The sequence below is a fragment of the Phycisphaerales bacterium genome (assembly GCA_040221175.1).
Taxonomy (GTDB): Bacteria; Planctomycetota; Phycisphaerae; order Phycisphaerales; family UBA1924; genus JAHCJI01.
Map to the genome: position 1 here is coordinate 229,749 of JAVJVK010000019.1, position 114,375 is coordinate 344,123.

Here is a 114,375-nt window from a genome sequence, read left to right on the forward strand (position 1 = left end):
GCCCTCGATGTGCCCGGAAGCAAACTCGCTGGCCCGGCGGACGTCCAGCACCCGGACCCGGCCCTGCTCGATCAGCGTGCGCGCCTCGCGGACGTCGACTTCGGCGGTCGAGGCCAGGTGCTTTTCGCCCACGACGTCCTCGGGCTCGAGCCAGCCCTTCACGCGATCCATGCCGATGCGATAGAGGTCTCGGACGGCCTGGGCGACCTCATGCTCCTGCGCAATCAGGTAAATGTCCTCGTCCTCGCGCACCATGGAGCCCACGTCGGTCGTGAACGACGTGCTCAGCGGGAAGCTCATCGAGCCGGGCAGGTGCCCTTCACGGAACTCGGTCCAGGGGCGCGTATCGATGATCGCGATCTGCTGCGGATCCAGGCCGGTGACGTCCGAGACCATCACCCGCCGAGCCTGGGGCAGGCCACCCCCAACGTCGGGGCCGTCCCGGTTCACCCGCTTCATGCGCGCAAAGTACAGCGGGGGCTCGGGCTGCCCCTCCAGGATCATCTCCACGAACGCGCTCTGATCCGCCTTGGGGCCGATGGCCGAGCGGAGCGGCGCGTTGTATCGCTTCTCGTAGCCCACGGTGCTCATGGGGACGGCCCCCAGCGCCTTGCCGCACGCGCTGCCGGCGCCGTGGCCGGGCCAGATCTGCACGAACTCGGGAAGCCCATCGAGCCATTTTGCGCTCTCGAAGAGTTGCCGTGCTCCCGGCTCGCGAGCGCCGGCCTGGCCCGCGGCGGTCTCCAGGAGATCCGGCCGGCCCAGGTCGCCCACGAACACGAAGTCGCCCGTGCAGACGCCGATGGGCTCGGCGGCGCTCTGCGCCCCGACGGTTCCGTGGTCGGTCACGACGTAGACCATGTGCTCGGGCGTGTGGCCCGGGGTGTGCACCGCACGGAACTGGATGTTCCCGATCTTGAACGCGTCGCCGTCCCGCAGGATGACGTGGTTGTACGCCCGGGCCCACTCGCTCTGCCAGTCCGGCCCGCCCTCGCCCGAGACGTACACGGTGGCGCCGACCTGCTCGGCCAGTTCCCGCGCGCCGCTCACGAAGTCGGCGTGGATGTGCGTTTCGGCGACGGCACAGATCCGCAGGTTGTTCGCTCGGGCCAGGTCGACGTAGCGGTCCACGTCCCGCTCGGGGTCGATGACGATGGCCTGACCGGTCCGCTGGCAGCCGAACAGGTAGGCGGCCTGGGCCAGCTTCTCGTCGTAGATCATCCGCATGAACATGGGTGGGCCGGCCTCCTGTGCGTGCCATTCTAGAGCGTGCGGTGGGGACGGTGGGGGTCGGTGGGGGTCGGTGGGGGGCCGCGTCAGGCGGTGGTCTGGCCGGCCGCCCCGCTGGTCGCCTTCTCGGCCGCCTTGCTCCAGCGCTCCAGCGACGCCTCATTGGTCAGGTCGTAGCGCAGCGGCGTCACCGTCACCGCCCGCTTGAACAGCCAGTCGACGTCGGTTCCAGCCTCGGTATCCTGGAAATCCATGCCCCCCGCGGCCGCCCAGAAGTATGCGCGGCCCCCGGGGCTGACGCGGCCTTCGAACCGGTCGACGTGGCCGTGGGTGTTCATCGGGCACGCGACGATGGGCAGCGTCTCGTCGGGGTCGGCCTTGTGCACCTGCGCCTGCTCGCCCTGACGCGTCACGCGCGTATCGCTCTGGTCGAAGTTCGTCGGCAGCCCCGCGCTGGTGCGCTGGCGGTCGGCGGCGGCCCGGGCCTCGGGCGTGTCCTCGATCGGGTCCTCGCAGCGCGGCACGTTGAGGTTCAGCACCTCGTGGGGGTTGGGCAGCCCGCCGGCCAGCAGCGTCTCGATCGCCCGGCGGGCGTGGATCGCCCCGATGTCGAAGCGCGTCGAGGCCCGGCCCAGGTGCAGGCTGACGGCGATGGAGGGGATGCCCAGGAACGCCGCCTCGATGGCCGCCGCGACGGTGCCGGAGTAGATGACGTTAATCCCGCAATTCGCCCCTGCGTTCATGCCGCTGATGACCAGGTCGGGCCTGGACCCCTGGCCAAACTCGGCCGGCCAGATCTCGCTGAGGGCCAGCTTCACGCAGTCGGCCGGCCGGCCGTCGACTGCCGTGCCGTGCATGCGCCCCCGGATCCGCGCTTCCTCCACCATGAGCGGCTCGTGGAAGGTCACCCCGTGGCTGGTGGCGCTCTGGACGGTGGCGGGCGCGACGGTGTAGATGGCCTCCACGGGCGTGCCGGCGATCGAGATGGGCCCGCCCAGCGTGCCCTCGCGGCCGGGGATGGTGTCCATCAAGGCGTCGTAGAGCGCCACGATGCCCGGGGCGCGGATGCCGTCGTCGTTTGTCAGCAGGATTCGCATTGCCCCAGCGTAGGGCACGCGTCGCGAACGCCGGCTACGCTTGTGGCTGATGACCGCCACCCTCTGAACAGGTTGCTCGGCCCATCCAGGGTTTCCCGCCGCTGGCGATGATCGAGGCGGCGGCGGCCGCATGCGCGAGGCCCGCGCGCCGGATGGTCCCGCTTGCGGGCGCCGTACCACCACCTGTTCATCGCGGATCAGCCGGCCACCCGTCCGGCAAGACGGACCATCCAACCACATGCCACGAGCCAACCGCACACGCGACCAGCGCCCAAGCTGCGCCGACGACTTCCAACATCAAGACCGCTCCGACCGCCCGCGCCACGGCCGTCGAAACGAATCCGACGGCTTCCGATGCATCCATTGCAGGGCCCACGTCAGCGGCCGCGTCTGGGGCACGAAGCAGCGCAACCACTGCCCGGCCTGCCTGCACAGCAAGCACGTCGACGACCAGTCCGGCGACCGCGCCAGCCCTTGCGGCGGGGCGATGGAGCCCATCGCCGTCGCCGTGCGCTCCAGCGGCGAGGACGCCGGCGAGTGGGTCCTGGTGCACCGCTGCAACCGCTGCGGCGTGCTGCGCGTCAACCGCATCGCCGGCGACGACAGCGAACGCGCCCTGCTCGCGCTCGCCCTCCGACCGCTCGCGCGGCCGGCGTTCCCGATCGATGACCCAAGGGGCGGCTAGTCGCAGCCGGCGTCGAACGCCGTCTGAAACGTCAGGAAGTCGAAGATCGTCAACGCGCCGTCGCCGTCGAAGTCGGCTTGGGCGTCGCCGTCCTGGAAGAGGTTGAGGTAGGTGAGGAAGTCGAAGATGGTGAGGAGGCCGTCGGCGTCGAGGTCGGGGCGGCAGATCTCGCACGAGAGGTCGAAGAGGTGGGCCGCGCCGAGTGGCGCTCCACCCACATCATCCAGCTTGGCCCCGACCAGGGCGCGGCGCCCATCGGTTGCGATGGCCGGTCCGAAGGAGTCCGAGGGCCCCCCGGGCAGCAGCGTGGCCCGCCGCGTCCAATCATCGGCCGGCCCACGCTGGAACACGAGCACAGCGCCCAACACGGACGGCGTGCGAGATCCCGCCAGCTGTGCCAGCAACACGCCGTCGCGGAGGGACAGGTTCCAGCCAAAATGATCGCGGCGGATGGCATCGTCGAGCGTGATCTCCTGCAGCGGCATCCACCGGGCCCCATCGTACTCGAAGCGGTACACCACCCCCTGGGCCTCGAACTCACGGTCGGCATTGATCGCCCCGACGAAGAGCTGATCGTTGTCCGAGGCTATCGAATAGCCGAACCGCGGACCCTGCTCGGGGTGGATCGCGTCGATCTTCTGATGGAAAACGAACTCGGTGGGCCCCTCGCGCCGGAAGACGTACACCGAGCCCACGTTCACGGCGATGCTGTCGTCGAAGGGCGTGCCCACGAACAGCCAATCTTCCGTCAGGGCATTGGCGTTTCCACCGAAGGCTCGTCCCCCAGTCGGCGCATCGGGCGCTTCCAGTCGATCCACCTCACGCCACTCGCCCTGGCCATCCTCCTGAAACACGTAGAGCAGTGGGGGCATGTTGACCAGGGCGACATCACGATTGATGATGACCTGGCGACCAAAGCCCGCGAACGTCACCGGCCAAGGCGAGGGGATTCGTCCGGTCTCAGACCATTGCTCGCCATCGAAGTCGTAGATGTATGCCCCGCCCGTATCGGGCCCGGCCAGATCGGCGTTTTGGGATCCCACGATCAGGCGGTCGCCATTGAGGTGGATCGAGGCGCCAAAGTTGTCGCCTTGTTGCACGTCCGCCGGGAGGAGTCGCTGCACGCGCTCCCACTGGCCGTCGATGAGGCGGAAGTCGTACACCGCCCCGGTGGCGCAATCGAACACGATCGGGCATAGGGTGGCGGCCGAGGCGTCGGCCACCAGCACGTGCCGTTCGTTCATCACCACTTCGCCCCCAAAGCCACCACCAAACGGCCCTTCCGGCGGCGTCAGCCGCTCGATGGGGCACTGGGCGAGGGTTGCAACGGCGGGGCCAAAGACGGCCACCAGGCCAGCGGCGATGCTGGTGGTGCGCATGCTCACATTGTGACGCAAACGCCCGCCGATTGCAAGGCTGATGCCACCTACCCCGTGCCTCGCCGATAACCGCGGCCCGACCGCCCCGTGGTCGTGCCGTCGCCCTCGCGGCCCTCCCGCGGCCACGCTGGCCCGCGCAGGGGCCGCCCACGCACGTAGATCGATCGCTGGTGGACCTGCAGGAGCGATCGGTGCACGTGGATCGGCCGTCCATGGTCGTGGAGGAGCGGTTGCCTTCAAGAGATCGCTCGTTGCGGCAGGTGGAAGAACCGTCCCCGCACGTAAAAAAACCGTTGCTCCACGTGGAGGAACCGTTCCTGCAGGCAAAGGGATCGTTGCTTTACCTGCAGGAGCCGTTCCTACAGCTGCAAGAACCGTTGCCGCACCTGTAGCAGCCGTCGCTGGTCGAACCGGAGCCAAACGCGAAGGCTTCGGGTACGGTTCTGGTTCGTGTCGGATCGGCTGGTGTTTGGGGCAAGGCCCATAACCCAGGTCCGCGGGCAAGTTGTCGACTACCCGGCGGCGCTCGTCCACCGTTCGCCCTCCATCCTCCCCAGCGCCGACCCTCCCAGCACCCATGCGCTCCGCGTTCGAACGCCTACGGACACCCGATGTCGAACGCGTCGAAGTACCGCAGGAAGTCAAAGATGGTCAGCACGCCGTCGCCGTCGAAGTCGGCGCCGAGATTGCCGTCCTGGAAGCGGTTCAGGAAGATCAAGAAGTCGAACACCGTGGCGTCGCCGTCGCCATCCAGATCGACCGCGCAGGGCGGGGCAGGATCGAGCACGGCGATGTAGGCCTCGGTCTGGCCGTCGGGATTGAGCCCGGCGCCGACGATCGCCACCCGGCCCGTGTCGGCGTGCACCGTCGCGTCGAGCGCGAGCGTGAGCGTCCAGCCGCTCAGGTCAAGCCCGAAGTCCGCTTCGAGCACCTCCTGCAGCGGGCGCATGCCGTCGGCCTGCGTCCAGATGAACGCCCGCAGTTCGGCGCCGTCCTGGGCCCAGCCGACGATGATCGAGCCGTCCTCGCTGACCGCTCGGGTGAAGATGCGGCTTTCGCCGAACGCGCTGCCGGTCTGGAGCACCTCGAGGCCCGCGTCGGTCCATCGGATGGCCGACTGGCCGGCATCGGTGCGCACCCAGCCCACGATCGTCGCGCCATCGGGCGTCATGCCCTGGGCTTCGCCCGAGACCACGTCGCCCAGGGGCAGCGGCAGCGGTTCGAGGCCGCTGGACGCCGTCCAGCGGAAGGGCTGACGAACCTCGCCGTCGGCGCTGCCGTAGCCGGCCGCGACCGATCCATCGGCGCTCACGGCGGTTGCCTGGGTCGAAGCGCCCGGCGCGAGGCGGCCGAGACCGGTCATGCCCGTGCCGGGCGTCCATGCGAACGCCTCGTCGCCCAGCGGGCCCGAGATCGAGCGGCTGGCGCCCACGACGACGTCGCCGTCGGCGTTCGTCGCGCCCGCCTCGCTCTGGATGGACCCGCCCGCAAGATCACCCAGCGAGATCATGCCCGTCGCCTCACGCCAGCGATGCGCGAGGATGCCATCGGGCCCGGACGCGGCGCCCACGATCGTCGTCCCATCGGCGCTGATGCCCGCCGCGCTGCTGAAGAAGAACGCCCCGCCCAGGTCGCCCAGGCCCAGCATGCCTTCGGCGAGCGTCCAGCGGAAGGCCTCGCGCCCGCGCCCGCTCTCGGCGTTGCCCGACACGACGAGATTCGCCACGTCGCCGCCGGCCAGGTCGAACGAGCTGACGCCGCTGGCCGAGGAAACGAACGCCCGGCCGGGAAGATCTCCCAGCGGCGTGAACGATGATTGCGACATGGCCGCGGCCGAGGGAAGCCCCAGCGCCAGCGATGCCACGAGGACGTTTCGGATCGATACGTTCATCATGATCTCCCCCTTCATTGGCGCGCACGCGAACGACGCAGGCGTTCGATGCATGCCGTCGCAATTGTACACGAAAGGCGACGCAATCCCGCGTGAATAGGCATTCACGTAATGTTGAGAGAAGAACCCCGGGCTCAGGCCGTCAGCACGTCTTGCAGGAACTGCTTGTGCCGGCTGAGCTTGAGGTCGGCCGCGATGGCCCGGGCGATCGTGCCGTCCGGGGACAGCAGGTAGGTCACCCGCCGGGGCATCCCCAGCAGGCCGATGGCCTCGATGGCCCGCAGGACGTTCTTGTCCGGGTCGGCGATGATCGGAAACGGCAGGCGGTGGCGCTCGCGAAACCGCTCGTGGCTCTGTTCGCCCTGCGGACTGACGCCCACCACGCGAACGCCCGACGCTTCCAATTCGCTGGCCATCTCCCCCATGACGTCGCGCATCGCGCAGGCCTGTCGCGTGCACATGGGCGTGCCATCGGCCGGGTAGCTGTAGAGCACGATCGGGCCGGCCGCGGCCAGTTCGGCCAGCGGCGTGGGACGGTCGCACAGGCCGGGGGTGGGCGGCACGGTCACGTCCGGGATGGCTGAACCCGCCTTGAGCACGACGCAGCGTAGGTTCGTATCATGCGCGCGATGATTGCTTCGAATGCCGTTGCCGATCGGTTGAGCAGGTTTGGCTCGACCATCTTCGCCGAGATGACCGCTCTGGCGGCTCGTCACGATGCCGTGAACCTCTCACAGGGCTTTCCCGATTTCGACGGGCCCGCCGCCATGCTCGAGGCCCTTGGCCGGGCGGCCGGCTCGGGCGTCAATCAGTATGCCCCCGCAAGCGGACTGCCCGAGATGCGCCGCGGCGTGGCGCACTGGTTCGCGCAGCTGGGCGGCCTCGAGGTCGACCCCGGTTCATGGATCACCACGACGTGCGGCTGCACGGAGGCCATCGCGGCCTGCATGCTGGGGCTGATGAATCCGGGCGATGAAATCGTGGTCTTCCAGCCCTGCTACGACAGCTACCAGGCGACCGCCTCGATGGCGGGGGCCACGCTCGTGCCCGTCACGCTCGAACCCGACGACGAGGGCGGCTTCTCGTTCGACGCCGACGCCCTGCGAGCCGCGTTCGAGCGCAAGCCCAAGGCGCTGCTGCTCAACACCCCGCACAATCCCACCGGAAAGGTGTTCGACGCCGACGAACTGGCTCTCATCGCCGAGCTCTGCGTGCAGCACGACGTGATCGCCATTACCGACGAGGTCTACGACCACCTCGTGTACGAAGGCGAGCATCGCCGCCTGGCCGGTTTCGAGGGGATGGCCGAGCGAACGATCACCATGGGCAGCATCGGCAAGCTGTTCAGCGCCACGGGCTGGAAGGTGGGCTGGGCCGTGGCAAGACCGGGGCTGGGCCAGGCCGTCCGCAGCGCGCACCAGTTCCTGACGTTCTGCGCCAATGCGCCCGCGCAAGCCGCCGCCGCGAAGGCCCTGCTCGAGCACCTGGACAGCACGATCGAGCTCCGCGAGAACATGCGCCAGAATCGCGACCTGCTCTGCGACGCCCTGGAACGCGCCGGGCTCAGGGTCTTCCGACCGGCATCGGGCTACTTCGTGCTGTGCGAGCACACGCCGGTGTCGGAGCGCCTGGGCATCAACGGAGCTCAGGCGGACGTCGCGTTCTGCAAGCACCTGGTCGAGAACGTCGGCATCGCGGCGATCCCGCCCAGCTCGTTTTACGTCGATCGCTCGCTCGGCGGACCGTACGTGCGTTTTGCATTCTGCAAGAAGCGCGAGACCATCGAGCGTGCCATCGAGCGACTCGACAGGCTCTAGCCAAGCAAGCCCTGCGCTTCATCCAAGAGCGCGTTGGCGGCAGCCTCATCGGGGGCCTCGGCGATCAACCGAACGATGGGCTCGGTGTTGCTCGCCCGGACGCTCAGCCAGGCCTTCTGATCATCCAGATCGATACGCACGCCGTCCTGCAGGTCGACTCGGCCTCGATCCTTGAAGTGGGCGGCCACGGCCTCAATCGCCGGCCTGGCGGCGTCCTTGCTCGCAATGTCCTGCTTGCGCTTCACGATGGCGTAGCTGGGCAGGCCGTCGACGAGTTCGCTCAGCGGCTTGCCGTGCCGGGCCATGAGCGCGAGCGTCAGCCCCATGGCCACGACCGAGTCGCGCACGAAGGAGACCTCCGGCCAGATCACCCCGCCGTTGCCCTCGCCGCCAAGCACGACGTTCTTCTCATCAGCCAGCAGTTCCAGCATCCGGCCCACCACGTGGGCTTCGCCCACCGGCGTGCGCTCGACGCGGGCGCCGAAGCTTTCGGCCAGGTCGTCGATCATCCGGCTGGTCGAGAGGTTGGTGACCAGGACGGCGTCGCTCGGGTCGTCCTCGACCTCGAGCAGCGCGAGCGCCGAGAGCACGAGCGTGTACTCTTCGCCGATGTAGCGGCCCTTCTCGTCCACGATTGCGAGTCGATCGGCGTCAGGGTCCTGTGCGAAGCCCACGTCGGCATTGATGCCCGGCACCACCGTGCACAGCCCGCCCTTGCCCGAGAGGTTCTCACGCGTCGGCTCGGGCGTATGGGGGAAGACGCCGCTTGTCGAACAATTCAGGGGCACCACGTCGCTCAAGTAGTCCAGGAACGGGACGCCAACCAGCGCGCCCGAACTGTTCACCGCGTCGAGCACGCACCGCAGCCCCAGGGAACCGTCCTGCTCCCAGCGCTCGACGGCCGCGTCGGAGAGCAAGCCGATCACGCGCCCGGCAACCTCGACCCAATGGTGGTACGAGGCGTCGTTCTCATCGGTGAGCGGCCGGAACGCCACGGACTCGCCCCAGCTCGGCCCCCGCTGGAACTGCTCGATGATCTCGCTGGCCAATTCGGCAGGCGGGGCGCACGCGAAGTCGAACTCGAACTGGCCGCCGCCAGCGACGCCGGCAATCAGCAGCTTCAGCCCGTTCCATTCCTGGGGGTTGTGGCTGGCCGTCACGATGACCGCCCCGTCGACCTCGCCCATGGCCGCATGACCGATGGTGGGGGTGCTGGCCACGCCCAGCCTGCTGACCGAGCAACCCGTCCCGAGAAGCCCGGCCACCGCCGCTTCGTAGATCGCCTCGCCGCCCCGCCGGCCGTCGCGTCCGATGAGTAGGTGCGGCGACGATCCGCGCTGGGCCAGGAACGTCCCGAAGGCCGCGGCGTACCGCAACGCCAGGTCCGGGGTCAGGCTCTTGCCGGTAATGCCTCGCATGCCGCTGACGCCAAGCATGAGGGGGGCATGGGACTGGTTCTCGGTCGCGCTGGTGGTGTTCTGGGCCATGGGGTCGAGGCTAGGCCCCGGACGGTGCGGCCTTCGGCGGTGTCTACCTGTATGAACCCCGTAGGAGCCCTCCATGAAACACCAACGGATCGCAATCCTGGCCCTCAGCGGCCTGGTCCTCACGCAGGCCGCATCGGCCACACCGCTGCCGACGCATTGGCTGCAGCCACAAATGGCTGGGTTGAACCAACCCGCCGACCGAAACGCCGCCCTGGACTACTGGCGGCTGGTGAACACCGCCACGTACGCCGATGACCTGCCCGCACGGGCCGGCGAAGCCTTCAAGCTGTTCCACCCCGACCCCGAGGGAGAAGCCGAGGCCGTTGAGGCGCCCGCCTTGCTCCTGCCTGGCGGCGCGTTGCATGCCGAATTGGCCGAGATCGGCGACTTCCTGGAAGACCTCGAGCGTGCCAGCCGCGAGACGCACTGCGACTTTCAGGTCCGCTATGAAGACGGGTACGCCGCCTTGCTGCCCCATCTGGGGCACATGCGAAACTTCGCCCGCTTGCTGGTGACCGACGCCAGACGGTTGGCCCTTGCCGGAGAGACGCAAGCCGCCGCCGAACGACTGGCGACCGCCCTCCGAATGGCTCGACACGTCACCGGCGACCGGATCCTCATCAGCTCCCTGGTCTCGGCGGCCATGACCGACGTGGCAATCAAGGAGGCCTACTGGCTGCTCGACCGAACGCAGGACGCCGAACACGTCCGCGAGATCCTGGGTCAGGCGCTCGAGCGCTTCCCCGCCGACGACCCTCACAACGTCGAACTCGCCCTGCGGACCGAGCGTGACCTGATCGGCTCGCTGGCCCGGCAGTTCCGCGGGCCAAACGCCGGGGATGACTTCGCCGACGTGTTCTTCCAGATGACCGAGTCGACCAGCGACGACGTCGAGCGGGAGCTGCGGTCGCTCGATGGCGAGCAATTCAGGCGGCAGGTCGAGCGTGCGGTCGATTCGTTTGATCTCGTGTTCGACGCTTGGGACAGCAGCGATCCGCAGGGAGAATTGCGGGCGATCGAGTCGCGGCTGGTGGAGGGCGACTTCGGGCCGGTCGCCCGCGTGGCCGCTCCGTCGTTGTTGCGGGCCCAGGCCTCGGACGCTCGGGCCCGCGCGCAGCTCGAGCAGTTCCGCGGGCGCGTGAACCCGGATGGCTGAACACCCTTCCAACCACGCGAGCAGCGGCGGCCTTGCAGAAGACCGCGCGCTGCTGCGTGCCATGCACGCGGGCGATGAGCGTGCAGCACGGGAGCTGTGGAGCCGATTCGCCGGCAGGCTTCGTGTATACGCACGGTCGCTTTCGGTTGACGCCGACGCCGACGACCTGGTGCAGGGCGTGTTCCTCGAGGTCCTACGGCTGCGTCGAAGCAGGATACGAGCCGTGAAGGACCCCGCGGCGTGGCTCTGCACGCTGACCCGAAATGCGGCGATGAACGACCGGAGAAGCCATCGGCGACGGTGCCAGCGGGAAGCGTCGGCAGGAATGCCGGCCGACCGGACGCGCACCGCATCGGATCACGATGACGCGAGCCTGGTGCTCGAACGCGTTCCCCAGCCCTTGCGCGAGGCCGTCGTGCTCCGCCATGCCTATGGCTTTACGCTCGAACGCCTGGCCGACGCGTTGGGCGTGTCACGTTCGACGGCCGCGGATCGATACAGCCGGGGCCTGGCCCTGGCCCGCGAACTGGCCGCCGAGCCCGTCCACCCCCCTGCCCGCCTGCCGGAGGAACCAAGCCATGCCCCTTGACGATCGACGTGACTATCCGGCGGGACCGATGCCCGAGGTCATCTCGCGCGCCGTTGCCAGGCGTCGCCGCGTGATCCGCGTGCGACGCGGGGGCGTCGTCGCCGCGGCCCTGCTGCTGGCAGGGACTGGCGTATGGCTCGCATGGCCCCAAGCCCGCTTGGTGGACGAAACCGAGCGCATCGCGTCGGTAGACCCACCGAACGCGATCGACCCACCGCCCGCGTCGTTCGCGCGTGTCTCGGTGCTGGCGCTCCGGCTGGCCGGTCCAGACGAGGTGGAGGCAATGCCCGCCGCGGCCGTTGCAACGCGGTCCGAGACGGTGTTCGGGCTCCGCCACCGGGATTCGGGCGAGGGGCCCTCTCCGGCTTCATGAAGACGCCGCGCGCCCCCGGCCGATAAGGCTTGCAATGGCGCCCCAGCCCTTTCAATGCGTCCTCGCCGTCCTGGCCGCCCTGCTGGCGTCCCTCGCCCCGGCCCAGATTCCCGAGGACCAGGGCGAATCGGCGCCCGTGATCACCCGACCGAGTTCGATCGGCCGCATCGTGCGGCACTTCGACTTCGAGGAGCGCAGCTTCAACGCGCTGGACATCCCGCTGTACTGGATCCGCGCCCAGCACGACCCCGAGGTACGCGAACGCCCGGGCTTTCCCATCACCAACCTTGGCCGACTCGATTACGCCTCGCCCACGTCCAGCGGCGTCGGCTCGGTCAGGCTGGCGACCACGGGCGGGGGCACCAGCCTGCGGCTCGAGCGCGGCGTCGTGCCCACCTTTCCATCGGTGCGTTACGCCGTGGGGGCCATGGTCCGCGTCGAGGGCCTCACGCACGCACGGCCCAGGCTGGCGGCGCGCCTGCTCGACGAAGCGGGCCTGCCCATCGAGGGCGCATCAGCCAGCGCGCTCGTCCACCCGTCGGCCGAGGGCTGGTCGAACGCGTTCGTGCCCGTGCTCATCAAGCTGCCCGCGGCGCCTCCGGGCGCCGTCTCGCTGCAGATCGACCTCGAACTCGTCCAGCCCGAACAATTCGATGATCGGGGCGCCCAGTCCTACCAGCTTTGGAGCGAGGACTACCAGGGCACGGTCTGGTTCGACGACGTCGTGATCGTCCAACTGCCCACCGCCTCGCTCCAGACCGCGCGGGCCAGCAACGTCTTCCTCGCCGACGAAACGCCCGAGTTGCTGGTGCGCCTGCGGGATCTCTCGGGCGACCCGATCGACGTCGACCTGCGCATCCGCGACGTCGATGGCGTGGTAGTGGCCCAGCGCAGCGAGCGCTTCGGCGCCGGCGCCCGCGAGTTTGGCTGGCGGCCCGACCTGCCGGCCCTGGGCTGGTACGAGGCCGAGCTCCTGCTGCGCGTCGGCCCCACGCCCATGCTGCGGCTCCGCGACCGGTTCGCGTGGCTGCCCGGGGGCGAGGGCGTGCACCTGGTCCTGCCCAGGGTCGACGGCGGCACGCCCGACCGGGTCGCCCTGGCGGCGCTGGGCGATCGCCGCCGCCTGGCGCTGCTCGTGCCCGGACACGAGGGCCAGCCCCTGCCCGACGCGGCGCAGGAAGTCTTCGAGCGTGCCGGGACGCGCTCGCTGCTGGCCACGGTGCGGGTCGATGCGGCGTCCGCTGAGCGGGCCGGCGCCCCGCCCCACGCGCCATGGACCGATCTTGCGCGTCGCTTGACGACCCTCCGATCGCGGCTTGGCGCCCAGAGCACCGCCGTCCTGGAGGTCGAGCCGGCCGGGCCCCACGACGCGGCGGCCGACCGGAGCGAGGCCGATCGCGCCCTGGCCGCGCTCGACGACGGGGCCCTGTGGGACGGCGTGCTCGTGCCGGTGGTCGATCGCCTGGCCGAGGGCGTCACGCGCTGGCACGTTGGCCCCCTGGGCGGCGACGCGCTGGCCGCCACGCCCGCCAGCGCGGCCCGGCTGGCCAGCATCGCGCGACGCCTGCACCGCCTGGCGCCCGACCCGACCATCGGCGTGCCGTGGTGGGGGGGCTTCGACCCCGCCGCCGCGCGCCTGCCCGACGCCCGCCCGCCGCGCGGCGGGGCCGAACGCATCGACTGGTCCCTCACCGTGCGCGCCCCGCGCGACGCCGATGGCCCCTGGGTCCGCGAGACGGCCCGCAAGATCCGCACGATGCTGGACTCGGGTGCCGCCGCCGAGGGCGTCATCGTGCTGACGCCCCTGGACGAAGCGCAGTTCGGCCGCCACGCCGTGGTGGCGCGCCTGGCCGAGCAGGTGCTGGCCTTCTGGGACACCCTTGATGCGCCCCCGCCCAGCGCCCGGGCCGAGGCGCCGCCGGCCACGCTGCGCCTGGCGTTGGCCGACGCCTTCCGCTGGCGGCCCGACAACGAGCACGAGGAAGCGCGAGCCAGCGGCGAGGCCATGAGCGACGCCGGCGGCGAGCCCGCCGAAGCCCCCGGCATCGAGGCCACCGCCCAGTTGGCGGCCTTTCGCGGCATCGGCGACCGGCTGGTCGGCCGGCGGCTGGTGCACGGCTTCACCAACGCCGACGGCGTGCGCGCGAGCGTGTACGAGCCGGTGGTCTCCCGCTCGGGCGGCGGCGGGGGCCTGCTCGTGCTCCATCCGGCCGGCCCCACGACATCCGCCGGCCCCGGCGGCCCGGGCGGGAGCGCGCCCACCCACTTCGAGCTCTACCTGGGCGACGAGCCGGTCCGCGTGTACGACGTCTTCGGCAACGCGCGCGAGGTCGCCGCGACGCCGCTGGATGGGCAGGCGAGCGAGTCGCCGCGGCTTGCCCACCGCATCGAGCTTGGCGACTGGCCGGTCTTCGTCGAGGGGGTGGACGTCGACCTGCTGCTGTTCATCGCCTCGCTGCGGCTCGAGCCGGCGCGCCTGCCGGCCATCGACGCCGAGCACCGCGCGGCCCTGGTGATGCGCAATCCCTGGCCGGGGGCCACCAGCGTGCGCGTGCGGGTGGTCTCGCCGGGGGGCTTCGGGGGCCAGCCGGTGACCCGGCGCTCGTGGGAGATCTCCCCGCGGCTGACCGAGCTGCTGCTCGAGGGCGCCGCCGAGCGGCGCACGCCCATCAACATCCGCTTCCGGCGCAGCGAGCCGGCCGGCCGCAAGAACCTGGGGCTCGAGCTGGACGTCCGCGGCGAGCACGCCGCGCGGCGCGTCTACGTCGACGTGCCCTTCGAGATCGGGCTGGATTACCTGAGCGTGTCGGCCTCGGCGCGGCGCACGCCCGAGGGGCTGCTGGTGCAGGCCGAGGTGCGCAACCTGGGCGATCGCCCCGTGTCGCTGGAGGCCACCGCCATCGCGCCCGGGGCCCGGCGCGAGCGGGCGACCATCGCGCGCCTGCCCGCGGGCGCCACCGCGCGGCGCGACATCCTCATCCGCGCCTCGGCCAGCGCGGGCGACCGCGTGCTGCTGGCCATCGAGGACATCGACGCGGGCGGGCGGCTGAACTACGAGGTCGAGGTTCCCTGAGCGGCCCGGAGCCATCCGCTCACGCCCGGCGCAGCAGCCAGACGGCGTAGCCGGGCGCGCCCGGCGCGGGCGGCTCCATGGGCGCGCCCGCCTCGTCGGCGCAGCCGGCAAGCTCGAAGCCCGACGCCCGAATCAACGCGTCCCACTGGGCCCGGTCGTAGCTGCGCAGCTCGTAGTGGCTGGGGATGATCTCGCTGCCGCCCGGCCGGGTGACGGCCAGCACGTTGTGGACCTGCTCCATCCGGTCGCGGCCGCCGCGGGCGGGGGTGTACTGGACGACCTGCCGCACGTGCAGCGGGCCGCGGGCGCCCTCCCACACGTCCTCGCTGGGCTGCTCGACGCCGTAGACGCTCATGCTCAGGCCCACCGCGTAGACGCCCCCGGGCCGCAGGGCCCGCCGCACGCGCTCCAGGTGGTCCAGCACGGCCCGGTCGCCCTCCAGGTGGCGGATGGTGTTGATGGGGTTGAAGGCCAGCTCGAAGCGCCAGCCGGGGGCCAGGGCGTGGGCGTCGAAGCCCTCCATGGTCGCCACGCCCAGCCTGTAGAGCCGCTCGTCGGCGGCCTCCAGGCGCTGCTTCGCGTAGTCGATCATCTCGGCCGAGGCGTCGAAGCCGGCGATGCGCACGCCGCGGACCACGGCGGCGCGCACGCAGCGCCCGCTTCCGCAGGCCGGCTCGAGCCACGGGCCGGCGGGGTCCAGGCCCAGGCGCTCGCACAGGCGCTGCAGGCCGTCGATCTCGGCGGCCGTGCCGGTGGCGTGCAGCACGTCGTAGAGCAGCGGCTGGTCGTAGAATCCGCGCGCGATGTCGCCGGCGTCGCTCACGCGGGCAGGTTAGGGCCCCGGCCCGGGCGCCATGGGCCGACCCGCCTCGCCGAACCGCGCTGCGCGAACCACGCGACACGCACGCGACACGAACGATGCCACGCGAGCGACGCCAAGCAAGCCCCGAGAGAGCAAGCCCCGAGAGATTTCCCCTGGAGGAACGCCCATGATCGAGCCCGCGCGGTGGATGCCCAAGCCAAACTCCTTACGAGCCAGCCTGCGCGCTCCGCTGGTCGGCGCGCTGGCGCTGCTGGCGGTGGGTGCGCCCGCGCTCGCCCAATCCACCAGTCAGCCCGCCAGCCAACCCACCAACGAGCCCACCAGCGAGCCCGTGCGCCTGTTCGAGGCCGGCGGCCGCGCGGTGCTGGTGCACGGGGTCCCCGGCGATGGGCGGATCGACTTCGGCGGCGCGCCCCTGGCGGTCGAGGGCCAGCCGGTGCGGCGCGTGGTGGGCGCGGCGGCCATGGGCGGGCACCTGCTGGTGGCCGTGCGCGACGGCGCGGTGCTGGTGTTCGAGCTGCCCGGCGCGTTCGAGGCGGGCGAAGCGGGTGGGGCGGGTGAGACGGGTGAAACGGTTGGCGCGGCCGGCGCCGGGGGCGGCGATGCCGGGCGAACGCCCCGTCTGGTGCAGGTGCTCGACGGCCTGGGCCGCGACCTCCGGGCGGCGGGGGTCGATCGCGAGCGCGGGCGGCTGCTGGTGCTGGCCGGCGGCACGACCGAGATGTTCGGCGTGACGCTGCACGAGCCCTCGTTCTGGCAGGAGGGGGATTCGACCCAGCGGGCCTACGTCGACCACGCCCGCTTCCTGGACATGCTGCGCGAGCCGGCCCCCACACCGGACGAGCCCGCCGGCGGCCAGCGTGGCGAAGACGGCCGGCCGGTCGCTGCCGAGCCCGGCGCCTCGGCCGATCCGCGGACGATGGCCATCGGCCCGCGTTCGCTGCTGCTGGCGACCGATCGCGGTCTGCTCGAGCTGCTGCACCCCAACCGCAGCTACGCCGTGCTGGCCCGCGCGCCGCTGCCGGCGGGCGTGGCCCGGGTCGAGTCGCTGGCCTTCGCCGCGGGCGTGGGCGAGGGTCGCTGGCTGCTGGCCGGGCTGAACGAGCGTGCCGAGTGCGTGCTGCTGGCCGCCGCCCGCCCCGGCGGGCCGTGGACGGACCTTGGCGTGGCCACGCTGGACGCGGCGCTGGCGGGCGTCGGCGACGATGGCGAGGCGACGCCCATCGCCTGGCTTCCCGGATCATTCACGGTGGCCGACGACCGGGTGACCCTGTGCATCCGCGGCGAGCGCGGCGCGGCGGCGAGCTGGCCCGCCTGGCGCGAGACGCTGGCGGCCGACGATCTGACCATCCGCTGGCTGGACGGCGAAGGGGATGCGGGCGGTGATGGCGGCGGTGGGGGTGCTGGTGGGAGTGGCGGCGACGCCCCCGACGCGGGCCGATAAGGCCCCGCCCCGGAGAATCCTGCGGACGCGACGAAGGCTTCCGTGCCAGCCCGAGACGCTTCGGAGCCGGCACGGGCGGTGTTTGTGCCAGCACAAGATTCTTCCGTGCCAGTGCAGACGGTGTTCGTGCCAGCACGGAATCTTTCCGTGCATGGGCAGAACTCTTCTGTGCTTGTGCAGATTGATTCCGTGCTGGCACAAACTCTTTGGGCACTCGTGCAAAACACTTCTGCGCGAGCGCAGAACTGTTCTGCACGCCCACAAGATCATTCTGCGAGCCCGCAGAATCTTTCGCGGCCCCGTCAGGGCGGTTGTTGTATCGGACGGAGGTCGGCTGGCGGGTTCTCGGCCGTCGCGCCTCGCACAGCAAGACAAGGCGCTTTCGAAGTGGGCGCCTTCATGGCGTTGATGGAGCAGAGCTTTCATTCGCTACGCATGACTACGCAGTGGCATACCCGCAGCCTCTCGTGGCGGATGTCGAAAGCCCGAGATTTTTCGCAGTAATTTTGAGTGCTTCAGCAGCTACCGCGCCCACGAGCCAGTGATGACGATTTCTCTCGTAAAGAGTTGGAGAGTGCTTGACTTGCGACAGTCAGCCGTGCGCCTCCACGCTGCGTTGTCCTGAGTGCGTCGACGGCGAGGTCTCAGATTTTTCCCTTGAAGGGCAGGGAGCTTTGGGGTAGGTTGACTCGAGTCGTGTTCTACACAAAAGGGCGCGACGCACTCGATCCGGGGGTTTTGACATGTTTGCTCGTCTGATTTGCGTCACCGTGGCCGCGGTTCTCGCGTGCTCGTCCAGCGTTTTCGCCCAGCCGGTGTGCCCGGCGGATTGCGACATGGACGGCGAGCTGACGCTGTTCGACTTCCTGTGCTTCCAGAACCAGTTCGCTTCGGGCGATCCGGCGGCCGACTGCGACGGCGACGGCTCGCTGACGCTGTTCGACTTCCTGTGCTTCCAGAATAACTTCGCCGCCGGCTGCGACGAGCCGGCCTTTCCCGGCGACCCCAACCCCAACGCGCCCGGCGAGAAGCCCTTCGCCGTGCCCGGCCCGCGCGGCGGCTGCGCGCCGGTTGAGATGCTCGAGCCGAAGGTGGACCAGTGGGTGCACGGCGTGTATCCGTTCTCGGGCGAGACGTGGCAGACGGTCGTCGACTTCCGCGTGAAGGGCCGCGTGCTCGACTTCGTGTGGGCCCGCCGGTACCGCTCGCAGAGCGACGTGGATTCCGCGATGGGCGTGCGCTGGGACTTCTCGTACAACATCTTCCTCGAGGCCGACGGCATTGACCTGGTGCTGCACGACGGCTTTGGCCGCATCAACACCTACGAGGCCCAGGGCGATGGCACGTGGGCCCGGCCCGAGTTCTTCCGCGCGATCAGAACATCGCCGGATGGCAGCTACGTCATCGCGTTCGCCAATCGCGGCGAGTGGCGCTTCCTCCCGCTGGACGGCTCGGCCGCCGAGGGCAGGATCAGCGCGATCGTCGATCGCAACGGCAACACGATGTCGTTCGAGTACGACGCGGCCGGACGGCTCGAGACCATCCGCGATGACCTGAACAGGGTTTATACGCTGAGCTACGGCGCAGACGGACGGCTGGACAGCATCTGCGATTTCACGGGGCGCTGCTGGACGTACGACCATTACGGAGCCGGCGAGATGGGCGGCAGCCCGGGCGACCTCAAGAGCGTGACCACCGCAGCCGTCGTGGGCACGCCCACGGGCAACGACTTTCCCGACGGCAAGACCACGACGTACACGTATACGCAGGACACCGGCGACGAGCGGCTGGACCACCTGCTGCTGACGGTCACCGACGCCTCGGGCGTGACGCGCGTGGCCAACGAGTACGCGGCGACCACGAGCCCCGGCGACCTGCTCTACGGCCGGCTCGTGCGCCAGACCTGGGGCGACCCGGGCGACGTCATCGACCTGGTGTACGTCGACGTCGAGCCTGCGCCAGAGAACAACTTCGCCGAGATCCACGCGATCCTCAACGACCGCGAGGGCCACGTCAAGGACCTCTTTTACGACGGCGACAATCGCGGCGTGCTGTTCCGCGAGTACACGGGCCTGGCCGACCCCGACCTACCAACGACGCTCACCGAAAACCGGCCTGGCCCCCCCGTGCGTGGCCCGGAGACCGAGTTTGTCACGCGCTGGAGCTACAACGACGAGTCGATGCCCACGCTGGTGGTGCACCCGAACCTGAACGAGACCGAGCTGACCTACGACGACGTGGCCGTCTCGCCGCTGGCCCGCGGCAACCTGCTGGAGCGCCGTCTTCTGCCCGGTCCGCTGGGCGGTGATCAACTCGAGCGCGTCGAGAGCTTCACCTACCTCGCCGGCGGGGGCGGCTGCTGCGGCAGCAAATTCGTCACCAGCCACACCGACTTCCGGGGCAACACGACGACGCACGAGTACGACGCGTTCGCCAACCGAACGCGCACCATCGGCCGCGAGCCGGGCGTCGAGTACGACTTCGAGTACGATGCGTTCGGCCGCATGATCGCCACGGTGCACCCGAGCCAGAACGGCGTCGATCGCCGCCGGGATGAATACGCCTACTACGCCGACGGGCCGGCCCGCGGGTATCGCGAGCGGACCATCGTCGATGCGGGCGGGCTCGACCTGACGACCACGCACCTGTGGACGCCGCGTGGCTATGACGCCGGCGAGGTCGATGCCGAGGGGCGCCGTACCGACCACGTCCGCAACCAGCTCGACCAGGTCGTCCGCACGCTCTTGCCCCAGGTCACCCTGGCCGGCACGACGGTGCGCTACACCCGTGATCGGATCTATGACGGGGACGACAACGTCGTGCGACGCGATGTCTCGAACATCGACGAGAACGGCATGATCGAGGCCAATCTGGTGATCTCGACCACGTACACCTACGGCACGCTCGACGAGCTGCTGACGGTAGCCCAGGAGATCGACGAGTCGACCTCGGCAACGACGCGATACAGCTACGACGCCAACCGAAACCGCGTGCTCATCGAGCATCCCGCGGCAGTCGCGGGCTCGCGAACGGGCAACAGCGAGCGATTCGATTACACGCCTCGGGACCTCGTCTGGCGGCACGTCCGCGGGCCCGGCACTCTGGAGAAGTCTTCGACATCATTCAGCTTCGACGGCAACCGCCAACTGACCTTCCGGGGCGAAGGCCTGGAAGGCGACTCGTCCGAGTACAACTACCGATACACGGGCTTCGGCGATCTGCGGAGCTACACCGACCCGATGAAGAACCGGCGTCGCTGGACGTACGACGCCAACGGCAACGCCATCCGAGAATTCCTCGAGGGCGAACTCATCGACGTGCCCGGCCCGGACGGCAACGTGATCCTGGCCGATGCGGCGATCGTCTTCGATGGTGAGAACCGGCGGCTTCAGCGACGGGCGGCCCACTTCGATCGCGTGGACCGTAGCGCCGTGCTCGACGGCGTCTCGATCACCGAATGGACGTACAACGGCACCGAGCGGCCTGCGTCGGTCACCAACGACAATGGCAATACGCTGACACTCGACTATGACACGGCGTATCGCTCGATCGGGTGGACGGACGAGAAGGGCAATCGGCTCGTGAAGGAGCTGGACGGCGTGGGTAACGTCGTGGCCAACACGACCATCGAGCTGTCGGACCTTGGCTCGGCAACGCAAGCGTTTACCTCCAGGCACGCCTTCGACGCGATCGATCGACGCGTGACGACGACCGATTCTGCGGGCAACATCACACGATTCCGCTACGACTCGCGCAATAACCTCCGCCGCAGCATCGATCCGCTGGGCAACGTGGTGCGGCACGCCTACGACGGCCGGAACCTGAGGCTCCGCACCGAGCGGGACATGACCGACACGGGCACGGGGGCTGGCAGCATCGTCTCGGTGATCACCACCGAGATGGAGTACGACCTCAACGGCCACAAGAGCGCGGACATCGACGACGAGGGCAACCGGACGACCTACGAACGCGACGCCCTCAACCGGGTCACGCGGACCATCCGTGCCGACGGCACCGTGCACAGCACCACCTACGACTTCCGCGACAACGCCATCCAGACCATCGATTCCAACGGCTCGGTCTTCGACCGAGAGTATGACGCGAACGATCGGCCGATGCGCACGGATATCACGCCAGGCCCCGGCGTCTCGGGCGATCTGACCTTTCTCGAGTACGCCTATGACGGCGAGGGCAGGCGACGCCTGGCCATCGACGACGATTCGAGCGTGGAGTTTTTCTACGACTCGCTGGGCCACAACACTCGCGAGACCACCGGCGACGGCTTCACAACGTCGCGCATCTTCGACGGCGTGGGCAACATGGTGCAGATCACCTACCCCAGCGGCCGTGTGCTGGACTATGCCTACGACAATGTCGAACTGCTCTCGACCATCCATGACGGAATCGTCGATGTCGGGCAGTTTTTCTACATCGGCAAACGGGTCGAGCGCCGATTGAACGGCAACGGAACGCGGGTCGACTACACCTGGGCCGGCATCGATGGCGTCGCCAATCCACCGATGGACTCCACGTCGCGTGGCATCGTGCGTACAAGGCACACCGTGAGCAGTTCGGGTGCGGTCATCGAAGACCGGCTGACCCGGCGCAACGCGCTCCAAAGCCGGACTCGCCGCGTGGACCAGCGGCTCAACCGATCCTTTGACTACGAGTTTGACTCGGCCCAGCGGCTCGTCGACTCGTCCATCACCCAGGGCATCGTCCTGCCGATCACGCTTCGCGAGACGGGCTACGAACTCGATGACAATGGCCAGCGTGAACGCGTGACTGGCGCAACGGCGCTCCGGCCGGGCGATTACTTCCAGGACGCGACGCTGCCCGAACCGGCCGACGACCAGATGAACCAATACACGCAGACGTCCTTCGACGAGCGTGTGTACGACCGCAACGGCAACACGACGGTGCTGGACGAGGGCGCTGCGGACCGGCTGCTGAGCTTCAACGCGGCGAACCAGCTCGTCGAACTGGTCGACCAGACGACCGGCCAGACCCATGTCTACAGCTACGACGCGGGGGGGCGACGCACGCAGAAGGTCGTCGACGCAACGGGCGTGGCCGGCGGACCGTTTGTAACGCGCTTCCTGTACGGCGGCGACACCCTGCTCGAAGAACGCGACACCTTCGGGCAGCCCACGACCTTCACGTGGTGCGACGGCTCGATTCCGATGGCTTTCCACGCATCGAGCCCGTCCGGATCGAGGTATGCCCATCGTGACCAGGACGGCCGCACCCATGCGGCCACCGATGACCTTGGATTCGTCATCGAACGACTTGAGTACGGCGACCATGGCGAGGTGCTGGACGCCACAAGCCTCCTGCCCGTGAGCACATCGCTCCAAGCCAGCGTGTATCTCGTCGGATCAGCGAGCTACTTCGACTTTGAGTCAGGGTTCCTGGCTACCGGCTCAGCTGGGGGAATTATGACAGATCCTCGGGCAGGTGTCAGAATCGATGGCTCGATCGAGTACGCCATGGCAAGCGCCACCCATACCCCGTCGTTCGATATGATTGACGAACAGTGGGACTTAGTGCGTGGGCAGGAAGTAATCCGCGCGGGGTCAGGATGGCCCGATCTGTCCGACATCGAAGTGATGAGCGACGCGGGTGAAATCGTCAGGATCCAAGGGTGCATCTTGATGGTTGGTACCTCTGTTTCGGAGTGCCGCAGCCAGGGAACTCAGTTGTCAGGAGTCATGGAAGAGTACTTCCAGGAGTGCTGCCAAGACGTGGGCTTTAACCTGTTGGGGTCGTGCTTAGCCGGAACACTCGAGGGTACGGTCGGTCTCCAGGACGTCACCGACATGTGTGAGGACGGGGTGTTGGGGGGTGCCGACCTGAACGGCAATGGTCGATTGTTTGAGGTTGAGACACCATATTAGGTGTCTTTCGGAGTGTCGTCCTGTTCCCAGATCGCTCGTGCGCCAGAGACGTCGGAAACCCGTTACTGTGCTCTAGGCTCGCGCGCGGACGTTCTCGCCGGCCACGCGGATGTACAAAAACTAATTCACGGCGATGCCGGAGGCCAGCAGGCGTTCTGGGGCGTTCAAGGCCATTTGTCCAAGCAGCCCGCAAGTTACTTGCAAGTTCGCGCGATCGTTCGGACGTCTGCGGATCCGCTCGGGGCGGCTCGCCCGCACGCCAATCCCCCCAGCCCGCACAACCCCACCCCAGCTCCGGGTTTCTCGCGCAAAGCTCCAAACCACCCCTCATGCCGGCCGGGAAATCCGCCGAAGCTAGCCCCGTGGCCTCCGCACGGTGCAGGGGCCCCTGCGCCAACCGTGGCGTTCAACCCGGCCCCGGCCGAGCCGGCCGCGGCCATTCGGAGGCTTCTCTCATGAGCCAGTCAACTCGTGTTCCGCGCCGCCTTGACCAGTTCGTCCCGTGGCTGATCAGCCGCGTCGACCTGTGGAACGGCGGCCAGGCGGGACCACCGGATATCGGTCTCAGCGCACAGCAACTCGCGGACCTGACCGCGCTGCGGGACGATTTTGTTCAGAAGTACAACGACGCGAAGGCGGCCCGCGACTCCTCGAAGGCCAAGACCGTGCTCCAGCACGAGGCCTATGAAGCGCTCCGCTCGGTCCTGGGCGGCGACATCGACATCATCGATGGCTACGCCAAGGCCACCGGAGACATGGGCGTCTACGCGCGGGCCCAGCTGGACCCGCCCAAGGACCCCACCCCCCGCGAGACCGCGCCCGTGCCCGAGGGCCTGGAGATCCGCGCGAGCAGCTTCGGCGACCTCGTGCTGACCTTCGAGGCCAACAAGGGCCAGGGCTCGGTCTTCATCATCCAGCGCCAGCTGCGGGCCATCGGCCAGGAGCCCGGCGTGTGGACCTACGCCGATACCGTCAGCGAGAAGACCTGGACCGACACCAGCGTGCCCAACGGGGTCGCGTCGGTCCGCTACCGCGTCCGCACCAAGCTCACCAATGGCGTGCTCAGCGATTGGAGCGAGGACAAGGGCTTCTTCTACGGCACCGGCGGCAGCGGCGCGACCAGCGCCGCGGGCGTCACCATCGAAGACGCCCAGGCGCTCAAGGACGCCCAGACCGCCAAGGGCGCCGAGAAGGCCGGGTAAGACGGCCGGGTCAATCACGCCCGCCTCAAACCGCATACGCAACGCGACGGCACGCGCGGGGACGCCCACGCGTGCCGCGTTCGTGCGCACGGGGCGAGAAGCCCCCCCCTACACCATCCGCCGCGCGATCCGCTCGGTCCACGACCGGCAGAACACCCGCTCGTCGTCCTCGTAGGCGTCCAGCGTCGCGTGGACGTAGAAGTTGTCGGCGTCGGCGGTCAGCACGGTGCGCGTCTCGCAGCGGCAATCCCACGCGCCACGCCGGAAGCCGTGCGTCCAGCGCACCTCGCCGCGGGCGCTGTGGATGTCGGTGTGGTCGACGAAGTATCGCTCGCTGGCGACGCTGCTGCGGGTCAGGTCGATGTGGGGCCAGTACACCGTGCCCGAGCCCTTGCGCACCTGCAGCTCGCTCGTGGCCCGGCCCATGTCGCGCACGACCTTCCAGCTGTGCTCGGTCGATTCCACCTGCTCGGCCCGGATCGGCTCGGCGCCCACGGGGCGGTCGAAGGTGACGTGCGGTTCGTCCTCTCGAGCGTGGCGCACGGGCAGCAGCAGGTGGCTCTCGCCCAGGTGCACGGTGATGGTGGCCGGCCGGGGCGGCAGCCAGGCCAGCGGCCAGTAGCTGCTGGAGATCGAGAGGCGCAGCCGGTGCCCGGGCAGCACCGTGTGGCCGATGTCGCGCATGCGGATGGGCACGCGGTACTTCGTGCCCGGCTCGAGCATGACCGGATGCTCGTGGCCGTCCTTGTGGTTGAGGTTCAGCAGGCCGAAGGACACGCGCGTCACGCGGCCGTCGGGCAGCACGTCGCCCAGGCGCACGGCCGCCATCGCCACGGGCCGGTCGACCTCCAAGGTCAGGTCGGCAATCGGCGGGCCGAGCAGGTCCAGCGGCTCGGCCAGGGGGGGCGTGTCGAAGTTCAGCGAGCCACCGTCCTCCTCGCGCTGGTCGTCGGGCAGGTCGGGCGGGGCCGCCTCGCTGCACCACTTGCCGCCGAAGTAGCCGTGCGAGGCCGGCGACTGGATGGAGCGCACGCCCTCGCGCCGCTCGTCGCCCTCGTCCACCGACGCATCGGCGTTGAGCTTGAGGCCCGGCTCGCCGGTGGCCAATGGCACGGGCCGCAGCGTGACGTTCGGGCTGGGCCAGCTCGGCTCGCCCACCCAGCGGCCCGGGCGGAAGGCGTGCCCGGTATCCGGTGGCGTCGATTCCTGCAAGTACGCCCGCAGCGTCGGCTCGTTGTCGATGCCCGTGTCGATGCCCTTCAAGTACGTGTCCCACCAGCGCAGGCACTCGTTCAGGAAGTCGATGGCCGGGCCGGGAAGCCCGAAGTGCGGGTACTTGTGGCTCCACGGGCCAACGAGCCCCTGCCGCGGCACCCCCTCGGGCAGGCTCTTGACCAGGCGGAAGACCGCGTTGGAGTAGGCGTCCGACCAGCCGCTCACGGCCATCACCGGGACCTGGACCTGCGAGTAGTCCTCGCAGATGCTGCCGTGCTTCCAGTAGCCGTCGCGGTGCTGGTGGCGCAGCCACTCGACCAGCCAGGGCCTCGCGCCCTCCAGCCGCTCCAGCCACATGTCGCGCCAACGCTCGCCGACGATGTCGGGGTCGGGCGGCTGGGTGATGTAGCCGAACATGACCGACGCCCAGCTCAGGTTGTCGCCCAGCATGCACCCGCCCATGTAGTGCACGTCGTCGGCGTAGCGGTCATCGGTCGAGCACAGGCTGATCACGGCCTTGAGCTGCTTCGGTCGCATGGCGGCGATCTGCAGCCCGTTGAACCCGCCCCAGCTGATGCCGATCATGCCGCAGTTGCCGTCGCACCAGGGCCGCTGCTCGAGCCACTTGAGGATCTCGACGCCGTCGTCGAGTTCCTGCTGGGTGTACTCGTCGGTCAGCACGCCCTCGCTGTCGCCGCTGCCGCGGATGTCCACCCGCACGCACGCGTAGCCATGCGCGGCGACGTAGGGATGCGTCATGGTGTCGCGCGTCACCGTGCCGTCGCGGCGGCGGTAGGGGATGTATTCGAGGATCGCCGGCACGGGCTCGTCCTCGGCATCCCTGGGCAGCCAGATCGTGGCCGCCAGGCGCGTGCCGTCGGGCATGGGGATCCAGGCGTGCTCGATGGTGCGGATAGGCCGGGGCAGTTCGGCCAGGTCCACCGGCGTGACGGGGTCGCGGTGGTCGACGTCTGCATTACTCGTGTAGCCGGTGTGGCCGGTGTCGTCGGTGTGGTCTGCGGCCGGACGCGTGGCCACGTCGCCTTCGGTCTGCTGTTTCGGCAAAGCTCCCTCCTTCGGTGTTGGGGCGCACGATCAGCACTTTGCGCTGGTGCCCTCCTCGCTGAGCAACTCGCGCGCTTCGGACACGCGGACCGGCCGACCGTCGATGTGGAAGTCCAGCATGCCGGCGGCGCGAGCGAAGCCGGTGAGCAGTTCCTCCTCGTTGCGGCCGCCCATGTAGACCTCGGCCAGCAGCCAGCTGTAGCTGTCCGCCTCGTGCTGCTCGCTCAGCCGGTGGCCGAAGCTGACCGTCGGCAGCACCAGCGTGCCGGGGAACTGCCGCTCCACCGCGGCGATCTCGGCCCGGCCGGGCGAGCGTGTCACCACGCCGTCCCTGGCGAAGCTGCGCAGCATGAACTTGGCGGCCATCGCGTGCTCGCCTTGGCCCTGGCCCATGGTGGGCTTCTGTCCGAGCGCCAGGTCGGTGATGACCTTCATGTTGGCGTCGCCGTCGACCATTCGGAACTGGGGCGCGTGGCTCTGGCTGATGCGCGGGTTGACCTCCAGCAGCGCGAGCCGATCCGATTCGGGATCCCAGAAGAACTCGACGTTGAACGCCCCGCCCTCGTAGCCGAAACGCTCGAGCACCGCGGCCGACGCATCGCGCATGCGCTGGCAGACGCGCGAAGGCAGCTTCGATGGATACTGGTAGCGATAGAACACGCTGGTATCGGGGTAGCGGTACGAGTCGACCACGCCGTGCAGCCGCGTCTGGCCCTCGAATCGATGCCCCTCGACCGTGCACGCCATCGGCGCGGCGATGTCCTCCTCGGCGATGAAGAGGCGGGCGGCCGTGCCGTGGTCGAGCCCCTCGGGCATGTCGACGCCCATCTCGCCCAGCAGGTCTTCGAGCGGCCCGGCGAAGCGGCCCACGTTCTCGCGGATTTCTTCCAGGGCTTCTTCCAAGTCCTCCAGGGTCTCGATGCGGAAGGCCAGCATGCCCAGGAACGCCTTGCACGGCTTGATCCAGAAGGGGGGATCGAGTCCCTCGGCCTGCACGCCTCTCCAGATGGCGTTCGCATCGTCGCGGGGATCGATCCTGGCGAACGCGGGCACCACGTCGGGGGCCGCCTCGCGTTGCAGGCGGCGGCTGAGGTACTTGTGCTCGCAGTTGAGCACCGCCTCGACGCTGGGCGCCGGCAGGCGGAACTCGCGGCACAGCATCGGCGCAATGATCGACACGGGAAAGTCGAAGAAGGTGATGACGCCATCGATCGAGCCATCGAAGGCGCGCAATCGCTCGCGGGCGAGGCGGAGCGTCTCCAGCGGCGGGCGCTGCTCGACCTGGCTGGCGTTCCACGTCGTCAGCGTGTGGTAGTTGTATCCGTACGCCTCGCTGAGCGGGCGGAGCTGGTGCTCCTCGTTGAAGGCGTCATCGCCAAGAACGAACAGGTTTCGGATGTGGCCGTGCGGCTCCATGGCAATGCTCCCGGCTCTCGGGCAGGGGGCGCCCTCGAGCGTGGGCAAGAGAGCATGGCCCCGGCAGGTTCCGAATTCACGCTAGAGAGCCCCTTGGAGCCGGTCACCTTGATGAAGCGTTATTCAGGTTCAGTTCCTCCGCGGCGCGCGAATAGTGCTGCCAATTGGGCGTATTCTTGCGAACATGGGACGCGTGCCATTCAAGGGCTGGTTGCTGCTGATGCTGGGCGCCTCGCGAGCACCGCTGAACGCCCAAGAGGCAGAGCAGATGCGTCGCCGGCGCAGGGACAATGCTGCACGGGGCCCCAACGCCGCTTCGCCCACCCGGGTCGTCGAGGTACCCCGGCCAGAGAATCGACGCCACGTCGAGCCCTAGGCCCGATCGGCCCTCCTGAGCTCTGCGGGGACGCAGCCCTGGCAGATTCTGGCCCCAAGCCGGAAACCCCGGCCCGCTGCCGAACGTACCGGGAACGGATGCGAGGCCCCGAGCCCCCTGAGCCCCCAGCAGGGGCCACCCCGCAAGCAGGGGCCGGCCGCACCAATAGGTATGCCGCCGGGCATGACAACCCGGGTTGGCACCAATAGACTTGCGGCCCAGCGGAGTCCGGGACGTCCGGGCGCCCTGACGGGATGCCACCCGGCGCACCGCTCGACAGAACCCGATCCTTGATCCCCGGCCGCGACGTAGCCGGCCTGGCGGCTCCGTTTGGAGCGCACGAGCCCTTTCGAAAGGAACCCACTTCCATGGCCGAGAACCCCCAGCAGCAGCAGGTCCAGCTCCGCATCGACGAGAGCAAGATGCAGACCACCTACGCCAACACCATCCGCAGCAGCACCACCCAGGACGAGGTCGTGCTGGACTTCGGCATGAACCTGCCCATGCAGGGCAACGACGGCAAGCCAGTGCTGAACTTCAGCGTCGGCAGCCGCATCGTGACCAACTGGGCCGGCGCGAAGCGTCTGGCCATCTCGATGGGCCAGATGGTCCGCCAGTACGAGGAGCGCAACGGCGAGATCCAGATCAACCGCGGCCAGCCCCAGCCCGGCCCGGGCAGCGAGGCCGGCGACGGCCCCCGCCTGAGCGAGTAAGAGGGCGCACGTCCCAACAACAGCGAGGTTCCGCCCGGCACGCTTGCACGTGCCGGCGGCGCCTCCCCGGAGGCCCGGCGACCGCATGAGCGCCTCGACGTCCGCATCGTCCAATCCGTCGCTCCCCGGCAGGTCTTCGCCCGGCGGCTCGCCCGCCGCCGCGGGCGCCGGCCCGGGTGCGCCCAGCGCCCAAGAGGCGCTGAGCGACTACCTCGAGGGGCTGCTCGACCGTCTGTGCGCGCTGTCGCGCGCCCAGGCGGGGCTGGCGTTCATCAAGCCCGGCCAGCAGCGCGCCGGCGGGCTGGCGGCGCTGCGCGCGCCCTCGGGCGAGCGATTGGCCGAGCAACTCCGGGCCGACGCCCAGTTGCTTGCGCGGCTTTCCAAGCTGGCCGACCGCGCCGCCGACCTGGCGCAGCAGCAGGGGGCCGCCCAGGCGCTCACCGAGAGCGTCACGGTGGGCGGGGGCGCGCTCTACCAGCCCCAGGCGACGCACCGGGCGACGGCGGTGCCGCTCGTGGCGCTCGGCCAGGCCGAGGGCGCGTGCGTCGTGCTCAGCCCGATCCACGAGCAACCCGCGGCGATGGGCGAGCGCGCGCTGCTCGCCGCGGCCGAGGGCTTCGAGGGATTCCTCTGGAGCCAGCGGGCGCTGGCCGAGGCCGAGCGGACCGCCCGCCTGCGCGAAACGCTGGAAATGCTCGACGCCGCCCAGCGGGGCGCATCGGCCAGGAGCATGGCCAGCCTGTTCTGCGACGAGCTGCGGCGACGCTTTGGCTGCTCGCGCGTCTCGGTCGGGCTGGTGCAAGGCCACGACATCCGCGCCATCGCCATCAGCGGCGCCGACACGATCGATCGTCGCAATCCGGCCGTGGAAGCGCTCGAGGCGGCCATGGACGAGTGCGCCGACCAGGACATTGAGGTGGTGTACCCCCAAGGCGATGACCTGGCGCCCGCAGAGCGCCGCGTCGTGCGCGCTCACGGCGAGCTGTCGCGCAGCTTCGGGCCATCCAGCATCGTGAGCCTGCCGCTCCGCGTCGACGGTGACCTAGTTGGCGTGGCCGTGCTCGAGCGCGATGCGGACGACCCTTTTCCCACGGGCTCCTTGGGCCTGCTGCGATTGGTGGCCGAGTTCATTGGTCCGGCGGTGTGGACGCGTCGCCTGGCCGATCGAGGCATCCTGGCCGTCGTTCGTGATCGGGTCCTGGATCTTGGTTCGGCGATCGTGGGCCCGCGACACACCCTGGCCAAGCTGGTGGGGGTTCTGGCAATCCTCGTGTTCGTGGTTCTGGCGGCCTTGCCGATTCCAGACCGCGTGAGCGCGCAGGCCGAGACCAAGGCCGCCGGCCAGCGGGCCCTGACCCCGCCGTACCAGGGCTATCTGGCGTGGGTGGGTGTCAAGCCGGGCGATGCGGTCACGGCGGGTCAACTGCTGGCGCGGATGGACACGACCGAGCGCGAGGCGACGCTGGCCCAGCTCCAAGCCCAGTATGCGGCCCAGCGCACGCAGCGCGAGTCGGAGCTCTCGCGAGGCCGCATGGAGCAGGCGCAGGTGCTCAGCGAGCGGTTGCGCGAGCTCGAGGCCCAGATCGGCCTGCTGCAGTACGAGATCGACAAGGCCCGCATCACGGCGCCCATCGACGGCCGCGTGGCTGGCTCTGACCTGGAGCCCTGGCTCGACGCGCCGATCGCGCCGGACACGCCCCTGCTGCGGATCGTCGGCGACGAGAACGTGGTGGTGCTGCGCATCCCCGAGCGCGACATCGCCGCGGCCCAGCGCCGGTTGGAAAGTGCCGCCGACGAGCCGGACGGCACGTTTGCCCCTCGCGCGCGGCCCGAGCAGCGGCTCCCCCTGCGGCTGGTGCGCGTGAATCCGCAGGCCGAAGCGATCAGCGGCGGCAACGTCTACCTGGTCGAGGCGGAGATCGACGGGGATTCGCCCTCGTGGCTCAAGCCCGGCATGACCGGCCGGGCTCGGCTGCATGACGGCTGGACCACGCCGCTGGTTCGGCTGGCTCGACCACTCATCGACCGGGCCCAGATGGCCTGGTGGTGGTAGGAGGGCGCCATGGCCGGCCAGCGCGGGCGTGACATCGCTTCGACGTTCAGCGACCTCTGGTATCGCGTGGGCCCGACGACGCCGCGCCTGAGCGCCCATGCCCGCGTGGTGCGACAGCACTTCGGCCCGTCGATCGCCTACGTCGTCGAAGATCCGGCCAGCGGGCAGTTCTACCGCGTCAGCGAGAGTGCCCACTTCTTCCTTGGCATGCTCGACGGCAAGACCACCGTCGACCAGGCGTGGGAAGCGTGCAACGACCAATTGGGCGACCCGGCGCCCACGCAGCGCGAGGTCATCGACCTGCTCAGCCGTTTGCAACTGTTCGGGTTGGTCCTCGGCGAGAGCGCGCTCGATGCGGAGATGCTCGAGCAACGGCTGAGCAAGGCCCGGCGGCAGCGCACGCAGAAGCGAACGGGAAAGTGGATGTTCCCCCACGTGCCCATCGTGAACCCCGAGCCATTCCTCAGGCGGCACGAAAAGCTCTGCCGGGCCCTCTTCAGCCCGACCGCTGGCGTGCTCTGGGTGCTGCTGGTCTTCGTGGCATTGTCGCTCGTGATCGCCAATGCGGATCGCTTTGGCGATGCGCTCAATTCGGTTGCGCAGCTCGCGCCCACGACGCTCGTGACGCTTGGGTTGATCTTCCTGGGTCTTCGCATCGTCCACGAGCTTGGGCACGCCATGGCGTGCAAGGCGTTTGGAGGTCGCAGCACCGAGATCGGCGTGATCATGATCGCATACGTGCTGCCGCTGCCATACTGCGAGGCCAGCAGCGCGTGGCGGTTCGCCCGGGTCTGGCCCCGGGTGTGCGTCTCGCTTGCGGGCGTGCTGGCCGAGACCGTGATCGCCGCGGCGTGCGCGATCTACTGGGCGGTGGGTGGGGATCCCATCCTCCAGAGCATTGCCTATCAGGTCATGCTGGTCTCGGGCGTCAGCACGTTCGTGTTCAATCTTAATCCGCTGCTGCGGTATGACGGCTACTACGTCCTCAGCGATTTGACCGGCACGCCCAACCTGGCCCAGCGATCACGGGAGATGCTCAAGTATCTCATCCAGCGGTACGCATTTGGCATCAAGGCGGCACGGGGCCCGGCCATTCGTTCGCTCGGCGAGGGGTGGCTGCTGGCGATCTACGGCATGCTCGCGATGCCGTATCGCATCTTCGTCGCGGTCGCGATCCTGCTGGTCATCGCCAGCAAGTACCTGACGCTGGGCGTGGCGCTTGCGGTGGCGATGGGCGCCATCTGGCTGGTCTACCCGGTCGTCAAGACCACCGGCTTCCTGATCAGCGATCCCAAGCTCGAGGGCCATCGGGGCCGCGCCCTGGCGGTGACGTTCGCGGTATTGGCGCTGGTGCTGGGGCCAATCCTGCTCATCCCGTTGCCCACGCCCACGTACGCCGTGGCCACCGTCGAGCCTGCCCGGATGGGCGGCCTGCGGACGCTCGAGGGCGGCGTGCTCGCCGAGTTGCTGGTCGATCCGGGCGATGCGGTCGCGGAGGGCCAGTTGGTGGCGCGGCTGGAGAATCCCGCCCTGCGTGCCGAACTGGATGCGCTGCGTGCCCGACAGGAGCAGGCACGCACGCAGTTTCGTGCATCGCTCCAGCGTCCGCCATCCGAGCAGGAAGAGTTCCGCCAGGCGGTCACGCTCGTGGATTCGCAGGTCGCCCGGCTGGAACGCCGCCTGGCCAACCTCGAAGTCGTGGCGCCGGTCTCGGGCGTCGTCTCGCCCATGAGCGGCCAGACCTCGACCGACCTTCGGGCCATGATCGGCAGCTTCGTGCCAAGGGGCACCGCGCTGGGCATGGTGGTGAGCGAAGACGATCTGCTGGTACGGGCCATGGTGGCTGACCGTGACCACGCGTTCGTGTTCCGTGGCCAGGATCGATCAGACGTCCAGGCGCAGGTCCGCCTGGCGAGCGAGCCGGGGCGCGTCATCGAGGCGGGCGTGGAGCGCATCGCTCCGCTTGGCTCCAAGGAGCTGAGCAGCGCCGCGCTCGCGGCCCAATCGGGGGGTGGCATCACGACCGATCCGCGCCAGACCGATCGCAGCGTCGCCCTGACGCCCAGCTTCGTGGTCGATCTGGCGATGGCCGACGTTTCGGCCGCCGCCGCCCCGGGCGTGCGGGCATCGGTGCGATTGGAAGGTCCACGTCGGCCGCTGGGTGCGCGATGGTGGCGGCGGGCGACGCAGTTCTTTGAGGGTCGCAGCTGGTGGTAGGCGCCGCCGCCAATACGCCGCGAGCCGAACGCCTGTGGCCCGCGCTGGCGCACGGCGAACGCCGCGATGAGCCGCTGGAGGGCCTCGATCGCATCGCCGCCGGTCTGCAGGGCCGCGTCGTCCGCCGACGCGTCAACCAGCAGGAACGCACGCTGGCCAGCGCCATCATCGAGACCGCGGGAGCGATGAGCGATCTGAGCGAGGCGGCCCTGGACCAGCGCGTCGAAGCGGTTCGCCAGCACGCCCATCGCGTCGCGCGCGAGCGATCCAGCCTGCAGGGCGACGCGCTCCGCGAGGCCTACGCCGTCGGCGTCGAAGCGGTCCGCCGCACGACCGGCTTGACGCTGTACCCAGAGCAGGTGATGGGGGCCCTGGTCCTTCGTGGCGGCGCCATCGCAGAGATGGCAACCGGCGAGGGCAAGACGCTGACGGCGATCCTGCCCGCGGCGCTGGCGGGCTGGACCGGCCGCGGCGTGCACGTGGCGACCGTGAACGACTACCTCGCCCGCCGGGACGCCCAGTTGTGCGAGAGCGCGTATGCCCGGCTGGGCCTTCGCGTGGGCGTCCTGCAGGACGGCATGAAGAAGGCCGACCGTCGCGCCCAGTACGACCTTGACGTCACCTACGGGGCCGACAAGCAGTTCATCTTCGATTTCCTCCGCGATCGCTTGGCGCAGCCGCTCTCACCGAGCGTGACCTCGAGCGTGCTCGACGCCGTGACGCATGCCGACGACGCGGGGGCCTGGACGGGCGAGGTCGTCCAGCGCGGGTTGCACGCGGCCATCATCGACGAGGCCGACAGCGTCCTGATCGACGAAGCCGCGACGCCGGCGATCATCGCGTTGCCCGCCGGCGAGGGCGTCGGCGCCGATGCCGCCGAGCGATACGCCGCGGGCATCGAGCTCGCTCGGGCCCTGGACCCCGATCGCCATTACGTGGCCGACGTCCGGACGCACCGGGTGTCGCTGACCAAGGCGGGCCGCCAGCGATTGGCCGAGCTGGTGCAGGACGAAGCGCGCCGCCTCCCCGCCTTCTGGGCCGGGCCGCGCCGGCGCGAGGAGCTGGTCGTGCAGGCGCTGTCGGCCCTGGTGCTGCATCGGCGCGACGACGACTACATCGTCCGCCAGAACACCAAGGGCCAGCGCGAGGTGGTCATCGTCGATCGCTCGACCGGCCGCGTGCTCGAGGGCCGCCAGTGGCAGCTGGGCCTGCACCAGGCCGTCGAGGTGAAGGAAGGGCTCGAGCCCAGCGAGCGTCGCCACACCGCCGCCCGCGTCAGCTACCAGCGCTACTTCGCCCGCTACCAGTCGCTGGCCGGCATGACCGGGACGGGCTGGGAGGTGGCCCCCGAGCTGTGGCGCACCTACGGGCTGCGGGTCGTGCGCGTGCCCACGCACCGACCCGTCGTGCGGATCGAAGAGCGCGACCGCACCTTCGACGACCAGCGGTCCAAGTTCGATGCGGTGGCACAGGCCACGCGAGCGGCCCATGCGCGCGGCCAGCCCGTCCTCGTCGGCACGCGCTCGGTCAGCGACTCGGAGCGCCTGGCCGCCCTGCTGGCCGAGGGCGGCCTGCCATGCAAGGTGCTCAACGCCAGGCACGAGGCCGAGGAGGCCGCCATCGTCCAGGCCGCCGGCAACGCGGGCGCCATCACCGTGGCCACGAGCATGGCCGGCCGCGGCACCGACATCAAGCTCGACGCCGCCGCGCGCCAGGCAGGGGGCTTGCTCGTGCTCGCCGTCGAGCGGCACCACGAGCGCCGCATCGACCGCCAGCTCTTCGGGCGCAGCGGTCGGCAGGGCGACGTCGGCCGCGCCGCAGCGTTCGTGAGCCTCGAGGACGAGATGCTCGTGCGCTACGGCCTCAAGCCGCTGCGCTGGCTGGCCCGGGTGGCCCCGCCCGCGCTCCGCGGGCCCCTGACCCGGCTGCTGGTCCGCCAGGCCCAGGCCGCCGCGACGCGCCGCTGGATGCTCATCCGCGAGGAGGCCGGCCGCATCGACGCGTGGATCGACCTGGCCTTCCACCAGCAGAGCCGGTAGGCGTACATCACCATTGCTGCGCCAGGCGCGCCAGCAGGCGGGCGCTGAAGCCCGTTGGGCCCTTGATGTAGGGGCCCTCGTCGCCCTCGACCGCGTGGGTGCCGGCGATGTCCAGGTGGCACCAGGGGATGGTCTCGTCGACGAAGTAGCTGAGGAAGGCGGCGCCCTGGATGGGGTGGGCCTTGCGGTTGGGGTTGCTGTTGATGATGTCGGCGATGGGGCTCTTCATCATGTCGCGGTATTCGCGGTGGAGGGGCAGACGCCAGACGCGCTCGCCGCTGGCGTCGCTGGCGGCCTGGACCTTCTCGCGCAGCTTCGTGTCGTCGCACCACATGCCGGCGAACGTCGAGCCGAGCGCAACGACAACACCACCCGTCAGCGTGGCGACGTCGACGATGGCGGCGGGCTTCTCCTTGTCGCAGGCGTAGCACAGGCCGTCGGCCAGGACCAGGCGGCCCTCGGCGTCGGTGTTGGTCACTTCCACCGTGACGCCGTTGCGGAAGGTCAGGACGTCGTCGGGGCGGTAGGCCTCGTCGCTGATGGCGTTCTCGGCCGAGCAGAGCAGCGCGACGACGGGGACCTTGGGCTTGATCGTCTTGGCGATGGCCAGCATGGCGCCCATGACCCCGCAGCCGCCGTCCTTGTCGCGCTTCATGCCCACCATGCCGCCGCCGACCTTGATCGAGAGGCCACCCGAGTCGTAGGTCATGGTCTTGCCGACGAGGACGATGGGCTTGGCCTTGGTCTTGGACGCGGCCCCCGCGGGCGTGTACTCGATGCGGATCAGGTGGGGCTCGTTCTCGCTGGCCTTGCCGACGTTGATGAGCCCTTCCATCTTCTCGCGCTTGAGGGCGTCGCCCTTGAGCGCCGTGACTTTCAGGCCGTGCTTGGTGAGCTTTTTGGCCTCGGCGAACATCCACGCGGGCGTGGCGACGTTGGGCGGGGTCTGGCTGAGCGTGCGGGCAAAGTTCGCGCCCTCGGCGAGCCCGAGGCCGAGCTGGAGGGCTTTCGTGCGCGCGGCCTTGGACTCGATGATGGCGAGCTTCGGCTTGGCGCTCGAGGGATTGGCCGTGCCGCGGAAGGTCTCGCAACGCCAGCTGAGCAGGCCCAGGCTCTCGCCCACGGCGGTGAAGGCGTCGTTCTCGTCGAGCTTGGCCGCGGCGATGGCGTCGTCGAGCTCGAAGGCCACGCCGGTGACCTTGGCGGCCGAGAGCTGGCGGCCCGCCGCGGCGACGGCGTTGCGAAGGCCGTCGATGGTGAGGTCCTTGGCGTCGCCGAGGCCGAGCAGCAGCACGCGCGTCGCCGGCTTGCCCTTGGGGAACGCCGCCGCGATCGATCCGAGTTCGCCCGTGGCCTCGGGGCGCTTGGCGGCCGCCGCCAGCGTGCCATCCGCGTCCAGCTTCTTCGCCCCGGCGCCCAGGCCCTTGCCCTTCATGATGCCCACGACGATGGCCTCGGCCTGGCCGGACTTCTTGACGGTGACGGAATCGAACATGGTCGCAGGCTCCTCTTGGCTGGTGCGGCGGGGGTTGTCTGAAGGGCGTCAGTGTAGGGGTGCGGACGAGCCGCACGCAAAAGCGGACGTGCGGCCCACGAAGAGGTCGCACGTCCGCACCCGAGAAAGGAAGCCTGTCAGGACTTCACCCGTCCGTTGCTGGAACGGGTACGAACCACGAAACGCTTAGCCGCAGCCGGCATCGAACTCGTTCTGGAAGGTCAGGAAGTCGAAGATGGTCAGGGCGCCGTCGCCGTCGAAATCGGCAAGCGGATCGCCCGCATCGAAGAGGTTTTGGAAGGTCAGGAAGTCGAAGATCGTCAGCGACCCATCGCCGTCGAGATCGGCCCGACAGCCACCGCCATCGGCCTCGACGAGCTTGACGTCGTCGATGTACGTCGGGTTGGCGTTGGGCGCGTAGAGGTCGAGCACGTCGATCTGCGTCAGACCGCCACCCGAGACGTTCTCGCTCCAGATCAGGTCTTCAGCGAACGCGACGCCGTTGTAGTAGATGTCGAACGTGTCGGCATCCAGGTCGATCTCGGCCCGGAGTTCGACCCACTCGTCCAGGATCAGGTCGGTCGTGTTTCCGTCGAACTGGCTCTCGACGGTAAGGTCGATCGTGCCCAGGCGAACCTGCATGGACCAGTTGCTGCTACCGGGATCGGCGTCATTGAACTGGTTCAGGATGATGACGTAGAAATCGCCGATGGCGGCCGAAGACATGTAGGTCTGGCAGGAGAACGTCCACTGGCCGCTGGTCGCGATGGGCGTGCCGCTCCCGTCACGCATCCGGTAGATGACGTCGGTCTCGAACTGGTCGGCGAGGAACGAGTTCGAGCCCGAGGCGGCTTCGACGTCGCTCACGAAGGCATCGGCCCCGCCCGGCCACAAGTCCCAGCCGCCCTGTCCGGCGACGGCGGAACCAACGGCATAGTCCTCGAATCCGTCGTCGATGAGCGTGGTCTGGGCGAGCGCGGGTGCGGCGATGCCGCAGGCAAGAGCAATAGACAGCACAGTTCGCATAGCGAACCTCCCCTTCATCGTGTCTCCGCAAGGTCTCGACCAGCACTCGCGGCCACCGAGGCCTGACCTTCCGAGACGCTGGGCGGGCAGCGCCAGCGTTCCGAAGTCGGCGCGCAATCACGCGCCTCGGCCCCTTTATGGACTCGCGGTGTTCGGCAACCGTACCGACATCTGGCTGACTCCCCACGGCGGAACAAAGTGTCCCGTAACCATTGCACAGTTTCCACAATATTGCTTAACAATCAATACGTGATAACCCGAATAAGACCAAAATAATCTCGTAGGGGTGTGTTCGCAGCCGTCGACTACACTCAACCGATCCGCGGATTGGGCTCAGGGGCAGCATGAGGGGCAATGCGGGCGTGCCAGACGACGAGACCCAGCTCATCGAACGGGCCAAAGCCGGGGATGGCGGAGCGGCCACGGAGATCGTGGAACGCTACCAGCGACGCATCTACACCCTGTGCCTTCGCTTGCTGGGCAACCGGGACGATGCCGAAGAACTCACCCAGGAAACTCTGGTCAAGGCCCTGACGGGTCTGGAGCGATTCGACGGCCGCTCTTCGCTGGGCACCTGGCTCCATCGGATCGCGACCAATGCGTGTTACTCCAGGATACGTTCCGATAACGTCCGCTCCCGCGGCCGTGTGCCGTGGCCCGAGGACGGGGAACCTCAAGGCCGTTCACGCGTCCAATCTGGAGACGAATCTGTCGATGCGGGCCTTCGACGGCGCCAGGTTGCTGCGGCGCTCGATGGTCTCCAGGCAGAACACCGTGTCGTGCTGGTGTTGCGAGATGTGCAGGGATTGGAGTACGAGCAGTTGGCCGAAGTACTCGGAGTACCAGTTGGAACGATCAAGAGCCGGCTGTTCCGCGCCAGGCTGGCTCTGCGTGAGGCCGTGGAAGCTGCAACGTCTCGATCGATCGACCAACCGCACACCGGGCGGGAGGGACGTGCATGATGCCTGCGGGTTTCCATCCTGATCGCGATCTGCCCGTTGACGTTTCGCAATCGGACCTGCTTGACTGGATCGAGGCGGATGCCGGCCAGATTGCCACGGCGGCGCCTGGTTCGAGCATCGCTCGCGTGGTCGATGCGCGGAATCGCGACGCGCGGCTTGCGTCGCTCCTGGACGCCATGCGTGTCGATCGAGCTGCCTTGGGGTCGCTCGAAACGCCCGCACCGCCACGATCGGTTGCCGAGGCCGTTCTGGAAGAACACGAACGGCAGGCATTGCTGGATTTGTCTGACCTGGCAAGCCATGGTCCGCGTGCGGGTGCAGGCATGGCGGATGACGAGGCGTTTTCTTTCTCCGCCATGCCGAGGTGGTTCAAGCCCGCCATGGCGGTCGCCGCAGGTCTGGCGTTGGTGTTCGGGGCGTGGCAGCTTTATCCGTTCCTGGCTGCGAACCCTGCGCCGCAGCCAGGCTCGACCCTCGCCCTTGAAGAACCAGACGACGAGGCGCCTGCTCCAGACGTCGCGCCGATCGTTGATCCGCCCTCGTACGCTGCCGCGGTTCCGTCGATTCCCGCTGTTAGCCCACGCGAGCACACGCCATCCGCGAGTGAGATCCTGAAGGCACGTTTCGACATGCCGTTCGAACAAGCCTTTGAGTTGGCCCGAGAGGGGCGGCTGATGATCGTCATTGGTGCCCGGGACGCCCAGGCATCTCTGGACGCCGCGGCACGGATCACGGCGCGGCCGATCGATGCTTCCTGGCGATTGCGAGACGCTCGTCCAGAACTCGTGGCGGCCCTGTCGACCCCGGACCATGCCCGCCTTCCCGGCCAGGAATCTGCCGGAGACACCTTGCTCTCTGCGGCACGCGGTCCGCTTGGCCAGATCGAGGTCGTCATGGCCGCGACGCCACTGGTGACCGTTGCCGAAACCGCGACCTCGCCCGAAGCCGTGCTCGAGTTGCTCGAGAGCCTTGGCCACATGGGCGAGCAAATCCGGTTTGAGGAACTCGAGCAACCGCTGCCGGGCACGGGCGAAATTGCGGCGCCCGTGGCCGATGAAACTCTGCTTTGGTGGGATCATGATCCAGCGACCTGGCGGCCCTGGGCAGCCATCCCCGTGCGGTTCGTGGAATCACGATAACGGTTGATCCAGGTAGGCTTCCGGCTTCCTGGGCCAACGATTGCGCTTCATCATCTTCAATATCTGCGGGTCGGACAGGTAGATTCGGATCGCCTCTTCGGGCAGGGCACGAGACTGCTCACTAGGCGCTGACTCGGGCGTCCGGTCCTCGAGTTCCTTGGATGAACCGTGGTAGTGCCCTTTGCAATATGCCACGGCCCGGGCGACTCGGTCCGCGTCCCTTCGCAGCCCCCATGCCTTGAAGAGCTTGGCGAAGAACCTGTCGGGCTTTGTTCGAAAGAGCTCGAACGTGAGCGGCGATTGCGACGCTGCCCAGTTGGCGGCGAATGCCTTGTAGTGCTCCAACTCGTAATTCGGCCTCAGGGCGTTGGTCCAGCCGCGGGCGAACAGGCTATTCAGGCGTGTGAGTGGGTTTCGAGCGAGCCAGACGGCGTGGTGATCCGGGAACGCACGTCGAAATTGCTCGGGCGGCGGCCGCAGGTGCGGATGCTTCACGACCAGCGTGTCGGACCCGCCGGCAATCTCTCGCAGGACGCGTGCGGCCAGCGCAATGGTCGTTGGATCTTCGAGCATGCACTGCCCCGCCAGGTGCGCCTTGACCAGTTCCGCCTGGCTTGCCGGGTAGTTGTAGGGCTCGCCCGTACGATCCCACGGGCCCAGGGGCTCGTCCGCAACAGGGCAGTCCAAGGCGTGCGCCGCGGCATAGGCCGTGACCGAGGAGCCGCTCCGAGGCAACGAGAAGATCCAGAAGACTCGCATGGGCCTCAGTTGTAGGCGGGTGAGCGACGAGCGACGATCAGGAACGCTCGGCCGGGCGTTGTTGGAGGACCTGATCGGCGACGGCCTGATCGATGGCCGAATCGATGTCAATGACTTCGCCCGGCCTTGTGGTCACGGCCCTGTGATCCACGCCCAGGAACGCATGTGGATGCTCGGGATGGTTTGCGGCGGCATCGAGCACCGACCGACGGACCACGATCACGCCACCATCGGGCACGTAGGCCGGCTCCAGGTCCTGCCGCCGGAAGACCCCGCCGAACAGCTGCTTGCCTTGCCAGGGCGTAACCAGCCCTGCCTGATCCACGCGGGCGGTCCAGGTTGGGTGGTGCTTTCCGACTAGGGCATAGCTCTGGACACTGTCGCATTCGCTCTCGATAAACCGGGCAATCGCACGCTCGAGAAGGTCTGGCGGTCGCACCGGTACGTTCGCATACAGGATGGCAACGGCGGCATTGTCTGGGACGGCTTCGGTTTCGTCGGCACGAACCAGCGCGGAACGCACGGCGGCATCGATCGTTGCGGCATCGCTGGCGAGTTCGGCGGGGCGAGGCCAGAACTCCAACCCGGCTTCCATCGCGAGACGAGCGATCTCCTGGTCGTCGGTGGAGACGCCGATCCGCCAGAGGCCGGGCGTTCTCCGCGCGAGGTCGCAGGTCCACGTCACGCAGGGTTTGCCGCCAACGAGCGCGCGGTTCTTGCCCGGAAGGCCCTTGCTTCCCTTGCGGGCGAGGATGACGGCGATGGCGGGTGGGCGACCTCGCCCGCTCATACGCCACCCTCCGCGTGAGCGATCGCCGCTGACTCTGTCTGCCTGTCCTCGCGAGCCAGCCGACGCTTGGCCAACTCTGGCATGGGCAGCGGCGCCAGTCGTCCACCGGCGTCATGCATGGGGTCTGGAACTATGACCGCTGCGCCATATTTCAGGATCGCTTCGTCGTATTGCTGGAGCAGCGTGGGCAGCATCGCGTGGTTGCGGTGCAGCCGTGGCACGATCCAGGGGGTCGTCAGCCCCGACGACAGCTCGGGAAGTAAATCCTCGACCGGAGGCGGGAAGTGTGGATCGCCAACATCGACGCTGATGATGTCGACCTCGCTGGCTCGCAGTCGCTCGACTTCTTCCGAACCGAGGGTGAGCCCGGTGCGAACGTGGACGCAGGCGGCTCCGACGCCGGCCAGTTGATCTGACAACTCGTGAGCGAACGCACCGAATCCGAACTGCTCGCAATCCAAGGTGATCGCAGCGTCAGGTGCTCCCCTTGCGAAGGCGACGACGCGTTGCCGAAGGTCATCATCTGGCGCTTCATTCAACAAGACGCGGAGGTGCGTCGGGCGCTGCGGCGCGGTGTCCGCGAGTTGCGCAATCGACTGGAGCGAGAGCTGGCCTTCTGCGGCCTGTTCGATTGCTGGCATGAGTACGGCGATGCGGTCGCTGCTGTCGAGGATGAGGCGACGTCCGAGGTCTCGAATCGCGGGGTCGACCTGTACGCAGATATCGCCAGCGATCGGATCGGGCCTCGGCGCGTGGGGTGTGTAGGAGATCAGGCCGCCGATCGTGGCGACCGCACCGGCCATCGGGTTCTCCGCGATCTCCGCGATCGCGGGTTGAGCCAACGCACACGCAGCCAGCCCGGCTGGCGCTTGTGCGAACGAGACGTGCCGTGCCTGGGGATCGGCAAGCAGACGCTCTGCCACTCGATCCGTAAGACCCGCATCGAGGAGCGACCAGTCGGCGCCGAGGATCAGCGCCCCGCACGCCCCCAGTTCATTGACGACTGCCAAGGTTGCATGGGGATCGAACGCCTCGTCGTGTGGCGTGAGAGATGCCAGGCCGCCACGGAAGCTCGAGGCACAGAACGCCCGGGCTGCCGCGATGGCTTGCCGGCGTTGCTCGGTGCCGAGGCTGGCGGGTCGAACGGTGACCCGGAGACCGGCCGGAGCGCGAGCTGCCAGGGTATTTGCGGCCGGAAGATCCGTTGTGATCAGCACGACTTCGGACACGCGGTTGCACCGTGCGAGCGCCTGGAGGGTGATCTCGCCAAGGCCCATGCCAGAAGCCCGAGGCGCCAGCAGATCCCGTTGTTGTGTGGCACGCAGGTTGAGGCCGCCGTGTTGCGGATCAAACCACACGATCGCGGGCAATGTGCCCTCGATGTTGCGTGCTGGTGATGCGACCGCAGGCAGTTCGTGCTCACGGTCGGTTTCCCGCAGGAGCGATGCCATCCGCTCGGCCGCATCGGCGAGCCACTCGAGATTCTCCGCATCTCGTGCAATGCGCTGGGACTGGAGTTGCCGCTCGTCGGCCCCGTCATACTGAATTGCGATTGCCCGATCACGCTTGGCGCGTCGCAGCCCTCCGGTCTGGTTCAGCAGGTGCGTCAGCCAGAATGCAGGTTGAAGCGATTGCGCCTCGTCACGCAATTCGTGGATCTTCCGAACGGCGTCGTTCATCGCATCAGCTTCACCGAAGGCGTCCAGCTCTTGGACCATCGTTCGGGCACGGCGCGAAATACTCGCCAGCGAGTCGCATTGCTCGGCAGCCGAACCCAGTGCGTTCTCGACCGTCGTGTTGATGGGGCTCGCCCCCCCGTGCGGGGGCAGGCGGATCTCGGCGCCATGCTCATCCAGGGCCTGCGCCAGCGACATGGGCACCGTGTGGGCTTTTGCCGCGCCACGCCCCGCATCGATGACGGTTCGCCCCTTGCCTTCGTCTTCGGCGAATGCCCGTTCGAACTGCATCAAGTAGTTCTGGAGCTGCTCGTCGGTTGCGATCGGCATGCCGTCGCGATCGACTGTCTGTCGCAGCATCCGCCGACCGCGTCCGAGCCGCTCGGCTTCCATCATTTCGAGCGTGCGAAACTCACCCAGTTCACCAGCCCAGACGTTGTGGATGGCCGCACCGGCCCCGTAGTAGAGGCCGTCGGTGTAGGCAAGATCCTGGCCGACCAGGATCACCGGATCGCAGCCCAGGTATCGCGCCAGATAATACGAGAGATGGGCCACGGTGGCACCGGCCTGGATCGTCGCGTGGGATGAATCGCCAAGCAAACGATCGAGCACCTCATCGGCCGGCATCCGCACCGCGCCGGGCCAGGCGCGGAGAATAGCCGGGTTGGACTTGGGCTCGGCGACCAGGGTGACGCCTTCGACGTCGCTCGCGGACAGTCCCTCGTAGAACCTGCGGCTGATGTCGTGGTGATCCAGGGCGGTCACGAAGTGGGGCTTGATGCCCCGTGCCAGCAGGGGCTTGAGAACCGTCTGTGCAGCGATGATGCAGGCGCGCTCACGGATGCCCGGGCGTGCGAGTTCCTCCATGTTCTCGGCCAGGCTCGGACCAGCGCTCACGACGATGGCGGGCGCGCCGCGGAGGACACCGGCGAGGTCGTTGATGCCGGGGTTCGAGGCATAGCTCCACGCGTTTGCCAGCGTGTTGACGAGCGTCTTCTCGGTCTGCACCAGCTTGGTCACGACCGATGTCTTGGCCGCCGAGATGACGTCCACGAGCCGCTTGGTGAATCGCTCCCCTTCTTCGCCCAGGCGCCCGGCACTTGGGGGATGGTTGAGGAAGCGCACGCCCAGGGCCAGCACGCCTTCGAGGCTTCGGATGCTGGCCGAGATCGCATCGCTGCTCTCGGCCTGGTGCAGGAGCAGGACGCGACCGGTTTCGAAGCACGCGGTGTGGTCGACGCGCTCGAGCACGGCGCGAAGCAGTTCGACGTCGGGCTCGAAGCACAGGACCAGACCGGCCTGCCCGACGCGATGCGAAATGGCATCGACGTGATAGCCCAACCCGAAGCCCGGAACGGCAAACAGAGCCGCCTGGAGCGGATCGGCTTGCTCGGCGAGCCGATCCGCTTCTCGCATCGGATGCCGGGAAGAGGCCAGCAGTCTCTCCTTGCCGTCTACCCGGATCCGGCACGTGGGTACGTCGTCGGGCGTGGGCAGGAATTCGGCGTCCTGCCTGGCGGTTGCGGCAGCGACGGCGTGTGCCGCTGGGGGCGATGACCTGGCGAGCGCACGGAGGTTTCGATCCAGCAGATTTGGGTCTGGGGCAGGGGACATCAGCATCACTCCGGACCGGACGGGCGTACCGACATGCATCGGCTCTTCAGCGGAATATGCTGGAACCGTCGGCGTTGGTTGCTATTGGCGCCGCAAGGATCCCGGAGGAGGCCAGGACCGCGATGAACGACATGCTCCAGGCGCCTGCCATCGATCCGCTTCCTTCGGCTCCGCTTCTCGAGCGTTTCCTGTTCGAGCAGCCCTTGATCCCGGTCGTGGTCCTGGCGATCCTGGCCATCGTTGCTGCGATTGCGTTCGCGAGCCGGGGGCAACGGCGCCGGGGCTTGTTGATTGCCGTCGTGCTCGCGGCCGTCGCCGCCGGGGTGTACGCCGCCGCGTCGATGGTGACTACCGAGCGAGAACGCCTGCTGGAACGCACCGCGGCGTTGATCGCTGCGACGGCCACGGTCGATATGGCATCGCTCAATCGATTGCTGACCGAGGATGCCAGCCTGCGAGCGTCTGGCGACATCGAGCGAGCTCTTGGATCCATCGAGGGCCTCGCCGAGATCATGGATCAGGCCGAGTATCGCTTGCAGGGCCGATACCGCATCACGGACTGGGAGATCCATGACAGGCAGGCGACGCTTGATGGTCCCAACGTGGGGCGAACGCTCGTCCGGGTCGGGGTCGACGTCGAGTCTTTCGGCCGCACGCACTATTCATGGTGGCGCTTGCACTGGGAGAGGACGCCCGATGGTCAATGGCGGTGCTTCGAGATCGAGCCTCGATGGATCCAGTTCGTCGGATCGGCGCGGTAGCCCGGTTATCGCGTGGGGATTCGCACCAGGACGCTGCGCTGTGCCTGTGCAGTCGAACCCTCGAGTTTGACCGTGCGTTGGGCCCCGTTGAGCAGGTTATAGGGGAACTTCGCCTGCAGGTCATAGAAGGCCGCGCTTCGCATTCCCGTCTGCGGATCAACGTCCTCGGCGCGGAACAGGCCCACGGTCACGCTGCTGTAATTTGGTCCGTGGAAGTAGAAGGCCTGCTCTCCCTCGCTTCGTAGCGTCGCCACGGCTCGCTCCGCTGCCCGGCGGGCGTCTTCGCGTTCGGCTTCGCTCGGAGACCGGCCATCGCTTCGGCCATAGCTGCCGATCTGGAGTGTGTAGGCATACTGCGAGCCGTATGCCCTGTGAACATTCAGCAGGTCGTACTGCGGATTCGACCCGGGAACCGGCTGGGGCGGCGTCAGCAGGGCCTGTTCGAATGGCTGGACGCCCTGGATCTCGACCTGGCGGATCATGCTGAGTTCGGCCGCCGCGCGCGGATCGTCCGGCCCGCTGAATCGACCGTACGTCAGGATGATCGCTTCGCCCCGCTCCTCGAGCCTGGCACCGGAGAGCCCGCCCTCGCCCGTCACGCGGCCAAGAGCAAACTGGGCAGCCTGGGCTGCCTCTTGCCCGCGAAAGGCGGCCAGGACGATGGTCCAATCGCCGGACTCGCGAGTCGAACCTCCTCCAAATAGCGATCGGCCTTCCTCTGGGTCGATGCCGGGCTCGGGTGCAGGAGCCGAAGCGCAGCTCGAAATCGTCGTCATCGCCGTGCAAACGAGGATGAGCGCCGCACGAGCTACTCGGTTGTCCTGATAACTCATTCGCATACCCTAACTGTTTCCGTTCATCGTCTGGGCTGAAGTCAAATTAATTTATCCCGCTCGGACGCCATGCAAGGCCCTTTGACGATACTGGCGAGTCATGAAATCCGCTCTGGCGGCCTCTGAGGGCGACTTGAGCCATTCTTGGCCTTCGGGGTGATCTTTGTAGCGGTCGTGCCGAGTCGGACGATATTCCTGCTGTCCCAAGCATGGAATTTGGGACAAGAGAGAGCGGTGGTCGGACGGCAAGGGAACTGCCGTCCACATGCAAGGCACGGATGTGTTCGATCGAAGGGGGCCACTGGGTTCCTGACGTTATGCCCTTGCCGCCGCCGGTAAGAGAGAGGGGTTGTTCCTTTGATGCGTTCGAGAGATTCTGTTCGGAGATCACGCCCCATGTCAGACATTGGCCATATCCACTCGGGGGGCCACGCCCGGGACATTGAGCCTCGGCCGTCCAAGCGTCAGGCCCCGGCATCTGCCGATCAGCCGGGCCGTGCGGCGCATTCCCCTCGCCGTGAGCCAGACCGGGTTGAGCTTTCCCCCGCAGCCCAGGCAGGCCGCGACGCTGGGGAGATTCGTGCCGAGTTGGTTGTCCGCGTCCGCGAAGAGATCGTCCGCGGAGTGTACGAGTCTCGCGAAAAACTCGATGCCGCGATGGATTCACTGATCAGCGAGATCAAGACGCACAACTGAGTACGGCTGTCGGCCTGACTCGCGAATACCGGTTGGAGAGAGAGCGCGGCGCTGCGATGCCTCAGGGTGTCTCGGCGTCGTGCTTTTTGTCGAGCTCCGCTTCAGCCGGAGCAGGATCGAGCAGTTCATTGGCAGCCCCGATGACCTGAGACACGGCCCGGGCGAATCGCATTGGATCAAGGGTGTCCGCCGTGTCTCCCGGGGTGTGGTAGTGGGGGTTGCGGAAGTTCGCGGTGTCGGTCAGCATTGCACCCGGCCAGCCGCGGATCAGGAACTCGGCATGGTCCGAGCGCATGAGGTCGGGGGGTGGAACAACGAACATGTCGATCCTCACGACGTCGGCTTCGGGCTCGGCACGCTCCATGGCCGCTGCCAAGGCCGTCGTGAATGGCTGATGACGCTTGACACCCAGGATCGCCAGGAAGTTGCCGCGATCTGGCTGCTGGAATCCTTCCATCGGCGGGAGGGGTGAGCGCTGGCTGCCGGGCTCGTCGCTGTAGTAGCCGAGCATCTCCAGCGAGACGGCTCCGAAGATCGACATTTCACCTCGATCCACGGCTGGCTCGATGTGCTCGGTCACGTGGTGGCGAGCGCCTACGAGGCCAATCTCCTCGAGCGTCGTAAAGAGCAGTCGGACGCTTCGCTGGCGGGGACGATCCTTGAGTAGTCGGGCAGCCTCGAGGAGGGCAACCACGCCGGTCCCGTTGTCGTCGGCCCCGGGGCTGCCAACGACGGCATCCATGTGGGCCATGAGCACCAGCCATTCGTTGGCGGACTCACCTTCGCCATGCAAATCCACCCAGATGTTCCGAGGGGTGGGGGCCTCTTCAGGGGTCAGCCGCGCAAAGCGATCGGGCCGCTCGACCTCCTGCGTGTGGGGCGTGAGCCCCAGGGCCTCCAACTTTCCCAAGACGAACTCTTCTGTCTGCTGCAGTCCCGCGACGTCTTCGGGCGTGCGATGGCCCGCCCGATTCGTGGGCAGCTCGGCCAGGAGTGCCATCACAAGGGCCTGGTCGACCTGGTGCCAGCTGGCCGCCTCGACCGCCTCCTGACCCCGAACAATGCCCGGCAGCAGCAACACCACGATGAGTGCCTTGAGCATCACTTCATTGAGCCTGGAGAACATGGCGGGACCTCCGCGTTGTCTTCGGACCTTGGAGTATATGAAAATCGAGCAAAGTTCCCTGCACCAGCAGGTGGGCAGCCGTGGCGGACGCCGTTGCATTGTACAATGGCGGCACAGAGGAGGATTCGATGATCAGAGCCGGCAGCTTGGGGTGCTTCACTGCCTGTCTTGCGGTGGCCACCGCCGCCGAAGCACAGCTTCGCGTAGCGACGTGGAACCTCACGAACTTCAGTGGCACCGATGCCGATCGCAACGTCGCGCTGCGGACCGCCCTCTTCGACGAGTTCGATGGCAGATCGCTTCGGCCCGACGTGCTCGTGCTGCAGGAAGTGACCGGCAGTGCCGCGGCCAGCCGGCTGGCTGGAATTCTCAATGCCGATCCACGCGGCGGCCAGGACTGGGCGCTGGCGCCATTCATCGATGGCCCCACGACCGACAGTGCGATGGTGTATCGCACGTCGCGCGTGGTCGTTCGCGACGCCGTCGTTGCATCCATGGGCGGCACCTCGCCCCTGCCGCCACGGAACACCATGCGCTATGACCTGGCGTTGGCGGGTTACGACACGCCGATCATCAGCCTCTACAGCACCCACATGAAGGCGGGCACGTCGGGCAGCGACCGAGCTCGCCGCGAAGCCGAGGCCCAGGCCATCCGCGCCGATGCGGAGAATCTTTCTGAAGGCACGCACATCATGCTGCTGGGTGATTTCAACATCCAGACGTCGAGCGAAGACGCGTACCAATTCCTGATCGAGAGCCGCGCCGACAATAATGGCCGCTTCTTTGATCCGATTGCCAGCCCGGGCTCGTGGAACAACAGCTCGCTCTTTCGCTTCCTGCACACCCAGGATCCTGTCTCGCAAATGGATGATCGGTTCGACTTCATCCTGATCAACGATGATCTCTTCGATGGCGACGGCGTGGAGTATCTCGGCGACGTCGCCGCGACGTTCAGCCGCACGACCTTCGACGATCCGAACCACAGCTACCGCACGTGGGGCAACGACGGCACCTCGTTCGATGCGCCGCTGAGCCTTTCGAACGACATGGTGGGACCGATCATCGCCGAGGCGCTGCGCGAGGCTCCGGGCGGTTCGCTGGGCCATTTGCCCGTGTTTCTTGACGTGTTGGTGCCCGCGAAGATCGGTACGCTGGCCTCGCTGAACTTTGGCGAGGTACAAGTGGGCGACGAAGTCACGCTGGATCTGCCGGTCGGTAACCTGGGCAGCGTGGCGCTGTGGAGCGCCGACGGCGTGCAGCCCCTGCGGTTCAGCGTGGTCGCTCCGCCACCGTTTGATACGCCGCTGGAGCTGTTCACCGTGCCGGCTGGCGCGCCCACGGAGTTCGTGCCGATCACGCTGCTGCCAACGGTCGAAGGCTCGATCGACACGGAGTTGCGTGTCGTGAGCAACGATCCCGACCGCCCCGAAGCGATCGTCCGGCTGACCGCCACGGTGGTGGGGGGCGCCTGCCGCGCCGACCTGGACGGCAACGGCAGGCTCGATATCTTCGACTTCCTGGCCTTCCAGAACCTGTTTGCGGTCGGCGATCCTGCCGCCGACTTCGACGGTGACGGCGAGTTGACGCTCTTCGACTTCCTGGCCTTCCAGAACGCGTTCGATTCTGGGTGTTGAACCGGCACTGACCGAATTGGCCCGGTGAAGGACGAGCGTTACTCCGCGTCGTCGAAGTCGTCCTTGTAGGCAATCTCGAAGTCGTGCACCGTCGCGACGTCCTTGGCGCTCTTGCCGGCGAAGTCCTCGAAGCGACCGACGATCGCGTCGGCGTCGCCCGCCAGCGAGCCCATGACGCGGAACTTGTTCTTGAGGATGTCGTGCAGGTCGGCTTCGGTGTTTCGCGCGTGGCCGGCGGGGTACATGACCAGGCCGGAGTCGTGCGTGTTGCCGCTCGTGTCGGTGATGACCATGCTGGTGGGGATGCCGTCGGGGTACTTGTCGTCGTATTCCTTGCCGCCGTGCTCGAAGGTGATCTTCTCCATGAGCGAGCGGGTGACGGTGTTGTGGATCGAGGCGCGGTCGTAGTCGTAGGGCGTGAGGATGAGGTCCTTCCAATTCACCTTCTTGCTCTCGAGCGCCTTGCGGATGAGCGTCGAGACGATGTAGACCATGCTGTGGTCGGCAGACTGACGGGTGGTGGGGTTGCGCTTGGCGGGGTCGCCGATGATGCCAAATGCGGGCTCGTACGCGACGATGTTGATGTTCTTGATCGCGCCGCCGTCGGCCTGCTCGAGAAGGCCGGGGTTCTTGGTGAAGAGATCGATGACGGCCTGCAGCGCGCCCGCGCTCTGGTGCTCGTAGAGGCCCAGCTTGAAGTGCATGCCCATGACGGCAAAGTCGCTGCCGGACTTTGCCAGGACGAGGTCGAATGGACTCGCGTCGGCCTTGTCGGTGTTCGCGTCGGTGGCGTTCACGGCCTTGAACATCTGGCCGGGGCCCTCGAAGATGCGGAAGATAGCCTCGGGGTTGCGGAAGATGTCGCGCGGGCCGAGGAAGCCGGCCATGGCGCGCTTCATGCTGAGGATGGCGACCTCGGTGCTGATGGCGGCGCTGGCGCCCTTGCTGTCGCTGAGCTGCTTGCCCGCGCGGATGGCGCGGAAGGGGATGTAGTGGGCGACGACCATGCCGATGGCCCGCTCGATCTGCTCCTCGGTGGCGCCGAGCATGGCGCCGAAGACCGCGGCGCTGGCGATGGCGCCGTGGACGACGTGGTCGACCTTGTAGGTCTTGAGGCTGAAGACCTCGGCCAGGCGCCCGCGGATCTCGTCGAGGCAGACCATGCCCTTGAGCGCCACGTCGCCGCCCGCGCCGAGCATCTGGGCGGCGGCCACTGGCACGGCGTAGAAGTCGTTGTGCCCGAACTCGCCGGCGGTGTGGCCCAGCGCCGGGTTGTAGCCGAAGTTGGTGCCGTTGCTGTCCCACTCGCGGACGGCGTTGGCGTTGGCGAGGATGGCCTTCTCGGCCTTCACGCGCTGGCTGGAGCCGAAGCAGGTCGCGCCGTGGGTCGTGGCCTTGCCCAGGGGCTTGCCGGTGTGGCCCGCGGGCACGGCGTACTGCAGCGCCTCGTCGCGCAGAATGGTGGGGGCGTTGGTCCGCAGGGCCAGGGCGCTCACGCCGCACAGGCACGCGTCGGTGTAGAACAGGTTGGTGCGGTCGAGCACGCTCTGGTCGGGCGTGCCGCTCGCCATGAAGTCGATGGCGTACCGCGCGATGCCGCGGGCCTGGTTGGTGTCGGCCGGGAGGGTGGCGTGCGTGTCGGTGCTGCTGGGCGCGGTAGTCGCTTGGGTCATGTTTGGGGGTCCTCTGGAGTGGTGGGGGAGGGTAGGGGGGTGGTGGAGATTTGGCGATATGGTTTCGCTGGCAGGCGAGTCGTTGGAGCGGCGATGACTGAAGGAATCCAAGAACTGGTGCGTGCGCTCGGCGGTGATCCCACTCGTTGGAACCATGTGGAGCCAAGCGACTTGGCGGCTTGGTTCCGAGGAATCGCGAGACAGATGGGCACCACGCTGGTGCGGGCCAGCGCGGAGCTTGGCGACACGTTCTCGGCAGGACGGTTCGACCTTCGTGGCTCGACGCTGTACTTGTTGCGATTACATGGAGCTCCGTACACGATCTGGTCGACGAGCAGCGAAGTGGGCAAGGTCGAACCATGCGTTGCGCCCATTGAAGCGTGTGCCATCGACTACGGCCCGGCGACACTGATCGACGAGTCACTCATGCGAACTCGGCTTCCTCTTGCTGAGTGGGTCGAGTTGGGGTGCGATCGACCGAGTCTGTTAACGTGGTTTCATCCGAACAGTCGGCCGAGTGTCGCGGAAGTATGCTTCAACAATTACGCCTGAAGGAGCCACGCCATGCACATCCAGTACAACTACGCCAACATCGACGCGTCCGACGCCCTGGAGTCCCACGTGGCCCAGCAGCTCGAGTCGCAGGTGGGGCACTTGTACAAGCACCTCACCGGCTTCGAGGTCCATATCGCCGACGAGAACAGCTCGAAGAAGCATGGGCCGGCCGACAAGCGGTGCACCATCGAGGCCCGGCCGCGCGGGCGCGACCCGATCACGGTCGAGGCGCACGCGGACGACTTCTATCCGGCCATCAACGACGCGGCCCAGAAGCTGCGCAGCGCGCTGACCAAGCGGCTCGAGCGCGACTAGCTGCCCACGCTCCCCGTAAACACGAACCAACCCAGCCCCACGAAGAACAGCCACCAGCCGTAGATGGCGTGCTCCATGCCGGCGGCCAGCGTCGATTTCGTGCGCAGGTACGTCCACGCGAAGAGGATGCCGCCAGGGAGGGTCGTCGCGAAGGCCATCCAGTGCCAGAACGGCGCGTGCAGCCAGGTGAAGGCCAGCACGTTGAGGACGAAGAGCACGCGGACGTCGGGCACGATGCGCCGGTAGCGGTGGAAGAAGAACGCCCGGTGGGTGATCTCCTGCGGATACGCGCTCAGCCACGGGTAGCCGATGGCGATGAAGAGCAGGATGATGGGGGCCTCGCGTGGCAATCGCAGGAACGCGTCGACCTCTTCCCCCCCGCGGCTCAGCGTCATGAGCCCCGTAAGCTTCGAAAGCACGTAAGCCGCCGCGAGCATGGCCACGGCGTTGATGGCAAACAGGCCAAAGATGCGCTTGGCATCCTTGCGGAAGGCCGGCCAGTTCCAGAGCTGGCGGGCGGGGTAGCTGGGGTCGATGGCCAGCCAGATGCCCAGGAGCATGGCCGAGGCGATGAGCGTGGGGAACAGCAGCGAGCCCGGTGGCACCGGCGGGTCGGCCAGCACGTTCAGCCCCACGGCGTTGAAGAGTCCGTCGAAGCGGTTCTCTGGATCCATGACCGCGGCTGCCAAGGCGGGCAGGAAAGCGAAGAGGAACGCCATCTCGATCCATAGCCACGCCCGCATCGCGAGCCGCGGCCTGCCGGGGGGATCGATCGGATTGGGGATGCTGGTGCTAGCTGAGGTCATCTGGAGCACAATGATGCCCCCGGGCCCTTGGCCACGCCGGGCCGACCTTGGAATCCCTTGGCCGTGGCCCCCCCGTGACCCAGAAGTTTCAGAAGACCCCAGCACCCCCCTGCTGTCGCCAAAACGCCGATAATACCAGTTATGTTGAATTCAAAGTGAGGCCGCCGGGGGTGAACTCGCCGAGGCCGAGAGACGGCAAGGGTTGGGCTGGAGCGGCAGGTGACCCGGGGTGCTGGGTGGGGTCACGCTGTTCTCAAGGTCTCGGGCTCCGTCCCCTCGCGATCCACGGCTCCGCCGATGACCAGGGCCGAGGCGATGATCAGGATGTTCTTGACGATGTACTGACCCTCGAGCGTCAAGCCATACGGCACGCGGCCGGGCTGGAATGTGACCTCGGGCAGGATCACCAGCGGCATGAACGTGCCGACCATCTGCAGGGCCAGCAGGCCGATGGCAAAACGGAGCGTGGGCCGGAACAGGAACAGCACACCGATCAGGACCTCCCACCAGCCGATGATGGCCAGCCAGGTCTCGGACGAGAGCAGGGGCATCCAGTCCACCGTCTGGAGCACCAACTGCTCGGCCGGTGAGATGCCCAGCGGCTTGAGGACGCCGAACCAGATGAAGATGACGGCCAAGGCGAATCGGAGGGCCCCATGGCCATAGCGACGCATGAATCGTGCGATCCGCCGGTCGATTGTCTTGAGGTTCATCGCTGCCTCCGGAGCCATGATACGAACCAGCCGCCCGTGTCTGGATGCTCGCGCAACGCGCTCGCCCTATCTTGATGCATGGCCCAGGAAACCACCATCTTCGACAAGATCATCGCCGGCGAGATCCCGTGCCACAAGGTGTACGAGGACGACCACGTCCTGGCGTTCCTGGATGTCGCGCCGCTGAGCCGGGGGCACACACTGGTGATCCCCAAAGAACGCGCGGCCCAGATGGACCAACTGAGCGACGAATCGGCTGCCGCGATCGGCCGGGTGCTGCCGCGGATCTGTCGAGCGGTCCTCAAGGCAACCGGTGCCACGGCGTACAACCTTCTCCAGAATAACGGGGCACAGGCGCACCAGGCGGTGATGCACCTGCACGTGCACGTGATCCCCCGCTATCCGGAGAAGGCCGAGGGCGAGCCGGGAGGCGGACTGGGGATTGGCTGGCCAGCAGGCGAGCTCCAGGATGGGCCGCAACTCGCGTCGGAGATCGCCGCCGCCATGGGTTGACCCCCGGGCCGATGTGCCGTGGGGCGCCGGCCGGAAACTGCCCACCAGACCCATCGGATAGGCCGCCCCCGCGAGGTGCCCACGGGGGATTCTGGGCCTACCCTTCGCCTCACGAAACGGTCCGCCCGCGGGCCGTACAGGCTTTGTTCATATTCTCGCCTCCGAGGAATCACACCACATGGCGCAAGGCACCATCACGCAGGTCATCGGCTCCACCTTCGATGCGCAGTTCGCCGAGAGCGACCTGCCGGAGATCTATAACGCCATCACCGTCGAGGCCGACACGCCCGCAGGCAAGTTGACCCTGGTCGGCGAGGTGCAGCAGCACCTTGGCGGCGGCCGCGTCCGCTGCGTGGCCCTCGGCTCGACCGACGGCCTGCGCCGTTCCATGCCGTGCACCGACACGGGCTCGCCCGTGAGCGTGCCGGTAGGCGAGGGCGTGCTTGGCCGCGTGTTCAACCTGCTGGGCGAACCCATCGATAACCGTGGGCCGGCCAATACGACCGAGCGTCGGCCGATCCACCGCCACAGCCCCGAGTTCACGGCCCTGAACCCCAACACCGAGATCCTGCCCACGGGCATCAAGGTCGTCGACCTGCTCTGCCCGTTCGTCCGTGGCGGCAAGATCGGCCTGTTCGGCGGTGCCGGCGTGGGCAAGACCGTCATCATCCAGGAGATGATCGCCCGCGTGGCCCGCGAGTTCGGTGGTTATTCCGTCTTCTGCGGGGTGGGCGAGCGCACCCGCGAGGGCAACGACCTCTGGCGTGAAATGCAGGAGGCCGAATACACCGATGAGAACGGCAATACCGCCCACGTCATCGACAAGGTGGCCATGGTGTTCGGCCAGATGAACGAGCCCCCCGGCGCCCGCCTCCGCGTGGCGTTGAGCGGCCTGACCATGGCCGAAGAGTTCCGCGATGCATCGGGTAAGGAAACGATGATGTTCGTGGACAACATCTTCCGCTTTACCCAGGCGGGTTCGGAAGTGTCCGCGCTGCTTGGCCGCATGCCTTCGGCCGTGGGTTACCAGCCGACGCTCTCGACCGAGATGGGCGAACTCCAGGAGCGCATCACCTCGACGGCCAAGGGCGCCATCACCTCGGTGCAGGCCATCTACGTGCCGGCCGACGACCTGACCGACCCCGCCCCCGCCACCGCGTTCGCCCACCTTGACGCGTTTGTGGTGCTCGAGCGTTCGATCGCCGAAAAGGGCATCTTCCCCGCCGTCGATCCGCTGGCCTCGACGTCGACCATCCTCGACCCCAGCGTACTGGGCGAGCGTCACTACACCGTGAGCCAGAGCGTGCAGCGCATCCTGCAGCGCTACAAGGACCTTCAGGACATCATCGCCATCCTCGGCGTCGATGAGCTGAGCGAAGAGGACAAGCTGATCGTGGGTCGCGCCCGCAAGATCGAGCGATTCCTCAGCCAGCCGTTCTACGTGGCCGAGGTCTTCACCGGCTTCCCGGGCATCTACACCAGCCTGGAGGACACCATCGACAGCTTCGAACGCCTGGTGAACGGCGAGGGCGACGACCTGCCCGAGAGCGCCTTCATGTACGTCGGTACGCTCGACGACGCTCGCGCCAAGGCCGAGAAGATGGCGGCGAAGGCTTAAGCGACACCCGCGATCGCGCAACAGCTTCGAGCGGCCCCGGGCCGCTCTTTTTGTTGTCTTCCTTTCAAGGCGCCTGGTCGACAATGGACAGGCCCCCCAGCGGGTCGCCCGCCTCCGCGTCACCCTGCCAACCGGTCAATGCCCGGCTGGCAAGCGCGTACGTTTCGCCCTGACGCGCATAGTGCCAGGGCTGCTCGGTCACCGGATCGACGTGCAGGCCATCGGGCAACAGGTCGCCCAGGTCGTCGAGCGATCCGGGCAACTGGTCGTGCACCAAACGATATCGCTCAATCGCGATCGCCACCCGCGTGCCCGCCGATTCGATCCGAGTTCGTCGTCCCCATGCGATCGGCTGCGCGTACTCGCTCAGCGTGATCATGAGCGCCGGCCAGCGTTCGCCCGGGCCATCGCCAAGGTCCACGAACGCCGTGTGCAGCGCGTCCAGCGCGGCGTCGGCTTCCACGATCGCAGCGCCACTGGCACGGGCCGACGCGTTCGCTGCCTGAACGAACCGATCCAGCCACGCCAGAGAGTCTTCAAGCGGCCCGCGATACTCGTCCTGATCGAATCCCATCGACGCCATGACGCCATCCCATTCGGCGGCTCGTCGATCGTCCAGATGGCCCCCCACCGTGTGCATGCGCTCCAGCGAGTCAAGCGTGACAATGCGATCACCCCCGATCGCGTGCGTCGCCGGCGCGAAGTCATGCTCGAATCGCCTGATCCGCTCATCGAGGGTGCGCAGCCATACATCGTCGCGCACGGGTGCGAGCCGCAGAAGCGAACGTTCCAACGCCAGCGCGCTGGTTGCGATTCGCCAGGCATAGACGTACTCCAGCGTGCCGCCCTGCCAGGAAAGGACCTCCGCCAGCGTCAGCGATTCGTCGAGAGCCGCCATCCGCTCGATCGGGCCGGGTGGATCAGACTTGGCCGCTACGTACGCCCGGACCGAGAGAGCCCGCTGCAGGAAAATCGCCTCGCGCGGCCCGTCCCATAAGGCCCCGATCAGTAGATCCTCGGGCGCAAGCTCATCGAACGGCCGAACGGCGACCCGGACCTCGACGAGGCGAGCAGCGGTATCAAACAACCCCGCGGCCTCTGCATCGCTCACGGCCGCCGCCAAAAGGTCCAGCTCCGCTGCATCGGCATTGCCGATGTCGAATCCGCGGAGCACCTCTGCCTGTTCGCCAAGCGCCTCGCGCGCCTGGGCGACGTTTGCCAGTTCCATCGCGAACTCGTCCCATTGATCCCTGGCGTCCGGCCATTGTTCGAGCTGCGCCCGCAGGATGTACTCATGTAACGCCGGAGCCTGCGCGGTCCTTGACACGGGAGCCATCGACGTCCGCCATCGCCACATCCCAACGCAAAACGCAGCCAACACGACCACCGCCAATGCGAGCCCAAGCAAGACCCGCCTGGCGCCGCCTTCACCTAGACCCATCTACCACTCCCCCGCATACTTGCACCCAAACTCCCCCGCCGCCCGCTCGATGAGTTGGTGCCGCCGCTTGATGAGTTGGCGGGCGTGCAGCGTGTCGTGATCGGCCCAACTCGCGAGGAGGTCACCGGCACGGATTGCAAAGCCCCTGGGGTGTTGGTGCGCACGCTGCCAGTCGATCGCCTCCAGCGGCCCCAGCGAGTCGAGCCAGGCAAGGTTTTCTCGCCGCAGCCTCCTGAATTCGTCCCGAAACGCCTGCGGATCGCCGGCAAGGTCGTTGAACCGCTTGACGTCTCCCTCCGGGTCGATTGCCGGCCAAGGCTCTGCCGGGTCTCGCAGCGTACTTTCCAGGCGGGGGCGGAAGTCCTCTCGTTCCTCGCGGGCGAGGTGGCCCAGGATCTCGGCAACAGCCCAGTGTTCGGGGGCCGGCTTCCATCGCCACTCGGATTCTGGTACGTCGGCGACGATGGCCGCCAGGAGATCCGGGAACGACCGCAACCGTTCAACGCACACCGCGGGCTGGAATCGCGAGGCCGGATCGGGCAAGACGCACCCCCTCTTCGCCCGAGGGTAGCTCGGCGGCGTAGCATGCACGAGCCACAGGAGGCCCGGCCATGACGACCACCGGCACCACCTTCCCGACGATCAACCTGCTTAAGTGGATCGACGAGCATCCCGAGGCGTTTACGCCACCGGTGATGAATAAGCAGTTCTTCAGCGAGAGCGAAGACGCGATCATCTTCGTGTCAAAGGGCCCCAACACCCGGAACGATTACCACGTTAACGCGACCGAGGAGCTGTTCTATCAGCTCAAGGGCGACATTGCCGTGCGCGTGCGACCGCTCGATGGTTCCGAGCCGCACAACGTCATCGTGCGCGAGGGCGAACTGTTCCTGCTGCCCCGCTGGGTCCCCCACCGCCCCCAGCGGCCGGCGGACACCTTGGGCCTGATCGTCGAGTTCCCCCGTGGATTCGATGAGAACGGCAACCCCCACAAGGACGGCCTGCGCTGGTATTGCCCCAAGTGCGACACGCTGGTGCACGAGGCGACGTTCCTGCTCAAGCACATCGACCGCGACCTGCACAAGGTGATGGATAACTTCTGGGATGGGCCCGAAGAGGGCCGGACGTGCCAGAACTGCGGCACGGTGATCACACGGGCGCCCGAGTTCGAGATGGATCCGTTGGGCGGGGGATGAGAATCTCAGCACCCTCGCACGAATCGATCCTGAAACGCCAGGAAATCGAAGATCGTGAGACGTCCGTCGCCGTCCAGATCCGCTGAAGATTCACCATCGGCGAACTCGGCCTGGAAGGCAAGGAAATCGAACACATCCAGCACGCCATCGCCCGTGCGATCGGCTGCACACAAGACCAGTGTCGCAGTGTCTTCGGCATAGACAACATGGGCCGGCCCCACCGCTTGGACCGCGGCGGCTTGCTCCACCTGGATGCTGGAGAACCGTCCAGTCAGCGATGTCGCGAGCAGGAACTCGTATCGATCGCTCGGCTCGGGTTCATAGCCATCCGCGAAGCGAACCTCCAATGTACCGTCGAGTTCGAGCATGGCGTTGCCAGCCACGCGGTCGTGCAACGCCGCACCAGCACCGGCGACGTCAACGATGAGCCTGGAATCGGGGTGGCACGCGAGCGTCGCGTCGGCGACCTCGATCACGCCCGGACGACTCGGGCCGCCTTCCCCATTGGGCGAGAACGTTCCCTGAAGGACGAAATCCCCAAACCGGATGAGACCACGGCCGCGCACGACTCCGGTTGGGCCGATTGTGATCGGTTCGCCAACACCACGCGTCCGCAACGAGGCGGCGGAGGTATCGCCGGAATCTGGCGCGCTGAGTTCGACGATTGCATCCAGGGCTGATCGTGGTTCGACCCAGAGAATAGTCAAGCGATCGAGGCTGGCGGAGTTGACCATCAACACGCCGGGATCTTTCGCGTCCGCACCAATCCGCCCCCCGATGACTGCGCTGGTTCCCGCAACGATCTTCCACCGTCCCTTGAATGTGGCATCGGAAACGGTGCCCCCCTTCAGGGTGCCGGCCTGGTCCCCATGTCCTGCTACCCATCGCCCGCCACGAAGTTCCGCCGACGTCAGGCTTATCGTGCCGCCAGTCGAACGGATCTCGCCACCATCTGCTTGCGAAATAACGGCATCCGGACTGAAAGAGATGAACCCATCCGGCCCTGGCGCCTCGATTACGCCCTCATTGTGAATGCGGCCGTAGAGCCCACCCCAACCGGTGACAACACCTTGCGGCAGAATGGTGGCGACACCATCGCGAAACTGGCCCAGCCCCGCGGTTGTGGCAGAATTGAGCACGACGCGGATGCCAAGGGACGCGTCGCCAAACAATTGAATGGTGGTCGTGGCAGTGCCCTTGTTGTCGTTGACAACGATCGTGGCATCACCGGTAAGTGATCCTTCGACCGTGAATCGGCGTCCCTCTCGCATGCCCCAAAGGCCTTCGAGGGTGCAGTCGAGAAGCGTCGTGTTCAACGCATCCAATGAGGCAGAGGCCCCGACTGCAGTGCCGATGGCAATTCCTGTGAGATAAGACCCGTTAGGCGAAAAGATCCCCCCTTCGGATAGTTCCAACCGACCCCCTTCGATGGACGTCGGTGATAGCGTGGATATCGCGACCGTAGCATCGGAGTCGACTCCACGTATCACCCCGTCCGTGGATTGGACGATTCGCCCGCTCAGTAGGAGTCTTGGGTCATCCCCATTCGCCTCGATGACGCCGTGGTTTTCAAACCATCCGTCAAGCCATCCACCGCCCGTTACGCGCCCACTCGAAGTAATTCGCACCGGAATACTCGGATCATCATTCGCGATGCGACTTCGCTGCGATGCGCCGGAATCACGCCTGAGCCGCAGCGTTCCTGCTACGACACCCCCGCCGTCAACAAACAGCGTGGTATCTTCCCCACGGTCGGGCGGCTGAAGCCAGAACTCTCCCGCGCCACAAAGCTCGCCGAGTCGGAACCGGCGGTTCTTCGCCAGTAGCGCGACCGCTTGCGGATTGCTGAGATCCAGCACGTCCACCTGCGGAAAGGGCAACGGCGAGCCCATGGGCACCCCTGCGATCGTGACGACGTAGGGTCCATCCCCGCCCAGCGTGGCGCGGTCGTCGGGGCCCGGCACACCGGTGGGAAGCCAATTGCTCTCAACGTCGAAGCGGCCATCAAGGGGCATCGCCCACTCGTACTCTGTCTGGGCGATCGCGGCGGTTCCGGCCGCGAGAGACGCTGCGACAGCCATGAGCCTGCTGGCTCTGGGGGACTGCTGTGCCGTACAGAGTTCACGCTTGCTTGGTCGATGCATAGCGGCCAGATTAACCGATTCCCGATCGCCGATCAAGCACATTTCGTGACGATACCATCCGCCATGCCCAGGCCATCGGTCTTGACGCCTTCCGATCCAGCGCTATGCCCGGTCCCGGCGGGTAGCACGGGCTGGCTCGCGCTGGCGATTCGCCCTACGGTCATCCGCCGCGGACTGATGTACGCCGTCATCGTCGGCGCGGTGCTCATTACGATCAACCACGGCGACGCGATCGTTCGCGGCGATGTGGCGCCCGGGCGGTTCCTGAAGATGGGTCTGACGGTGCTGGTGCCCTACGTCGTCTCGACGCTCTCGAGCGTGGGCGCCCTGCGCACCGTAGCGCGACAACAGCACGCTCAACGCCACTGAAACCCTACCGCAATCGGCCGATGATCGCTGCCGACGTCAGGCCCCACCGCCGACCACACCGGCTCGAGCGTCCCACCGTAGATCGCGTGATCGATACGGATGCCCGGGGCGAGTGATAAGAGCCCCCGGGTCGGACCCCAAGTCGCTCCGCGACCGCCACCGATCCGGTCGTGTGCCTCGCGCATGTTCCGCTTTGCAAAGCGTCGCAGGTGGTTCGAGCGCCAGGGCGCATTGAAGTCGCCTACGAGGAGATACCCGTCGACGTGTGCCCCGAGACGGTGGTCGGCATCATCGGCCAGCACGTCCAGTTGGCGCAACTGAGCCCGCACCAACTCATACCTCATCGGCGGATACACGTGGACGTTGGCGACGTCGACGAGTCTGCCCTGGTGTTCGATCGTGGCCCGTGGCGCGGTCATCTTCCAGCGACGCGCGAAGACGTCGGTCTCGAGTTGGTCGAACGGCAAACGGCTTATGATTGCCTGTCCGTGAGCACCGCCCGGCTCTTGCCACGCGTACGGGTAGCTCACCTGGAGCGACTCGCGCACGACGGTCGGGAACGGCTCGTCATACTCCTGCAACAGGATGATGTCCGGATCCACCTCTTCGATCCAGGCGAGTAGCAGCTCGGGGCGTGCCGTGCCGTAGCGGATGTTGCAGCTGAGGACGGTCAAGATCGACTCGTCGTCGACCGGTGGCGGCGTCGAACGCAGGGCGCGCAGCCCGATGGGGCCCATGGTGACCAGGACGCACAGCAGCAGCGCCGCGCCGAGCCTCCAGCGCCGCAGGGCAATGGCGACGAGCATGAGAAGAGTTACCGCCAGGCCCGCGTGGAAGGCGAACGTCTGCACCATGAGTGCCACGAAAGCAAGGCTCGGGACGTTGTCGCCCGCTAGCCTCGAACCCGCCAGAGCCAGGAGGAGGCCGAGGGCCGCGGCCCACGCCACAAACGAAAACCCGCGAGCCAGCGTGCTCCGGGCGTGCGTGCGACTGGTGGTGTTCGTACCGCCGACTGGCATAGCCACGCTACGCCATGGCACGCCAGCGGTTCGCTCACCCGGCTGCCGGCTCGGGCGCCCCAGTCTTGGTGAACGTAAACGTCGTCCCCTGCACGTCCACCAGGATCGAATCCCCCGCCCCAAACTCGCCGGCCAGGATGCGGCTGGCCAGCGGGTTCTCGATCCGCTGCTGGATCGCCCGCTTCAGGGGGCGGGCGCCGTAGGCCGGGTCCCAGCCCTCGCTGGCGAGTTGGGCCTTGGCCGCGTCGGTGAGCTCGATGGCCATGTCGCGGTCGGCCAGTCGCTGCCGCAAACGGCCGAGTTGGATCTCGGCGATGGTGCCGAGCTGGTCCTTCTTGAGCTGGTGGAACACGGCGATCTCGTCGATCCGGTTGAGCAATTCGGGCCGGAAGAAGGCCCCCCGCATATCGACGTCGAGGCGGGCGTTCAGCTTGCCGCTCTCCATGTCGGGCGTCAGGCCCTTGCCCGCGACGTCGACGCCCGGGCCGTGGCGGATCAGATCACGCACGGCGGCCTCGATCTCCCAGTCCTCGGCGCCCTGCTCGGTCATCTGCTGGATCTTCTGGCTGCCCAGATTGCTCGTCATGACGACGATCGTGTTGCGGAAGTCGACCGTGCGGCCCTGGCCGTCGGTCAGGCGGCCGTCGTCGAGCAACTGGAGCAGCACGTTGAAGACGTCCTGGTGCGCCTTCTCGACCTCGTCGAGCAGGATCACGCAGTACGGCCGGCGCCGAACGGCCTCGGTGAGGGCGCCGCCTTCGTCGTACCCGACGTAGCCGGGGGGCGCGCCGATGAGGCGACTGACGGCGTGCTTTTCCATGTACTCGCTCATGTCGATGCGCACGAGCGCGTCCTCGGTGTCGAACAGGAACTGCGCCAGCGCCTTGCACGTCTCGGTCTTGCCCACGCCCGTGGGTCCGAGGAACAGGAAGCTGCCAATGGGCCGATCGGGATCGCCCAGTCCTGCGCGACTGCGGCGCACGGCGTCGGCCACGAGCCGGAGCGCATCGTCCTGGCCCACCACCCGCTCGCGCAGGTGTTCTTCCATCCTCGTCAGCTTGTCGCGCTCGCTCTCGACCAGGCGTGACACAGGGATGCCGGTCCACCGCCCCACCACCTCGGCCACCTGCTCGGCGTCGACTTCTTCCTTCACCAGCAGGTCTCCCTGCTTGGCCTTCTCACGCAGCGCGCTGTCGGCCTTGGCAAGTTCGCTTTCCAGCTCGCGCATCTCGCCGTACTGGATGCGAGCGGCGGTCTCCAGATCCCCCCGCCGCTGGGCCTGCTCCAGCTCCACGCGCTTGGCATCGATGGTCTCCTTGATGCTCTTGACCTGGTCGAGCTCGGCCTTCTCGGCCTCCCACTCGCTGGTGAGCGCCCGGTTCTTCTCCTGGAGCTCGGCGAGTTCCTTCTCGATGCGGCTCAGTTCCTTCGCGCTGCCGTCGCTGCTCTCCTCGAGCTTGAGCGCCTCCCGCTCGATCTCCAGCTGCATGATGCGCCGCCGCAGCTCGTCGAGCTCGGTGGGCATGCTGTCGTTCTCGATGCGCAGGCGGCTGGCCGCCTCGTCGATCAGGTCGATGGCCTTGTCGGGCAGGAAGCGGTCGGCGATGTACCGCTGGCTCAGCTGAGCGGCGGCCAGGATCGCGCCGTCCTGGATACGCACGCCGTGGTGGGCCTCGTAGCGTTCTTTCAGGCCACGGAGGATGGCGACGGTCTCCTCGACGCTCGGCTCGCCCACGAAGATGGGCTGGAAGCGGCGCTCGAAGGCGGGGTCCTTCTCGACGTGCTTGCGGTACTCGTCCAGCGTGGTGGCGCCGATGCACCGCAGCTCGCCGCGCGCCAGGGCGGGCTTGAGCAGGTTGCCCGCGCTCACCGCGCCCTCGGCCGCGCCGGCGCCAATGATGGTGTGCAACTCGTCGATGAAGAGGATGACCTCGCCCTCGCTCGCGGTCACTTCGCGGAGAACCGCCTTGAGCCTCTCCTCGAACTCGCCACGGTACTTGGCGCCCGCGAGCAACTGCCCGACGTCCAGGGCCATGATTCGCTTATTGCGCATGCCCTCGGGGCAGTCGCCGTTCACGATCCGCAGCGCCAGCCCCTCGGCAATGGCCGTCTTGCCCACGCCCGGCTCGCCGATGAGCACGGGGTTGTTCTTCGTCCGCCGGCTGAGCACCTGCATGGTGCGGCGGATCTCTTCGTCGCGGCCGATGACCGGGTCGAGCTTGCCCTGCTGGGCCTTCTCGGTCAGGTCGACGGCGTACTTCTTGAGCGCCTCGTACGTCGACTCGGCGTTCTGATCGGTCACGTTCTGGACGCCGCTGGACTTGCGAACCTGCTTGATGGCTTCCTCGATCGCCCGGAACTTGGCGCCCACCGCGTCGAGCACACGCTTGGCTCCGCCTTCCTCGGCGCAGGCCAGCAACAGGTGCTCGGTCGCGATGTAGGAGTCGCCCATCCCCTTGGCGTGCTGGTCGGCCTTCTGCAACAGGCTCATGATCTCCCGGCCGGTCTGTCCCGCGGCCGACGACGTGGTGGGCAGGCTCTTGAGCTCGGCCTGCACGACCTGGAGGGCGCGGTCACCGCGAACCCCTGTCTTCTCGAGCACGGTTCGAGCCGATCCATTCTGATCTTCCAGCATGCTGGCCAGCACGTGCAGCGAGCCAACTTCCGGATGCCCGGCCCCAAGCGCCGAGGCTTGGGCTGAGGCGAGGATCTGTTGGCTGGCGGTGGTGAGCTTGTCGGGCGTCATGTCGGGTCCCTCCGAAAGAATCGGAAGAACCTCATACAAAGGGCGCGCCGAAACGACAAACCCCGCTGGCGGGCCTCCCAGCGGGGTCAGGATTCGTCAGGCACGGCAGTCCGGCGACCCCGGCTGCCGCTCTGGCAGCATCTCAGCCGGAGACGTCCAGCCGGCCGCCGCCTTCTCCCGGCAGCGGCGTCCCCGAAACCTCGCCCCGGCCGGCCCGGCCAACGCTGGCGGCCGCTTCGATCAGGGAATTCATGGCCCGGCCCTCGGCCCGGGCGGCATCCAGTTGCTTGCCCGCCACGGCCATGCTCACGGCGTTGGCGATGCTGACGTTGCTCATGCTCGGAACGTTCATGGGCCTGTCATCGGCTCTTTCATCGATCAACTGAAGCCACATGACCGCCGGTACCTTCCAAACGCCGATCGTCCCGGGTCCGAAACCCGAAATATCGCGGGCAGGCGGGCAGAACCGCCGATCTGGACCCTGCGAACCGGAGTCCGCGGCGCTTGACCGGGCCGCGGCACGGTCGTACAACAGCGGCCGAGCGGATCCGCAACCCCGGGCCGCCGGGCCGGTAGGTCCTATCGAGCATGTCCCGCGGCGCCCAGGCCGCGACGCCACACAGAGAAGGAAGCCACGCATGACCCGCAGCCAAACCACCCGCCGTGTCCTGATCTCGGGTCTTCTCGCCGCGACCGGCGTTTCGCTCTTGGCCGGGTGTGGCTCGTCGGGCCGCCACACCTACCTCCGCTGGAACGTGGCCCCCGAACTCGAGACGCTCGACCAGCGCTGGGTCGATGCCGACAACGAGTACGCCATCATGAACAGCGAGAACACCCGCATGCTTCGCTCCGACTGGCGAAAGGTCTGGTACGTCGACCGTCCCAGCCGCCTGAGCCGCGAGCCCAAGCCCTACTAGCACCTCAGTTCATTCAGAACACGCCAGCCCGACCAGAAGGTCGGGCTTTTTCGTCGCTAGCCCACGTGCTGAGCGACGAGCCGTTCGGCGATCTGGATGGCGTTCAGGGCCGCCCCCTTGCGGAGCTGGTCTCCGCAGGTCCACAGGCCGAGTCGACGCCCGTTGCGAGACAGCCTCGGCCGCGAGATGGACACCAGATCGCTCCCGGCGATCGCCCGCGGTGTGATCAGGGCTTCGGGATCGCCGTTGAAGGCCACGCCGGGGAACGAACCGAAGATCTCCGCCAACGCCCCCATCGTCGCCGGCCGCTCCAGTTCGAGCGTCACCGACTGGCTATGGCACCGCTCGACCGGCACGCGAACGCACGTGGGTACGACGTCCAGATCGGGCGCGCCGAGGATCTTGCGGCTCTCGGCGATGATCTTGGCTTCCTCGACGTTCAGGCCCGACGCCGGATCGACGGGGGATTCGTGCGGAAACACGTTGAATGCGCACGAGACCGGGAAGACGTCCGGGCGCGGCTCGTCTCCGTCCAGGAGGCGCCGTGACTGCTCGAAGAGTTCTTCGACCGCCGCGCGCCCGGCACCCGAGACGGCCTGGTAGGTCGAGGCAAGCACCGCCTGGACGCCAAAGGCGCGACGAACCGGCTCGACCGCCAGCAGCAGGAGGATCGTCGAGCAGTTCGGGTTGGCCACCAGCAGGGGGCCATCGTCGAGCAGGCCGCCATTGACCTCGGGCACCACCAGCGGCGTGGACGGATCCAACCGGTACGCCGACGAGTTGTCCACGACCCGCACGCCCGCGGCCGTTGCTTGGGGAATGAACGCCCGGGCGGTGTCCGCGTCCGTGCAGAAGATGGCGATGCCGCAGTCCTGCAGGGCGCCCGGTTCCAGGCGGGCGATGACCACCTCGCCCGGGCCATAGGCAACCGGCGTCCCGGCCGATCGCTGCGAGCCGAACGCGCGGATCCGATCAATGGGCACGCCCGCGCCGGCGAGGATCGAGAGCGCTTCGCGGCCCACGAGCCCGTACGCGCCGACGACCGCGATGGTCGTGCCGGCCAGCGGTGATTCAGCGCGCGTCACGGCTCAGCCCCCTCCATCGTTCTTCGGCTTGCGGCGTGGCAGCAGCCCGTCGAGTCGGTCTCGCACCTCGTCGCCGATCTTCTCCTCGATCTTGTCGCGGGCCCGGTCGATCTCTTCCTGCACCTCTTCCTCCACGCGTCCGCGCACCTTGTTGGCCAGTTGCGTCGCCCCCGCCTGCGCCAGGGCGTTGCCCCACGCCTGGGCGTCGATGTCCAGCCGGGGGGCGTCCAGCGGGCCGGTCACGCCGATGGGCAGGCGCAGCTCGCTGACCTGCGCCGAGCCCGCCCCCGGCAAGGTGATGGTCGAGTCTCTCACCAGGACGTTCAGCGGCAGGCTGACCCAATCGGGCCGGAACGCGCCCTCGATGACCGCGTCGACCGTGCCGCCGGCCAGCAGCGGCTGCTCGCCGCCGGCCTTGAGCGCGGCCGAAACCCGCTCGGCGGGGATGCCGCGCCGTGCCAGCAGCAGCGTCGAGTTGCCCCCGCCCGCGGCCGCCGAGCCCAGCGTGATGTCGGCCTCGTACAGGTTCGATCGGCTCTTCACCGTCACGCGGGGCGGGCCCTCCACCAGCCAGGGCTGGGTCGACACGTTCTCGGCTCGCGCGTCGAACACCTCGCCGGGCGCATCGGCGGCGGTCATGCCCTCCACCACGATCTCGCGCACGAGGAACTTGGGCGCCTGGTCCACCAGGTGGTCGGCGGCGACGAACGCGTAGCCCTTCTCGGCGATCTCGCGGGCGAGCCGGTCTCGGAAGGTCTCGCGCTCCTCCTCGGGCGGCGCGCCCGGCCCGGCGTCTTCTTCGCCGGGCTTCTTGTCGCTGGCCTTCTCCAGCCACTCGCGTGCCTGCTTGAGCCGGTTCTTCCACGTCTCGGCCTGCTCGATGTAGTCCTCGAGCGTCTTGCCCTCGCCCTCGGCCGCCGGCGGCTCGCGGCGCGGGCCGATCAGGATGCCCGGCGTCGCGCGTTCTTCGCCGGTCGACGCCTCGCTGGCCACGAGCCGATCGATCGCGAACCGCTTGCGCAGGAGATCGGCGTTGCTGAATTCGCCCTCGAGCCGCGCGGCTCGGAAGATGTCGGTGGTGAGGTCCTCGGGATCGGCAACGGCCAGGGACGTCACCATGATCTGACCGTCCGAGAGGTCCACGTCGGCGCTGCCCACGTCCACCGTCGCGCCGTTGGCGCGCTCCAGCCCGGCCTTGAGCGTGTACGTCACCACCGGCTCGGTGAAGAACAGCGACGCCACCCACACCAGCCCGACCATGAGCGCCGCGATGGCGATGCCCAGCGGCCGCACCGGCAGGCCGACGCGCTTGGCGGCCAGTTCCTCGTAGCTCTTCTTCTGCTTGCCGAAGAGCAGCCAGACGAGCCCGCGCACCCACTTCTTGCTCGTTGCCTTCTTGTAGCGCTCCGAGCCCTCTTCCAGGCCGGCCAGCGTGCGGCGCAGCCGGCCGATGGCGATGATCATCGCCGCCGCGGCCGTCGCGCCCACCACCACCCCGAGCACGATGCCGCCCGTGGTCGCGTAGTACTCCAAGCCGAACCACGCGAGCACCGGCGCGTTGATGAGCGTGCTCATGACGCCGCCCCCACCTCCAAACACGGGACCATCGAGCACGGCCCGCCCGACGGCGAACTGGACCGGCATGATGAGCAGGCTGAGCAGCTTGCCGCCCGCGGCCATGAACGTCGCGACGAACAGGTTGGCGTTGAGGACCAGCAGCAGGGCGAGCAGGAACAGCAGCAGCGCGGGCGAGGTCTTGACGCTTGGCACGAAGCCGATCATCGCCCCGAGCACGCAGGCCATGCCCACCTGCACGGGCGTGACCTTGCCTCGAACCAGCTTGCCGATCTTTCGGGTGAGCATGGGGCCTCCTTGCCGTGAGCGCTTGGCCCGAAGGATAGGGGGCCATGGATGCGATCCGGGATCGGCCCTAGGGCGTGGCGGCGGTGGCCTCTGGCTCGGGCTTGAGCTTGGGTTCGGGCTTCGTTTCGATCTCGCCCCGGGCGTCCTCGTCGCCCGTCACGCTCTTGAGCGTCCCGAACCACACGGCGTGGTGGCACGACCAGTCGCCCTTCTTGCCGCTGGCGCGCATCGCCCGCACCCGGTAGCGCACCTCGCGCAGGCCGGTGGGCACGTCGTCGTCGGTAAAGCGCTTCTCGGCCACGATGTCCAGCGGCAGCCAGTCGGACGCCTGGCCCCACCCGCCCTCGACCGGCACGAGCCGGCGCTGCACCTCGTAGAGCAAGCCGCCGCGGCCCTCGTCCGCCATCTCGAACGTGACGCGGATCTGGCCGTTGTTGACGATCTTCGATTCGAGCTTGGAGGGCATCGCCGGCGTGGGCCGCGGGCCGCCCTTGTCGGGCGGGTCGATCCCCGCCGCGGCGTACACGCCCGCGCGCCGTCCCCGCGGCTCGCGCTTGGCCCGCCCGTCGATGGTGGCCATGAGCGAGGCGAAGCGGCCGCGCAGGTTCGCCATCGCCTCGCGCTGGCGCACGAAGCGGGCCTTCGCAAGCAGCCTGGTCTTCTGCGCGTTCTCCCTGGCCTGGGAGGCCGCGACCAGGAGGGCCTCGAACTCGTCCACGTCGAGCTCGGTGAGCCCGAACGCGGCCGGGTCGCGGTCCTTCCACCGCTTGACCAGCACGCCGCACTTGGTCAGGAACTTCTCGCTGTCTCGATCGGCCCGTCTGGCCATGGCCCCGCCCCCGTGCTGCACGTGCACCCGATACCGCCGCGCCCCGCGGCGCTCGTCGCTCGTTCGGCCGGCCGCCACCGGCCGCTTCCAACTCCTCCATCGGCCAGCCGGGTGCGCGACTGAAGCCCGGGACGCCTCGCCTCGCGGAGCCCGCGTCGCCGCCCGTCGGCCGCGGGTCACCCCACCGGATGACCGCGCCCCGCCTCGTGGTGCGCGGTGCTTGCCTCACGGGCCGCATCGCCCGGCCCCCAGGCCGCCGCCCTTATGCCCCAAGCCGCCGCCCCCGGCGCCCGGGCCGGCTGGTCCGCGGCGCGACGCGGTCTGTTGGTGGCGTCCGCAGTGGTGCGTGCGGGCCGCCCGAGGGAGCTGAACCGGCCCTCGGAGCGTGCCAGGCCGGTTTCGAGCGTCCGCGGACCCTTCCGAGGCGCGTCCGAGCCCCGGGGTGGCACTCCGGCGCCGCCGCGCCCCGACGCGCCACCGTGTGCACCCCCGGGGATCGCACGCCAACGCCCTGGAAGCGGACCGCCACGGGCGGTGCGGGCATTGAAAAGGGCCCGCGTGGCGGGCCCTTGGGGCACGAACGGCTCCTCGTCGCGGGGCCGGGCCTCAGTCCTTCTGGGCGTCGTAGGCGTTCTGGTAGATCACCGCGTCGGTGGCGTCGGTGTCGCCGTCGGTGTCCATGTCGACGCGGCGGGCGCCCGTGGCGTAGAAGTCGTTGAAGGCAGCCATGTCGAAGAGGTCGACCATGGAATCGCCGTTGAGGTTGGCGTTGTTGCAGTTGATCGGGTTCTCGAGCAACCAAACGTCGCGACGGTCGATGTCGGTGATGCTCGACGGGTTGGTGCCATCGTCGTGCACGAGCGTGTGCACCGACCACAAGTCGCACGTGAACGGGTCGGCCTGCATGTCGCTGAAGTCTGCCCAGCGGGTGTTCGTGGGCGTGTACGCGAGCTTGTCCGGGCCCGCGACGACCTGCACGTTCGAGTTCGCGACGACAGAGTCGTATGTCGTGTTGAGCTGCACGCGGCGGACTTCGGGCCACGTGTTGCTGTTGGAGAATGTGTACTCGATGTACGCAACGCCCTGCTTGGTCACGCCGATGGACGGGAAGTAGCAATCACCGCCGTTGGTGCCGTCGTCGCTGATGCGGCCGGTTTCCAGGATCTCGGGCGACCAGCTCGCGGGATCCTGCACCTTGCGGAAGTCGTCCACGTCGGGGTCGATGTAGTACCACTGGACGTGGGCGCCGTCGACGTTGCCCGCGCCGTCCTGCGTGTACACGTGGTGGGTTGCGAAGATCCGCATGTCGCTGTTGGAGTCCGGCACCATCACGGCCGAGGAGAAGTTCGAGGAAGTCGAGGCCGGGTTGAACGTGTCGCCGCTGCGGGTATCGGGCGTCTCGATCTGATAGTCGCCACGGCCCGCAAAGAACTCGAAGCTGCTGTCTACCTCCATGTCGGCAAGTTCGCCGGCGCCCGGACTGCCGCTCGGAATGAGGTGCTGGGTATAGCGCCACTGACCCGGGTTGTCGGAGTCGTCGAACCACAGGCCGGCCAGGCGGATCGCATCCTTCTCCCCGGTCGAACGATCGAGAGAAATGAAGAACTGCGCGTTGTCCTCCTGATCGAAGGGCTCCTGGACGGGGTAGTGGCGGCTCTGAAAGTCACGCTCGTACTCAGGTTCGGTCTCGGGCAGATCACGCGGCCGCAGCACGGTGATGTCCTCCTCGTCGGGCTTGTACCCGTCGAGCATGGATCGCGTCGTGCCGCCCTCATCGAACTCGATCGGGATGATGAAGTGCGCCTGGAAGGTGTACGGCGTGTCGTAGCTGACGGGGGGACCCGGATCGAGAATCTCTGCGTCGATGCCGAACGCGGTCACGTACACGTACTCGTCGTCAACCGCGATGATCGGCAGGTCAACCAAGGCCTTGGGTCCCACGGTGGTGCCCTAGTCAGGAAAAGGATCGTGGTTGTTGCCGTCGGGGTAACGCTGCATGTCAGTGTCGGCAAAGTCAAAGGCGATGTCCCCGCTCCCAGCGGACCCCGGCCGCCCGGTGTAGTACCACCAGTCCGTGTCGCCGAATTCGTCAAGCACGTTGCTGCCGCTCATGTCTCGCGAGACGGCGAGGTGGAAGGCCGAGATATCGTCATCGAAGGACGTGCCCGGCTCGGCGTTCTGCTCGCTGTAACTGATCCACTGGCGATCGTTGGCGGCGTCGTAATCGGTTCGGCCGTCGAACCAGCGGCTGGGGGCGACCGTGCCGGGGTCGGTGTCGACTCGGATAAACGGGAAGCCGCTGTCGCTCATCTTGAAGTCGTCGAGGATCGTGCCGCTCTTGTTCAGGAGCGTGACGCCGTGGTTGGTGGTGACGACGATGGCGTCCTGGCCGACCGAAACCGCGGCGTCGGTGGACTTGAGCCCGAATTCGTCGTCGTCGTCGGCCACGCGCGCAACCTCTTCAACCTGCGCGGCGGCGCCCGCGGTGGCAACGAGCGCGGCGGCGAGGGTCATGGCGGCGGTGCGTGTCTTTTCGAACCTGTACATATGTGTCTCCAGCGACGCGGTGGTCGGCGAGTTCCGACGGTATCCGCGTTCGTCAGCACGCTAGAGGCCGGCGTGCCCAGTCTCAACTATTTCAACCCAGTTCCAAGACATGCTCCGAGCGAATTAGAATTGTGTTGGTTCTTTCGATGTGGCGTGTTGGCGTCCGCGGTGACGGACGCCCTGCCTATCGCGGAGATAGGCGGGTTGCAATCCTCTCCAGATCCAGTATACTGAAGTATGACACGAATGATGAGACATGCGCTTGTCCTGCTTCCGATCGCCTCTGTGTGCTCGACGCTCTGTGCTCAGCCTGGCGCAAGCTGCCTGGACCAGCGATTCCGCCCGGACTTCGAGCCGCGAGACCTTGAGTTTGGTTCCGACGTGGCAATCAGCGACGAGCACTTGCTCATCGTCGATCGTTTCAGCGAGGCGCTGATCTATACGTACCGCCGCGATGGATCCGGCGAGTGGGTACTGCGCCACACAGTTTCCGGCGGCTCAGGTGCGGACGTTGTGCTCAATGGCGACCGTTTCATCACAGGGGATCTAAGTGTCGATCCGGACGGCGGCGCGCTCATCTATGAGTTTGATGGTGACCGCTGGAATCAGGTCGCCGAGTTGCCGATCGGACCCGGCCTGTCCACTCCATGGGGCGAGCACATCGCGTTCACGGACGGGCACGCCGCGATCGGCAACGCCGGTGAGGACGTCGTGATCTTCCGCGACACGGGCGAGGACGAATGGGAATTCGTCGAGGAAATCATGTCGCCCGACAGCCCGGACCGGCGATCCGACTTCGGCGATGCGCTGGCGATGGACGAGCGTTTTCTGTTCGTGGGAGCGCCCGGCGAGGACATCGCCGGCGGCCAGAACGGGGCGATCTACGTCTATGAATGGGGCGCCAACGGTCGGCCCGTGCTCATGCAGAAGCTCGTGCCCGAGCCGGACGACGTCGGCCCGCGGCTCGGCACCGCACTGGCCCTCCAGGGCGACACGCTGGTTGCCGGGGCGCGGTCGCTCGACACGCCCGAATTCGACAACCTTGGCTGCGCGTTCGTCTACGAGTTGGTCGATGGGCAGTGGGCGCTCCAGCAGAGGCTCTTGCCCGACCCACCTGGGCGCCGCATCCAGGGGGGTTGGGATGTCTCGCTCGACGGCAACGTCATCGCTATGGGCGCGACCTCGCAGTTCATCGAGGGCGCATCGGGGATCGGAACCGCCCATGTATTCCGCAAGAGCGCGGCGGGCTCCTGGGTCCACGCCGCCGTCATCGCGCCGGGCGTGTCCGCCGTAAGCTACGCGCAGTCGGTCAACCTCGGCGGCGGCCAGCTCGCCGTGGGCGCCAGCGATTCGTTCTTCGCGGGCTTCGAGCATGGCCTTGCCGAGGTGTACGACCTCGACTGCCTCCTCTGCCCCCCCGACCTCGACGCCGACGGCGCCCTCACCATCTACGACTTCCTCACCTACCTCAACCTCTTCCAGGACGGCGACGCTCAGGCCGACTTCGACGGCGACGGCGAGCTGACCATCTTCGACTTCCTGGCGTTCCAGGACGCGTTCCAGGCGGGGTGCGAGTAGCGGCCGCCCCCGCTGCGGACGCGCGACCGATCAGGCCGGCGTGGGTGCCAGCACCGCCCGCCCCGCCACGCCATCGCCCACTCCCGCCCGCTCCAACCCCAGCACGTCCGCCACCACCGCCTCGGCCGTCGCCCAGCGACCGGCGCCCCGGCCGCGGACCAGCGTGGTCGCACCATCCGAACCAATCATCTCCGCGGCGTTCCACTCGCCGGGCAGGTCGAAGAGCGGGTCGCCCGGCTCCACCGCCTCGATCGCCACCGACAGCGTGCCGCCCGCGTCGAGCGTGGCGACCTGGCGATGCACGCGGCCGGGCGTGGCCCGGCGCACGTCGGCGAAGCGCAGGTCGGGCTCCCGGGCGCAGCCGATGCCCCGCGCCAGCGCGAGCACGCGGAGCTTGTCCAGGCTGTCGCGGCCGTCCAGGTCGCGCGAGGGGTCGGCCTCGGCCAGCCCGAGGTCCTGCGCTTCGGCGATGGCGCTCTCCAGCGAGGCGCCATCGGCAAGACGCGAGAGCACGAAGTTCGCCGTGCCGTTGAGCACGCCGCGGATGCGCGTGGCCCCCAGCCGGACCGCCGCCTCCAGCACCGGCGCGCCCCCGCCCACCGATGCGGAGGCGAGCAGCCGGCGGTCGACCGCCTCGGCCAGCGCGAACAGTTCCTCGCCGTGCTCGGCCAGCACGGCCTTGTTCGCCGTCACGACGTGCGCACCGGACTCGAGCGCGGCGGCGATGGCGTCCCGCGCCGGCTCCACGCCGCCCATGGCCTCGACCACGACGTCGGCCCCGCACCGGGCGACCTCGGCGGGGTCGGTCGAGATCACGCCCACGCCATGGCGGCGCAGCGTCGCGTCGTGCTTCTCGATGTCGCGCACGCTCGCGGCGACCACCTCGAAGCGCTCGGGCATCTGGCACAGCAGCTCGAGCACCCCCCCACCGACGACGCCCACGCCCAGCAGCGCCACGCGGAGGGGCCGGGGTGCTTCGTGGAAGCCGCCGAGTTGCGAACCAAAATCGCTCACCTCGGTGACGTTCGCCGCGTTCACCCGGCCGACCTCGAACGCCAAGCCACGCTCGCGGGCAAACCGCACGGCCTTGTGCTGGAGGATCGAGCCGTCCAGCCGCAGCGCATCCTCGAACGACGCCCGCTCGAAGCGTCTGGGCGGCGGGCCCCCACGCACGAGGGGCCTTGCCGGGTCGTGCTCGTAGAGGCCGTCGACGTCCTTGAGCAATCGGCACCGATCGGCCCCGAGCCCGTCGGCCAGCACCAGCGCGGTCAGGTCCGAGCCGCCGCGACCGAGCGTGACCGTGCGGCCGTGGTCGTCGATGGCCAAAAAGCCGGGCGCCACGACCACGCCCTGCGATTCGAGCGCGGCGCGCACGCGGCCCGTGTCGAACCCCAGCGGCCGCGCGTCGAGCGCCGGGCCCTCGGCCCGCAACCCGATCGACGCCGGGTCGAGCAGCGCCGCCGTGACGCCCACGCGGTCGAGGCAGCCCACCAGCCGGGCCGCGCTCTCACGCTCGCCGCAGGACAGGATCGCCGCCGTGGCGTGCGGATCGGCCTGCAGCCCCTCACGCTGGCACGAGGCGAGCAATGCATCGGTGCGCCCGGCAAAGGCCGAGACCACCGCGACGACCTTCCACCCCTCGCGCCGCCAGCGGTAGACCTCGTGCACGGCGATGCGCAGCCGGGCCTCGTTGGTCAGCACCGAGCCGCCGAACTTCAGCACGATCACACGCCCGCACATGCGGCCACCCCCTCCGTGCTGACCAAGTCGCTGGAGGACTCGCTGCCCGTCTTGCGGCGCGCGGCGGCGATGGCCCGTTCCAGGTCGGCGAGGATCGCCGCCGCCGGTTCGAGCCCGACGCTCAAGCGCAGGAGCCCGTCGGCGATGCCGCACGCGCGGCGGTGCTGCGCGGGCACGTCGGCGTGGGTCATCGTGGCCGGGTGGGTGATGAGCGTCTCGACCGAGCCCACGTGCTCGACCAGCGTGCACAGTTCCAGCGACTCGGCGACGATGCGGGCGGCATCGAGCCCGCCGCGCACCTCGAAGCTGAGCACCGCGCCGTGGCATGGTGCGCCGCTTTGGCCAACGGGCAGGTGCTGGCGCTCGGCCAGTTCCCGGGCCGCGCCGGTGGCCAGACCGGGGTAGTTGACGACCTCGATGGCCTCGTGCGCATCCAGCCAGCGGGCGATCTCCAGCGCGGTCGCGCTCTGGCGTTCCAGCCGCAGGGGCAGGGTCTTGAGTCCGTTGATGGTCGCCCACGCGTTGAAGGGGCTCTGGATGGCGCCGGTGCACTTGCGGATGAAGCGGATGCGCTCGAGCAGCTTCTCGTCACGCGAAACCAGCGCGCCGCCCAGGGCGATCGAGTGGCCGTCGATGAACTTGGTCGTCGAGTACACCGAGACGTCGACGCCCAGGTCGAGCGGTTGCTGCAGCAAGGCGGTCTGGAACGTGTTGTCGACCGCCAGCAGCGCCCCGGCCTCCTGCGCGACGGCGGCGATGGACCGGACGTCGCTGACTTCCAGCACCGGGTTGCTGGGCGTCTCGACGAAGATCAGCCTGGTATTGCCGCGGACTTCGCGCCGCACGGCGTTCACGTCGGTCGTGTCGACGAAGGTCGCCTCGATGCCCAGGCCGGGCAGGACCTCGCGGAGCAGGCGGACCGTGCCGCCATAGACCGACCGCCCGCACACGACGTGGTCGCCCGCCCGCAGCACGGCCAGGAACAGGGCCGTCTCGGCGGCCAGGCCCGTGCCGAAGCACGCCGCCGGCGGGGCGTGCTCGAGCCGGCCCAGGGCGTCCTCGAGCACCGCGACGGTCGGATTGCTGACGCGCGAATACTGGTGGGGCGGATTGCTGCCCACGCCATCCCGGCGGAACGTGGTGCTCTGGGCGATGGTGGCGGTCAGCGGCTCGCCGTCGCCCCCGCCGCGGCCGATGCTCGGGCAGAAGGCGGGCGGGCCGAACGGATCGGTCGAATTGGAATTGGTAACGTGTCCCATGCCGTGAACTCCTTCACAGCATCGAGAGCTTCCAGTGCTGGCGTGGACGCGGCGAACATCGCCGCTTGTTTGCCGAGTGTCGTCCGTGTTCGGACGGCCTCGACCGCATCGCTCCCCACGCCGGGGCTGGCCTCGGCACCGTGGCTCGATCAGGACGATCGGCTCGGTTGCCGCCCGGGACCTTGTGAGGCATCCCGGGACTCTTGATGCATGTCGGGCAGAGCATAGCCACCACACAGCAGCGGTCAAGCGGGGTATCTCCTGGGCCGCGGGGCGGTTCTCCCGGATGGATCCGAACGCGTGCCGCCCAAGATGATGCCGGATTCATCGGGCTGCCAATGGGGGATTCACGTGCGGGGCCGAAACTTCTCCTGTATCAAGCATGGCCCACGAACTCCCCGGGGCGTACCACCGGGCTGGGGGGCCGAGAGCAAAAGATTCGGTACGCACACAGGAGACTTCACCATGTTGGGTTGGGCACTCGCGTTCTTCATCATCGCCATCATCGCCGCCGTGTTCGGCTTTGGAGGAATCGCGTCGGGCGCCGCGACGATCGCGCAGATCCTCTTCGTCATCTTCCTCGTGCTGTTCGTGCTGTCGCTGATCTTCGGCCTCGTGCGCCGGGGCAGCGCCAGCGCCCGCGTCTAGATCCACGCCGGCACGATGCCGCCAACACCACGTTCGTTTCCAATGTCACGTACCCCAGAAGGGAGCACACCATGAGCCATCGCACCACGCTTCGAAACCTGACCAAGGGCCTGACCGCCGCATCGGCCATCACGCTGTTCGGCCTTTCGGCCGCCATGATCGGTTGTGAGGACGCCGGCGACGAGACCGAGGACGCTATCGAAGAGACCGGCGACGCCATGGACGATGCGGTCGACGAGACCGAAGACGCCATCGACGACATGGGCTGACCCGACTCGGCCCGAGCGTGCATCGTCACCAATTCCGCAACCAGTTCCGCTAGCAGGCCATCGTGCGAGGAGAACCACGCCATGGAAACCATCACCAACCTCGATAAGGACACCGTGGGTGGTGTGAAGTCGCTTGTCGAGATCAACATCGACTCGAGCAAGGGCTTCGAGACCGCCGCGGAGAACATCGAGAACGCCGACATCGCCGGCTATTTCCGTCAGTGCTCGGCACGTCGTGCCCAGTTCGCCGAGCAGCTCAAGCGCGTTGTTGACGTCAATAACGCCGACGTTCCCGAGGATGGCACCGCCAAGGGGTCGATCCACCGCTGGTGGCTCGACGTGCGCGGCACCATCCAGAACGGCGACGAGCACGCCATCCTGGCCGAAGCCGAGCGAGGCGAGGACTCGATCAAGAACACGTACGAGTCCGTGCTGAAGAAGACCGCCGGCAGCCCGCTGAACGCCGTGCTGACCGACCAGTACGCCTCGGTCAAGGAAACGCACGACACCATCCGCGACATGCGCGACGCCCGGGCCTGACCCAGCAGCGTCGCACGTGAACCCCCCAGTAGGCGGTCGTCCGGGTGTTTCTCGGACGGCCGCCTCGCCATGCGCCGGGGCTTGATCGCATAGGATGCGACGGTCGATCCAACGCCCGACTTTCCCGGCGAACTCGGCCCGGCCAGCGAGGATCCGTGCGATGCGACAGCAGCCCAACCCCGTCGTCCTGGTGTTCTTGCCCCTTATTGGATTACCGTGGCCTGGCGGACCGGCGCTGGCCCAAGAGCAGGCCGAACGCGACGCCGCCGTTGCCCAACCGCCCGAAGGCATGCTCGAGAATGATCGCGGCGAGGACGGGCTGGCATTGCTCCGCGCCGCCGACGAGGCGCTCCGGGATGTCTCGGCCATCGCCTTTACCGTAACGCGCGAGGGCGTGGGCGCCCTGGCGACCCGCGACCCGCACGTTGTCGCCCGCGCAGTTGCAGTTCGGACCAGCGGCGCGTCCCGCGCGGGACTGCTTGATGCCGCTTCAACGCCCCAGTGGCACGTGGCGGTGTTCGGCCTGAGCAGCACGCTCGACCACGCGTCGCCGCGGGCGCCCTTTGCGTTCACGATGAACGAGCAAGGCGTTCGCGTCATCGACTTCGGCGAGCGCACCCTCGTAGAAAGCGGCCACGAGCACGCCTCGGCGGTACTCATGGAGTCGGATGCCCACGCCGCGCTGGAGTGGCTGGCCGAGTGGGAGACGCTGGTCGGCCGCCCGATCGTGGATCAGGCGCCGCGCGTCCCTCCGAAGCTCGATGGCCGCATCGCCATCGGCGACGAGCTCACCAATGCCATCTACGTCGACCTGGCCGAGTTCCCCAACACGTACGCCTTCGGCGCCTGGTGGTTCCTGGGCGTCGATGACGGGCTCCCGCGCCGCAGCGAACTGGTGTACTACGACGTGCGCAACGACGACAACGTCAGCGTCGGAGACGGCGTCTCACGCACCACGATATCGGATATCCAGCGGCTCGACAGCCCGGCCGATACGGCCGACGCCATCGTCCGGGCTGCCAGCCTGATCGATGGGGCGGGCCGGTTCGAGCCGCAGGACGGCCCCTATTCCGAGCGTATCGACCCGGCCAACCCGTTCGCGCTGCCCACGCCTCCCGGCTACGAGACAAAGGCCTTCCAGCCCGCCGATTTGCAGCGCCAGGCCGCGGCCGCCGCGCCCCCGCTGAACATTCCGGCGCCGGACTTCACCCTCGTCGATCCGCAGGGCGACAGCCACACGCTTTCGCAGTACCAGGGCGGCATCGTCATTCTCGACTTCTGGGCAACCTGGTGCGGACCCTGCCTCATGGTCATGCCCCACCTCCAGGCCGTACACGAACAGTTCAAGGGACAGAACGTCACGGTCATGGGCATCAACGCCTGGGAGAACGGCGACCCGCAAGCGCTGATGAAGGAAGAGGGCTTTGACTACCTGCTGCTGCTGAACGGCGACGCCGTGGCCGCCGAGTACGGCGTGACCGGCATTCCCACGATGGTCGTGATCGACCAGCAGGGCGTGATCGTCGAACGACACGTCGGCGCCGACCCGCAGATCAGGGAGAAGCTCGTCGAGACGATCACGCGGTTGCAAGGCGAAAACTAGGGCCGCATCAAAAGAAAGAAGAAGGCCCCCGCGATCAGCGCGATCGCAGGGGCCCGGTGACTCACGGCTTCAGGTCAGTGATCGGTGCTTACCGCATCGACAGGCGATCGCCGTTGACCTTGACGCGCTTGGCGTGCAGGACCGGGCGACCGTTCATGTCGCGTTCATAGCCGCGGATGATAATCCGATCACCCTGCTTGGCGTCGAATTCATTGCGATTCTTGGCCAGGCTCGATGGCAAGGCGACCATCTTGCTCGAGCCGTCACGCATCTCGATCTTCAGGATCGTGTAGCGATCGTGATCGGTCTGAGCACTCGACACGCTGCGGACGGTGCCCTCCACGCGTGCCATGGGCTGCCGCTTGCCCGACGCGTCCCACTGTGGACTCGCCGCCAGCGTCACGCGCTCGCCGTTGACGTTCAGGCGGTGCGTGGTCAGGACCTTGCGGCCTTCCATCTCCTGGCCGACGCCCTTGAAGGTCACGCGATCGCCCTTCTCGAACGGAAGTTCGTCCTTGGACATCTTCGGGCCCAGGTTCACCACCTGCTTCTTGTCGCCGTCCTTGAACGCGACTCGGGCGATCAGGTTGGTCCCGTGCTCCTTGCCGGTGCCGCGGAGGAACTCGATCGAGTCAACTTCGCCGCGAACCCGCCGCATGCGATCTTCATGCGCCTTGTGGCTCTTGGCGTGCTTGCTCTTGTCGTAGGCGTCCCTGGCCTGCTTGCCCTGGCGGTCGCTCGGCATGGCGCGATCGCCTCGCTGCCGTTCGCCATCGCCCGCCCTCTGGCGTTCGCTGCGATCGGCATTGGCATAATCCCACGTGACGACGTAGTAGTACGGGTCGTACGCGTACTGGCGATCGTTGTCGTAGAAGCCGTCGGCGTAGCCCGAGGTATACGCCTCGCCATACTCGGTGCTCAGGTCGACGACCGTGTCGTAGCCGTACCGATCGTCGTAGAAGCCATCGTAATATCCGTCCCAGTAGCCGTCATACCAGTTCGAATCGACCGTGTAGCCGTAGTCGTACCAGCCGTAGTCATCCTGATACGCGCCAACGTCGTCCGAGTCGTACTCATAGTCGACGAAGTCGTTGCCATCGAACCAGTCGGTGGGGTCATACCACTCTTCCTTGTGATAGCCTTCGTCGGCTTCCCATTCCCACTCGCCGGGGTTCTGCATGGCCTGACGTTCGCGCTGGTCGTTCTGGGCGTGCACGGAGGCGGGCGCCCCGGCGATCATGGCCAGTGCGAGAGTCGCGGGGATGGCGGCGGTCAGTTTGCGTTGCAGGGTCAACATGGTGTTACCTCCTTTTCGGTGCCGGCGAAACAGAAAGTGAAAGAGAGCGTGCGCCGGCAATGAAGCGTGGCGGACTGGACACGTGCGTCACAAGGTCCGCCCTCTCGTCATGATGCACACTACCGCCCCATCCGTAACCGGCCACTGAATGCAGCATGAATCGATGCTCATATCGAGGTTGGCGCCGCTCGGGTCCTCGCCTCCTGATGCGAATGAGTCCGGTTTCATCCCCGCTTCACTGTTCGGTCAGCGTGAGCGGGGAACATTCGGATGACTCCAAGACAGTTGAACAGGAGAAAGCCAGATGTCCAGCAATCGATCTTCTACCGCCGACCCTAAGGCAGACGTCGACGCCATCCGCGACGACCTTGCTTCGCTCAAGGCAGACGTGGCCGCTTTGATCAATGACGTGGCCGAACGGGGTGCCAGCCGAGCGTCGGACGTCGCCAATCAGGCGAGCGCCAAGGCCCATGAGATCGGCGATGCCGCACGCGATCAGGCAACCGAAGCACATGATCGCCTGGCCCTTGAGGTATCCCAGCGGCCGTTGCTGTGGCTCGCCGGGGCCGCCGTGGCCGGGGCGCTCATCTCGCGCGGCGTGCGCCGCTGACGATCGTTTGTGCTTCTCTCCTCTGCCCTCCGCCCCTTGGGGCGGGGGGCACACTTACACGTTTTAGACCGTCGCGTACCGCAACGAGGCGCACGCCACCTGAGCTGACTGGGGGGAACCAGACCATGCTCGAAAAAGCAGCAGACACGTTCATCGCCGCCGTCGAGTTGCTCGAGGCCGAGGGCAGGCAGCTCCGCCGAACCGGAGCCGACCTGACCTTCTGGGCCGTGATCATCGTCGGCGCTTCGATCCTGGCCCTCCTGGGCATCGCAACGGTACTCGTTGGCGCAACGTGGGCATTGGCCGAGGCCCTCGGGGTCGCCGCCGCCTTGGCCATCATCGGTGCGGCGGCACTCATTTCGGGCGTTGCGGTCGCAAGCGTGGCGCGAAGCCGCATGCGCGCCGCAGGAGGCAGCGTGTCATGATCTCCCGACACGGGTATCCGCCCCAATCCCACCGCCGCCATCCGGCCGCCACCAGCCCGCGAGCTCGCCTTGCGGCGCGTCAGGAGTCGATTCGCTCGAGCGCGCGCGTGAAACCGCAGTCCATCGAAGAAGCGAAGGAAAATCTGCGCATCGCTGCCGCACGTCGAGCCGAATCGGACTCCTCCGCCCTGGCGGGCAACGACCTGGCCTCGGCCGCCGTCCGATTCGTCAAGGATCACCCAGCCGCGATCGCGGCCGGCGTAGGCGTTGTCGCCCTGGTCATCGGCCCCGGCACGCTCATCAAGGGAGCCGCAACGGCCGCCAGGCTTGCCACCCTGGCCGGCTTCTTGGGCAAGGCCGCCAGGTAGGACCTCCGCCCCCGCCAACTGGATTGGAGCTCGTTAGAGAACCCCTGTTCCCATCATCCGCCGCAGGGCGCCTGAAAGGGCGCCCCGCGGGTTCTCGTATGTCGTGCCGATGGCCTCCTGCGTGTCGTCCGGCAACGTCAGCAGACACCTCAGGGTGCAGCCCCTACCCTTGCGGCCAACCCCACAATACCAACCCAACCCGCCAACGCAGGAGCCAGCCACCCATGGAAACCACGCTCATCATCCTCAAGCCCGACGCCGTCCAGCGGGGCCTCATGGGCCGCATCATCAGCCGCTTCGAGGACAAGGGCCTCCAGGTCGTCGGCTGCAAGCTCATGAAGATCAGCCCCGAGCTGGCCGCCGAGCATTACAAGGACCACAAGGGCAAGCCCTTCTATGACGGCCTGGTCCGCTTCATGACCGGCGCGCCCGTCCTGGTCATGGCCGTCCGCGGCATCGGCGCCATCGCCATCAGCCGCAAGATGATGGGCGCGACGTTCGGCTCGAAGGCCGAGGGCGGGACCATCCGCGGCGACTTCGGCGTCTCCAACAGCTTCAACCTCATCCACGGCAGCGACAGCCCCGAGGCCGCCCAGCGCGAGCTCGGCCTCTTCTTCAACGACGGCGAGGTCCTCGACTACGAGCGCGCCATGAGCCAGTGGGTGTACGACTATTCGAGCGGCTCGCCCGAGTAGCCCCCTCTCGAGACATCACCACGGCCTATACGCAATTCTTGGATGCGACGTGGAACGCTCACGCCGGCGCCGCCGCATCCTTCACCCGCACCTCGATCTCGGGCGCCGGCCTCTCGGCTTGGCCCTCGGCCGCGATCTGCTCGGCGACCTCGCGCCGGTGCACGTCGATCGTTCTGGGGAAGTCGAACGCAAGCCGGATTCGATCGCCCTTGATCGAGGCGATCCGAACGACCCCGATGGGGTTCTTCGGATCGCCGACCACCACTTCCTCGCCCTCACGCCTCGTGATCACAAGCATCGCAGCACCACCATGCGGCTCTCATGCGGATGCCGGTCCGGGCCGCCCATCCGCCGCGGCCCCACCATGGGCCGCGTGTCCTCTCGATCCCACTCCCGTCCACCTCACGCCTCGCGCAAGGCCCACCGGCAACGAGTGTAACCGACAGGCGTGAAGATCGCACGAAAATACGCACGTCGGCAAGAGAACGTCACCGATAACGCGCAAATCCATGCCCTCGGGCGACTTGCTACCATGGTTCGACCGCTCGAATGTGAAACTGGGCAACTTTCGCGATCCCAGCCGCCCAGCCGGTTTCATGTTTGCGGCGGGTCGAATCCGTTCACTGGGTGGCCGTCTCAGTCAATTGCCTCGACCGCCTCGACCTCGGGCACGTGCTCCCGCAGATTTCGCTCCAGGCCCACCTGGAGCGTCAGGCTGCTGCTCGGACAGCCCACGCATGCCCCGTGCAGGCGGATGCGGACCACGCCCTCGTCGGTGAGTTCCAGGAACTCCACGTCCCCCCCGTCCGCCTGGATGCTGGGACGGATCTGCTCGATCACCTGCTGGACGCGTTGCTCGGCCGAGCCACGGGGCTCGCCAGCCGCGGGGGCGGGGTCGTTCGACGCCCGGGCGGCAGCATTCTGTTGGGCTTGCGGCAGGCTGTGTTCCTTGGCCACGGCGGCATCCTTCGGGGTTGGTACGGTCGGGGGAGACCGGCCGAGTCGTCTCTGGCTTCCTTGTGGGACCATCGACGTTCGCCTACCGATAGTATTGCACCATGCAGCGATCCGTAGCCCAACGCGTCGTCTTTCTTTGCGTTCTCCCTGTCCTTGCCGCCCTCGTGCTGGCCGGGCCGGGGTGTGCGAGCCGAACCAAGCAGGTCAGCGGCGACCCGCTGACGGACTTCCAGAACCCCGAGTTGCGGACGTCCCAGCGCGTCGCCGCCATGCGGGCTGCGTGGGAGGCCGCCGACCCCGATCGTGGGGCGATCCGCCCGCCCCTGAAGGATCTCGTCTGGAGCGACCAGACGCCCCAGGAACTCCGCCACGCCGCGGTTGATCTGCTGATGAGCGACGACTCGTGGTCGGGCCTGCGAGACTCGCGCAACTTTATCCAGGCCCGCGTCCCCACCGAGAAGGACTACGAGGTCATCCGCCGCATGGGCCGACAGGCGGTCGCTCGCGGCTGGCAAGACCTGACGCCCGCCTTCGTGCGCTCGTACGCGATCGAGGACGCCGAAATCCCCGATCGGGCTCGCGTCGAACGCGTTATCCTCGAATCGCTTAATCCCGAGCAGCCCATGGAACTCATCGCCACCCGCGTGTTCCTGAACCCCCAGCAGGGCACGCTCGGCTCGATCGACCTCGACGCCCGGGCACGCGAAGCAGCCTGGGACCTCCTGGCCCGGCTGGACCCCAGCGGCGAAGCGCGTCGCGACGTGCTTGCCCGCGACGACCTGCCCACCGACGAGCAGGGAGCTCGTACGCTGCGGACGATCCGCCGGGGCCTGAACGAACTTGGGGTCGTACCGCGCAACGGCGAGGAACTCCGCTGGCTGCTGGCGCTCTCAAACGATGCAGACGGGCAGTGGTGGCAAGAAACAGCGGCAGCCGTTTCGCAACTGAGCCCCGAGCAGGCCGAGGGCCTGAAGCTGCGCAACCTGGAGGCGCTGCGCTGGGCGGCCACCTATCGCGAGCCCTGGATGCGCGACAGCCGAGTCCAACTGGAAGGCCGCTTGCGCGCACGTATCGGAGATCGGGAGACTACGCCGCGCCGGGCCGACGCCCGGGATCTGCGCAATGTCCCGCAACTCCTGGACGAGAGTGCCGAACGCCTGAGCTGGGGTGATCTGCTCAGCATGCTGGCCGTAGACGTGGCGTTGCACGATCCAGACGTCATGCGGCGCGTGTTCGAACAGGTCGAGATGGATCGAGAAGATCAGACCACCGAGTACGGTGGACTCCTGTTCGTCGATAGCTCGGGCCGGTTCGTTGCCCAGCTCTATCCGCCCAGGCCGCAGCACCGTAAGGGCGATGACCAATTCGTGGCCTCTTCGGACATGATCGAACAAAGCGTCCGTGCGCTGGCGATGTACCACTTCCACGTCATGCGGAAGCGCAACAGCCGCTTCGCTGGCCCGAGCGTCGAAGATCTGGCCCAAGCGAGGACGCACGGCCGGCTGGGCGTGGTCATCACCTCACTCAATGACGATGAGTTAAACGTCGACGCCTACACCGATGCGCCCGCCAGCGTTGACCTGGGCGCCCTGCCCCGTGTCCGGGCGTTCATGGACGGAAACTGATCGACGAGATCTCGTGCCCAGCATCCACGTACTCATCATCCTCGTGGGCTTGCTCTTGGGCAGGGATCTGGCCAGCGCCCGCGGCACGACCGAGCATGCACCTGCCTGGCAGTTCTTCGTCGTCGTCGGCTGGACCGTGCTCGTGGCCGTCGTTGCTCTGGTCGCGTTGCCCGCGTGTGCAAAAGGCGCGGCCTATCGCGGTTCGTGGCGGCTGTTGCAGCGTGGGCTCGGCCTTGCGGAGAAGCTCCGCTGGCTCGTCGTCCTGCCCTTTGCCAGTTGGAGCATCGCCGTCGATGGCGTCGGCGCCGTCGAAGCGCTCGTCGGCTCCTGGATCGGGCTCGACGAGATCATCGCGGCCAGCCCGCCCTTGCTCGCGCTCCTGGCCATCGCCTGGGCCGAGCACCCGCTGCATGACCGCATGCGGCAGGCCATGCTCGTCCGCGACCTGGACTCCGGAGCCGTCGTCGAACGCCCGCCCACGCGATGGGAGACCACCATCGGGCGGGCCCGAACGATGCTTGCCATGCCGCTGGTCCCCGTGCTGCTGATCGTCTGCTGGCACGAAACAGTCCAGTCACTGCTCGCAACAAGACCGGAATGGCTCTGGCGATCAATCGACATCGCCGGCACGCTGGGAATCGTCGCGTTCGCCCCGGCCATGATCGTGCGAATCCTCGGCACGCGACCGCTGGATGCGGGCCAGGCATCCCGACGCATCAACGAACTGTCGCACCGCATGGGCGCCCGGATCACCGGCGTTCGCCTCTGGGCCCACCCTTCGGCAAATGCCGCGATCCTCGGCCTGCTGCCGTGGGCCCGCTACATGCTCGTCACAGAGCCCCTGCTTCGCGGCATGCCCCAGCGCGAACTCGATGCCGTGGTCGCCCACGAACTGGCCCATGTTCGCCAGCACCACGTGCTCTGGATCGTGCTGGCCGTCCTGGCGGCGGTCCTGGCACTGGGCCTGCTGGAGCCGATGCTCACCGCGATGGCCACGAGCGTCGGCGTCACGCGCGGACTAGCCGAGTTGTCGTCACTCCTCATCGTTGCAACGTTCGCGATCCTGGCGTTCGGCTCGATCAGCCGCCTCATCGAACGGCACGCCGATGCACGCGCCGCGGTGGCGATCGACCTCGAACAGGCCGCAGCGACCGGTCATGCCCACGACGTCGTCCACGGCATCGGGCCCGATGCCATGGCCGCGGCCCTGGATCGTGTATGCGCTTTGAACGGCGTCGATCCACGAAGATGGGGCTTTCGCCATGGATCGGTCCGGCAGAGACAGCGAGCACTGTCAAAACTGGTCGGCATGGCCACCGCAGGACTGCCGATCGACCGCAGCGTGAAGCGGCTTCGGGCCGCAACGGTTCTGACCCTGGCCACCATGGGCTCGCTCACCCTGGTCGGTCTGTGGCTTGGATGGTTCGTCGTGTAATGGTCTCAGCAGGGAGCACACCATGCGGTTCACGAAGATGCACGGCTTGGGTAACGACTACGTTTACATCGATGCAGTCAGCGAGCCAGCATTGGAATCACTCGACTGGCCAAGCTTGAGTGCCTACATGAGCGATCGCTATACGGGGATCGGTGGCGACGGCGTCATCCTGATCTGCCCACCACGATCGCGCGACTGCCACGCCCGCATGCGCACGTTCAATGCCGATGGAAGCGAGTCGGGGGCCTGCGGCAATGGAACGCGCTGCGTTGCCCGCTTCGTGCGCGATCGTCTCGGATACACGGACGCCACCTTGCGCATCGAATCGGGACGTCGTGTGCTTGAGTCCGAACCAGTCGGCAACGACGAAGTTCGAGTTGCCATGGGGGAGCCAGGGCTTGCCTTTGCGGATTGCCATCTGAATGCAACAGAGCTTGCCTCAACCGAACCAACCGCAATCGATATCGAAGGCCGCCTGCTCACCTTCACGCCGGTCTCCATGGGCAACCCCCACGCGGTTGCGTTTGAGACCGCGAACCAATGGCTGGACCGCGACCTGGCGTCCGACGTGCGCCGACTCGGTCCACGAATCGAGCATCATCCCGCGTTTTCGCAGCGGACCAACGCCCACCTTGTTCGCATCGAATCGCGAACGCACGCCATCGTCCATACCTGGGAGCGCGGCGCCGGTCCGACCCGCGCTTGTGGCACCGGGGCATGCGCCGTGCTCGTCGCGGCCGTCCTCGCCGGAACCATGGATTACGCCGCGACGCTGACGCTCCCCGGCGGCGACTTGCAGGTTTCCTGGACGCCCCAAGAAGCCGGTGGCGATGGCATCGTTCGCCAGTGCGGCCCGGCAACGTTCGTCTTCGATGGCACGTGGATTGACAGGGACTCCGCACACCTCGCCGGTGCAGCATCTCCCGCATCCTTCGCTTAGTTGGCCCTCCAACGGCTATGCTGACGGCGTGACCACCGAACGCAAGAAGCCGGAAATGCAGCTCACCAGCGAAGAACGCCTTGCCTGCGACATCATCGAGTCCAAGGCAGGGTTTCTGCTCGAAGACCTGGGCCGCCACGTCGAGACGCCCACGGGGCCCGGCGGGGGCGACGGCATCAAGGCGTCTCGATTGATCTTCACCGAACGGATGAAGAAGCTCGGCGCCAGCGATTCGCTCGTCGAAGGCGACCCACGCCCCACGTGGCTGCGAGGCAGCGCAGCCGACGGCGTCCCCCCCACGGCCGTACTCGAACGCTTGCGACCGGGCATGCGCCGCGTGCTCATCGCCGGACACCTGGACACCGTGCACCCCGCCGACGGGCCATTCCGTGAGCTCTCCATCGCCGCGGATGGCAAGACCGCCGTCGGACCGGGCTGCGTCGACATGAAGGGCGGGCTGGTCATCGCGGCATGCGCGCTCGAGAGCCTCGAGGAGGCAGGCGTCAAAGCGAGTTGGACCTACATGCTCAACGCGGACGAGGAAACAGGGAGCTACCACAGCGAAGCGGCCCTGCGCGAACAGGCGCGCCGGCACGACTTCGGCATCGCACTCGAGCCGGCGCTGCCCGGCGGCGAACTGGCCATCGAGCGCATGGGCAGTGGACAGTTCATGATCGAGACCGTCGGGCGATCGTCGCACGTCGGGCGCGACTTTCGCGGGGGTGTGAGCGCGGTGACTGCCCTGGCCCGCGCGCTCGTCGCCGTCGGGGAGATGGCCGATCCAAGGCGAGAGGACTCCTACATCATGAGCGTCGGACCCATCGAAGGCGGGTCTGCGACCAATGCCGTCCCGGACCATGCCGCCGCATGGGGTAACGCGCGATATCCAAACGCGGACGTTGCCGAACAGATGGGCGCCGCTCTCGACGACCTGGCAACACCACATAAGGTCTGCGAGGGCGACGACGCCGCCGTCATCGTTCGCCGATCATTCAATCGCCCAGCGAAGCCACGCATCCCCGGGACCGACTCGCTCGCGCTGCTTGCGCGAACGGTCGCGGAATCGCTCGCACAAAGACTGCCATTTGCAAGCACCGGTGGCGTTTGCGACGGCAATATCCTCCAGGACGCAGGATTGCCCACGATCGATACGCTGGGCGTTCGCGGCGGTGGACTCCACACGCCCAGCGAGTGGATTGAACTGGCAAGCCTGGTGGAACGATGCCAGTTGCTCGCGATCCTTGTCGCACGGCTCAGCCGCGAAGGCGACCGCAAATAGCGCGGGCGGGCGCCAAATGACGCCCGCCCGGCACGGCCAGCCACGGGGAGGAAGAGGGCTGGCCAAGGACTCGTGCAATCTTACTTACCGGTCGATACCTTACGGACAGCCGGCGTCGAACTCGTTCTGGAACGTGAGGAAGTCGAAGATCGTCAGGCTTCCGTCGCCGTCAAAGTCGGCCGCCGGGTCGCCAGCATCGAACAGGTTTTGGAAGCTCAGGAAGTCGAAGATCGTCAAGGCGCCGTCGCCATCCAGATCGACCCGGCATCCAACGCCGCCGGTCTCGCCATTGGCGATGATGATCAGGTGGACGTCGGGAAATCCGATCGCGGAATAGGCCGTCGGGTCCGGCGTCGAGCACGACGTCGAACTGATGTAGCTGGGAGCCGTCTCGCCGAACGAATTGGCTCCGGGGAAGAACACGTCGCCCGTCAGCCCACCCGCGAGCAACTGGAAGTCGGGCACGTTGATCTCGACGATCAGCGCGTTGCCGGCGTCCACGACGCCCGTTACGTCTACGGTCACCACCTCAAGCGCACGATCCCCGAGCGTTGCAACGGTCGAGCCCACGAGATCGAGCCCGAGCGCCGGCGCCGTTCCGGCCGGCGCCTGATAGAGATTGATGGTGATGTCTGCTTCGATGAGCGTGGGCAACGTCAGGGCTTCGATCCCAAGCTCGATGTTTTCGATGGTCACGGCATCGGAGATGCCAAAGTCGCCCAGCGTGAACGACCGCCAGAACTGGTTATCGCTGCTGGTCTGCGGCGCCGCCGTCGAGACGCAGGCGATGGCCGTGCCGCCGGTGACCAGGAATTCCTCGACGCTGTGGGAAAGTCGTACCGGATCGCCCTGGGCCGCGCCGGCCAGAACCGAGACGGTCAGTGCTGCGGGAACTGCGATGTGCTTACGCATCTTCTGATCCTCCCTCTTGGGATGAAAAGGAAGGCCTCCCTCGTCCCTCCCCGGACGGGCTGCCGAGGCCGTGGCAGCTCGGACACAAGTGTCATTAGTGAGCGATGCGCGCGCAGTTCCTCGCCCGACACGATTCTGGCCGGGCGAGCAAGATGTCGTCATGCATAAGCCAGCCAAAATAAAACGCGGCCCCGGATCGAATAGCGATCCGGGGCCGCGAAGAGTTGTTCAATCTTGCTCGAACTGGCTGACCGAGATCAGCAGCCAGCGTCGAACTCGTTCTGGAAGGCCAGGAAGTCGAACAGCGTCAGGCTGCCATCGCCGTCAAAGTCGGCGGCGAGGTCGCCCGAGTCGAACAGGTTCTGGAACTCCAGGAAGTCGAAGATGGTCAGCGAACCATCGCCGTCCAGGTCGACGCGGCATCCACCACCCGAGCAGTCGCCGGCGATCTCCCAGAAGCTGACGAAGTCGACCGGACCGCCCTGGTTCATTGCGACGGCGTACGTGCAGTCGCCATCGGTGGCGATGTCCAGACCACCGGGGATGTGGTAGGTCGTGCCGGGAGGCGCCGAGCCGACGGAATCGAACTCGCGACCGGTCAAGGCGCGGGTGTCCGGATCCCACTCGACAAGCTTGGTGTTGGGCGCGGTGGTGCCCAGCGCCGTGTCGATGTAGGCGTTCAGCCACAGCGTGCCGTTCACGGCGTCGTAACCGGCACCGTACGCGGACGGGTCAGCGGCAGCGAGATCGAGCAGGAAGCCATCGCGATCGAGGATCTGGATGGTTCCGCCGAAGTCCTTGGTGTAGAACTGGTTGCGATCGGTGTCCCACGCCAGAGCACGCACGGTGCCCAGCGCGCCGCTGGACAGGATCTGGGAAGCGGTCAAATCAAGCCGCTGGGTGCTCGGGTCGAACACGTACTCGCACAGTTCGCCGGCCTCGGCGCCGAAGAACAGACGGTTCTCGGCCTCGATGGAAGCGCCGTCGCGCTGGCCCCAGCTGGGTGAGTTGGTCAACTGGAGGTAGCTCTCCACCAGGTTCCAGTCGGTGTCGTACTGGTTGAGCACCTGCGTGCCGGTGACGAAGTCACCGTTGTGGGTGATCCAGTAGTAGCCGAACGCGAACTCGACGCCCAGGTTGCCGGTGTCACCGGTCAGTGCGTCGATGTCCACCGGCGTGAACAGGGCGTCGCCCAGGGCGAGCCAGCCGGCCCGATCGGAAGGCGCAGCCTCCTCGGTCGTGACGCCGTCGGTCACCTGGCCCAGGGCCAGGCCGCTGGCGGCCAAGAGTGCGAGAACGGAAACGGTCGAAGCGATGCGATCCATATCACCTCTCCTTAGGCTTTTGTTAAGCAGCCAAGGTGCCGGTGACCCGTTGCCCAGTGGCCCACGAGTTCCGGTCACAGGCCGTCGCCAACCCCACCCCTGGAGGTTGCGCGCGACCTCATCCGCCATAGGTATACCCGATTTGACCGCAGGATGGAAGCCTATTTCACGTCCGAGATCCAAAAATTCCTGTCAGATTCATGGCCCTTGTCAGGGGCAGCCCGCGTCGAAAGCGCTTTGAAATGCCAGGAAATCGAAGAGCGTGAACTCGCCGTCCCCGTCCAGGTCGGCCCGGAGTTCTCCGGCGGCGAAGCTGGTCTGGAACGCCAGGAAATCGAACAGCGTGAGCGAGCCGTCCCCGTCGAAGTCGGCGCGACAACTCGAGGCCAGTACCGCGTCAACCGCGGCGGCGACATCCGGAAATGGTCCGATATGCCCGCCAGCACCCTGCGGCCGCCCGGTATCGATCAGCAAGCGCCGCAGATCTTCGGGCGGGATCGGCCCGCCCGTCGTGGCCTTGGCGATGCCCTGGAGCGACGCCGCCACGCCGGCGATGAATGGCGAGGCCGAACTGGTACCGCTGAACAAGTCCGTGTAGCTCTGGTTGCGGTCACCGCCGACGACCGCGAAGTGGCCATAGCCCGCAGTGAACACGTTCTCGCCCCATCCCTGGACGTTGACCCGCGAGCCGAACGTGCTGAAGCCGAGCTTGGCGTGCGCCGTCGTCGAGGTCCCAGCGCCCACGATGATCGCCCCGCTGTCACCACGTGAGCGGTACTCGGCGTAGGCGGCCGAGTCCAGGTTCTGGGTGCCGTTGCCCGCCGCCGCCACGACGACCACCCCGCGATCGACCCCCGCCCGCGTCACCAGCCAGATCGCCGGGTCCAGCTCCGCCGGCGCATAGTCCCCGCCGGGGCCGAACGTCTGCATCTCCAGCAGCACCACGTCGCCGGCGTCCATCGCGGCGATGGCATTGGTGACAGCCGCCACGCGACGGAATGGCTCGCTCACCGACGCCTCGGGGAAGAACCATGCCTCGGCCCCGGGCGCGATGCCGCGTACGCCGTAGGCGTTGTCGCCGCCCACCATCTCGCCCAGCACCGCCGTCCCGTGCTCGTGCCAGCCGAAGGCGATGATGTCCGGATGCGGTTGCTGGCCGGGCTCGGGGATGACGTTGCACAGGTCTTCATGGTCGGGGCGGAACCAGTATTCGCAATCGGCGATGCGCACGCCCGCGCCATCCCCGCCCGGCTCGGCCCAGGCCGCCGCCATGCCCAGGCCCGGGTCCTCGCCCAGGTAATCCTGGAACTGGACCATCTGCGGCGTGGTGGGCAGCGTGTCGGTGCAGGCGTCGGGCCCGCCGGGCGGCTGGGGCCAGAGCTGCTCGTAGTGCACGTACTCGATCAGGTCGCTCGCGTGCAGCGCCCGCGCCATCGCCGCCACGTCGGCATCGTCGGCCTCGTCGGTGCGGACCACCAGGATGGCCCCCAGGTCGGGCTGGGCCCGGCCGCTCCGGGCCGCCGCGTCGGCCAGGAAGTGCTGCAACTGGGCCTCGGTCAGCTCGATCACCGGCTCGAAGCGCACCGGCGCGTCGCCGGCGCTCGCGGCCGCCAGCGTGTCGACGAGCGGGGCCAGATCGACCCCGCGCACGCTCGTGAGCGTGCCATCCCCCATCGCCCGCGCGCCCACGTGGTCGTGGAACTTCACCACCAGCCGGTGCGGGTACGCCGGCCGCTGGGCCAGGTCGGCCTTGGCCAGGGGCTGGCGGGGGGCACGCTGGGGCGCCGCGCTGGCGGTCGCCGCCAGCGCACACGAGAGCAGCAGGACGAGGCAGCGCGATCGGGGCATGGTGGCCTCCTGGGTGTTGGGGGGCGTTTAGGTGGGCCCGATGGGCCGCGGGTGTCGGGCGATGAAGCGGGGATCGCCCCAGGGGCGGCGGCGCCGGCCGATTCCAGGCCGGATCATTCCTACCGTCTGGGTTCCCGTTACGGCCGCCCGCACCGGCCGGTTTCCCCTTCTCGCACCGGTCCGGTCGCCAGGCATGAACCCGACACGCTCCAGCACGCTCGCCCGCATCGCCGGGGCCCTCGACTGGCGCAACGCCACGGGCGTGGTGGACATCCTGCGAGCCCCGCCCGACCAGCCCCGCGGCCTGGACGACCAGGGCCGCCTGCGCTCGGGCCGGCTCAAGGGCCTGAGCATGACCATGGCCATCTGGGTCCTCTCCTGGCCCATCCTGGTCGAGAGCGCCCTGAACGCCCTGGTCGGCCTCACCGACACCGTGCTGGCCAGCCAGATCGGCGTGGGCAGCGAGGACGGCCTGGGCTCGCTGGGCGTCTCGGCCGTCGACGCCGTCGACGCCATCAGCGCCGCAAGCTACATCATGTGGTTCATCGGCCTGACCTTCATGGCCCTGGGCATGGGCGCCACCAGCCTCATCAGCCGTTCAGTGGGCCGGGGCCGCATGGGCGTGGCGGGCGCGGCGATGGCCCAGTGCCTGCTGCTGGGCGTCATCCTGGCCACCGCCGTGGGCGGGCTGGTGGCCGTCAGCACGACCTGGATCCCCGGCTTCATGGACCTCAGCGAGGCCGGCACGAAGGCCTTCCGGTACTACATGCTCGTCATCGCCGCGGGCACGCCGCTGGCCGGGCTGCTCTTCGGCGGCATCGCGTGCCTGCGCGGCGCGGGCGACTCGGTGCGCCCCCTGTGGGCCATGATCGCGCGCAACGTCGTGAACATCCTGGTCAGCTTCGCGCTCAGCGGCATCGACCTGCCCTTCCTGGCCAATCCATTCAGCTTCGACATGGGCATCGTGGGCATCGCCATCGGCACCGTCGCGGGCGACGCCGTGGGCGCGTTGCTCATTCTTGGTTTCTGCTTCGCCGGCGCTTCGGGCGTCAAGCTCCGCGTGCGCCGGCTGCGCCCCCACTGGCACACCATCCGCCGGCTCGTGCGCCTCGGCCTGCCCAACTACTTCGAGACCCTGGGCATGTGGGTGGGCAACTTCGCCATCGTCTTCTTCGTCGCGCACCTGGCCGCCAAGGACGCGATGCAGACCCTCGCCGCCTCGACCCCCGGACAGTCCGCCGGCCTCCTGGGCTCGCACATGTGGGCCATCCGCATCGAGTCCTTAAGCTTCCTGCCCGGCTTCGCCATGGGCATCGCCGCCGCCACGCTCGCGGGCCAGTACCTGGGCGCCGGCAGCCCGCGGCACGCCATCCGCGGCGTGCTCATCTGCGCGGGGCTCGCCTCGCTGCTCATGGGCTCGCTGGGCGTGCTCATGTTCCTCTTCCCCACGCACATCACCAACGCCCTGACGCCCGTGCCCGAGCACCGCGAGGTCGTGCCGACGCTCCTGATGATCTGCGGCGTGGTGCAAATCCCCTTCGCGCTGGCCATCGTCTTCCGCCAGGCATTGCGCGGCGTGGGCGACGTGCGCGTGGTCATGGGCCTGACCTGGTTCACAACGTATGGCGTCCGCCTGCCCGCCGCCTACCTGGCCAGCGGCGTGCGGCTGCCCTTGCCCGATTTCCTCGGCGGCGGCGAGTTGCCCAACCCCCTGGGCGAGCTCATGGGCTGGGAGCCCAGCCTCGCGCGCATGTGGCTTGCGATGTGCGGCGAGCTGGTCATCCGCGGCATCGTCTTCGCCGTGCGCTTCGGGCAAGGCACGTGGACGAAGATCCGGGTGTGAGAATCATCTCACACCCTTTCGCGTCCACGTACATGCTCGAAGATGGGAGCCAAGCGTATTTTCGCGCTCGCGAGTTTCACTAGCGCTCCATGGCCGGCGAGGCGTCTAACTCACTCACATCCCGCGTCGAACGCGTTCTGGTAGCACAGGAAGTCGAACAGCGTCAGGTCGCCGTCCTCGTCGCAATCCGCCGCCAGGTCACCCGCGTCGAAGGCGTTCTGGAAGGCCAGGAAGTCGAAGATCGTCAGGTCACCGTCCTCATCGAAGTCGGCGTAGCAGCTCAGGTCGCCGCCGTAGAACATGATCGGCCGGCGGCCCGGGGCGCCGCTGAACGGACCGTTCCAGCTGCTGCCGCTGTCGAAGGGCTGCCAGAAGTAGGTCATCTGCACGGCGTCGGGGTGGTCGACGGCCACGAAGTCGCGGTAGTCGGCCACCAGGCTCGAGAAGGTGACGAAGTACTGGTCGCCGGCGGTAACGGTGTAGGGCGTGCCGAAGACGTCCCCGCCCCAGCCGGTGGACGTGCTGGAGAAGCTGACCTCGCGGAGGATGGCCCCCGGCTGGCCGCCGTCGTTCTCGCGCAGGCGGATGACCCCGTCGGCGATGGCGCTGGTGTGCCAGAGCATCTGGATCATGTCGAAGTCGTTCTGGGCGGTCCACAGGAACGCCTGCTCGTGCCCGCGCGTGGCCGTCCAGGTGGTTTCGAGCGGGATGGTGTGGTTGACGCCCTCGACGAAGTCCTGGGCGCTGGCGGCGGTGGTCAGGCCGGCGATGGGAACGAGCAGGGCGGGGGCGAGGGCGGCAGCGGTCGTGGTACGCATCATGATCTCTCCTTGCGTGGGGATTCCTCGTGCAACAAGAACCGCTACGGGATGGCCCGTAGCGGCGTTACCTGGGAGAAGGATGATGGCAACAGACAGCGCCGGGCGCAGCCCGCGCACGGCCCCGCTGGCGAAGCGACAAGACAAACCCGGCCCCGCCGGCGAGGCGTCAAGATGAACCCCGCCCGTCTTCGGGCTCAAGCCCGAAGGGCGCGGCCCCGCCGGCAAGGCGTCAAGACTACTCGCAGCCGGCGTCGAACTCGTTCTGGAAGGCGAGGAAGTCGAAGATCGTGAGCTGGCCATCGCCGTCGAAGTCGGCGATGGGGTCGCCCGCGTCGAAGAGGTTCTGGAACTCCAGGAAGTCGAAGATCGTGAGCTGGCCGTCGCCGTCCAGGTCGACCCGGCAGGCGGTCGAGGCTTCGATGAAGTAGGTGGTCAGGATGCTGCTCGAGCCCACGGGCGGGTAGGCCCCGAAGGTGGCGCCCGCGTGCGTGGCCAGGCCGGTGGGCGTCTCTGCGGGCGAGCTGGCCTTCCAGTCGTAGGTGCCCACGGCCGAGGAGGCGACGATCCAGTAGGTCTCGCCGCCCGCGAGGGTGAACGAATCTGCGGGGGTAAAGGTGTAGTCGCCGATGCCGGGGCTGAATGAGGCGGGATTCTCCAGGGTGGTGAGCAGCGTGCCCGGAGCGCCGCCGCCATCGCTGTAGATCTCCACCACCGGGACGACATCGACCGAAGTGATGTCCAGGCGCATGGTCAGGGCGTCGAGCCCCAGGTCGGACCCGCCGGGCATCGTGAAGCCCATGCCCTTGGTGCGTGTGGTCGCGTTGATGCCGGCGGTCTGGGTCCCGTCGTTGCCGGGATGGTTGCTGATGATCACTTCCGCCATGGTCTGGGCGGAAACGGTGAACGCCGCCGCAGCGGCAATGAGAAGAGAAGCAGTCTTCATGTCTTGGCTCCGTTTGTACGCGAACGCAGCCCCCCCAACGAGGCCGCCCGCGGCCATGGTACCACAACATCTCGCAATCACCAAGCGTTTTTTGCCCGGTGGGTGTACACGAATCCCTCAGCGGATTGCCTGGATCCGTCACCCGGACTCGGTTCGCTCGCCTTGCTGCAGGCACGAGAACGCCCGCCCGTGCGGGCGGGGTTCGTGGGCAAAGTCTCGGGGCTCCAAGCCTCGGGCCGAACCAGGCCATGGCGATCGACGGGCTCAGCCGCAGCCAATGGCGAACGCGTTCTGGAATTCGAGGAAGTCGAAGATCGTCAGCCGCCCGTCCCCGTCGAAGTCGGCGGCGAGGTCGCCGCTGGCGAAGAGGTTCTGGAAGCACAGGAAGTCGAAGATGTTCAGCTCGCCGTTGCCGTCGCAGTCGGCCCGGCAGGCGCCGCCGGAGAAGCCGGCGCTCGTGATCTCGATCGAGCGCGTGCCGCGGGCGCGAACCTCGACGCGATCGAGTCCCCCGGCGGCCCCGGGCGCCTGGCTTGGGTCCAGCTCGATGGCGTCGACCATATAGCGGCGGCCGCCGAGTTCGATGTCGAACGGGTCCTCGCACTTCAACACGAGCACCATCTGATCGAACTGGTTGAGTACCCAGCACCAGGTCAACTCGAAGCACGGATTGAACAGGCTGAACGAGGCGCCCGAGCCCAGGATGGGTTCCCCGACCACGCGACCCTCGAGCAACAGTCGGGTGGGCACGCGCGGCACGCCGACGTCGCCAAAGTCGGGTGTCACCTCGATCGTGGGCGGGCCGCCCGGGATGACGGTTTTCGCCATAGTGGCCGACAAACCCTCGCGGAGCAGGCCACCCGTCTGCCACCATGGGAACCAGTCGAGTTCGACCGTCGCGCCGCCGGGCAAATCGTTGACGTCGATGGTGTGTTCGAAGGTCGAGCCGGGCGCCCACGAGGCCGCTTCGTCGGTGATCGCCGCGGCGATCTCCGGCACGGCGGTGCCCTCGGCTTCAAGGATCAGTCCATCGCCGCTCGGAACGCCGATGGTGCCATCGAAGGTCGCGGCGATCCAGTCGCCGATGACGATGGGGCCGACGAAGACGGTACGCAGGGCTTCCATCGGAGAGCAGTCTTCCGTGTCGGATGATGATTCGTCTACGTAGTACCCGAATTGATCCGTGCTCGTCAGCACGCTGCGATACGGGAACCCGCCCTGTGCCTCGAATTCGCCGCACCAGACACGGATCGGATTGGTGGTGTCCGCGTAGATCATGGCAGGTGGGAAGTGGATCTGGCCCATCTCGATGTCACGGACATCGTCGCCGACGATGTCGCCGATGTGGCCCAATCCAAGCAAGCAGTCGCCCACGTCGATCCAGTCGACGCCGCTGGTGAGCAGGTCGAGATGGGCGCCGGCGAACGCGTGGACGTCATCGGGAACGTGCGCCCACAGCTCGACCTCGAAGTTGTCCGACAGGATGGCCTTCCGCTTGATCTTCAGCTCCCATCGGCATGCGTCGTCTGCGCTGGTCGTTGCCGCGCCAGCGAGGATCGCCAGAGCCATGGCTGAAGTAAGAACCGCCTTGTTCGTGTTGCGTCGCATGATGTGCTCCCGCTGCCATGCCTCGGAGCGCGCCGGTGGCCGACGGGCCGTCCGTCATTGAAACGCGTCGAGGACTCTTGCAGGTGGGAGCGGGCAGGACGACCGGCACTCACGATGGTTTCTCCCTGCATCGGCATCAGGATGTCGATGTGTGAGCGCTCCTACGCACGCACGAACTCGAGCGCCGCCCGCACGGCCGCTTCGCTCTGCGCCGCGTCCATCGTGGGTTCGCCCTCCTGGGCGCCCTTCTGGCCGGGCAGCATGGGCACGTGGATGAACCCCGCCCGCTGGCCGGGCCCGGCGCGCAGCAGCGCGTGGAACAGCACGGCGTTGCACAGGAACGCGCCCGCATCGTGGCTCGGCCGCGCCGCCACGCCCGCAGCTTCCATCGCCCCCACCACGCCGTCGACGTCGATCGTCGAGGCCAGCGCGAGCGGCGCACCATCGACGAGCGAACCATCGCAACGCTCGACGCCATCGTTGTCGCCGATTCGGCCGCGCCCGAAGTTCAGCGCGAAGCGCTCGACGGTCACCGACGGACGCTTGCCGCTCTGGCCCAGCATCACGATGACCTCCGGCCGATGCCCCCCCATGAGCGACAGCAGCGCCGGCCAGGCGCCCGACCACGTCACCGGCAAGACGCCCGTTGCCAGTTGAACGCCCGCGGGCGGCTCTTCTTCGAGCGCGCGAACGATCCGCATCGACGGATTCTCGTCGCTGCCGCCGAAGGGTTCGAAGCCGGTCACGAGCATGCGGGTGGCCATGGAGCAATCGTTGGCTCCGCGCCGGGGCAATGATGGCCCCGTGGAGCTTCCCCTCGAAGACTGGCAGGCATACGTGGACACCGGCCCGGCCCACGAGCTGCTGTGCGTCGACCCCGACCCCGGCGTGGTCGAGCTGGCGAGCCTGCGCAAGGACTGGCCCCAGGGCCTGGTCGCCGTGGCGGTCGAGGCGGCGCGGGCCCGCATGCGGGCGATAGACAAGTTCCACCCCGAGCTGGCCGATCGCATCATCGCCGACGAAGAAGGCGTCATGGTCGCCTCCTCGGCCCTGGCCGCGTCGCACAAGGCGGCGCGGTTCGTCCAGGCGGGCGCCGCCACGGCGCTGGACCTGTGCTGCGGCATCGGCGCCGACGCGTACGAACTCGGCCGCGCCGGACTGGCCGTCACGGGCGTCGATCGCAGCCCCGTGCGCGCGTGGATGGCGTGGATGAACGCGCAATGCGAGCGGCTTGTCGCGGACGTTGAGGATCAAGCCGTGCTCGAGCGCGTGCGGGGCGCCTTTGTGCACCTGGACCCCAGCCGACGCACGGGCTCGAAGCGGACCCACGCGTACGAGGACTACCAGCCCGGCCCCGAGACCATCGAGCGCATCATCGACGCCGCCGCGGGCGCGTGCGTGAAGCTGGGGCCCGGCGTCGACTTCTCGCGCCTGCCAACCCCGCCCGGCTCCTTCGTCGAGCTGATCAGCGAGTTCGGCCGCCTCACCCAGGCATTGCTGTGGACCGGCACGCTCGCGGCGCACCAGGGCGTCAAGCCGGGCCATCGCGTCGCGACACGCCTGCCCGGGGGCGAGCGGTTCGCGGCCGAGCCCGGGCCGCTCATTGATCTGGGCGCGTGGTACGACTCGAGCGGTCCGGAGCGCCCGGTGCTCGAACACCTCTACGAGGCTGACCCCGCGCTCGAGCGTGGTTCGCTGCTGGGTGCCTTTGCCGAATCCCACGGCCTGCGGCCCATCCATCCGGCGGTGGGCGTGCTGACGGGCGAGAAGATCATCGATTCGCCGTGGCTGACCCGTTTCGGCGTGCTCGAGGCGATGCCCTGGCGGCGCAAGGCGGTCAAGGCCAGGCTGCGCGAGCTGGGCGCCGGCATCGTGGCGGTCAAGACCCGCGCCAAGCTGGTCGACCCCGATGCGCTGCAGAAGGACCTTCGCGGCACGGGCGACGAGGAATTGACCCTGTTCGTCCTGCGCCTGGGCGACAAGCCCACCGCCATCATCACGCGGCGGGCGACCGATGAACCGTCAGTTGGCCCCTGACGCCTCGGCTGCCGGATGCACCTTCCACGCCGCCCCGCACTCGGGGCACACCACGCATCCATCGGGCTCGATGGGCAGCCCGGCGATCTCGTACTCGCAGCATGCGCACGTGCCCCTGGCGATCAATCCATCGGCCGCCTGCTGCCGGCCGCTGATGAACCACCACAGCATCCAGATCACGAAGCATCCGCCGGCAACGACCAGGCCGAAGAGCCCGGTGAGCGCGAAGGCGAGCGCGATGGCGATGAGCGCCAGCCCCTTGCCCAGGGAGATGTGGTCGCGCAGCCCAAGCGGGGGCGTGTGCAGCGAACCCGCGGCCTCGCGCTTCTCGCCCCGCCCATCGGTGATGGTGGCCGCCTTCATGCCCCTTCGATTCGTGCTCGCGCGAGCGAGGGTTCCGCTCCCAACACCCTCGCACGCCCGGCGGGCCGGCCATCTTCGGTTCGCCACGCCGCATCGCACCGCCCGCACACGCGAACATCATCCTTGCCCGTCTTCGAACGCGCGAGCGGAGCGCCGCATCCCGGGCACGCGCCCCGCTCCAGCCATCGCGCACGTCGCCTGTGGTTCGTCGAGATCGAGAGCACCGCCGCCACGGCCACCATCGCCGCCACCGCGATCACGCCACCGAAGGCCCAGCCCGCCGTCCCGGCGACCTGGGTTTCGCCCCACCGCCAGAGCTTCAGGCTCACCGCGACCATCGCGAAGAACAACAGCCAGCCGAGCAGCCCCGGGCCCGCCGAACCTTCCACCCGCGCCCGCGCGGCCTCATCCATCTCGCGCACGCGTCGACCCCGATCATCGCGCATCAAGGGCCCGAGCACGAACGCGCCCTCGCCGTGCAGCCGTGTCATGGCGTCCCCCGCGGCATGGGGGATCTTTGGCCCGCGGCCCTGGGTCCGCGTTCAGCCGGTCTTCTCGTCCAGCTTCGATGCGCTCCCGCACGCCGCGCCCACGCGAGCATCGGCGGCCACGCGCAAACGGATCGCGCCGCGGGCGCGCAGGTGAAGATCGCCGGTCCCAACCCCGGCGGCCAGCGTTCGTTCATCGTGGCCCGAAGCACAATCCCGGCGTTTCGGGCAGTCCAGTTGGGCCCCTCAGGCGATGGCCAGGGCCGGTCCGTTCTCGGTCTGGTCGATGCTGAGGGACTTCTCGGCCAGCTGGGTGGCGATGGGCGTGGCGACGGCCAGGACAACCCTTCCGTCGTGCTCGAACGTGGTGTCCTGGTCGTTGGGCGTGTCGGGGGCAAGCCCGAGTCCCTCATCGCTGACGACCAGCCGGATCGTCGCCTCCTCGGGCAGGCCGTTCTGATCGATGATGTCCTTGAGGAAGACCTTGGCGTCGTCGGTGACGGTGAGCATGCGATGCCCCTTCCGTGCGGCTTTCGCGGCCGATCGCGTCACGCGCCGGGCGCAGCATCGCGATCGCGCCGCGGTTGGGCGCATCTGCGCTCGAACACTCGCACGAACGCACACACGCGTGGGAATCACAGGCTAGACGGTTCGCACGCCCGTGTCAGCCCCCGGCGTGTGCGGGTTGCGCCTCCGCGTGCGCACGCGCACGGTTCACGCATCCATCTTCCACGCACTCCCGCACTCGGGGCAGATGCGACATCCATCTTCCTCGGGTTCGAGTCCGGCGATGGAATAGCCGCAGGCCGGGCATAAACCCCGGGCCCGGCCGAGCCGGTCGGACTCTCGGATCGCCTTATGCTTCGTCCACGCCGCGCTCACGTAGAAGCAGGGAGCCATGGCGGCGAGCACGAGGGCGTAGCGCAGCCAATGGGGAACCAGGCCGTGCAGCCCGATCAGCACCGCGAACCCCATCGCGGCGGCGATGAAGGCCAGCACGAGCGGCACGCCGCCCCTGCGCACCGCGCGGTCGCGCCATGACTGCACCGTCGACACATCGAACGCGTACGCCTTCCCCCGATCGTCCACGCATCGCGGCCAGAGCCTCAAGATGTCCGCTCGGGCTGCGCGGGCTGGCGGTTCAATCTCGGCATCGTCTATCCTTCGCCTGCCGGTTCACGCATCAGCGCGGGCGGTGCCATCTTCCATCTTCCACGCGCTCCCGCACTCGGGGCAGATGCGGCAGGTGCCTTCTTGGGGTTCGATCTCGGTGATGGAACGGCCGCACACCGGACACACGCCCAGCGCCAGCGCGGCCCGGCGTTGAACACGCATCCAGCGGCGGTTCATCAGCAAGAGCACGGGCCAGAACAGCACGAGCGCCGTGGCGATCACGAGCGCGTCGCCCGCGAGGCCGGCGATCTGGACGCGATCTTCCAGGCCGCTCATCCGCAGCAGGATGACGAAGATCAGGCCAATGCCAAACCCCGTGGTCGACTCGCTCCGCACGCGCCGCGTGATCCTCGCCCGGGCCTTCGCATCGCCCCCGGACATCCGCCCGGCGATTTCCTCGACGTCCACGCGCGTCCGCGCGGCCCGGCCGAGATCATCGCGCGGTGTGACCAGGGGAAAGAGGGCCCCCTCGCCCAGCAGCCGTGTCATGGCATCCCCCGTGGCATCGGGAATCATTGGCGCGCCGGCTTACGCCTCGGCGTCGGTGGTCTTCTCATCCATCTTCCACGCGCTCCCGCACTGCGGGCACACGCGACATCCATCTTCCTCGGGTTCGACGTCGGTGATCGTTGTGCCGCACGCCGGGCAGCGGCCCTGCGCAAGCCAGCCGGTGCGCAGGGCCTCGATCGTGCGTGGGAGCACGAACGGGCGCATGGCCAGGCCAACCACCGCGCCGAACACGGCCGCGATGCCCAGGGATGCCAGATACGGAACGTCGGGCAGCACCAGGAAGAGCACCGGGAAGGCAACGGCGAAGATGATTCCCATGCGCATGCCGTGGCGGCCCGCCTGGCGGTTCATGCCCCGCAGCGCGGCGCTGGCCGTCGCGTCATCCACGCCCGCGCGCCGGGCCTTGCGCTTGGAGGTCAGCCAGCCCGAGGGGGCGATGGCGTTGCGGTCGTCCGGATATCGGGTGCGCAAGAGCATCGGGTCCCCTCCGTTTGCCGGCGATGGCGGCCGCGGGGCCGCCCGCTCGATCATTGGCGCGCGGCGTCGAACAGCGGCGCGGCCTCTTTCCCCTCCCCCGCTCCCAGCGGGGGAGGTGGCCCCGGTCTTCCGGGGTCGGAGGGGGGCGTCCTCCATCGCGTAAGCGTGCGTTCGCGTATCGATGCGTCATAACGCCAACGCCCCCCTCCGCCTCGCGGACTCGGCACCTCCCCCGCCGGGGGCGGGGGAGGGAGTCGGAGCGCCGATGGCCGCGCATCCCATGTTCATTTCTGGCGCGCGCAGCGCACGGCGTGCGTTGCGCGCCCGGGCTCTCGAAGCCCGGTCCCGGGCTTCCGATGCGCGCAGCGCAGGGCGTGCGTTGCGCGCTGTGGGCGTCGAAGATCGATCTTCGGCTCCCCGAGCGCGCAGCGCACGCCGTGCGTTGCGCGCTCAAGGAGCGGAACACCGGACTTTTTTGCCCCACGACCGGTATTTTGCGTCAAGACCCCCCGTCACGATGCCGAAACCCAGGAGAACAGCCCCCCGGATTCGGACCCCGGGGGGCGACGGGAGGCCGCGCGCCATGCCGACGGTGCCGCGCGGGCGGAGGGGGGCCATTGCCTTCTTCGGCTCGCGGATATCCAGGTGGACCCAGCGGGCCGCGGACATCGGCCTGAGCGATCAGGACGCCGCGCTGCTGGCCCAGGCGCTCGACGCCGCACGCGCGGCCGAGGAAGAGAACCGGCGCTGCCAGGCGCGGGCACGCGCGGCGGCCAAAGAAGCGCGCCGGCTCGAGTACGAGTTGCGCCGAAAGGGCGGTCGCCTGATCTCGGTGATCCGCGCGAAGGCCAAGAGCGAACATGATCCGGGCGTCCTCGTGCTGGCGGAGCTTCCCAAAGAAAAAGACCCGCGCCCCACGCCCAGACCGCCGATGCCAACCGGCGTGCGCACAACGGTCGACCACGACGGCGCCGTCGTGATCTCGTGGACGGCAACCCGCCCCCGCCCCCACGCCCGCGCGTTCACCAGGGTGGAGCGCATGCTCGACGGCTCGGGATGGTTCGAGCACATCGGTTCGACCGGCACGAACGAGTTCAGGGACGACACGCTGCCGCAGGGCACGCGCGAGACGGCGTACCGGTTGACGCCGGTGCGCGGGGACCTCGTTGGGGCGTCGGCGGAAGCTGTTGTTGTGCGGTTTGGGACGCGCGCGGCGTGAGGCTCAGTCTTCGGCTTGCGGGAGCGCACGCCGACGATCGGGGATGCAGCCGACGACGAGTGAGAGGACGCCGAAGGCCGCGATCATTCCCGTCAGGAAGCGCCGGCTGCCGCGCGAGCGTTCGAGGCGTTCGCGCACGGACTGGATGACCATGCCTTCCCGCTCGATCTGCTCGTCGAAGTCGGCCGGCTCGCGGAGCGCGCCGCGGCGTTCGAGTTCTTCGAGGATCTCGTACGCGGCGCCGGATGCGGCGCGCCCTTCGAGGGCGACGCTCCGCGCGGGTTCGAAGCCCACGTATCCGCACGCGAAGGCGAGCTGCACGAGTCCGAGGGTGATGAGGAACCTGCGGTGGCCGTTCATGGGGTCGGCTCCCTGGATGTTCTCGAACACGCCGCGATCGGGTCACGGCTCGGTGGGAAAGCTCGCGTCGGCATCGCGCCGGTGTCCGAAGGGGCGAGCGGGGAAGACCGCCAGGACGAGGAAGACCGCACCCAGGATCGCCATGAAGCGGGCCGGGCGGCGATCGCGTGGGGCGAGCTCCTGGATGTCTTCTCGCACCGGCCCGAAGATGGCGCCCACGAGGGCCGCCCCCGCCTCCGGGTCCAGGTCCTTCACCTCGACGCCCTGGGCCTCCAGGCCATCCAGGATCGCTTCGGTGGTCAGCAACGCCCGCTTGCGTTGTTCGGGTTCGGGGATGGGGGCCGAAGCGCCCCACAGGACGCTTGCCAGGGCGAGCTGGAACAGCGCCAGGAGGAGCAGGAAGAGTCGGCGGGGGGTCATGGGGCTCCCTTCGTGCGGCTGCCACCGCCGGCGGCCGAGATGCTATCGCCCGTCGGGGCGAATCGGGCCGCGATCCCCACGCCCGCCCCTTCCGCACCCGCCGCGGCCCGTGCGTTCAAGAAACCTTCCTCCAGCGTCCCAGAACGACGAAAGTCGGTCCCAAACCCGTCCGATACCCACGGCAAGGGCCCCGCCGTGGGGCCGCAAGACGCGACCTGGGCCCACCCGGACAACCGCCGGGGGCCGCACATCGGGATATCCGCCATGACCGCCGAACCGACCATCGACCACCGCCGCATCGCCATCGCCCGGGACCGCCTGGCCACCTGGACGCGCCACCGATCGAAGCTGGACATCGAGCCGGGCGGGCTCGAAGCCCTGGCCGGGGCCATCGAAGAAGCCAGCACGGCCCTGGAAGACCTGGAGCGCGCTCGCACGCGCAAGGCCGCCGGGCGCCGGCGCCTGCGCTCGGCGATGGAAGACCTGCGCGTGGCCGTCGAGGCCCTGGGCCGCGGGATTGCGCGCAAGGCCATCGCCCGGGAAGAGAACATCGCCGCGTGCGACGAGGAACTCGTGTGCACCGGGGCGGACCCGCAGCTCATGGCGCGTCCCTCGCGCGGCGGGCGGGTGGTCCGTCCGGCGATCAGCCATGCGCGCGTGCTTCCCGATGGCCGCGTGCGCCTGGACATGCGCTGCGCCGGGCTCGGGCGCGATCCGGGCGTGCGCGTCATGATCCGCCGCCGCATCGGGCGGCACGGCAGCTACGAGCCCATCGCCATGGCCCGCGGGGCCACCTACATCGACCGCAACCCCAAGCGCGCCGGCCGCTACGCGGCGTACAAGATCGAGGTGGTCTCGGGTCCGATGGCCGGCGCGACAAGCCGACGCGCCCTGGCGGACTTCTTGATCGGCAACCCCACGCGCGGGCACGCGGTGCTGCACCTGGAAGGCGTGGCGACGCGGGTGGGAAGCGTGCGATCCGAAGCGCCCTTGCGCGCGGCGTGAGCGTCAGTCTTGGGGCGGATTGTTCTGGTCGCCCGAGCGCCGGCGTTCGAGCCAGCGATCGGGGAGGAGTGCGAGCAGGAGAAAAAGCCCGGCGAACATAAGGAACAGCAGCGTCGCGAGCCCGACGCGATCCTCGGCCTCGTGCAACCGCGATCGGACGGGCCGAGCGATCGCCTCGAAGGCCGCCGAGCCCCCGCCGCTGTCGAGCGAGGGAACATCGACGCCCGCAGCGCGAAGCGATCCAGCGATCGTCTCGGAAGCCTGATACGTGCGGTACTCGACGCCCTTGATCGCCGTGCCGAGGTGGTCGAGATAGAGCGCGCCCGCCACGAGCATCTGGACGATCGCGAGCAGCAACAGCAGCTTGCAGCGACCGGACATCGGGGCACGGGGCATCTTCTTCACTCCCGCCCGATGGGCGCGTACACGTCCACGATCTCGGTCTTCCCGGCCCTGGCCGAGAGCGCTACCGCCATCATCTCGTCGGCGTCCTCGCCCATCATCTCGGCCATCGTCTCGGCCGAAGCCGCGCCGCGGTCCATCATCGTGGCCAGGTCCACGAGCCACGCGCCATCCTGGTAGACCATGGGGAACGTGCTCGGGTTCGTGCGTCCGCCCAGGCTCACGGTGATCTCGGCCCTGTCAGGCTGGCGGGAGCCCTCGGGCAGCAACGCGACCGACTCGACCATCGCGGCGGCCATGATCTCGGTCTCGATCCAGCCCTCGTCGATGGCGAGTTCGGCGAAGGCCCTGGAGGTGATCGTTCGCAGTGTCTGTGGCTCTACCCGCACGCGCATCGCGAAGACGGCGTATCGGTCGGCGAAGGACAGGGCCGATACCTCGTCGCGCTCGGCGTCCAGGGCCAGGTCGATGTGGCGCTGGACGGCATCGAAGTAGCTCGGGTGCACGTGATCGAGGGCGATCCGCCCGTTGCCAACCGACGCGTTGAGGCGATAGGCGTTGAAGGCCTCCACCGCCGCGAGCTCGGTGCGCGGCTGGAGGGGGGCGGTCTTGACCTCGGGGGCCGGCCCCGGGTTCCTGGGCTCGGGAGCTTCGCCGCAGGCGGGCAGCAGGATCAGGGACGCCAGGGTAGCCAGAACAAGGAAGGCAGGGCTCGGCATCGTGCGTGTGCGCATACAACAGTTGTACGCCCGTGGGAAGCTCTTGGTGCCCGCAGTTCGCACCACCTACGCCCCAAGCTCCCCCGCCCTTTTCGCCGCCGCCAGCACCGCCTCGCGCACGGCGTCCTTCACGCCCCGGGACTCGAGCACGTCCAGCGCGGCGGCCGTCGTGCCGCCCTTGCTCGTCACCGCCGCACGCAGGGCGGCGGGGTCGGCCAGTTCGCCGTTGCACGGCCGGGCCAGCATCTCGGCGGCGCCCTTCAACGTGTGCGCGATGATGGCGCGGGTGGTCTCTTCGTTCAGGCCATGGTCCCCGCCGGCTTCCAGGGCCCCCGCCGCCATCGCCTCGGCGAGCAGGAACGCGTACGCGGGCCCGCTGCCCGCCGCGGCGGTGAAGGCGTCGATGGCCGACTCGGGAAGGTCATAGACGACGCTGGCCGCGGCGAAGAGGCGGCGGGCACGATCGACGTCCTCGCCCGTCGCCTCCGGCCCGGCGCTCATGGCCGTGGCGCCCAGGCCGACGGAGATGGGAAGGTTGGGCATGACGCGGACGATGCGGGCCTTGAGCGTGTCCTTGAGCGTCGCGATCGGCACGCCGGCGAGGATGCTGATGGCGCACCGGTTCTCCAGCATCGCCCCGCCGAGGGACGCTTCGATCTCCCGGGCGACGGTCGCGAGCATCTGGGGCTTGACGCCCAGGAGGACGGTCGCGTCCTCGTAGGGCAACGCGTCGAAGGCGTCGGCGATGGATTCGACCGCGTGGATCGAGGGCGAGAGCGCGCCGATGGCCTTGCGGGTCTGGGCGTCGGGCTCGGCGACCACGCAGGGGCCATCGAGCAGATCGGCCCCGGCCGCGCCCGAAAGAATCGCGCTGGCCATGGACCCGCCGCCGATGACCAGCAGCGGGCAGACCGCGACGTGATTGGTGTCGTTGGGCATGGCACACGGTACGGCCGGCCACTAGAATCGGCCCGCGGATGCTGGAGGATTCATGGCCACGTACTACACCCTGGACTTCGAGCAGCCCCTGCGGGCCCTGGACGAGGAGATCGCCCAGCTCAAGCGCCGCGTCGACGCTCTGACGAGCGAGGACGGCGCCGCCTCGGGGGCACACCCGGCAGAGCTGGCCGAGGCCGAGCACGCCCTGGCGGACAGGCTGGCCCGCCACAGCCAGACCATGGACGAGCTGTACAAGCAGCTGAGCCCCTGGAACACGGTCCGGGTTGCGCGGCACCCAAACCGGCCGCAGGGCCGGGACTACATCGAGGCCATGTGCCGCGACTTCACCGAGCTGTATGGGGACAGGCGCAGCGGCGAGGACCCGGCCATCGTCACCGGCTTCGGCCGCATCGGCGACTTCAAGTGCATGGTCGTGGCGCACCACAAGGGGCGGGACACGCAGGAGAAGCTGCGCTGCCACTTCGGCTGCCCGCACCCCGAGGGCTACCGCAAGGCCCTCATGAAGATGAAGCTGGCCGCCAAGTTCGGCGTGCCCATCGTCACGCTGGTCGATACGCCCGGGGCGTTCCCCGGATTGGAGGCCGAGCAGCGGGGCCAGGCCGAGGCCATCGCGGTGAACCTCAAGGAAATGAGCGCCCTGCCCGTGCCGATCGTGAGCGTGGTCATCGGCGAGGGCGGCTCGGGCGGGGCGCTGGGGATCGCCGTGGGCGACCGCGTGGCCATGCTCCAGCACGCGTGGTACTCGGTCATCAGCCCCGAGGGCTGCGCGGCCATCCTCTGGAAGCAGGCCAACGAGCGCACCAACAGCCAGGCGGCCCGTGCCCTCAAGCTGACCGCCCGGGACAACCTGGAGCTGGGCGTGGTCGACGCCGTCATCGACGAGCCGGCCGGCGGGGCCCACCGGGACAAGGCCCAGGCCGCGCAGAACCTCGAGCGATGGATCATCGCCCAGCTCGAAACGCTGGCGGAAATGAACACCGAGGAACTGCTCGAGGCCCGCTACCAGCGCTACCGCCGCCTGGGCAGCTTCGACGTCGCCGAGCCCGAACCGGTGGCCGCCGGGGCCGAGCCCTCGGGCGGGGACGCCGGGGCGCCCGCCTGAGCCACCGGGCATTCCCTCGTTCGCCCATTTTGACGGCCCATGTCTCCCGCCCTACTGTTGGCGTCCTTCGGCCGGGGGTGGCCGCGTGGCCGACGTCTCGGGCCAACCTCCGGCGCAGCCGGAGCCGCCGTGGCCAAGAAGAAGACCAGCACCGCCAGGACGTCCGGAGCCTCGAAGGCCAAGGGCGGCGCTTCCGCCGCGGGCAAGGGCGCTTCGAAGAAGAAGACCGCCTCGAAGAAGGCCCCCGCGAAGAAGGCCGCCGGCGCGGGCAAGAAGACCGCCGCCAGGACTACCAAGAAAACGGGCGGCGCCGCGTCGAAGAAGGCCGCCACGGGCACGAAGAAGAAGCCCGCGGCGACGCAGAAGAAGGCCCCCGCGGCGAAGACGACCCGGAAGTCCTCCGCGAAGAAGACGACCACCAAGAAGCCCGGCGGGAAGAAGACCTCGGCAAAGAAGCCCGCCGCGGGCAAGACCACCAAGAAGGCGCCCACGAAGAAGAACACCACCAAGAAGGCCGGCTCCAAGAAGGCGCCCGCCAAGACGCCGGCGGCTAAGCAGGCCGAGACCCCCGCGGCCCCGCCCGCGCCGCCACCGCCACCGGCAACGTCGGGCGGCAACACCAGCGGCTCGGACAACAAGCCCGCGCGCCCGAGCCGTCCCAAGCGGCCCAAGCCGCCCGCGGCGGTCATGCCCGAGGGCATCGGCGGCCTGCTCAGCCCGGGCGGCCCGGCGCGCAAGCCCCTGATCGCCTCGTCGGAGCGCGTGGCCGCCGAAGAGGCCGCCCAGGCCGAGAAGTACCCCACCAAGAGCCCGTTCAACAAGCGCGAGCTCGAGAAGTTCCGCCAGGTGCTGCTGCAGAAGCGCAACGAGGTGCTCAGCGAAGTGACCGGGCTGGAGGGCGGCGCGCTGACCAGCGGAGGCTCGGGCAACCTGAGCCACACCCCACAGCACATGGCCGACGCCGGCAGCGACGCGGCCGACCAGACCCTCTCGCTGGACCTGGCCGCCGCCGAGCGCAACCTCATCAAGGAGATCGACGCGGCCCTCAAGCGCATCGCCGACGGCGTGTTCGGCCTGTGCGTGGCCACGGGCAAGCCCATCCGCAAGGAACGGCTCCAGGAACTGCCCTGGGCCCGCTACTCGATCGACGCCGCCCGCCAGCTCGAGGGCAAGCGCTAGCCCGTGGCCAACGCATCCACGACCCAGGCCAAGACCAGGACGCCGCCCGGCCGCCGCGCCTGGGTGCTGCTGCTCGTGGTCGTCGTGCTGGGCACGGCGATCGACCTGGCCAGCAAGACCATCGCCTTCAACACGCTGGCCGATGCGCCCGTGGGCATCGATCGCCGCGCGGTCATCGAGGCCACCGAGTTGCAGGCGCTCCTGCCCAGGCACGAACCGACCGTGCTCGTGCCCCACGTGCTGGAGTTCAAGCTGGTGCTCAACCCCGGCGCCGTCTTCGGCATCGGCGCGGGCAAGCGCGTCTTCTTCATCGTCGCCACGACGCTGGCGATCGCCTTCGCCCTGTGGATGTTCGTGCGCTGGACCGGCCCGCGCGACCGGTGGGCCCACGCGGCCATCGGCCTGGTGATCGCCGGCGGGCTGGGCAACCTCTACGACCGCGTTCGCTTCGCATGCGTGCGAGACTTCCTGCACCCGTTGCCCGGCGTCAACTACCCCTTCGGGATCGAAACGCCGTGGAGCGGCCGGGAGATCTGGCCCTACGTCAGCAACCTGGCCGACCTGTGGCTCATCATCGGCGTGGCGGTGCTCGTGGTGTTCCTGTGGCGCGGGCCGCGGGAAGAACGCCCCTCGGCGAAGGCCGCCTGAAACCAGCGGGCGCCCGCGTCGCGTTTCGACGCGTCCGGCGATGGTTCGACGCATTCCCGATTGCGACAAGGATGCCCGTGCATGGCCCAGCCCCTTGCCAACCCACGCCCGCAGGACGAGCGGCCACGCCTGCTGGTCACGGGCATCGCCGGCTTCCTCGGCGCCTACGTCGCGCAGGTGGCCACCGAACGAGGCTGGCGCGTCGTCGGCATAACGCGGGCGACGCCGACCCCCTTCGAGAGCGTGCAAGCCGACCTGTCGGCCGAGGGCGCTGTTCGGGACGCCGTCGAGCGCATGGCGCCCGATGCGGTCATCCACTGCGCCGCCAATGCGCGCACGGCCGAGTGCGAACGGGATCCGCAGGCGGCGCACCGCGACAACGTGACGGCGACCGTATCGCTGGCCGAGGCCTGCCGCGACGTGCCGATGGTCGTCTGCTCGACGGACCTGGTCTTCGACGGCGAGCGGCCCGGGGGCATGTACGCCGAGGGAGACGAAACCGGGCCCCTCAACGCCTACGCGCGCAGCAAGCTCGAGATGGAGCACGCACTCCGCGAGGCCGGCTCGCACGCGGTGATCGCACGCCTGCCGCTGCTCTTTGGCCCGCCCGCCACCAGCGATGGCAAGGGCTGCTTCCTGTCGGCCTGGACCGAGCACCTGCGGTCAGGCCGCGAGTTGGTGCTCTTTACCGATGAATGGCGAACGCCACTGAGCGCCCGCGATGCGGCCCTCGGCCTGCTGGCGTGCCTGGATCGCGGGGCGCCGGGCCAGATCTACCACGTCGCCGGCGACGAGCGCGTCGATCGGTACGACCTGGGCCTCCGCTTTGCCGCGCATGCCGCGGGGCCGTTGGGCTTCGACGCCTTGCTCATGAAGCCCGGCGTCCAGGCCGACGTGCCGATGCCGGCGCCGCGCGCAAGGGACGTCTCGCTCGCGATCGCACGCGCGCGAAACGACCTGGGCTTCCAACCCAGGCCGCTCGACGAAGAACTCGGATGGACCGCCGGCGTGATGGCCGGCCAATATGCCTAGCAGCCGACGCTGAATGCGTTCTGGAATGCCAGGAAGTCGAAGATCGTCAGCGAGCCGTCGCCATCAAAGTCGGCCTCCGGGCTGCCGGCATCGAAGAGGTTCTGGAACGCCAGGAAGTCAAAGAGCGTCAGCGAGCAATCGCCGTCGATGTCCGGCAGGCAGGTATTGCGCAGCTCCACGCTGTTGCCGGTGTAGAACAGCCGCCATTTCTGGTTGCCGCCCGCAAGCGGCGGCACGAGGGTGTCGAACTCGCCGGTGACCGACGATCCCTCGATGATCGTGAAGTTCTCGCACACGTCGGGCGTGAAGCCGTCGACCAGCGATGCTTCCAGCGTGCCGTCGACGGTGATGGCCGCGTTGCCATCAATGCGGTCGAATTCGTCGGCGTCGCGACCGCCGAGTTGGATCTCGACGATGGTGGAGTCCTCCATTGCCAGCTCGACGGAAGCGTCGATGATGCCGGTTTCGCCAAAGGCCGTGCCGGCCTTGCCCGGGGCGATGCGTCCCTGCACGACCATGGTGCCATTCGTCCGGCCGTTTCCGGTCAGCGAGAGGTCCGGGCCAAGGACCACGGTGAGCCCGCCGACGAGATGGATGAACTGAGCCCGGGCGGCGGTGCCGGTGGTCAGCGAGTCATTGAGGAAGATCTCGCCAGTACCATCAATGGTCATGTCGGTGGCCGCGAGCATCCGCGTGCCGCTGGAGCCGCCATCCCGGTTGATGATGATCGTTCCGTCGAGCGTCATGTCGCCACGGAGATTGAGATCGCGTCCGTTCTCGATCTCGACTTCGCCCTGGATACGGTCGACGTTGTCGAACGTGCCGCTACCGGTTGCGATCTCGAACGTGCCCGTCCGAGCATCGATCTGCCCGCCGGCGATGGTGCTGCGCAGGGTCACGGTGCCGCCGTCGGCGACGATCTGGCCGGTGGGCCCCTGGTTCGTGACGGTTTCGAGCAGCAACTCGCCCCCGCCGGTGGCTTCGAAGCGGTTGTTGTTGGTCTTGGCCGAGCCGAGCAGACGCAGGTCACGGCCCTCGGCGTCGGCTCTGATGACCCCGTTGTTCACCAGCGAACTATTAACCTGCCCCGACCCGCGAATCAGCACCGTGTCGGCCAGCGTCGTCGTCAGCCCGCCGACGAGGTCAATGAATTGGGCCCGGCCGATGCCGGTCGTCGAGGTGTCGTTGAGCACGATGGTCGCGTCGCCGTCGATGGCGCCATCGGTGGCCATCAGCAGACGGCTGGCACTCGTCGAGCCATCCCGGTTGATGGTGATCGTGCCGTCAAGGGTAAGCCCACCGCGGACTTGTAAGTCACGACCATTCTCGATCTCCACGTCGCCGGTCACCAGGTCGACGTTATCCAGCGTGCCGCTGCCGACGGCTACCTCGAACAGGCCGCCGCGGCTGTCGATACGCCCGCCCGTGATCGTGCTGTTGAGGCGAGCCGTGCCATCGGTGACGAGGATCAGGCCGCCGGAGCCCTGCATCATCGTCGTGCCAAACCGTAGGATACCGTTGTTGTCGACTTCGATGGTGCCGTTATTCGTCTTGCCGCTGCCGATGATGTTGAGCAGGAGCCCGTCGACGTCGGCGCGGATGGTGCCGTTGTTGAT

General features: G+C 68.0%; 100 protein-coding genes (2 of these 100 running past the window's edge). 46 read left to right on the forward strand and 54 right to left on the reverse strand.

Annotated features, from left to right (window positions below; translation table 11 throughout):
• On the reverse strand, positions 1–1,233 hold the 5' portion of the coding sequence (locus tag RIE32_13280; protein ID MEQ9097221.1) for a rhodanese-like domain-containing protein. Its footprint begins 210 nt before the window's first position; only the first 1,233 of its 1,443 coding nucleotides appear in the window; the start codon lies at positions 1,231–1,233; the stop codon falls past the left edge of the window.
• An 83-nt stretch (positions 1,234–1,316) separates the two neighbouring features.
• A complete protein-coding gene (surE, locus tag RIE32_13285; protein ID MEQ9097222.1) occupies positions 1,317–2,327 on the reverse strand; it encodes a 5'/3'-nucleotidase SurE in 1,011 nt (336 codons plus the stop codon).
• Positions 2,328–2,565: 238 nt separating this feature from the next.
• On the opposite strand from surE, the gene RIE32_13290 reads away from it, so the two are divergent.
• Positions 2,566–3,012: an RNHCP domain-containing protein gene (locus RIE32_13290; protein MEQ9097223.1), complete on the forward strand. Its 447-nt coding sequence runs from the start codon at positions 2,566–2,568 to the stop codon at positions 3,010–3,012.
• Here RIE32_13290 and RIE32_13295 read toward each other — a convergent pair.
• The 3 genes from RIE32_13295 to RIE32_13305 form a co-directional block, all read right to left on the reverse strand.
• Entirely contained in the window at positions 3,009–4,391 is a 1,383-nt protein-coding gene (locus RIE32_13295) for a GC-type dockerin domain-anchored protein (GenBank protein ID MEQ9097224.1), read from the reverse strand. The genes RIE32_13290 and RIE32_13295 overlap by 4 nt on opposite strands.
• A gap of 598 nt (positions 4,392–4,989) precedes the next feature.
• The gene (locus tag RIE32_13300; protein ID MEQ9097225.1) at positions 4,990–6,285 is read right to left on the reverse strand and encodes a GC-type dockerin domain-anchored protein; all 1,296 of its coding nucleotides are present in this window, start codon (positions 6,283–6,285) and stop codon (positions 4,990–4,992) included.
• Positions 6,286–6,416: 131 nt separating this feature from the next.
• Positions 6,417–6,881 carry a peroxiredoxin gene (locus tag RIE32_13305; GenBank protein ID MEQ9097226.1) on the reverse strand — a complete coding sequence of 155 codons (465 nt, stop codon included), beginning with the start codon at positions 6,879–6,881 and terminating at the stop codon, positions 6,417–6,419.
• Between the two features lie 30 nt (positions 6,882–6,911).
• On the opposite strand from RIE32_13305, the gene RIE32_13310 reads away from it, so the two are divergent.
• Positions 6,912–8,099 carry an aminotransferase class I/II-fold pyridoxal phosphate-dependent enzyme gene (locus tag RIE32_13310; protein ID MEQ9097227.1) on the forward strand — a complete coding sequence of 396 codons (1,188 nt, stop codon included), beginning with the start codon at positions 6,912–6,914 and terminating at the stop codon, positions 8,097–8,099.
• Here RIE32_13310 and RIE32_13315 read toward each other — a convergent pair.
• Positions 8,096–9,586, reverse strand: coding sequence for a hypothetical protein (locus RIE32_13315; GenBank protein ID MEQ9097228.1), 1,491 nt, complete (start codon positions 9,584–9,586; stop codon positions 8,096–8,098). The two genes, RIE32_13310 and RIE32_13315, sit on opposite strands and share 4 nt — an antisense overlap.
• A 73-nt stretch (positions 9,587–9,659) precedes the next feature.
• Here RIE32_13315 and RIE32_13320 point away from each other — a divergent pair, with 73 nt between their 5' ends.
• From RIE32_13320 to RIE32_13335, 4 genes are read left to right on the forward strand one after another with little or no spacing between them, the layout of a single operon-like run.
• A complete protein-coding gene (locus tag RIE32_13320) occupies positions 9,660–10,742 on the forward strand; it encodes a hypothetical protein (GenBank protein MEQ9097229.1) in 1,083 nt (360 codons plus the stop codon).
• On the forward strand, positions 10,735–11,331 hold the full coding sequence (locus tag RIE32_13325; GenBank protein MEQ9097230.1) for a sigma-70 family RNA polymerase sigma factor: 597 nt from the start codon (positions 10,735–10,737) through the stop codon (positions 11,329–11,331). Before RIE32_13320 ends, RIE32_13325 begins: the two co-directional genes overlap by 8 nt.
• A complete protein-coding gene (locus tag RIE32_13330) occupies positions 11,321–11,704 on the forward strand; it encodes a hypothetical protein (protein MEQ9097231.1) in 384 nt (127 codons plus the stop codon). Before RIE32_13325 ends, RIE32_13330 begins: the two co-directional genes overlap by 11 nt.
• A gap of 34 nt (positions 11,705–11,738) precedes the next feature.
• Positions 11,739–14,777 carry a hypothetical protein gene (locus RIE32_13335; GenBank protein MEQ9097232.1) on the forward strand — a complete coding sequence of 1,013 codons (3,039 nt, stop codon included), beginning with the start codon at positions 11,739–11,741 and terminating at the stop codon, positions 14,775–14,777.
• Between the two features lie 19 nt (positions 14,778–14,796).
• Here the strand turns inward: RIE32_13335 and RIE32_13340 are convergent, their stop codons facing one another.
• A complete protein-coding gene (locus RIE32_13340) occupies positions 14,797–15,600 on the reverse strand; it encodes a class I SAM-dependent methyltransferase (protein MEQ9097233.1) in 804 nt (267 codons plus the stop codon).
• 166 nt (positions 15,601–15,766) lie between these two features.
• Between RIE32_13340 and RIE32_13345 the strand changes: the two genes are divergently transcribed.
• From RIE32_13345 to RIE32_13355, 3 genes are all read left to right on the forward strand, one after another.
• Complete coding sequence (locus tag RIE32_13345) at positions 15,767–17,044, forward strand: hypothetical protein (GenBank protein MEQ9097234.1); 1,278 nt, start codon at positions 15,767–15,769, stop codon at positions 17,042–17,044.
• A 743-nt stretch (positions 17,045–17,787) separates the two neighbouring features.
• Entirely contained in the window at positions 17,788–22,941 is a 5,154-nt protein-coding gene (locus RIE32_13350) for a DUF6531 domain-containing protein (protein ID MEQ9097235.1), read from the forward strand.
• A gap of 455 nt (positions 22,942–23,396) precedes the next feature.
• A complete protein-coding gene (locus RIE32_13355) occupies positions 23,397–24,143 on the forward strand; it encodes a hypothetical protein (GenBank protein ID MEQ9097236.1) in 747 nt (248 codons plus the stop codon).
• A gap of 108 nt (positions 24,144–24,251) precedes the next feature.
• Here the strand turns inward: RIE32_13355 and RIE32_13360 are convergent, their stop codons facing one another.
• Together RIE32_13360 and RIE32_13365 are read right to left on the reverse strand one after the other, a co-directional pair.
• Positions 24,252–26,423 carry a CocE/NonD family hydrolase gene (locus RIE32_13360; GenBank protein MEQ9097237.1) on the reverse strand — a complete coding sequence of 724 codons (2,172 nt, stop codon included), beginning with the start codon at positions 26,421–26,423 and terminating at the stop codon, positions 24,252–24,254.
• Positions 26,424–26,453: 30 nt separating this feature from the next.
• Positions 26,454–27,839, reverse strand: coding sequence for a hypothetical protein (locus tag RIE32_13365; protein ID MEQ9097238.1), 1,386 nt, complete (start codon positions 27,837–27,839; stop codon positions 26,454–26,456).
• Between the two features lie 184 nt (positions 27,840–28,023).
• On the opposite strand from RIE32_13365, the gene RIE32_13370 reads away from it, so the two are divergent.
• The 5 genes from RIE32_13370 to RIE32_13390 all read left to right on the forward strand — a co-directional run bounded on the left by RIE32_13370 (position 28,024) and on the right by RIE32_13390 (position 35,237).
• On the forward strand, positions 28,024–28,215 hold the full coding sequence (locus RIE32_13370) for a hypothetical protein (protein ID MEQ9097239.1): 192 nt from the start codon (positions 28,024–28,026) through the stop codon (positions 28,213–28,215).
• A 368-nt stretch (positions 28,216–28,583) separates the two neighbouring features.
• Positions 28,584–28,928 carry a DUF3467 domain-containing protein gene (locus tag RIE32_13375; protein MEQ9097240.1) on the forward strand — a complete coding sequence of 115 codons (345 nt, stop codon included), beginning with the start codon at positions 28,584–28,586 and terminating at the stop codon, positions 28,926–28,928.
• An 85-nt stretch (positions 28,929–29,013) separates the two neighbouring features.
• Positions 29,014–30,981, forward strand: coding sequence for a GAF domain-containing protein (locus RIE32_13380; GenBank protein ID MEQ9097241.1), 1,968 nt, complete (start codon positions 29,014–29,016; stop codon positions 30,979–30,981).
• A gap of 9 nt (positions 30,982–30,990) precedes the next feature.
• Positions 30,991–33,198: a PqqD family peptide modification chaperone gene (locus RIE32_13385; protein ID MEQ9097242.1), complete on the forward strand. Its 2,208-nt coding sequence runs from the start codon at positions 30,991–30,993 to the stop codon at positions 33,196–33,198.
• Positions 33,192–35,237, forward strand: a complete 2,046-nt coding sequence (locus RIE32_13390; GenBank protein MEQ9097243.1) for a hypothetical protein — start codon at positions 33,192–33,194, stop codon at positions 35,235–35,237. Before RIE32_13385 ends, RIE32_13390 begins: the two co-directional genes overlap by 7 nt.
• Before the next feature lie 7 nt (positions 35,238–35,244).
• On the opposite strand, the gene RIE32_13395 is transcribed toward RIE32_13390, so the two are convergent.
• Both RIE32_13395 and RIE32_13400 read right to left on the reverse strand, forming a co-directional pair.
• Entirely contained in the window at positions 35,245–36,732 is a 1,488-nt protein-coding gene (locus tag RIE32_13395) for a leucyl aminopeptidase family protein (protein MEQ9097244.1), read from the reverse strand.
• 186 nt (positions 36,733–36,918) lie between these two features.
• Positions 36,919–37,758, reverse strand: a complete 840-nt coding sequence (locus tag RIE32_13400) for a GC-type dockerin domain-anchored protein (GenBank protein ID MEQ9097245.1) — start codon at positions 37,756–37,758, stop codon at positions 36,919–36,921.
• A 362-nt stretch (positions 37,759–38,120) separates the two neighbouring features.
• Here RIE32_13400 and RIE32_13405 point away from each other — a divergent pair, with 362 nt between their 5' ends.
• Both RIE32_13405 and RIE32_13410 read left to right on the forward strand, forming a co-directional pair.
• Positions 38,121–38,720 carry a sigma-70 family RNA polymerase sigma factor gene (locus RIE32_13405; protein ID MEQ9097246.1) on the forward strand — a complete coding sequence of 200 codons (600 nt, stop codon included), beginning with the start codon at positions 38,121–38,123 and terminating at the stop codon, positions 38,718–38,720.
• Positions 38,717–39,859: a hypothetical protein gene (locus tag RIE32_13410; GenBank protein MEQ9097247.1), complete on the forward strand. Its 1,143-nt coding sequence runs from the start codon at positions 38,717–38,719 to the stop codon at positions 39,857–39,859. Before RIE32_13405 ends, RIE32_13410 begins: the two co-directional genes overlap by 4 nt.
• Here the strand turns inward: RIE32_13410 and RIE32_13415 are convergent.
• The 3 genes from RIE32_13415 to RIE32_13425 are packed head-to-tail and all read right to left on the reverse strand — an operon-like array spanning position 39,851 to position 44,698.
• Positions 39,851–40,618: a hypothetical protein gene (locus RIE32_13415; protein ID MEQ9097248.1), complete on the reverse strand. Its 768-nt coding sequence runs from the start codon at positions 40,616–40,618 to the stop codon at positions 39,851–39,853. The genes RIE32_13410 and RIE32_13415 overlap by 9 nt on opposite strands.
• Positions 40,619–40,655: 37 nt before the next feature.
• Positions 40,656–41,408, reverse strand: a complete 753-nt coding sequence (locus RIE32_13420) for an NTP transferase domain-containing protein (GenBank protein ID MEQ9097249.1) — start codon at positions 41,406–41,408, stop codon at positions 40,656–40,658.
• Positions 41,405–44,698, reverse strand: a complete 3,294-nt coding sequence (locus RIE32_13425; GenBank protein ID MEQ9097250.1) for a DUF115 domain-containing protein — start codon at positions 44,696–44,698, stop codon at positions 41,405–41,407. Before RIE32_13425 ends, RIE32_13420 begins: the two co-directional genes overlap by 4 nt.
• Positions 44,699–44,820: 122 nt before the next feature.
• Between RIE32_13425 and RIE32_13430 the strand changes: the two genes are divergently transcribed.
• Positions 44,821–45,459, forward strand: coding sequence for a hypothetical protein (locus tag RIE32_13430; protein MEQ9097251.1), 639 nt, complete (start codon positions 44,821–44,823; stop codon positions 45,457–45,459).
• Between the two features lie 5 nt (positions 45,460–45,464).
• On the opposite strand, the gene RIE32_13435 is transcribed toward RIE32_13430, so the two are convergent.
• Complete coding sequence (locus RIE32_13435) at positions 45,465–46,292, reverse strand: hypothetical protein (GenBank protein MEQ9097252.1); 828 nt, start codon at positions 46,290–46,292, stop codon at positions 45,465–45,467.
• A gap of 757 nt (positions 46,293–47,049) precedes the next feature.
• The gene (locus RIE32_13440) at positions 47,050–48,114 is read right to left on the reverse strand and encodes a M20/M25/M40 family metallo-hydrolase (protein MEQ9097253.1); all 1,065 of its coding nucleotides are present in this window, start codon (positions 48,112–48,114) and stop codon (positions 47,050–47,052) included.
• Between the two features lie 128 nt (positions 48,115–48,242).
• Between RIE32_13440 and RIE32_13445 the strand changes: the two genes are divergently transcribed.
• Positions 48,243–49,748, forward strand: a complete 1,506-nt coding sequence (locus tag RIE32_13445) for a GC-type dockerin domain-anchored protein (protein ID MEQ9097254.1) — start codon at positions 48,243–48,245, stop codon at positions 49,746–49,748.
• 38 nt (positions 49,749–49,786) lie between these two features.
• On the opposite strand, the gene RIE32_13450 is transcribed toward RIE32_13445, so the two are convergent.
• Positions 49,787–51,421, reverse strand: coding sequence for an MmgE/PrpD family protein (locus RIE32_13450; GenBank protein MEQ9097255.1), 1,635 nt, complete (start codon positions 51,419–51,421; stop codon positions 49,787–49,789).
• 93 nt (positions 51,422–51,514) lie between these two features.
• Here RIE32_13450 and RIE32_13455 point away from each other — a divergent pair, with 93 nt between their 5' ends.
• A complete protein-coding gene (locus tag RIE32_13455) occupies positions 51,515–51,973 on the forward strand; it encodes a hypothetical protein (GenBank protein MEQ9097256.1) in 459 nt (152 codons plus the stop codon).
• 12 nt (positions 51,974–51,985) lie between these two features.
• Positions 51,986–52,291: a ribosome-associated translation inhibitor RaiA gene (raiA, locus tag RIE32_13460; GenBank protein ID MEQ9097257.1), complete on the forward strand. Its 306-nt coding sequence runs from the start codon at positions 51,986–51,988 to the stop codon at positions 52,289–52,291.
• On the opposite strand, the gene RIE32_13465 is transcribed toward raiA, so the two are convergent.
• Together RIE32_13465 and RIE32_13470 are read right to left on the reverse strand one after the other, a co-directional pair.
• Positions 52,288–53,097 (reverse strand): CPBP family intramembrane glutamic endopeptidase, encoded by an 810-nt coding sequence (locus RIE32_13465; GenBank protein ID MEQ9097258.1) that lies wholly within the window; start codon positions 53,095–53,097, stop codon positions 52,288–52,290. The genes raiA and RIE32_13465 overlap by 4 nt on opposite strands.
• Positions 53,098–53,339: 242 nt before the next feature.
• Positions 53,340–53,810, reverse strand: a complete 471-nt coding sequence (locus RIE32_13470) for a hypothetical protein (GenBank protein MEQ9097259.1) — start codon at positions 53,808–53,810, stop codon at positions 53,340–53,342.
• Between the two features lie 78 nt (positions 53,811–53,888).
• On the opposite strand from RIE32_13470, the gene RIE32_13475 reads away from it, so the two are divergent.
• A complete protein-coding gene (locus tag RIE32_13475; GenBank protein ID MEQ9097260.1) occupies positions 53,889–54,323 on the forward strand; it encodes an HIT family protein in 435 nt (144 codons plus the stop codon).
• Positions 54,324–54,501: 178 nt separating this feature from the next.
• Entirely contained in the window at positions 54,502–55,941 is a 1,440-nt protein-coding gene (atpD, locus tag RIE32_13480) for a F0F1 ATP synthase subunit beta (GenBank protein ID MEQ9097261.1), read from the forward strand.
• Positions 55,942–56,005: 64 nt separating this feature from the next.
• Here atpD and RIE32_13485 read toward each other — a convergent pair whose 3' ends face one another.
• Positions 56,006–57,268 (reverse strand): hypothetical protein, encoded by a 1,263-nt coding sequence (locus tag RIE32_13485; GenBank protein MEQ9097262.1) that lies wholly within the window; start codon positions 57,266–57,268, stop codon positions 56,006–56,008.
• A 114-nt stretch (positions 57,269–57,382) separates the two neighbouring features.
• Positions 57,383–57,925 carry a DinB family protein gene (locus tag RIE32_13490; GenBank protein MEQ9097263.1) on the reverse strand — a complete coding sequence of 181 codons (543 nt, stop codon included), beginning with the start codon at positions 57,923–57,925 and terminating at the stop codon, positions 57,383–57,385.
• Positions 57,926–57,993: 68 nt separating this feature from the next.
• Here RIE32_13490 and nbaC point away from each other — a divergent pair, with 68 nt between their 5' ends.
• Positions 57,994–58,578 carry a 3-hydroxyanthranilate 3,4-dioxygenase gene (nbaC, locus tag RIE32_13495; protein ID MEQ9097264.1) on the forward strand — a complete coding sequence of 195 codons (585 nt, stop codon included), beginning with the start codon at positions 57,994–57,996 and terminating at the stop codon, positions 58,576–58,578.
• Between the two features lie 5 nt (positions 58,579–58,583).
• On the opposite strand, the gene RIE32_13500 is transcribed toward nbaC, so the two are convergent.
• Complete coding sequence (locus RIE32_13500; protein ID MEQ9097265.1) at positions 58,584–60,659, reverse strand: GC-type dockerin domain-anchored protein; 2,076 nt, start codon at positions 60,657–60,659, stop codon at positions 58,584–58,586.
• Positions 60,660–60,785: 126 nt separating this feature from the next.
• Here RIE32_13500 and nrtS point away from each other — a divergent pair, with 126 nt between their 5' ends.
• Positions 60,786–61,091 carry a nitrate/nitrite transporter NrtS gene (gene nrtS / locus RIE32_13505; protein ID MEQ9097266.1) on the forward strand — a complete coding sequence of 102 codons (306 nt, stop codon included), beginning with the start codon at positions 60,786–60,788 and terminating at the stop codon, positions 61,089–61,091.
• Here nrtS and RIE32_13510 read toward each other — a convergent pair.
• The 3 genes from RIE32_13510 to RIE32_13520 all read right to left on the reverse strand — a co-directional run bounded on the left by RIE32_13510 (position 61,079) and on the right by RIE32_13520 (position 65,193).
• Positions 61,079–61,945 (reverse strand): endonuclease/exonuclease/phosphatase family protein, encoded by an 867-nt coding sequence (locus RIE32_13510; GenBank protein MEQ9097267.1) that lies wholly within the window; start codon positions 61,943–61,945, stop codon positions 61,079–61,081. The two genes, nrtS and RIE32_13510, sit on opposite strands and share 13 nt — an antisense overlap.
• 199 nt (positions 61,946–62,144) lie before the next feature.
• Positions 62,145–64,856 (reverse strand): AAA family ATPase, encoded by a 2,712-nt coding sequence (locus tag RIE32_13515; protein ID MEQ9097268.1) that lies wholly within the window; start codon positions 64,854–64,856, stop codon positions 62,145–62,147.
• A 142-nt stretch (positions 64,857–64,998) separates the two neighbouring features.
• Positions 64,999–65,193 carry a hypothetical protein gene (locus RIE32_13520; protein MEQ9097269.1) on the reverse strand — a complete coding sequence of 65 codons (195 nt, stop codon included), beginning with the start codon at positions 65,191–65,193 and terminating at the stop codon, positions 64,999–65,001.
• 301 nt (positions 65,194–65,494) lie between these two features.
• Here RIE32_13520 and RIE32_13525 point away from each other — a divergent pair, with 301 nt between their 5' ends.
• Entirely contained in the window at positions 65,495–65,773 is a 279-nt protein-coding gene (locus RIE32_13525) for a hypothetical protein (GenBank protein ID MEQ9097270.1), read from the forward strand.
• 56 nt (positions 65,774–65,829) lie between these two features.
• Here RIE32_13525 and RIE32_13530 read toward each other — a convergent pair whose 3' ends face one another.
• The 5 genes from RIE32_13530 to RIE32_13550 form a co-directional block, all read right to left on the reverse strand.
• Positions 65,830–66,858 (reverse strand): aspartate-semialdehyde dehydrogenase, encoded by a 1,029-nt coding sequence (locus tag RIE32_13530; protein MEQ9097271.1) that lies wholly within the window; start codon positions 66,856–66,858, stop codon positions 65,830–65,832.
• A 3-nt stretch (positions 66,859–66,861) separates the two neighbouring features.
• Positions 66,862–68,721, reverse strand: coding sequence for a hypothetical protein (locus RIE32_13535; GenBank protein ID MEQ9097272.1), 1,860 nt, complete (start codon positions 68,719–68,721; stop codon positions 66,862–66,864).
• 67 nt (positions 68,722–68,788) lie between these two features.
• Positions 68,789–69,550, reverse strand: coding sequence for a hypothetical protein (locus tag RIE32_13540; GenBank protein MEQ9097273.1), 762 nt, complete (start codon positions 69,548–69,550; stop codon positions 68,789–68,791).
• A gap of 606 nt (positions 69,551–70,156) precedes the next feature.
• Positions 70,157–71,491 carry a hypothetical protein gene (locus RIE32_13545; GenBank protein ID MEQ9097274.1) on the reverse strand — a complete coding sequence of 445 codons (1,335 nt, stop codon included), beginning with the start codon at positions 71,489–71,491 and terminating at the stop codon, positions 70,157–70,159.
• Positions 71,492–71,500: 9 nt separating this feature from the next.
• Positions 71,501–72,097, reverse strand: a complete 597-nt coding sequence (locus tag RIE32_13550) for a hypothetical protein (protein ID MEQ9097275.1) — start codon at positions 72,095–72,097, stop codon at positions 71,501–71,503.
• A gap of 237 nt (positions 72,098–72,334) precedes the next feature.
• On the opposite strand from RIE32_13550, the gene RIE32_13555 reads away from it, so the two are divergent.
• Complete coding sequence (locus RIE32_13555; GenBank protein ID MEQ9097276.1) at positions 72,335–73,675, forward strand: GC-type dockerin domain-anchored protein; 1,341 nt, start codon at positions 72,335–72,337, stop codon at positions 73,673–73,675.
• Positions 73,676–73,705: 30 nt separating this feature from the next.
• Here the strand turns inward: RIE32_13555 and RIE32_13560 are convergent, their stop codons facing one another.
• Both RIE32_13560 and RIE32_13565 read right to left on the reverse strand, forming a co-directional pair.
• Positions 73,706–75,415: a hypothetical protein gene (locus RIE32_13560; protein ID MEQ9097277.1), complete on the reverse strand. Its 1,710-nt coding sequence runs from the start codon at positions 75,413–75,415 to the stop codon at positions 73,706–73,708.
• Complete coding sequence (locus tag RIE32_13565; protein MEQ9097278.1) at positions 75,400–76,674, reverse strand: aminotransferase class I/II-fold pyridoxal phosphate-dependent enzyme; 1,275 nt, start codon at positions 76,672–76,674, stop codon at positions 75,400–75,402. Before RIE32_13565 ends, RIE32_13560 begins: the two co-directional genes overlap by 16 nt.
• 465 nt (positions 76,675–77,139) lie before the next feature.
• Here RIE32_13565 and RIE32_13570 point away from each other — a divergent pair, with 465 nt between their 5' ends.
• The 4 genes from RIE32_13570 (at position 77,140) to RIE32_13585 (ending at position 79,734) form a co-directional block, all read left to right on the forward strand.
• Complete coding sequence (locus RIE32_13570) at positions 77,140–77,322, forward strand: DUF1328 domain-containing protein (protein MEQ9097279.1); 183 nt, start codon at positions 77,140–77,142, stop codon at positions 77,320–77,322.
• Between the two features lie 71 nt (positions 77,323–77,393).
• Positions 77,394–77,591, forward strand: coding sequence for a hypothetical protein (locus RIE32_13575; GenBank protein MEQ9097280.1), 198 nt, complete (start codon positions 77,394–77,396; stop codon positions 77,589–77,591).
• 81 nt (positions 77,592–77,672) lie between these two features.
• Positions 77,673–78,131, forward strand: a complete 459-nt coding sequence (locus RIE32_13580; GenBank protein MEQ9097281.1) for a PA2169 family four-helix-bundle protein — start codon at positions 77,673–77,675, stop codon at positions 78,129–78,131.
• 160 nt (positions 78,132–78,291) lie between these two features.
• Positions 78,292–79,734: a TlpA disulfide reductase family protein gene (locus RIE32_13585; GenBank protein ID MEQ9097282.1), complete on the forward strand. Its 1,443-nt coding sequence runs from the start codon at positions 78,292–78,294 to the stop codon at positions 79,732–79,734.
• Positions 79,735–79,822: 88 nt separating this feature from the next.
• Here the strand turns inward: RIE32_13585 and RIE32_13590 are convergent, their stop codons facing one another.
• On the reverse strand, positions 79,823–81,031 hold the full coding sequence (locus tag RIE32_13590; GenBank protein MEQ9097283.1) for a hypothetical protein: 1,209 nt from the start codon (positions 81,029–81,031) through the stop codon (positions 79,823–79,825).
• 304 nt (positions 81,032–81,335) lie between these two features.
• Between RIE32_13590 and RIE32_13595 the strand changes: the two genes are divergently transcribed.
• The 4 genes from RIE32_13595 (at position 81,336) to ndk (ending at position 83,129) form a co-directional block, all read left to right on the forward strand.
• On the forward strand, positions 81,336–81,641 hold the full coding sequence (locus RIE32_13595) for a hypothetical protein (protein ID MEQ9097284.1): 306 nt from the start codon (positions 81,336–81,338) through the stop codon (positions 81,639–81,641).
• A 125-nt stretch (positions 81,642–81,766) separates the two neighbouring features.
• Complete coding sequence (locus RIE32_13600; GenBank protein MEQ9097285.1) at positions 81,767–82,066, forward strand: hypothetical protein; 300 nt, start codon at positions 81,767–81,769, stop codon at positions 82,064–82,066.
• The gene (locus tag RIE32_13605) at positions 82,063–82,434 is read left to right on the forward strand and encodes a hypothetical protein (GenBank protein ID MEQ9097286.1); all 372 of its coding nucleotides are present in this window, start codon (positions 82,063–82,065) and stop codon (positions 82,432–82,434) included. The genes RIE32_13600 and RIE32_13605 overlap by 4 nt, the downstream gene beginning before the upstream one ends.
• A gap of 224 nt (positions 82,435–82,658) precedes the next feature.
• Entirely contained in the window at positions 82,659–83,129 is a 471-nt protein-coding gene (gene ndk / locus RIE32_13610; protein ID MEQ9097287.1) for a nucleoside-diphosphate kinase, read from the forward strand.
• A 58-nt stretch (positions 83,130–83,187) separates the two neighbouring features.
• Here ndk and RIE32_13615 read toward each other — a convergent pair whose 3' ends face one another.
• Together RIE32_13615 and RIE32_13620 are read right to left on the reverse strand one after the other, a co-directional pair.
• Positions 83,188–83,427, reverse strand: a complete 240-nt coding sequence (locus RIE32_13615) for a carbon storage regulator (GenBank protein ID MEQ9097288.1) — start codon at positions 83,425–83,427, stop codon at positions 83,188–83,190.
• A gap of 338 nt (positions 83,428–83,765) precedes the next feature.
• Positions 83,766–84,086 (reverse strand): NifU family protein, encoded by a 321-nt coding sequence (locus RIE32_13620; GenBank protein ID MEQ9097289.1) that lies wholly within the window; start codon positions 84,084–84,086, stop codon positions 83,766–83,768.
• 101 nt (positions 84,087–84,187) lie between these two features.
• Here RIE32_13620 and RIE32_13625 point away from each other — a divergent pair, with 101 nt between their 5' ends.
• From RIE32_13625 to RIE32_13640, 4 genes are read left to right on the forward strand one after another with little or no spacing between them, the layout of a single operon-like run.
• A complete protein-coding gene (locus RIE32_13625; GenBank protein MEQ9097290.1) occupies positions 84,188–85,711 on the forward strand; it encodes a hypothetical protein in 1,524 nt (507 codons plus the stop codon).
• A 13-nt stretch (positions 85,712–85,724) separates the two neighbouring features.
• Positions 85,725–87,146: a M48 family metalloprotease gene (locus RIE32_13630; GenBank protein ID MEQ9097291.1), complete on the forward strand. Its 1,422-nt coding sequence runs from the start codon at positions 85,725–85,727 to the stop codon at positions 87,144–87,146.
• 22 nt (positions 87,147–87,168) lie between these two features.
• On the forward strand, positions 87,169–88,086 hold the full coding sequence (gene dapF, locus RIE32_13635; protein ID MEQ9097292.1) for a diaminopimelate epimerase: 918 nt from the start codon (positions 87,169–87,171) through the stop codon (positions 88,084–88,086).
• 28 nt (positions 88,087–88,114) lie between these two features.
• Positions 88,115–89,365: a M20/M25/M40 family metallo-hydrolase gene (locus tag RIE32_13640; GenBank protein ID MEQ9097293.1), complete on the forward strand. Its 1,251-nt coding sequence runs from the start codon at positions 88,115–88,117 to the stop codon at positions 89,363–89,365.
• Positions 89,366–89,464: 99 nt separating this feature from the next.
• Here RIE32_13640 and RIE32_13645 read toward each other — a convergent pair whose 3' ends face one another.
• The 3 genes from RIE32_13645 to RIE32_13655 all read right to left on the reverse strand — a co-directional run bounded on the left by RIE32_13645 (position 89,465) and on the right by RIE32_13655 (position 93,450).
• Positions 89,465–90,277 carry a GC-type dockerin domain-anchored protein gene (locus RIE32_13645; GenBank protein MEQ9097294.1) on the reverse strand — a complete coding sequence of 271 codons (813 nt, stop codon included), beginning with the start codon at positions 90,275–90,277 and terminating at the stop codon, positions 89,465–89,467.
• Positions 90,278–90,534: 257 nt separating this feature from the next.
• Complete coding sequence (locus tag RIE32_13650) at positions 90,535–91,602, reverse strand: GC-type dockerin domain-anchored protein (protein MEQ9097295.1); 1,068 nt, start codon at positions 91,600–91,602, stop codon at positions 90,535–90,537.
• Between the two features lie 210 nt (positions 91,603–91,812).
• Entirely contained in the window at positions 91,813–93,450 is a 1,638-nt protein-coding gene (locus RIE32_13655) for a S8 family serine peptidase (protein MEQ9097296.1), read from the reverse strand.
• Positions 93,451–93,643: 193 nt separating this feature from the next.
• On the opposite strand from RIE32_13655, the gene RIE32_13660 reads away from it, so the two are divergent.
• Positions 93,644–95,293, forward strand: coding sequence for an MATE family efflux transporter (locus tag RIE32_13660; GenBank protein MEQ9097297.1), 1,650 nt, complete (start codon positions 93,644–93,646; stop codon positions 95,291–95,293).
• Between the two features lie 110 nt (positions 95,294–95,403).
• Here RIE32_13660 and RIE32_13665 read toward each other — a convergent pair whose 3' ends face one another.
• The 4 genes from RIE32_13665 to RIE32_13680 all read right to left on the reverse strand — a co-directional run bounded on the left by RIE32_13665 (position 95,404) and on the right by RIE32_13680 (position 99,429).
• Positions 95,404–96,114, reverse strand: coding sequence for a GC-type dockerin domain-anchored protein (locus tag RIE32_13665; protein ID MEQ9097298.1), 711 nt, complete (start codon positions 96,112–96,114; stop codon positions 95,404–95,406).
• A 235-nt stretch (positions 96,115–96,349) separates the two neighbouring features.
• Positions 96,350–97,057: a choice-of-anchor R domain-containing protein gene (locus RIE32_13670; GenBank protein ID MEQ9097299.1), complete on the reverse strand. Its 708-nt coding sequence runs from the start codon at positions 97,055–97,057 to the stop codon at positions 96,350–96,352.
• A gap of 264 nt (positions 97,058–97,321) precedes the next feature.
• Positions 97,322–98,665 (reverse strand): GC-type dockerin domain-anchored protein, encoded by a 1,344-nt coding sequence (locus tag RIE32_13675; protein MEQ9097300.1) that lies wholly within the window; start codon positions 98,663–98,665, stop codon positions 97,322–97,324.
• Positions 98,666–98,826: 161 nt separating this feature from the next.
• Positions 98,827–99,429: a pyroglutamyl-peptidase I gene (locus tag RIE32_13680; GenBank protein MEQ9097301.1), complete on the reverse strand. Its 603-nt coding sequence runs from the start codon at positions 99,427–99,429 to the stop codon at positions 98,827–98,829.
• A gap of 40 nt (positions 99,430–99,469) precedes the next feature.
• Between RIE32_13680 and RIE32_13685 the strand changes: the two genes are divergently transcribed.
• A complete protein-coding gene (locus tag RIE32_13685; protein ID MEQ9097302.1) occupies positions 99,470–100,702 on the forward strand; it encodes a class I SAM-dependent methyltransferase in 1,233 nt (410 codons plus the stop codon).
• Here RIE32_13685 and RIE32_13690 read toward each other — a convergent pair.
• The 6 genes from RIE32_13690 to RIE32_13715 form a co-directional block, all read right to left on the reverse strand.
• Positions 100,688–101,065 carry a hypothetical protein gene (locus tag RIE32_13690; GenBank protein MEQ9097303.1) on the reverse strand — a complete coding sequence of 126 codons (378 nt, stop codon included), beginning with the start codon at positions 101,063–101,065 and terminating at the stop codon, positions 100,688–100,690. The genes RIE32_13685 and RIE32_13690 overlap by 15 nt on opposite strands.
• The gene (locus RIE32_13695; GenBank protein MEQ9097304.1) at positions 101,062–101,556 is read right to left on the reverse strand and encodes a hypothetical protein; all 495 of its coding nucleotides are present in this window, start codon (positions 101,554–101,556) and stop codon (positions 101,062–101,064) included. The genes RIE32_13690 and RIE32_13695 overlap by 4 nt, the downstream gene beginning before the upstream one ends.
• Positions 101,557–101,799: 243 nt before the next feature.
• Positions 101,800–102,063: a hypothetical protein gene (locus tag RIE32_13700; GenBank protein MEQ9097305.1), complete on the reverse strand. Its 264-nt coding sequence runs from the start codon at positions 102,061–102,063 to the stop codon at positions 101,800–101,802.
• A 204-nt stretch (positions 102,064–102,267) separates the two neighbouring features.
• Entirely contained in the window at positions 102,268–102,642 is a 375-nt protein-coding gene (locus tag RIE32_13705) for a hypothetical protein (GenBank protein ID MEQ9097306.1), read from the reverse strand.
• 87 nt (positions 102,643–102,729) lie between these two features.
• A complete protein-coding gene (locus tag RIE32_13710; protein ID MEQ9097307.1) occupies positions 102,730–103,215 on the reverse strand; it encodes a hypothetical protein in 486 nt (161 codons plus the stop codon).
• Between the two features lie 39 nt (positions 103,216–103,254).
• Positions 103,255–103,713, reverse strand: a complete 459-nt coding sequence (locus RIE32_13715) for a hypothetical protein (GenBank protein ID MEQ9097308.1) — start codon at positions 103,711–103,713, stop codon at positions 103,255–103,257.
• Positions 103,714–104,296: 583 nt separating this feature from the next.
• Here RIE32_13715 and RIE32_13720 point away from each other — a divergent pair.
• Positions 104,297–104,932 (forward strand): hypothetical protein, encoded by a 636-nt coding sequence (locus tag RIE32_13720; GenBank protein MEQ9097309.1) that lies wholly within the window; start codon positions 104,297–104,299, stop codon positions 104,930–104,932.
• Positions 104,933–104,935: 3 nt separating this feature from the next.
• On the opposite strand, the gene RIE32_13725 is transcribed toward RIE32_13720, so the two are convergent.
• On the reverse strand, positions 104,936–105,292 hold the full coding sequence (locus tag RIE32_13725; GenBank protein MEQ9097310.1) for a hypothetical protein: 357 nt from the start codon (positions 105,290–105,292) through the stop codon (positions 104,936–104,938).
• 42 nt (positions 105,293–105,334) lie between these two features.
• Positions 105,335–105,712, reverse strand: a complete 378-nt coding sequence (locus RIE32_13730) for a hypothetical protein (protein ID MEQ9097311.1) — start codon at positions 105,710–105,712, stop codon at positions 105,335–105,337.
• 264 nt (positions 105,713–105,976) lie between these two features.
• Here RIE32_13730 and RIE32_13735 point away from each other — a divergent pair, with 264 nt between their 5' ends.
• Positions 105,977–106,717 (forward strand): hypothetical protein, encoded by a 741-nt coding sequence (locus RIE32_13735; GenBank protein ID MEQ9097312.1) that lies wholly within the window; start codon positions 105,977–105,979, stop codon positions 106,715–106,717.
• Between the two features lie 3 nt (positions 106,718–106,720).
• Here the strand turns inward: RIE32_13735 and RIE32_13740 are convergent, their stop codons facing one another.
• The 3 genes from RIE32_13740 to proC are packed head-to-tail and all read right to left on the reverse strand — an operon-like array spanning position 106,721 to position 108,777.
• Positions 106,721–107,113 (reverse strand): hypothetical protein, encoded by a 393-nt coding sequence (locus RIE32_13740; GenBank protein ID MEQ9097313.1) that lies wholly within the window; start codon positions 107,111–107,113, stop codon positions 106,721–106,723.
• 5 nt (positions 107,114–107,118) lie between these two features.
• Positions 107,119–107,853 (reverse strand): hypothetical protein, encoded by a 735-nt coding sequence (locus RIE32_13745; protein MEQ9097314.1) that lies wholly within the window; start codon positions 107,851–107,853, stop codon positions 107,119–107,121.
• A gap of 51 nt (positions 107,854–107,904) precedes the next feature.
• Positions 107,905–108,777 carry a pyrroline-5-carboxylate reductase gene (gene proC, locus RIE32_13750; GenBank protein MEQ9097315.1) on the reverse strand — a complete coding sequence of 291 codons (873 nt, stop codon included), beginning with the start codon at positions 108,775–108,777 and terminating at the stop codon, positions 107,905–107,907.
• Between the two features lie 52 nt (positions 108,778–108,829).
• On the opposite strand from proC, the gene RIE32_13755 reads away from it, so the two are divergent.
• From RIE32_13755 to RIE32_13770, 4 genes are all read left to right on the forward strand, one after another.
• Positions 108,830–109,900 carry an acetyl-CoA carboxylase carboxyltransferase subunit alpha gene (locus RIE32_13755; GenBank protein MEQ9097316.1) on the forward strand — a complete coding sequence of 357 codons (1,071 nt, stop codon included), beginning with the start codon at positions 108,830–108,832 and terminating at the stop codon, positions 109,898–109,900.
• Between the two features lie 129 nt (positions 109,901–110,029).
• Positions 110,030–111,079: a hypothetical protein gene (locus RIE32_13760; GenBank protein ID MEQ9097317.1), complete on the forward strand. Its 1,050-nt coding sequence runs from the start codon at positions 110,030–110,032 to the stop codon at positions 111,077–111,079.
• Between the two features lie 3 nt (positions 111,080–111,082).
• Positions 111,083–111,727 carry a signal peptidase II gene (locus RIE32_13765; protein MEQ9097318.1) on the forward strand — a complete coding sequence of 215 codons (645 nt, stop codon included), beginning with the start codon at positions 111,083–111,085 and terminating at the stop codon, positions 111,725–111,727.
• An 81-nt stretch (positions 111,728–111,808) separates the two neighbouring features.
• Complete coding sequence (locus RIE32_13770) at positions 111,809–112,759, forward strand: SDR family oxidoreductase (protein ID MEQ9097319.1); 951 nt, start codon at positions 111,809–111,811, stop codon at positions 112,757–112,759.
• On the opposite strand, the gene RIE32_13775 is transcribed toward RIE32_13770, so the two are convergent.
• Positions 112,756–114,375 carry the 3' portion of a GC-type dockerin domain-anchored protein gene (locus RIE32_13775; GenBank protein ID MEQ9097320.1) on the reverse strand. Its footprint extends 1,080 nt past the window's final position, so only the last 1,620 of its 2,700 coding nucleotides appear in the window; its start codon lies beyond the right edge, outside the window — the gene reads right to left on this strand; it ends in the stop codon at positions 112,756–112,758. The genes RIE32_13770 and RIE32_13775 overlap by 4 nt on opposite strands.

Bases quoted from the DNA above. Each gene is read 5' to 3' on its own strand.
- surE (MEQ9097222.1), bottom strand. From the start codon at position 2,327: ATGCGAATCCTGCTGACAAACGACGACGGCATCCGCGCCCCGGGCATC.
- RIE32_13290 (MEQ9097223.1), top strand. From the start codon at position 2,566: ATGCCACGAGCCAACCGCACACGCGACCAGCGCCCAAGCTGCGCCGAC.
- RIE32_13295 (MEQ9097224.1), bottom strand. From the start codon at position 4,391: ATGCGCACCACCAGCATCGCCGCTGGCCTGGTGGCCGTCTTTGGCCCC.
- RIE32_13300 (MEQ9097225.1), bottom strand. From the start codon at position 6,285: ATGATGAACGTATCGATCCGAAACGTCCTCGTGGCATCGCTGGCGCTG.
- RIE32_13310 (MEQ9097227.1), top strand. From the start codon at position 6,912: ATGATTGCTTCGAATGCCGTTGCCGATCGGTTGAGCAGGTTTGGCTCG.
- RIE32_13315 (MEQ9097228.1), bottom strand. From the start codon at position 9,586: ATGGCCCAGAACACCACCAGCGCGACCGAGAACCAGTCCCATGCCCCC.
- RIE32_13320 (MEQ9097229.1), top strand. From the start codon at position 9,660: ATGAAACACCAACGGATCGCAATCCTGGCCCTCAGCGGCCTGGTCCTC.
- RIE32_13325 (MEQ9097230.1), top strand. From the start codon at position 10,735: ATGGCTGAACACCCTTCCAACCACGCGAGCAGCGGCGGCCTTGCAGAA.
- RIE32_13330 (MEQ9097231.1), top strand. From the start codon at position 11,321: ATGCCCCTTGACGATCGACGTGACTATCCGGCGGGACCGATGCCCGAG.
- RIE32_13335 (MEQ9097232.1), top strand. From the start codon at position 11,739: ATGGCGCCCCAGCCCTTTCAATGCGTCCTCGCCGTCCTGGCCGCCCTG.
- RIE32_13345 (MEQ9097234.1), top strand. From the start codon at position 15,767: ATGATCGAGCCCGCGCGGTGGATGCCCAAGCCAAACTCCTTACGAGCC.
- RIE32_13350 (MEQ9097235.1), top strand. From the start codon at position 17,788: ATGTTTGCTCGTCTGATTTGCGTCACCGTGGCCGCGGTTCTCGCGTGC.
- RIE32_13355 (MEQ9097236.1), top strand. From the start codon at position 23,397: ATGAGCCAGTCAACTCGTGTTCCGCGCCGCCTTGACCAGTTCGTCCCG.
- RIE32_13365 (MEQ9097238.1), bottom strand. From the start codon at position 27,839: ATGGAGCCGCACGGCCACATCCGAAACCTGTTCGTTCTTGGCGATGAC.
- RIE32_13370 (MEQ9097239.1), top strand. From the start codon at position 28,024: ATGGGACGCGTGCCATTCAAGGGCTGGTTGCTGCTGATGCTGGGCGCC.
- RIE32_13375 (MEQ9097240.1), top strand. From the start codon at position 28,584: ATGGCCGAGAACCCCCAGCAGCAGCAGGTCCAGCTCCGCATCGACGAG.
- RIE32_13380 (MEQ9097241.1), top strand. From the start codon at position 29,014: ATGAGCGCCTCGACGTCCGCATCGTCCAATCCGTCGCTCCCCGGCAGG.
- RIE32_13385 (MEQ9097242.1), top strand. From the start codon at position 30,991: ATGGCCGGCCAGCGCGGGCGTGACATCGCTTCGACGTTCAGCGACCTC.
- RIE32_13395 (MEQ9097244.1), bottom strand. From the start codon at position 36,732: ATGTTCGATTCCGTCACCGTCAAGAAGTCCGGCCAGGCCGAGGCCATC.
- RIE32_13400 (MEQ9097245.1), bottom strand. From the start codon at position 37,758: ATGCGAACTGTGCTGTCTATTGCTCTTGCCTGCGGCATCGCCGCACCC.
- RIE32_13410 (MEQ9097247.1), top strand. From the start codon at position 38,717: ATGATGCCTGCGGGTTTCCATCCTGATCGCGATCTGCCCGTTGACGTT.
- RIE32_13415 (MEQ9097248.1), bottom strand. From the start codon at position 40,618: ATGCGAGTCTTCTGGATCTTCTCGTTGCCTCGGAGCGGCTCCTCGGTC.
- RIE32_13420 (MEQ9097249.1), bottom strand. From the start codon at position 41,408: ATGAGCGGGCGAGGTCGCCCACCCGCCATCGCCGTCATCCTCGCCCGC.
- RIE32_13425 (MEQ9097250.1), bottom strand. From the start codon at position 44,698: ATGTCCCCTGCCCCAGACCCAAATCTGCTGGATCGAAACCTCCGTGCG.
- RIE32_13430 (MEQ9097251.1), top strand. From the start codon at position 44,821: ATGAACGACATGCTCCAGGCGCCTGCCATCGATCCGCTTCCTTCGGCT.
- RIE32_13435 (MEQ9097252.1), bottom strand. From the start codon at position 46,292: ATGAGTTATCAGGACAACCGAGTAGCTCGTGCGGCGCTCATCCTCGTT.
- RIE32_13440 (MEQ9097253.1), bottom strand. From the start codon at position 48,114: ATGTTCTCCAGGCTCAATGAAGTGATGCTCAAGGCACTCATCGTGGTG.
- RIE32_13445 (MEQ9097254.1), top strand. From the start codon at position 48,243: ATGATCAGAGCCGGCAGCTTGGGGTGCTTCACTGCCTGTCTTGCGGTG.
- RIE32_13450 (MEQ9097255.1), bottom strand. From the start codon at position 51,421: ATGACCCAAGCGACTACCGCGCCCAGCAGCACCGACACGCACGCCACC.
- RIE32_13455 (MEQ9097256.1), top strand. From the start codon at position 51,515: ATGACTGAAGGAATCCAAGAACTGGTGCGTGCGCTCGGCGGTGATCCC.
- raiA (MEQ9097257.1), top strand. From the start codon at position 51,986: ATGCACATCCAGTACAACTACGCCAACATCGACGCGTCCGACGCCCTG.
- RIE32_13465 (MEQ9097258.1), bottom strand. From the start codon at position 53,097: ATGACCTCAGCTAGCACCAGCATCCCCAATCCGATCGATCCCCCCGGC.
- RIE32_13470 (MEQ9097259.1), bottom strand. From the start codon at position 53,810: ATGAACCTCAAGACAATCGACCGGCGGATCGCACGATTCATGCGTCGC.
- RIE32_13475 (MEQ9097260.1), top strand. From the start codon at position 53,889: ATGGCCCAGGAAACCACCATCTTCGACAAGATCATCGCCGGCGAGATC.
- atpD (MEQ9097261.1), top strand. From the start codon at position 54,502: ATGGCGCAAGGCACCATCACGCAGGTCATCGGCTCCACCTTCGATGCG.
- nbaC (MEQ9097264.1), top strand. From the start codon at position 57,994: ATGACGACCACCGGCACCACCTTCCCGACGATCAACCTGCTTAAGTGG.
- RIE32_13500 (MEQ9097265.1), bottom strand. From the start codon at position 60,659: ATGGCTGTCGCAGCGTCTCTCGCGGCCGGAACCGCCGCGATCGCCCAG.
- nrtS (MEQ9097266.1), top strand. From the start codon at position 60,786: ATGCCCAGGCCATCGGTCTTGACGCCTTCCGATCCAGCGCTATGCCCG.
- RIE32_13510 (MEQ9097267.1), bottom strand. From the start codon at position 61,945: ATGGTGCAGACGTTCGCCTTCCACGCGGGCCTGGCGGTAACTCTTCTC.
- RIE32_13515 (MEQ9097268.1), bottom strand. From the start codon at position 64,856: ATGACGCCCGACAAGCTCACCACCGCCAGCCAACAGATCCTCGCCTCA.
- RIE32_13520 (MEQ9097269.1), bottom strand. From the start codon at position 65,193: ATGAGCAACGTCAGCATCGCCAACGCCGTGAGCATGGCCGTGGCGGGC.
- RIE32_13525 (MEQ9097270.1), top strand. From the start codon at position 65,495: ATGACCCGCAGCCAAACCACCCGCCGTGTCCTGATCTCGGGTCTTCTC.
- RIE32_13535 (MEQ9097272.1), bottom strand. From the start codon at position 68,721: ATGCTCACCCGAAAGATCGGCAAGCTGGTTCGAGGCAAGGTCACGCCC.
- RIE32_13540 (MEQ9097273.1), bottom strand. From the start codon at position 69,550: ATGGCCAGACGGGCCGATCGAGACAGCGAGAAGTTCCTGACCAAGTGC.
- RIE32_13550 (MEQ9097275.1), bottom strand. From the start codon at position 72,097: ATGTACAGGTTCGAAAAGACACGCACCGCCGCCATGACCCTCGCCGCC.
- RIE32_13555 (MEQ9097276.1), top strand. From the start codon at position 72,335: ATGACACGAATGATGAGACATGCGCTTGTCCTGCTTCCGATCGCCTCT.
- RIE32_13560 (MEQ9097277.1), bottom strand. From the start codon at position 75,415: ATGTGCGGGCGTGTGATCGTGCTGAAGTTCGGCGGCTCGGTGCTGACC.
- RIE32_13565 (MEQ9097278.1), bottom strand. From the start codon at position 76,674: ATGGGACACGTTACCAATTCCAATTCGACCGATCCGTTCGGCCCGCCC.
- RIE32_13570 (MEQ9097279.1), top strand. From the start codon at position 77,140: ATGTTGGGTTGGGCACTCGCGTTCTTCATCATCGCCATCATCGCCGCC.
- RIE32_13575 (MEQ9097280.1), top strand. From the start codon at position 77,394: ATGAGCCATCGCACCACGCTTCGAAACCTGACCAAGGGCCTGACCGCC.
- RIE32_13580 (MEQ9097281.1), top strand. From the start codon at position 77,673: ATGGAAACCATCACCAACCTCGATAAGGACACCGTGGGTGGTGTGAAG.
- RIE32_13585 (MEQ9097282.1), top strand. From the start codon at position 78,292: ATGCGACAGCAGCCCAACCCCGTCGTCCTGGTGTTCTTGCCCCTTATT.
- RIE32_13590 (MEQ9097283.1), bottom strand. From the start codon at position 81,031: ATGTTGACCCTGCAACGCAAACTGACCGCCGCCATCCCCGCGACTCTC.
- RIE32_13595 (MEQ9097284.1), top strand. From the start codon at position 81,336: ATGTCCAGCAATCGATCTTCTACCGCCGACCCTAAGGCAGACGTCGAC.
- RIE32_13600 (MEQ9097285.1), top strand. From the start codon at position 81,767: ATGCTCGAAAAAGCAGCAGACACGTTCATCGCCGCCGTCGAGTTGCTC.
- RIE32_13605 (MEQ9097286.1), top strand. From the start codon at position 82,063: ATGATCTCCCGACACGGGTATCCGCCCCAATCCCACCGCCGCCATCCG.
- ndk (MEQ9097287.1), top strand. From the start codon at position 82,659: ATGGAAACCACGCTCATCATCCTCAAGCCCGACGCCGTCCAGCGGGGC.
- RIE32_13615 (MEQ9097288.1), bottom strand. From the start codon at position 83,427: ATGCTTGTGATCACGAGGCGTGAGGGCGAGGAAGTGGTGGTCGGCGAT.
- RIE32_13625 (MEQ9097290.1), top strand. From the start codon at position 84,188: ATGCAGCGATCCGTAGCCCAACGCGTCGTCTTTCTTTGCGTTCTCCCT.
- dapF (MEQ9097292.1), top strand. From the start codon at position 87,169: ATGCGGTTCACGAAGATGCACGGCTTGGGTAACGACTACGTTTACATC.
- RIE32_13645 (MEQ9097294.1), bottom strand. From the start codon at position 90,277: ATGCGTAAGCACATCGCAGTTCCCGCAGCACTGACCGTCTCGGTTCTG.
- RIE32_13650 (MEQ9097295.1), bottom strand. From the start codon at position 91,602: ATGGATCGCATCGCTTCGACCGTTTCCGTTCTCGCACTCTTGGCCGCC.
- RIE32_13655 (MEQ9097296.1), bottom strand. From the start codon at position 93,450: ATGCCCCGATCGCGCTGCCTCGTCCTGCTGCTCTCGTGTGCGCTGGCG.
- RIE32_13660 (MEQ9097297.1), top strand. From the start codon at position 93,644: ATGAACCCGACACGCTCCAGCACGCTCGCCCGCATCGCCGGGGCCCTC.
- RIE32_13665 (MEQ9097298.1), bottom strand. From the start codon at position 96,114: ATGATGCGTACCACGACCGCTGCCGCCCTCGCCCCCGCCCTGCTCGTT.
- RIE32_13670 (MEQ9097299.1), bottom strand. From the start codon at position 97,057: ATGAAGACTGCTTCTCTTCTCATTGCCGCTGCGGCGGCGTTCACCGTT.
- RIE32_13675 (MEQ9097300.1), bottom strand. From the start codon at position 98,665: ATGCGACGCAACACGAACAAGGCGGTTCTTACTTCAGCCATGGCTCTG.
- RIE32_13680 (MEQ9097301.1), bottom strand. From the start codon at position 99,429: ATGGCCACCCGCATGCTCGTGACCGGCTTCGAACCCTTCGGCGGCAGC.
- RIE32_13690 (MEQ9097303.1), bottom strand. From the start codon at position 101,065: ATGAAGGCGGCCACCATCACCGATGGGCGGGGCGAGAAGCGCGAGGCC.
- RIE32_13695 (MEQ9097304.1), bottom strand. From the start codon at position 101,556: ATGACACGGCTGCACGGCGAGGGCGCGTTCGTGCTCGGGCCCTTGATG.
- RIE32_13700 (MEQ9097305.1), bottom strand. From the start codon at position 102,063: ATGCTCACCGTCACCGACGACGCCAAGGTCTTCCTCAAGGACATCATC.
- RIE32_13710 (MEQ9097307.1), bottom strand. From the start codon at position 103,215: ATGACACGGCTGCTGGGCGAGGGGGCCCTCTTTCCCCTGGTCACACCG.
- RIE32_13715 (MEQ9097308.1), bottom strand. From the start codon at position 103,713: ATGCTCTTGCGCACCCGATATCCGGACGACCGCAACGCCATCGCCCCC.
- RIE32_13720 (MEQ9097309.1), top strand. From the start codon at position 104,297: ATGCCGACGGTGCCGCGCGGGCGGAGGGGGGCCATTGCCTTCTTCGGC.
- RIE32_13725 (MEQ9097310.1), bottom strand. From the start codon at position 105,292: ATGAACGGCCACCGCAGGTTCCTCATCACCCTCGGACTCGTGCAGCTC.
- RIE32_13730 (MEQ9097311.1), bottom strand. From the start codon at position 105,712: ATGACCCCCCGCCGACTCTTCCTGCTCCTCCTGGCGCTGTTCCAGCTC.
- RIE32_13735 (MEQ9097312.1), top strand. From the start codon at position 105,977: ATGACCGCCGAACCGACCATCGACCACCGCCGCATCGCCATCGCCCGG.
- RIE32_13740 (MEQ9097313.1), bottom strand. From the start codon at position 107,113: ATGCCCCGTGCCCCGATGTCCGGTCGCTGCAAGCTGCTGTTGCTGCTC.
- RIE32_13745 (MEQ9097314.1), bottom strand. From the start codon at position 107,853: ATGCGCACACGCACGATGCCGAGCCCTGCCTTCCTTGTTCTGGCTACC.
- proC (MEQ9097315.1), bottom strand. From the start codon at position 108,777: ATGCCCAACGACACCAATCACGTCGCGGTCTGCCCGCTGCTGGTCATC.
- RIE32_13755 (MEQ9097316.1), top strand. From the start codon at position 108,830: ATGGCCACGTACTACACCCTGGACTTCGAGCAGCCCCTGCGGGCCCTG.
- RIE32_13770 (MEQ9097319.1), top strand. From the start codon at position 111,809: ATGGCCCAGCCCCTTGCCAACCCACGCCCGCAGGACGAGCGGCCACGC.